The organism is Streptomyces sp. NPDC003077 (assembly GCF_040611095.1).
In the GTDB taxonomy this organism is placed as follows: domain Bacteria; phylum Actinomycetota; class Actinomycetes; order Streptomycetales; family Streptomycetaceae; genus Streptomyces.
This window is the reverse complement of sequence record NZ_JBEXNM010000021.1, coordinates 1-115,343: the sequence shown is the minus strand read 5'-3', so window position 1 is coordinate 115,343 and position 115,343 is coordinate 1. Positions and strand designations below refer to the sequence as shown.

The window sequence follows — 115,343 nt, the reverse complement described above, 5'->3', positions numbered from 1 at the left end:
GGCGACCTGACCAAGAAGGTCACGGTGGAGGCGCGCGGCGAGGTCGCGCAGCTCGCCGACTCGGTGAACACCATGGTCACCACGCTGTCCTCGTTCGCCGACGAGGTCACGCGGGTGGCGCGCGAGGTGGGCACGGACGGCATCCTGGGCGGCCAGGCCCGGGTGCCCGGCGTGGCCGGGACGTGGAAGGACCTCACCGAGTCCGTGAACTCGATGGCCAACAACCTCACCGGCCAGGTCCGCAACATCGCCATGGTCACCACGGCCATCGCCAAGGGCGACCTCACCAAGAAGATCGACATCGACGCCCGGGGCGAGATCCTGGAGCTGAAGACGACCATCAACACGATGGTGGACCAGCTCTCCTCGTTCGCGGAGCAGGTCACGCGGGTGGCGCGCGAGGTCGGTACGGAAGGTCAGCTCGGCGGGCAGGCGCAGGTGCGCGGCGTGGCCGGGACGTGGAAGGACCTGACCGAATCGGTGAACGAGATGGCGGGCAACCTGACCCGCCAGGTCCGCGCCATCGCCGCGGTGGCCGCCGCGGTGACGCTCGGCGACCACAACGTGAAGATCGACGTGGACGCGGCGGGCGAGATCCTGGAGCTCCAGGACAACATCAACACGATGATCGCCACGCTCCGGGAGACCACCCTCGCCAACGAGGAGCAGGACTGGCTCAAGGGCAACCTGGCCCGGATCTCCAACCTGATGCAGGGCCGCCGCGACCTGAAGGACGTGGCCAAGCTCATCATGTCCGAACTGTCCCCGGCGGTCTCGGCGCAGCACGGCGCCTTCTTCCTGGCCGTGCACCCCAACAGCACGCAGGACATCGTGGCCGACGGCGACGAGTCGGGCGACTACGAGCTGCGGCTGACCGGCGGGTACGGCTATTCGACCGGATCGATGCCGACGTCCTTCGGGCCGGGGGAGGGCCTGATCGGAACGGCCGCCCAGGAGAAGCGCACGATCCTGGTGGAGAACGTCCCCACCGGGTACCTGAAGATCTCCTCGGGGCTCGGGGAGGCGCCGCCGGCGAACCTGATCGTGCTGCCGGTCCTGTTCGAGGACAAGGTCCTCGGCGTGATCGAGCTGGCCTCCTTCCAGCCGTTCACGCAGATCCAGAAGGACTTCCTCAGCCAGATCGCCGAGATGATCGCGACCAGTGTGAACACCATCTCGGTCAACCAGACCACCGAGGTGCTGCTCAAGCAGTCGCAGGAGCTGACCAAGCAGCTCAAGGAGCGGTCCGCCGAGCTGGAAAGCCGTCAGAAGGCGCTGGAGCTGTCCAACACCGAACTGGAGGAGAAGGCCAAGCAACTGCGGCAGCAGAACCGCGACATCGAGGTGAAGAACACCGAGATCGAGGAGGCGCGGCAGGTCCTGGAGGAGCGCGCCGGGCAGCTCGCGGTCTCGATGCGCTACAAGTCGGAGTTCCTGGCGAACATGTCGCACGAGCTGCGCACGCCGCTGAACTCCCTGCTGATCCTGGCGAAGCTGCTGGCCGACAACGCGGAGGGCAACCTCTCGCCCAAGCAGGTCGAGTTCGCCGAGACCATCCACGGGGCGGGCTCCGACCTCCTCCAGCTGATCAACGACATCCTGGACCTGTCCAAGGTCGAGGCGGGCAAGATGGACGTCAGCCCGACCCGGATCGCCCTGGTGCAGCTGGTGGACTACGTCGAGGCCACGTTCCGGCCGCTGACCGCCGAGAAGGGCCTGGACTTCTCCGTCCGGGTCTCCCCGGAGCTGCCCGCGACGCTGCACACCGACGAGCAGCGCCTCCTCCAGGTGCTGCGCAACCTGCTGGCGAACGCGGTGAAGTTCACCGACAGCGGCGCCGTCGAACTGGTCATCCGGCCGGCCGGCGACGACGTGCCGGCGGCCATCCGCGAACACCTGCTGGAGCACGGCTCGCTGCGCGACCCGGACGCCGACATGATCGCCTTCTCGGTGACCGACACCGGCATCGGCATCGCGGCCAGCAAGATGCGGGTCATCTTCGAGGCGTTCAAGCAGGCGGACGGCACGACCAGCCGCAAGTACGGCGGCACCGGGCTCGGCCTGTCCATCAGCCGGGAGATCGCCCGGCTGCTCGGCGGCGAGATCCACGCCGCCAGCGAGCCGGGGCGCGGCTCGACCTTCACGCTCTACCTGCCGCACAACCCGGGCGGACTGCCCCCGCAGGGGTACCCGCAACTGGTCGCGGGCGGGCTGGCCATGGACGCGGAGGCGCGCGACGCGGAACTCGGGCAGCAGCCGGCGGAGGGCGAGCCGTCGCGGGACGAGGGGCGGGCGCACGCAGGCGTGGCGAGCCTGGGCCGGCGGCGCCGGCGGAGCGTGTCGCCGCCCGCCCGGCGGCCCGAACTGACGCAGCGGCCCGGCCCGGTCTCGGCGGTGCCGCATCCCCCGGCGGCCAGTGAGGAGCCCTGGATGGGCAACGGCCAGGAGGCGCCGTCCTCGGGGGCGTCCGGTTCCTCCCGGTCCGGCGGCTTCGACGGCGGGTTCCGCGGTGAGAAGGTGCTGATCGTCGACGACGACATCCGCAACGTCTTCGCGCTGACCAGCGTGCTGGAGCAGCACGGACTGTCGGTGCTGTACGCGGAGAACGGCCGGGAGGGCATCGAGGTCCTGGAGCAGCACGACGACGTGGTGCTCGTCCTGATGGACATCATGATGCCGGAAATGGACGGTTATGCGACGACTGCCGCGATCCGGCGGATGCCCCAGTTCGCCGGGCTGCCCATCATCGCCCTGACGGCCAAGGCGATGAAGGGCGACCGGGAGAAGAGCATCGAGTCCGGGGCCTCGGACTACGTGACCAAACCGGTGGACACCGACCATCTGCTCACGGTGATGGAGCAATGGATGCGGACGCGGTGACGAGGGGGCCCGCCGGGACCACCCGGCGGGCCCGGACGCTCACTCGGTGTGGCCGGGTGTGTGTGGGAAAGCGGTATTCGGGGAACCTTCTGGTCCCCCACCGCGTTTGTGCTACGTGCACAGTGACATCGCGGTGACAGGGTGTGGCGACAGGCGGGGTGCGGCTACGATGACCGGCACAAGGACGGGCGGCATGACGGAGTCGTCCTCTGGGGCGGCGTCCGGCGCATTGCCGGGGCGAGGAGGACGGGCCATGGTGCAGAAGGCCAAGATCCTCCTGGTCGATGACCGGCCGGAGAATCTGCTGGCGCTGGAGGCGATCCTCTCGGCGCTCGATCAGACACTGGTGCGGGCATCGTCCGGGGAGGAGGCGCTCAAAGCGCTGCTCACCGACGATTTCGCGGTGATTCTGCTCGACGTGCAGATGCCGGGGATGGACGGCTTCGAGACGGCCGCGCACATCAAGCGGCGGGAGCGCACGCGCGACATCCCGATCATCTTCCTCACCGCCATCAACCACGGTCCGCACCACACCTTCCGCGGCTACGCGGCGGGCGCGGTGGACTACATCTCCAAGCCCTTCGACCCGTGGGTGCTGCGCGCCAAGGTGTCGGTCTTCGTCGAGCTGTACATGAAGAACTGCCAACTGCGGGAGCAGGCCGCGCTGCTGCGCCTCCAGCTGGAGGGCGGCCGGCCGGACGGCGCCGAGGCCGGCGAGCCGGTGGGGCTGCTGGCCGAGCTGTCCGCGCGGCTGGCCGCCGTGGAGGAGCAGGCCGAGGCGCTGACCAAGCAGCTCGACGAGTCCGCAGACGCGGCGGCCGTCGCGACGGCCGCACACCTGGAGCGCAAGCTCAGCGGGCTGCGGCGGGCGCTGGACGCGCTGGAGCCGGGGGCGTCGGACGACGGCGCCGCGTAGCGGTCCGCCCGGCTTCCGTGCCGCGCTGACGCGGGATCAGCCGCGCGAGGGGTGCGGCGCGCCCGGCAGGTGACACCCCCTCAGGGCCTGCCGGGCGGGTGACGCCCCCTCACCAGACAGGCGTACGACACGACGAGGCCGCTGGGCCTGAGCACTCGTGTCTCTGTCAGCAGTCGCCTGTAATCTCGTCACCATGGCCTCACGTACGTCCGGCAAGGGTTCTCCGAGCACGGCGGGACCCTCGAAGCCGCGCGCCGGGCAGTCCGGAGGCGCCGCCAAGAAGGCCGTCGCGAGGAAGAAGCCGCCCGCCGGGAAAGCACCCGCGAAGAAGAGCGCCCCGGCCAAGAAGGCGCCGGCGAGGAAGCCCGCCGCCCGGAAGCCGGCGCCCAAGCCCGCGCCGTCCGCGACCGGCGGCGTCTACCACCTGGTCCGGGCCTGCTGGCTCGGGCTGGCGCACGGCGTCGGCGCGCTGCTGCGCGGGTTCGGGCGCGGCGCGCGGAACCTGGATCCGGCCCACCGCAAGGACGGCCTGGCGCTGGCGCTGCTCGGCCTCGCGCTGGTCGTCGCGGCGGGCACCTGGTCCGACCTCAGCGGGCCGGTCGGGGATCTGGTCGAGCTGCTGGTGACGGGCGCCTTCGGGCGGCTGGACCTGGTGGTCCCGGTGCTGCTCGGCGGCATGGCGGTGCGCTTCATCCGGCATCCGGAGCGGCCCGAGGCCAACGGGCGGATCATCATCGGCCTGTCCGCGCTGGTCCTGGGCGTCCTGGGGCAGGTTGCCATCGCCTGCGGCTCGCCGGGCCGGGGCGACGGCATAGAGGCCATAAAGGACGCCGGCGGGTATCTCGGCTGGGTCGCGTCCAAACCCCTGATCTTCACGGTCGGCCAGACGCTGGCCGTGGCGCTGCTGGCGCTGCTCACCGTCTTCGGGCTGCTGGTCGTCACCGCCACGCCCGTCAACGCCATCCCGCAGCGGCTGCGGCTGCTCGGCGCCCGGCTGGGCATCCTGGAGGTCCACGAGCCGGAGCCCGCGGCCGGGGAGGCCGCGGAGTTCGCCGACGAATGGCGGGAGCGCCCGGGGCGGCGCACCCGGCAGGTGGATCCGGACGCGTACGGCGGACCGGACGCGGTGGAGGAGGCGCCGGCGCGGCGCCGCCGCCCGCGCCGCACGCCGGTCCAGCCCGGCGCCGACCGGCCCATGGACGCGGTGGACGTGGCCGCCGCTGCCGCCGCCGCGCTGGACGGCGCGGTGCTGCACGGCGTGCAGCCCTCGCCGCTGGTCGCCGACCTGAGCAGCTCGGTCTCCGCGGAGCGGCCGGCGGAGCACACGCGGGCGGCGGACGGCGACGCGGACGGGGAGGCGGAGCGGCCCGCCCGGGGGCGGCGCAAGGAGGCGCGGCGCGCCGAGCCCGCGCGCGCGGCCGAGACGGTGCCGGACGCGCGGACGGAGGAGCCGGCGCCGGAGCGCACGCTCCCGGTGCCGGACTTCACCAAGCCCGCGCCCGAGCCCGCCGGGGAGCTCCCGGCCCGCGCCGAGCAGCTCCTGCTCTCCAACGACATCACCTACGCGCTGCCCTCCCTGGACCTGCTCGCGCGCGGCGGCCCGGGCAAGACGCGCAGCGCCGCGAACGACGCCGTGGTGGCCTCGCTGACGAACGTCTTCAAGGAGTTCAAGGTCGATGCGGCGGTGACGGGTTTCACCCGCGGCCCGACGGTCACCCGCTATGAGGTGGAGCTCGGACCGGCGGTCAAGGTGGAGAAGATCACCGCCCTGGCCAAGAACATCGCCTACGCGGTGGCCAGTCCGGACGTCCGCATCATAAGTCCGATCCCCGGCAAGTCCGCGGTCGGGATCGAGATCCCCAACAGCGACCGCGAGATGGTCAACCTCGGGGACGTGCTGCGCTCGGCGGAGGCGGTCGGGGACGACCACCCGATGCTCGTCGCGCTGGGCAAGGACGTCGAGGGCGGCTACGTCTCGGCGAACCTGGCCAAGATGCCGCACATCCTGGTCGCCGGTGCCACCGGCTCCGGCAAGTCCTCCTGCATCAACTGCCTGATCACCTCCGTCATGGCGCGTGCCACGCCGGACGAGGTGCGGATGGTGCTGGTGGACCCCAAGCGCGTGGAGCTGACGGCCTATGAGGGGATCCCGCACCTCATCACGCCGATCATCACCAACCCCAAGAAGGCGGCCGAGGCGCTCCAGTGGGTGGTGCGGGAGATGGACCTGCGCTACGACGACCTGGCGGCGTACGGGTTCCGGCACATCGACGACTTCAACGCGGCGGTGCGGTCCGGCAAGGTGCAGCCGCCGCCGGGGAGCGAGCGCGAGCTGGCGCCGTACCCGTACCTGCTGGTGATCGTGGACGAGCTGGCGGACCTGATGATGGTCGCGCCCCGGGACGTCGAGGACTCGATCGTCCGGATCACCCAGCTCGCCCGGGCCGCCGGCATCCACCTGGTGCTCGCCACGCAGCGGCCCTCGGTGGACGTCGTCACGGGTCTGATCAAGGCCAACGTGCCGTCGCGGCTGGCGTTCGCGACCTCCTCGCTGGCCGACAGCCGGGTCATCCTCGACCAGCCGGGCGCCGAGAAGCTCATCGGCAAGGGCGACAGCCTGTTCCTGCCGATGGGCGCGAACAAGCCGGTCCGCATGCAGGGCGCGTTCGTCCAGGAGGAAGAGGTCCAGGCGGTCGTCCGGCACTGCAAGGAGCAGATGGCGCCGGTCTTCCGTGAGGACGTCATGGTCGGCACGGAGCGGAAGAAGGAGATCGACGAGGACATCGGGGACGATCTCGATCTGCTGTGCCAGGCGGCCGAGCTGGTGGTCTCCACCCAGTTCGGGTCCACGTCCATGCTCCAGCGCAAGCTGCGCGTGGGGTTCGCCAAGGCGGGCCGGCTGATGGACCTGATGGAGTCGCGGAACATCGTCGGCCCGAGCGAGGGGTCCAAGGCCCGGGACGTCCTGGTGAAACCGGACGAACTCGACGGCGTACTGGCCTTGATCCGTGGGGAGGCGCCCGTCTAGCCGTTCGGGAAAACGGTCCCGCGGCCACTCCCGGGGGATCGAAAGCAACCGTTTCTCCACCAGACACGTCAAGTTGGGGGAGGCGGTACCACAGTGCTCCATCGTTGGCTCCGTGGCGCGGTGTCCGGTCGCTTCCGATGGCGTACAAAGTCCGTCTTCCCGCTTGCCCGACCCTTTCGTTCCACCCCTAGACTGAACCTCCAGCAGGTGGCTACACGCTCGAAAGGCGCCCCCGTGTCCATCGGCAACTCCCCCCAAGAGGACCGGCCTTCCATCGGCCGCGTCATCCAGCAGGCCCGTATCGCCGCGGGGCTGACCGTCGACGAGGTCAGTACGGCCACGCGGGTACGGATTCCCATCGTCCAGGCGATCGAGCAGGACGACTTCTCGCGCTGCGGTGGCGACGTCTACGCCCGGGGGCACCTGCGGACGCTCGCCCGCGCGGTGGGGCTGGACCCGGAGCCGTTGATCGAGCGGTTCGACGCCGAGCGCGGGGGCCGGCCGGCGCCGACCGCCGCCGCGCCGCTCTTCGAGGCCGAGCGGATCCGGCCGGAGCGGCGGCGGCCCAACTGGACGGCCGCGATGGTGGCGGCGATCGTGGCCATCGTCGGGTTCGTCGGCTTCACCCTGTTCCACGACGGCGGCAAGCGCGACGACGCGGCCCGGGCCGGGGAGACGGCCGGCGCGGAGCCGGCGCCCACCACCTCCGCGCCCGCCAGGACGGCCGACCCCAAGCCGGAGCCGTCCGACAGCGCCATCGCCGCGCTCCCGAAGGACAAGGTCACCATCAAGATCACCGCGCGGGACGGGCAGAGCTGGATCTCCGCCAAGGACGCCAACGGACGGCTGCTGGAGGACGGGCTGCTGCGCCAGGGGCAGTCCCGCACCTTCACCGACGAGAAGCGGATCGACCTGGTCCTGGGCAACGCCGGTGCCGTCCAGCTCTACGTCAACGGCAAGGAGATCAAGCAGGTGGGCGACAAGGGCGCCGTGGAGCGGCTGAGCTACACGCCGGGGGACCCGCAGGCGGGCTGATCCGGTCGCGGACGGACTCCGGGGGCGCCGGGGTCCACGCGCCGGCGGGGGGCCTGGGGGGCGGCTGACGGCCTGGAAACCCGCGAGTGTGGGAAGGGGCACTCAACCCTGCCAGCGATGGACGGTCCCGGGACGAAGTAGGCTGAGCCCCATGCCCGAACGCCGTACCGTCGCCCTTGTCACTCTTGGCTGCGCCCGTAACGAGGTGGACTCGGAGGAGCTCGCAGGCCGCCTGGCAGCGGACGGCTGGCAGCTCGTCGAGGACGCCGCCGACGCGGATGTCGCGGTCGTCAACACCTGCGGATTCGTCGAGGCCGCCAAGAAGGACTCCGTCGACGCCCTCCTGGAGGCCAACGACCTGAAGGATCACGGCCGGACCCAGGCGGTGGTCGCCGTCGGGTGCATGGCCGAGCGGTACGGCAAGGAGCTGGCCGAGGCGCTCCCCGAGGCCGACGGTGTGCTCGGTTTCGACGACTACAACGACATCTCCGACCGGCTGCGCACGATCCTGGCCGGCGGTGTGCACGCTTCGCACACGCCGCGTGACCGCCGCAAGCTGCTGCCGATCAGCCCCGCGGAGCGGCAGGCCGTCACCGGGGTGGCGCTGCCCGGTCACGCGCAGGCCGCGCCCGAGGAGGGCCCCGCCGATCTTCCGGAGGGCCTGGCGCCCGCCTCCGGCCCGCGCGCCCCGCTGCGGCGCCGGCTCGGCACCAGCCCGGTGGCCTCGGTCAAGCTCGCCTCCGGCTGCGACCGGCGCTGCTCCTTCTGCGCCATCCCCTCCTTCCGCGGCTCCTTCATCTCGCGGCGCCCCTCCGACGTGCTGGGCGAGACGCGCTGGCTGGCCGAGCAGGGCGTGAAGGAGGTCATGCTGGTCTCCGAGAACAACACCTCCTACGGCAAGGACCTCGGCGACATCCGCCTGCTGGAGACCCTGCTGCCCGAGCTCGCGGCGGTGGACGGCATCGAGCGGGTCCGCGTCAGCTACCTCCAGCCCGCCGAGATGCGACCGGGTCTGATCGACGTCCTGACCGGAACCGACAAGGTCGTGCCCTACTTCGACCTGTCCTTCCAGCACTCGGCACCGCAGGTGCTGCGCGCGATGCGGCGGTTCGGTGACACCGACAGCTTCCTGGACCTGCTGGCCCAGATCCGTACGAAGGCGCCCGAAGCCGGCGCCCGCTCCAACTTCATCGTCGGCTTCCCCGGGGAGACCGAGGCGGACTTCGCCGAGCTGGAACGCTTCCTCGGCGCGGCCCGGCTGGACGCCATCGGCGTCTTCGGCTACTCGGACGAGGACGGCACCGAGGCCGCCGGCTACGAGAACAAGGTGGACCCCGAGGTGGTCGCCGAGCGGCTGGCCCGGCTGTCCCGGCTCGCCGAGGAGCTGACCGCGCAGCGCGCCGAGGAGCGGCTGGGCGAGACGGTCGAGGTGCTGGTCGACCGGGTGGACGACGAGGACGGTGTCGTCGGACGGGCCGCCCACCAGGCACCGGAGACCGACGGCGTGACGCTCCTGCGTGATGTCCACGACCTCGCTCCGGGCCGTATGGTCGTGGCAAAGGTCGTGGCGAGCGAGGGCGTGGATCTTCTCGCCGAGGTCACCGAAGTGCTGCCGGCGGGCAGTGCACCGTGTTCCGAGGAGGCGGGCAGATGAGCGGAGTCCCGGCTTCCGCCGCAACCGGCGGGCCACGACCGGTGTCGGCCGTCCGGCAGGCCGGGCTGTGGAACATCGCCAACGTGCTGACCATGGTGCGGCTGCTGCTCGTACCGGCGTTCGTCCTGCTGCTGATGCACGGCGACGGGTACGACCCGATGTGGCGGTCCTTCGCGTGGGCCGCGTTCGCCATCGCCATGATCACGGACGTGTTCGACGGACATCTGGCGCGGCAGTACAACCTGGTCACGGACTTCGGGAAGATCGCCGATCCGATCGCGGACAAAGCGATCATGGCGTCGGGCCTGATCTGCCTGTCGGTGCTGGACGACCTGCCGTGGTGGGTGACCGCGGTCATCCTCTTCCGGGAGCTGGGCATCACGCTGATGCGCTTCTGGGTGATCAAGCATGGAGTGATTCCGGCCAGTCGGGGCGGCAAGATCAAGACATTGGCGCAGGGCACGGCCGTGGGCATGTACGTGCTCGCGCTGAACGGCGCGCTCGCCACCTTCCGGTGGTGGGTGATGGCGGTGGCCGTGGTGCTCACGGTGGTCACCGGACTGGACTACGTCCGGCAGGCGGTCGTACTGCGCCGGGCCGGGCTGGCGCGGGAACGGGCCGCGGCGCGCGAGCGCGCGGAGCGGGGAGCGGTGTGACGCGGGGCGGTGACCGCGACGGCGGGACGGAGGCGGGACGCGAGGACCGCCGGCCCGCCGTGACCGGAGGGACGGATTCCGCTCGGAACGGACCCACCGGAGCGGATGCCGCCTTCGAAGACCCCACGGAGGTGGCGGCCGGGGCGCTGGCGGCGCTGGTGGCCCGCGGGGAGAGCCTGGCCGTGGCGGAGTCGCTGACCGGCGGCCTGCTCGCGGGGGCGCTGACCGCGGTGCCCGGCGCGTCACGGGTCTTCCGCGGCTCGGTCACGGCGTACGCGACCGAGCTGAAAGCGCAGGTCCTGGGCGTGGACGGGGCGCTGCTGGCCGCGCGCGGCGCCGTGGACGGCGAGGTGGCCCGCCAGATGGCGGACGGCGTACGGCGTGTGCTGGGCGCCGACTGGGGTATCGCCACTACAGGGGTGGCCGGTCCGGCGCCCCAAGACGGGCAGCCCGTGGGCACCGTCTTCGTCGCGGTCCAGGGGCCGGACGGTGCGGGCGGCGTACGACGGTTGGCGCTGGACGGTGATCGGCACCGCATCCGCGCGAGCAGCGTCCGAATGGCGGTCGAGTTGCTGCTGAACGAGCTGACGGAAAATGCGCGGGCAAAGGATACGGAACAACACGGGGGGAATTGATGTTTGCAGCCCTGAGTGAACACGTACTCGTGCCCCGCACGGCCGAGGCGCAAGGCGGTACGGTGGGGCGAGAAGGATCCGGATGCGAGGTCCGAGGAGGGAGCCAGCGATGATTCTGCTTCGTCGCCTGCTGGGTGACGTGCTGCGCCGACAGCGTCAGCGCCAAGGCCGCACCCTGCGCGAGGTCTCCTCCTCCGCCCGGGTGTCGCTCGGGTACCTGTCCGAGGTCGAGCGAGGGCAGAAGGAGGCGTCCTCCGAGTTGCTCTCGGCGATCTGCGACGCGCTGGACGTGCCGATGTCCGAGCTGATGCGCGAGGTCAGCGACGAGCTGGCGCTGGCGGAGCTGGCGCGCTCGGCGGCCGTGGGCGAGCCGGTGCCGGCACCGGTCCGCCACAAGTTCAACGCCCTGCCCGTGACCTCGTCGGTGACCTCCCAGGTGACGTCCCTGAAGGGCGTACCGGAGGACCGGGTGTCGATCAAGGCCCCGGCCGAGGCCGTGGACGTGGTCGCGGCCTGACGCTCCTCCGCCGCTCCTCCTCGGCAGACTCCCCCACAGACTTCACCGGAGCCCCGTCCGCACCAGCGGACGGGGCTCTCGGCGTGGGGCGGGGGAGGCGCCCGGCGAAGCCGGGCATCGAGGGACCCGCGCTGGGTAGCCGCTCCTCGGACAGGGCTGATGGCTTGTAGAATGGGCAAATCGGACCATTCGCTTGAATGCCTGGAAAAGGAGCAAACGATGTCTGTCGTCAAGAGCACGCTGTCCGACGCCGACCGCAAGACCGTCGGGGACGCCCTCCAGGGAGCGCTCGTCGACCTGGTCGACCTCTCGCTCGTGGCCAAGCAGGTCCACTGGAACGTCGTCGGCCCCCGCTTCCGGTCGGTCCACCTCCAGCTCGACGACGTGGTGGCCACCGCCCGCCAGCACGCGGACACCGTCGCCGAACGCGCCTCGGCCATCGGGGTCAACCCGGACGGCCGCGCGGCGACGCTCGCCGGCAGCAGCGGCATCAAGGCCGCGCCGGAGGGCTGGATCAAGGACGCCGACGTGGTCCAGTACCTGGTGGACGGCCTGGGCGCGGTCATCACCCGGATGCGGGAGCGGATCGAGGTCACGGACGAGCCCGATCCCGTCACGCAGGACATCCTCATCGGGGTGACCGCGGACCTGGAGAAGCACCACTGGATGTTCCAGGCGGAGGCCGCCTGAGCGGAGCCGTCGCCGATCGCCGTGGAGCGGTGAGCGACGACGGCGCCCGGAGCGGCGGCCCGGCCCGTGTCGCGCCCGAAGGGGTGCCGACGCGGGCCGCCGCCATGGCGTGGCGGCGCGGTCACGGAACGCTTACGGTGGACGAATGGGCGAGGTCCGAAACGAGCACGGAGAGCGCGCCGCGCACGAGGCGCCCGCCGTGCGTGAGGGACGCGCCGCGCGTGAGGGACGCGCCGCGCGTGAGACGGGTGCCGTGCACGAGGGGCATACCGGGCGTGAGGCGGGTGGCGGGCACGAGGTTCCTGTCGCGCGTGAGGCGGGTGACGGACACGACGAGGGCGTCGCGCGTGCCTTCGTGGGGCTCGCCGAGGCGCTGGTCGCCGACATCGACGCGATCGACCTGCTGTCCACACTGACCTTGCACTGCGTGACCGCCCTGGGAGCGCGGTCCAGCGGGGTCATGCTCGCCGACCCCCAGGGCAAGCTCGTCGTCATGGCGACCTCCGACGAACGGGCGCGTGAGCTCGACCTGCGGGAGATCCAGAGCGGGCAGGGCCCCTGTTTGGACTGCTACCGCACGGGCGAGGTCCAGTTCTCGGCGGACCTGGAGAACGAGGCCCGCTGGCCGGCGTTCACCCCGCTGGCCCGTGCGCACGGCTACCGCTCCCTCTCCGCCGTCCCGATGCGGCTGCGGAACCGGGTCGTCGGGACGCTCAACATGATGCACCCGCGACCGCGGGCGGCCGGTGACGCGGAACTGCGGACGGCCCAGGCGTTCGCCGATCTCACGACCGTGGGGCTGGTCTCGCAGGGCGCGGCGGACGGGGAGGACGCGCTGAAGGAACAGCTCCGGGCCGTCGGGAGCAGCCGGTCGCTCGTCGAGCGGGCCGTCACCGAAGTGGCCGCGCACATGGACGTGCGGACCGGCGACGCCTTCCAGGCGCTCCAGGACCGTTCCCGGCGGGACGGGGTACGCCTGGTGGACCTGGCCCGTGAGATCACCGACGGCGCGTTCGACGTGGCGGCGCTGGACGGCGAGGTGGGGGGACGGATCAGGGGAAGCGGCGGGGGGACGGGCTGAGGGCCGGGAGGGGCCCCGGGCTCCGGCGTGCGGGCGGTCCTCGGTGGTCGGGCGCGCGGTGGGTGGTGGCTGCGGTGTCCGGGGGGCTGTGGTGGTGGGCCGTGACGCGGTGGGTGCTGTGGCCGGAGGCCTCGGGAGTGGTCGAGGGTGTGGTGGCGGCCGGGGGCTGGGGGCTGAGCCTGTTGCCGGTGCACTGCGTGCCGAGGCGGGAGCCGGTGGGAGGGGGCGGTGGGGTGACTGACGTGGTGGACGAGGTGGCCGAGGCCGGTGGCGATGAGCGGGCTGGGGAGGCGGCCGGGTAGGGCGGGCGTTCGTGGTGGGGGCGGGGGTGGAGTGGCTGCTGTGGTGGGTGGGGCTTGAGCCGGTGGTGATGAGCGGGCTGGGGAGGCGGCCGGGTAGGGCGGGCGTTTGTGGTGCGGGCGGGAGGTTTGTGCGTTTGTGCGTGGGGTCTTGGGCGCCTGCGGGACGGGGGTGGAGTGGCTGCTGTGGTGGGTGGGGCTTGAGCCGGTGGCGATGAGCGGGCTGGGGAGGCGGCCGGGCGGGGGCTTGTGGTGGGGCCGGGCGCTCGTGTGAGGCCCTGGGCGCCTGTGAGGGCCGGTGGGGACGCGGTCTCGCCGGGCTTGCCGGCTGGTCAGGCGTACGGAGACGGGGGTTGCGTCGTGCCGGGGAGGTTTTCGGGTGCCGGTTGGCAGGACGGGCACCAGAAGGTGACGCGTTCCTGGGTGGCCGGGCCCTGGTCGGCGCCGCGGATGGTGGTGCCGCAACGGTGGCAGGGTTGCCCCGCGCGGCCGTAGACCCACAGGCGGCGGTCGGGGCGGGCGCTGGGGGTGGTGACCCGGGCCGCCCGGTTCTTGTTGGCCTCCAGCAGCTTCCTGGCCAGGGTCAGGGCCCGGTCGGGGTCGGGGAGGCGGCCGACGGGGAGCCAGGGGGAGACGCGGAGCAGGAAGCACAGCTCGCTTTTGTAGACGTTGCCGATGCCGGCCAGATTGCGCTGGTCCAGGAGCGCTTCGCCGACCGTGCGGCCGGGGTCCGCGAGCAGGCGGCGCCGGGCCTCGGCCGGGTCCCAGTCCGGGCCCAGCAGGTCGGGGCCCAGGTGGCCGACGACCGTGTCCTCCTCCGCTGTCCGCAGGAGTTCCAGGACGGGGAGGCGGTAGCCGACCGCGGTGCGGTCGGCGGTGCCCAGGACGGCCCGGATCTGGTGGGCGGGGCCGCCGCGCCAGCGTTCGTCCGCGCGGTAGACCTGCCAGGCGCCGTCCATCCGCAGGTGCGAGTGGAGGGTCAGGCCTCCTTCGAGGCGGGTCAGGAGGTGCTTGCCCCTGGGGACCACCTCCAGGACTGTGCGGCCGGTGAGGTCTGTGGTGGCGAGGCGGGGGACGCGGAGGTCGGAGCGGGTCAGCGGTTTGGCCGCCAGGGCGTCGTGGAGCCGGTGGGCAGCGCGCCAGACCGTGTCACCTTCGGGCATGAGGCCATGATGCCCGGGCGGCTGGGTGTGTTGGGCCCGGGCCTGCGGGCCGTTGGTGCCGCGTCCTGGCCTGCCGTGTCCTGCTCTGCCGCGTTCCGGTCTGACTCGCCGTGGCCTGTCTTGTTCTGACCTGTCTCGTCTGTCTCCTTCTGGTTTGGCTCCTTCCGGCTTGCCTCCTTCAGGCCTGTCGCCTCCTCAAGGTCGTAGGCGGAACCCCCGGGGTGTCGGGTGGAACCCGGCGGCCTCCACCAGGGTGGCCAGGGGGGAGGTGAGGGCGGCGGTGCCGTTGACGCGTTCGACGGTGATCGTGCCGAGGGCGCCCGCGCGCGCCGCGGCGGCGAGCGCCTCCAGGGCCTGGCGCGGGCGGTCGCCGGCCGGGTCGTCCGCCGGGCCGGTCCCGTCCTCCGGCAGGCCCCAGACCAGGAGGGTCTTGCCGCCGCGTTCCATGTAGAGGGTCAGTTCGCCGTCGACCAGGACCACGAGGGAGCCGGCTTTGCGGCCGGGCTTGTGGGTGGAGCCGCCGGGGGGCTCGGGCCAGGGGAGCGCGGCCCCGTACGCGTTCGCCGGGTCGGCGGCGGCGAGAACGATGGTGCGGGGCGGAGCGGGGCGCCGGCCGCGCGTCTGCCACGGGTCGGTGCCGGGGACGGGCGCGCCGGTCTGCCACGGGTCGGCGTCCGGGACGGGGGCGCCGGCGGCGCGGTCGCGCTGGTTGCCCACGGCGCGCAGCCGGTCCACCGCGCCCTCCATCGCGAACTGGGCGGCGCCCAGCCCCTCCACGACGTAGCCGCGGCGGGCCTGGCCGGTCTCCTCGAAGACGGACAGCACCCGGTACGCGGCGGAGAACCCGCCCTCGACGCCCTCGGCGGCGACCGCGCCGCGGGTGACGACGCCGTGGCGGTCCAGGAGCGTGCGGGCCAGGGCGTGCGCCCGGTGGGTGGGGTCGGGCTCCGGGGCGGGCAGCAGGGACCAGCGGCCGGAGACGGTGGGCGGGCCGGAGCGGGACGCGGTGGGGCGGCCGGTGCGCCCGGTGGCGGCGGTGAGGGTGCCGTACCGGCCGCGGGCGGTGGCCCGTTTGGCGCGGTGCGCGGTGGCCCCGGCCGTGCGGCCCGAGCCGAGGAGGGCGCGGAGCGGCGCGAGGGTGTCGTTGGTCAGGCGGCCGGACCAGGCCAGGTCCCAGATGACGTCGGCCAGTTGGGGATCGGTGCACTCGGGGTGGGTGGTGGCGCGCACCTGATCGGCGATCTGACGGAAGAACAGGCCGTACCCGGGCGCGAGGGCCTGGAGCACGGACTCGTGGAGGGCTGTCAGTTCCAGTGGGTGCGGGGGCGGCAGCAGGAGGGGCGCGGCGTCGGCGGGGTAGAGGGAGATCCAGCCGTCCTTGCCGGGCAGCGCGCCGGCGCCGGCCCACAGGACCTCGCCGGTGGCGGTGAGTTCGTCCAGCAGCGCCGGTCCGTAGTCGCTCACACGAGAGGGCAGGACGAGTTTCTCCAGGGCGGAGGCGGGGACCGGGGCGCCCTGCAACTGCTCGACGACGCGCACCAGTCCGTCGATGCCGCGCAGGGTGTGGGCGCCCAGGTGCTGCCACTGCGGCAGGAAGGCGGCGAGGGTGGCGGGCGGCACCGGCTCCAGCTCGTGGCGCAGCGCCGCCAGGGAGCGGCGGCGCAGGCGGCGCAGCACCTGGGCGTCGCACCACTCCTGGCCCACGCCGGACGGGTGGAACTCGCCCTGGACGATCCGGCCGCTCGCCGTGAGGCGGTGCAGCGCGCCGTCGGTGACGGCGATGCCCAGGCCGAAGCGGCGGGCCGCCTGCTCGGAGGTGAACGGCCCGTGCGTGCGGGCGTACCGGGACAGCAGGTCGCCGAGGGGGTCCTTGACGGGCTCGGTGAACGATTCCGGGACGCCCACGGGGAGCGCGGTGCCCAGCGCGTCGCGGAGCCGGCCGGCGTCCTCGATGGCGGCCCAGTGGTCCTGACCGGCGATGCGCACGGAGATGGCGCGGCGGGCGCCGGCCAGTTCCTTGGCCCAGCCGGGGTCGGCGCCGCGCTCGGCCAGTTCGGCGTCGGTGAGCGGGCCCAGCAGCCGCAGCAGGTCGGCCACGCCCTCGGCGTCCTTGACGCGGCGGTCGTCGGTGAGCCACTGGAGCTCGCGTTCCAGTTCGGCCAGGACGTCGGCGTCCAGCAGTTCGCGCAGCTCGGCCTGGCCCAGCAGCTCGGCCAGCAGGCGGGAGTCCAGGGACAGGGCGGCGGCGCGGCGCTCGGCCAGCGGGGAGTCGCCCTCGTACAGGAACTGCGCGACGTAGCCGAACAGGAGGGAGCGGGCGAACGGGGACGGCTCGGGGGTGGTGACCTCCACCAGGCGCACCCGGCGTGCCTCGATGTCGCCCATCAGCTCCGTCAGGCCCGGCACGTCGAAGACGTCCTGGAGGCATTCGCGGACGGCCTCCAGGACGATCGGGAACGAGCCGAACTCGCCCGCCACCTGGAGGAGCTGGGAGGCGCGCTGGCGCTGCTGCCACAGGGGCGTGCGCTTGCCGGGGTTGCGGCGGGGCAGCAGCAGGGCGCGGGCGGCGCACTCGCGGAACCGGGCGGCGAACAGGGCGGAGCCGCCCACCTGGTCGGTGACCACCCGGTCGATCTCGCCGCGGTCGAAGGCGACGTCGGCGGCGCCGACGGGGGCCTGCTCCGGGTCGTACTCCGCGCCGCGCGCGGCCGGGTCGCCCTCGGTGTCCAGCAGGTCCAGGCCCATCAGGTCGGCGTCCGGCAGCCGCAGCACGATGCCGTCGTCGGCGTGCATGACCTGGGCGTCCATGCCGTAGCGCTCCGAGAGGCGGGCGCCCAGGGCGAGCGCCCACGGGGCGTGCACCTGCGCGCCGAAGGGGGAGTGCACCACGACCCGCCAGTCGCCCAGCTCGTCCCGGAACCGCTCGACGACGATGGTGCGGTCGTCGGGGACGTGCCCGCAGGACTCGCGCTGCTCGGCGAGGTAGCTCAGGACGTTGCCCGCCGCCCAGTCGTCCAGGCCCGCCGCCGTCAGCCGGGCGCGGGCGGCCTCCGGCGCCAGCGCGCCGATCTCGCGCAGGAAGGCGCCGAGCGCGCGGCCCAGCTCCAGGGGGCGGCCGAGCTGATCGCCCTTCCAGAAGGGCAGCCGGCCGGGCACGCCGGGGGCGGGAGAGACCAGGACGCGGTCCCGCGTGATGTCCTCGATGCGCCAGGAGGTCGTGCCGAGGGTGAAGACGTCGCCGACGCGGGACTCGTAGACCATCTCCTCGTCCAGCTCCCCGACCCGGCCGCCGCCCTTCTTCGGGTCGGCGCCGGCGAGGAAGACCCCGAACAGGCCGCGGTCGGGGATCGTGCCGCCGGAGGTGACCGCCAGCCGCTGGGCACCCGGCCGGCCGGTGATCGTCTGGGCCACGCGGTCCCACACCACCCGGGGCCGCAGCTCGGCGAAGGCGTCGGAAGGATAGCGGCCCGCGAGCATGTCCACCACGCCGGTGAACGCCGACTCCGGGAGGGCGGCGAACGGCGCGGCGCGGCGCACCACGGCCAGCAGCTCCGCCACGTCCCAGGTGTCCATCGCGGCCATGGCCACGATCTGCTGGGCGAGCACGTCCAGCGGGTTGGCGGGGACGCGCAGCGCCTCGATGGCGCCCGTCCGCATCCGTTCGGTGACCACGGCGGCCTGCACCAGATCGCCGCGGTACTTGGGGAAGACGACACCGGTGGACACCGCGCCCACCTGGTGGCCCGCGCGGCCCACGCGCTGCAGCCCGGAGGCCACCGACGGCGGCGACTCGACCTGGACGACCAGATCCACCGCGCCCATGTCGATGCCCAGCTCCAGGCTGGAGGTGGCGACCACGGCGGGCAGCCGGCCCGCCTTGAGGTCCTCCTCCACCTGGGCGCGCTGCTCCTTGGAGACCGAGCCGTGGTGGGCGCGGGCCATCAGGGCGGGCGCCCCGCGCGCCGCGCCCGACTCGGCCATCAGCTCGGCGGGGGAGTGGTGCTCGGGCAGCGGCTCGCCGGTGGCGCGTTCGTAGGCGATCTCGTTCAGCCGGTTGCACAGCCGCTCGGCGAGGCGGCGGGAGTTGGCGAAGACGATCGTGGAGCGGTGGGCCTGCACCAGGTCGGCGATCCGCTCCTCCACGTGCGGCCAGATGGAGGGCTTCTCGCCGGTCTCGCCCTCCTGGACGGGGGAGCCGCCCAGCTCGCCCAGATCCTCCACCGGGACGACCACGGACAGGTCGAACTCCTTGCCCGACGGCGGCTGGACGATCTCCACCCGCCGCTGCGGGGAGAGGAACCGGGCGACCTCCTCCACCGGCCGGACCGTCGCCGACAGGCCGATCCGGCGGGCGGGGCGGTCCAGCAGCTCGTCCAGCCGTTCCAGGGAGAGGGCCAGGTGGGCGCCGCGCTTCGTCCCGGCGACGGCGTGCACCTCGTCCAGGATCACGGTCTCGACGCCGGTGAGCGCCTCCCGCGCCGTGGACGTCAGCATCAGGAACAGCGACTCGGGCGTCGTGATCAGGATGTCCGGCGGGCGGTTGGCGAGCGAACGGCGCTCGGCGGCGGGGGTGTCCCCGGAGCGGATGCCCACCCGGACGTCCGGCTCGGGCAGCCCCAGGCGTACGGACTCCTGCCGGATGCCCGTCAGCGGACTGCGCAGGTTGCGCTCCACATCGACGGCCAGCGCCTTGAGCGGGGAGACGTAGAGCACCCGGCAGCGCTTCTTGGGGTCGGCGGGCGGGGGCGTCGCGGCCAGGCGGTCCAGCGACGCGAGGAAGGCGGCGAGCGTCTTGCCGGAGCCGGTCGGCGCGACGACCAGGACGTCCGACCCCGCGCCGATGGCACCCCAGGCGCCCTCCTGCGCCGCGGTGGGCGCGGGGAACGCGCCGGTGAACCACGCGCGGGTGGCGGGGGAGAAGGCGTCGAGCGCCGCGCTGCTCCGAGTCATGTCCCCATCCTGCACCGGGCCACTGACAATCCCCTGTCCACGGGCCGGACGCGCAGGTCAGCGGCCTGACAGCGGGCGCACAATGGAGTCATGGGCAGGGGCGGAGGGCGAGCGGCGGACGGGGGCGCGGCGGGCGCCGGCGATCCCGGCCGCGCGGCGGGCGGGCCGGCGCCGCGCGAGTGGGCGCGGCACTGGCGGTACGCCGGGCTGCCGGACCTGGACCTGCTGCGCGCCCGTTATGTCCGGCACGCCTTCCCGCGCCACTCGCACGACGGGTACACCGTCGCCGCCGTCATCGACGGGATCGAGGAGATCGGGCTGCCCGGAGGCGGCGAACGGGCCGGGCGCGGCAGCATCGTCATGATCAACCCCGAGGTGCCGCACACCGCCCGCGCCGGCGCCCCCGAAGGCTGGGTCTACTCCACGCTCTACCCCTCCGCCACGATGGTCGCCGAGATCGCCGCCGAAACCGGCACCCTGCGCGGCACCGCCGGGTTCACCACGACCGTCGCGGCCGACCCGCACGCCGCCGACCTGATCCACGCCGTGCACCTGGCGGCCGAGGAGGGCAACGCGCTGGCCGCCGACAGCCTGCTGCGCGTCGCCGTCGCCCGCCTGCTGCGCCACTACGGCGGCCCGCTCCCGGCCCGTACGCCCCGCACGGCGGGCGCGCGCACCGCCGCCCGCGCCCAGGCCGTCCTGATGGAGCGGATGACCGACCCGCCGACCCTGGAGGAACTGGCCCGGCACCTGGGCACCGGCCCGTTCGCCCTGCTGCGCGCCTTCAAGGAGGCGTACGGAATGCCCCCGCACACCTGGCTCACTGACGCCCGGGTGCGCCGCGCCCGCCTCCTCCTGGACGCCGGGACGGCGCCCGCCGACGCCGCCCTCGCGGTCGGCTTCACCGACCAGCCGCACCTGAACCGCCACTTCACACGGATCGTCGGCGTGCCCCCCGGCGCCTACCGGCGCGAACGGCTCCGTACGGAGGAGATGGCGCGCGCGTTCCTCCAGACGAGCCGCGGGGCGACCGCCGCTCCTCAAGGCGACACCGGCCTGATCGTCCCCAGGAGCGCCGCCGCGGCCACCGATGGCGGCGCGTCCTCCCGGCCCGGCGGCGAAGGCGCGGACCAAATGGGGCGCAAGGGCGAAGGCATGGACCAAACAGCGCGCAAGAACGTACAAGACCGCAAGGGAGCGGTCCTCCTAGTGTCCGGCGCGTGGCAGAACAGACAGAGACACGCACCGATCCCAGACCCGGCGCCGCCCCGCCGGCCGGGTCCCCGGCCAAGGCCGACAGCGCCGTCGTCAGAGACGCCCTCGGCGTCGGCGTCGCCGTCGGACTCTCCGGCTTCGCCTTCGGCGTGACGGCGGCGGGCGCGGGCCTCACCTTGCTGCAGACCTGCGCGATGAGCCTGCTGGTGTTCACCGGTGCCTCCCAGTTCGCCCTGGTGGGCGCGCTGGCCGCGGGCGGCAATCCGTTCACCGCGGCGGCCGGGGCGTTCTTCCTGGGCGTCCGCAACGCCTTCTACGGGCTGCGGCTGTCCGGGCTCCTCGGCTTCCGGGCGGTGCTGAAACCATTCGCCGCCCACTGGGTGATCGACGAGACCGCCGCCGTCAGCCTCACCCAGCCCGACCGGCACACCGCCCGGCTCGGCTTCACCGTCACCGGCATCACGATGTACGTCCTGTGGAACCTCACCACGCTCGCCGGGGCCCTGGGCGCCGGGGCGCTGGGCGACACCGACGCCTGGGGCCTGGACGCGGCCGGGCCCGCCGTCTTCCTGGCGCTGCTCGCGCCGATGCTGAAGTCCACCGTGGAACGGGCCGCCGCCGGGCTGGCGGTCCTCCTGCTCCTGACGACGCTGCCGCTGCTGCCCGCGGGCGTCCCCGTGCTCGTCTCGGCGCTCGCCGCGCCCGCCGTGCTCTTCGTCGCGGGACGCAGGCGGGACGCCGGTACGGCCGAAGGGCGCCGCTCTGGGAGCACCCCGGCGAACGGGAGCTCCACAGAGGATCAGCATCAAGCCGCCACCGAGAGCGTGCCCGGCGCCCGTATGGCGGCCGACGGGCGCGAGGTTTCCGAGGACACCAAGGAGGACCCGCGGTGAACGTCTGGATCGCGATCGGCGTCACCGCCGTCGGCTGCTACCTGGTCAAGTACCTCGGGCTCCTCGTACCCGCCGGGCTCCTGGAACGCCCTCTGGTCAAGCGCCTGGCGGCGCTGCTGCCGGTGGCCCTGCTGGCGGCGCTGACCGCCCAGCAGACCTTCGGCGACGGGCACCACCTCGTCCTGGACGCGCGAGCCGCGGGCGTCGGCGCGGCAGCGCTCGCGTTGCTGCTGCGGGCACCGTTCCTCCTGGTCGTCGCGGTGGCGGTGGTCGTCACCGCGGGGGTGCGGGCCCTGGGCGGGTGAGGCCCGGCCCGGGGCGGTGAGACGGCGGGCAGCCCTCATGGCCGGACGGGCATCCGCTCATGGCGGGCCGGGCATCCGCTCATGGCTGACGGGCTCCCGCACTCGCGCCCGCGCCCACCCGAAGGCTCCCCCGCAGGCCCCACAAGGGACAAACGGGAGCCGGTGCCCCAGAGGGCGCCTACGGCACGTCAGCCGATCGCCCGCCCGTAGGCGCGCAGGGTCAGCAACGACCGGATCGTGATCACCGGCCGGAACTCCAGCGTGCCGCCCGGCGCCCACGTCCGCCCGGTGACCGGCCACCCGCCGTCGTCCTCCTGGAGCGAGGCGAGATGGTCCAGCGCTCGGTCCATCTCCGCGTCGGTGAACCAGCGGCGGGCCGGCGCACCCGGCGCTGCGGCGAAGTCGTACGCGAAGTGGGCCTCCCCAGGGACGCACCCTTCAGCGGCCGGGAGCCCGGCCGTCCCGTACGGCTCGACGGCGGCCAGCCCCTGCTCCCGTACGAGCGTGCCGAGCCGCCGGGCGGCAGCCGCGGCGCGCGGACGGTCCGGGACCCCCTCCAGGAAGTGCAGTGCGGCCAGGACCTCATGAGGACGGGGCTTCTCCATGGACTCCACGGCCTGCCAGCAGAAGTCCGTGGCCCGGAAGAGCCAGGCGTGCCACACGGCGTTGCGGTGCAGCAGCCCCACCACCGGGCCCGTCGTCAGCAGGGAACTCGGCGGCTCGTCCGTCACGGACACCCAAGGAGCGGCCGGGTGACCGCGCAAGGAGGGGTGCACGGCGGGCAGAGCGCCATCAGGAGTCGAGACCCGCGTCAGATAACGGCAGACCCGCTCGATGTGCGGTCCGCCGCAGCGCCCGATGAGGTCCAGAACGGACAGCGCGTGCGCGGTGTGCAGCGGCTGGCTGACCGGACCGCGCAGTTCCGGGTGCAGGGCGTGGCCGTAGCCACCGTCCTCATTGAGGTAGGCGGCGAGCGCCGTCTGCACGGCGTCCGCCTCACCGTCCCGGAAGTGATGGGCGAAGCGGCGCTGTTCGAGCACACGGGCGGTGAGCCAGATGAAGCGCTCGGCACGGGCCAGCGGGGTCAGCGGGGATGCTCCGTTTTCGGCCATGCAGGAGACGGTAGGGGCCGGCCCACGGCCGGTCAGCGGCTTGCCGTCGGCTGCACTCTCAGGGGCGGGGTGCTGGAGGTATGCGGTTGACGGTTTGCCGGCTGCATGGCGGTGGGCGACCTGAGGGGGGCCGTCGACGGCGGGCCTTTGACCTGAACTGTCGCCGGGGAGGGCCGAGTCGCCGCGGGGCGGTCCGTGGCTTTCCGGGACTGCCTGATTGCGCCCCGGCCGTCGACGGGTTACCCGGACAACGTCACGACGTTGTGGTGGGGCCCTCCCGAGACCGTCACGCTCTTCGTCCAGCTTCTGCCGGAGGTCGGCGCGTTGGCGTCCAATTGGACGGCGCGCACCGCCTCTCCGTCCTTGCCGAACACCCACAGGGAAGGGCTCGTGTACGAGGAGGCGGCGACCTTCCACTCGACCGGATCGCCCACCGCGTCCGAGATCACGTCGTCGCCGGTTCCGTAAGCGAAGATCCACACCCGGTCCCAGGCGAAACCGGTCAACGCCGCCAGGGGCGCCGGGGCGCCTCTCACCGCCGCGTCCACTTTCCGCTGGAGGGCCTGGTCCGTGGTACTGGGCAGGGGCGTTTCCCCGGCGAACGCGTACCAGCCCAGCCCCAGCACCGCGGTCGCGCCGAGTCCCGCGACCGCCACGTGTTTCCGTATGGTGCGCACTTTTCGCCTCTCTCCGTCGTCCGGCGTTCCTTCCGCAGGGACGCTTTCGGCCTGTCGTCGGAATACCGGGCCGGGAAAACCCGCTCTTGCCCCATGGGACGCGCCGGCTGCGGCGTGCCTGCTCGGTGCCGCTCGTCACCGGCGAATGGCAGGTGTCGGTCGGGCATGGGCTTTACTCTCCGTACACACACCCACTTCATGTCCGGTGCGGGGACGCGAGGCCGAGCTGTGTTTCCTCAGGGCTCCCCGGTGGCCCTTTGATGGTCACGCCGGGGCGGGAGCTGAGGTAAACGTACAGGTCAGAGTGAGGGCGGAGAAGGAATTATGCGGTTGACGGTCTTCTGGGAGCGGATGGCGGATCACTTCGGTGAGTCGTACGCCGACTCCTTCGCGCGTGATCACGTGATGTCCGAACTCGGTGGCCGGACCGTCCACCAGGCGCTGGAGGCCGGCTGGGACGCCAAGCGCGTGTGGCGTGCGGTCTGCCAGGCGATGGACGTGCCGTACGACAAGCGCTGACCCGGCGGCGGCCGGTCCGCCCGGGACGCGGCGGGCAGCGGGGCAGGGGCGGGACTGTCGCACCTGTGCGCGACACTTGGCCCGTGCCCGCAACTCCGAAGACCACCCGTCACGACGATCGCCACCACCCGGATCCGCGCGCCACCCACATGCCGCGCTGGCTGCCGCGCGCCATGGTGCTGGCCCTCGCCCTGATCGCCTGTTTCATGCTCGCCACCTGGGCGTTCCACCAGTTGATCTCACTATTGCTGAACATCCTGATCGCGTTCTTCCTGGCGCTGGCCGCGGAGCCGGCCGTGGACTGGATGGCGGCGCGCGGGATGCGGCGCGGCGTGGCGACCGGGGTGGTGTTCTTCGGGATCCTCATCGTGACGGCGGGGTTCTTCGCGCTGCTCGGGTCGATGCTCGCGGGCCAGATCGCGAACATGGTGCAGGAATTCCCGCAGTACCTGGACGACGTGATCAATTGGATCAACGCCACCTTCCACACCAAGCTGTCGCGGGTCGAGGTCCAGAACAACCTGCTCAAGTCGGACTGGCTGCAGAAGTACGTGCAGGACAGCGCCAACAATGTGCTCGCCGTCTCCGCGACGGTCCTGGGCAGCCTGTTCAACCTGCTGACGGTGGCGCTGTTCTCGTTCTACTTCGCCGCCGACGGGCCCCGGCTGCGCCGTGCGCTGTGCTCCGTCCTGCCGCCGGCCCGGCAGGCGGAGGTGCTGCGCGCCTGGGAGATCGCGGTGGCCAAGACGGGCGGGTACCTCTACTCGCGCGGCCTGATGGCGCTGATCTCCGGCATCGCCCACTACATCCTGCTGGAGATCCTCGGGGTGCCCTACGCCCCGGCCCTCGGCATGTGGGTCGGCCTGGTCTCGCAGTTCATCCCCACGATCGGCACCTACCTCGCGGGTGCGCTGCCCATCCTGATCGCCTTCACCGTCAACCCTTGGTACGCCCTGTGGGTGTTCGGGTTCGTCCTGATCTACCAGCAGTTCGAGAACTACGTCCTCCAGCCGCGGATCACCGCGAAGACGGTGGACATCCACCCGGCGGTCGCCTTCGGGTCGGTGATCGCCGGCACCGCGCTGATGGGCGCCGTGGGCGCCCTCATCGCCATCCCGGCGACCGCCACGCTCCAGGCGTTCCTGGGGGCGTACGTCAAGCGGTACGAGGTCACGGACGACCCGCGCGTCCAGGGCGGCCGGGGCCGCCGGCGCCGGCGCGGGACCTCGGCCCTGGCGCGGGTCCGGCACTCCCTGGGCACCAAACCGCCGGCCGCGCCGCTGGAGGAGCGGCGGGGACGGGACGACGAAGACGGTGGGGACGAGCCGCCCGGGCGGGGCGGCGGGGCCGACCGGGAGGGGCGGGCCCCTTCGGACCACCGGGCCGAGACGGACGAGCGGGGCGGGAAGGGCGGTGCGACCGCGCGGGACGACCGGACCGCGGGGGAGCCGGGTGAGGGGCGTCCGGCGGAACGGGACGCGGGCTCGGGGGCGCATCGGAGCGAGGGGGACGGGGACGAGCCGGGCGGGCGTGAGCGGCCCGAGCGGCGGCCTGAGCGAAGTGAGCGGGACGAGGACGGGCGTCCCGAGCGGGGCGGGGACGACGAGTAGGGCGGGGAGCCGCTGAGCCTGCTGCGGCCAGGGCCGCCGAGCGGTCGGGGTCCCCGGCTTCTCCGGGGCCCGGCTCGCGACCTCACAGGCCCTCCGGGCGGCCGGTGGGCAGGGCCCTGGGGGTTCCGGGGCTCCTGCCGGCCAGGGCTCTTGGTGATCAGGGGGCGGACCGTCCGGTCTGCTCGGGCAGGTGGGGACACGTCCGTGCGGCGCTCGTCCGCCGGAGTGGCGCGCTTGACACTAAAATCGAGCATCCATTCATATGGACGTTCCGACCAGTGGGCCGGCTCCCGCAGAGGCCCGGCGCGGCGGGCGCGACAGGCGGTCGCGCGGGTCGCCGCACCGGCCGCCGCGAAGGCGGACCGGCGGAGTTATCCACAGGTCGGAGACGGGTCCGGGCGCATTGTCAGTGGCAGGCGTTAGCGTCGTGGACGTGAAGCGATCGACTCAAGCAAATCGGGTGGAACCCATGGCAGGCACTGACCGTGAGAAGGCGCTGGACGCCGCACTCGCACAGATTGAACGGCAATTCGGCAAGGGCGCGGTGATGCGCATGGGCGAGCGGCCGAATGAGCCCATCGAGGTCATCCCCACCGGGTCGACCGCTCTGGACGTCGCCCTCGGTGTCGGCGGCCTCCCCCGGGGCCGTGTGGTGGAGGTCTACGGCCCGGAGTCCTCCGGTAAGACGACCCTGACCCTGCACGCCGTCGCCAACGCGCAGAAGGCCGGCGGCGCGGTGGCCTTCATCGACGCCGAGCACGCGCTCGACCCGGAGTACGCCCGCAAGCTCGGCGTGGACACGGACTCCCTGATCCTGTCCCAGCCGGACAACGGCGAGCAGGCGCTGGAGATCACGGACATGCTGGTCCGCTCCGGCGCGCTGGACCTGATCATCATCGACTCCGTCGCCGCCCTGGTGCCGAAGGCGGAGATCGAGGGCGAGATGGGCGACTCGCACGTCGGTCTCCAGGCCCGTCTGATGAGCCAGGCGCTGCGGAAGATCACCAGCGCGCTCAACCAGTCCAAGACCACCGCGATCTTCATCAACCAGCTCCGCGAGAAGATCGGTGTGATGTTCGGCTCGCCGGAGACCACGACGGGTGGCCGGGCGCTGAAGTTCTACGCCTCGGTGCGCCTGGACATCCGCCGCATCGAGACCCTCAAGGACGGCACGGAGGCGGTCGGCAACCGCACCCGCGTCAAGGTCGTCAAGAACAAGGTCGCCCCGCCCTTCAAGCAGGCGGAGTTCGACATCCTCTACGGCCAGGGCATCAGCCGTGAGGGCGGCCTGATCGACATGGGCGTGGAGCACGGCTTCATCCGCAAGTCCGGCGCCTGGTACACCTACGAGGGCGATCAGCTCGGCCAGGGCAAGGAGAACGCCCGCAACTTCCTCAAGGACAACCCCGACCTCGGCAACGAGATCGAGAAGAAGATCAAGGAGAAGCTGGGCATCGGGGTCACGCCGGAGGAGCTGACGGCGGAGCCCGGCGCCGACGCGGCCGGTGCCGCCGAGGCCCCGGCGAAGTCGGTCCCCGCGCCCGCGGCCAAGGCCGCCAAGGGTGCCAAGGCCACCGCGGCCAAGAGCTAGCCCGGCATGACACGGCGAACGGACTGGCCCGCCATGACGCCGGCACCGGACCGGACCGGCACGGCACGGGAGGCGGACGGGCCCGACGGGTCGTGTGTGGACGGAGGTGGTCCCGGCTCGTCGAGGGCCGAGACGGGATCACCTCGTACGCCCGAGGAGCAGGCGCGAGCCATATGCCTGCGCCTGCTCACCGGGGCGCCGCGCACGCGCCGGCAGCTCGCCGACGCGCTGCGCAAGCGGGGCATCCCCGAGGAGGCCGCCGAGGAGGTGCTGTCCCGCTTCGAGGACGTCGGCCTGATCGACGACGCGGCGTTCGCCGACGCCTGGGTGGAGTCCCGGCACCACGGCCGGGGCCTGGCCCGCCGCGCGCTGGCCGACGAGCTGCGGACCAAGGGGGTGGACGCCGCGGTGGTCGATCTGGCCGTCAGCCGCCTCGACCCGGAGCAGGAGGAGCACACCGCCAGGGAACTGGTCGCCCGCAAGCTGCGCTCGACCAGAGGCCTGGACCGGGAGAAGCGGATACGGCGGCTGGCCGGGATGCTCGCACGCAAGGGCTACTCGCCGGGCCTGGCGCTGCGCGTGGTGTGGCAGGCCCTGGAGGAAGAGGGGGACGATCCGGAGCTGCTGGAAGAACACCTCTCCGACCTGTGAGGGCGGGCGGACGGGTCCGATGGACGAGCGTGGCGGCCGTCCGGCAGGTCCGTACCGGTTCGATGGCTGAGCGCGGCGGTCGTCCGGCAGGTCTTTACCGATCCGACCGCTGAGCCCGGCGGCCGTCCCGGCAAGCCGCCCCGGGCCGACCGTGCCGTCCGAGGCTCACGGCGGCTCGCGGCCACGCGCCGACATGACGAGGGCCCCGCGGCCCTGCTCCGGCATGGCGAGCCTTCGCGCGCCCTGGCGAGCCCCGGCGCCGCGAGCTTCCGCGCTGCGGGATTCCGTCCGTGCGAGCTCCGCCGCCGTGAGCCTCCGCCCCTTATGGGCCTACGGCCTACGGTCCTGCCTCCCGCCGGGACCCCGCTGTCCCGCCGGGTGGTGCGGGCTGCCCGGCCTGTTCCTGGACCGGTAGCCCGGCCGTGCGCCAGGCCTGGAAGCCGCCGATCAGGTCGGTGGCCCGGTGCAGCCCGAGCTGCCGCAGGGACACGGCCGCGAGGCTGGACGCGTACCCCTCGTTGCACACGACCACCACGTCGAGATCCCGCCCCGTGGCCTGAGGGACCCGGTGGGCGCCCGTGGGGTCGAGCCGCCACTCCAGTTCGTTGCGTTCCACGATCAGTGCTCCGGGGATCGTGCCGTCCCGCTCGCGCAGGGCCGCGTACCGGATGTCCACCAGCAGTCCGCCGCCGGCCTGGAGGGCCGCCGCTTCCGCCGGCGCCACCCGCCGCAACCCGGCGCGGGCCCGTTCCAGCAGCGCGTCCACCGCGCTGGGTGCCGCATCGGTGGCGGCGGCCGACGGGCGGTCGCCGCCGGTGGCCGGTGAGCGGTCGCCGGAGGGTGGGGCGCTGTCGGCGGCGGTCGTTCGTGGGTGCGTCATCACCACTCTCCGGGGTGTTCGATCTCTTCGAGCCGAAGGACGGGGCCGTTGCGGCTGTAGCGGCGCATCAGGGGGAGGGGCGGGTAATAGGCGTGGACGGACACGGCGTGGGCGTCCGGTGAGGTGTTGAGGACCTGGTGGACGTGGTGCGGGCCGAACGCGCGGCCTCGGCCGTCGCCCAGCCTCCGCTCGCGGTCCACGCCATCGGCGAGTTCGAGCGTCTTCCAGCCCTCGGTGGGGATCTGGGTGGCGAGGGACTGTTCGACGAGCTCGCCGGAGGCGGTGGCGAACGCGCCGCGCGAGCCCCCGTGGTCGTGCCAGCCGGTGCCGGTGCCGGGCGGCCAGCCGATCAGCCACGCCTCACTGCCGAGGGGACCGTCCAGCCGGATCCACGTCCGGCCTTCGGGGTCGAGGGGCAGCGTGGCGACGAGCGCGCGGTCGGCGGCGGTGCGTTGGACGAAGGCGAGCAGATCCGCCGCGCTGGGCCCGTCCCCCGCGCCGGGCGCGCCGCCCGAGACAGCCGGACCTGTGGGTGAGACGACAGGCGCGGAAACGATGGACGGGGCGGGCGGGGAAGCGACGGACGGGGCGGACGAGGAGGTGATGGCCGGGGCGGAGGGGATGACGGAAGAGGGCGCGGCGTCGTGGGTCTGCTCAAGGGGGGAAGGGCGCGCGGAACGACGTACGTTGGGCACGGAAGACCGTCCTGAGTGATCGGAGAAGCGCGCGGCAGCACGAGGCGTCGACGGGGACCACCGGCGTGTAGGCGGAGGCCACCGGCCAAAGATCACCGGCCGGAGATCACCGGAACCGGTGCCGCGCGGGAAGGACCGCGGATCAGCAGGACGGACGACACACGCAGCCCGCGTAGCGGACGAGGTCCACATGGACCCGCCGCCAGAAACGCGCGCTGGTGTCGGTCATGCCCGGGAGTCAAGCACGGTGTTCGACGCCCGGTCAACCGCCGATCGAAGGGCGCGGGGCTCGGACCCGCTCCCCGCTGAGCGCCCTTGCGCGGGGACGAACTCCCGTGGCACGCCCGCGCGATGAAGAGGGAACGGGAGATGTGGGCCGGACGCCGGTCCTTCGCGGACCGGACGCCGGGTCCTTCGGGACCAAACGCCGGATCCTTCGAGAGGCCGGACGAGACCGGTGGCCTCCCCACCCCGCCATCGACCCGCGCGAGCCAGCCGATCCGGTGGCTCCCGACCCCGCCTCCCACCGGCCCGCGCACGCAAGCCGGCCGATCCGGCGGCCTTTCCACCGGCCCGCGCACGCAAGCCAGCCGACCAGCCGATCCGGCGGCCTCCCCACCGGCCTGCGCGCCCAAGCAGCCAATCCGGCGGCCTCCCCACCCCGCGGACGAGGCCCCCGCAGGTGCACCGCCCGCCCGGCAGTGTGCCCTACCCCTACCCCTGCCCCCGCACCCGTTCCGCCGCGTCGCCCGACACCCGTTCCGGCCGCTGCCCCGGCACGCGACCCGACGGTTCCTCCGGAACCCGTTCCCGTGCCTCGGGCGCCGCCAGCGCGCCCACCGTTCCGACAGCCTCCGAACGCGGTCGCACCACGGCCTCCCCCGCGAGGGAGACACCCGGAGCCCTCCCCGCGACGGCCCCTGGAACGCTCACCGGCCGACCGGCCGGGCCGCCCCGCTCGCCCACCGCGCCGCCCCGATCGGGTCCGCCCCCGCCATCGTCCGCGTCCCCGTCCTCGTCCCCCTCGGACACCCGCTCCCGCGATGCCGCCGCCCGTCCCGACGGGCCGCCGCGCACCGCGTCCGCGCACGCGTACAACTCGTCCGCGCGGACCCCGGCGAGCGCCGCCACCAAGTGGCCGTCCGGGCGCACGACGAGCACCGTGTGCGCGGGGGCGCTCGGGTACTCCTCCGCGACCAGCACCTCCGCCGGGACCGGCAGCGCCGCCACCGCGTCCGCGAGCGCAGGCATCAGACCGGCCGACATCCAGTGCCGACGGTCCCACACTCCCGTTCCCGGGGCGACCAGCACCACCAGCAGCCCGCGGCCCAGTCGTTCGCGGAGCCGGACGAGGGCGCCGTCCTGGGCGGTCACCGGCACGTCCGCGACGGGTTCGCCGGGCTCGGTGCCCACGGTCACCGTGCCGTCCGGTTCGACGGCGGGCGCGAGGGGGGAGCGCACGTAGGCGGGCGGAGCGCCGAGCGGGCCGCGTCCCAGGTGCCCGTCCGTCAGCAGGGCGGTGTGGCCGCGGGCGGCGCCCGGCAGTATGCGCCGCCAGCGCCCCCGGTCGCCGCCGCGCAGCAGCGGCAGGGCCCGGTCGGCGGCGCGCAGCCGCGCGGTGACCGCGCCCCGCCGTTCGGCCTGGTAGCTGTCCAGGAGGGCGTCCGTCGCGCCCTGGTGCCAGGCCAGCGCGAGTTTCCAGGCGAGGTTCTCGGCGTCCCGCAGCCCCTCGTCCAGGCCCTGGGAGCCGAGGGCGCCGAGCAGGTGGGCGGCGTCCCCGGCGAGGAAGGCGCGCCCGCGCCGCCAGTGGCGCGCGAGGCGGTGGTGGACGATGTGCACCCCGGTGTCCAGGAGTTCGTAGGGGCCGCCGGGGTCGCCGTCCGCGTCCTGGAACGCGTACCGATCGGACGCGCCCGCCACCTCCGCGCCCGGCGGGGGGTGCGCGGCCCAACTCCCCAGCGTCGCGCGGACGTGGGCGAGCAGCACCTCGGGGGTGACGAGGTCCCGGCCCGGGGGCAGCAGCCAGTCCAGCCGCCACACGCCGCCCGGCAGCGGGCGGGCGCTGACCTCGCTCACCGGGGACCGCGCGTCCGGCCCCGCCGCCGCGCGGTGCAGCAACCCCTCGCCGTACCAGGGAAGTTCGGTGCGCAGCGCGGCGACGGCGTGGCGTTCGACGGCGGTACGGCCCGGGAAGCGGATCTCCAGCAGCTTGCGGACGGTGGAACGCGCGCCGTCGCAGCCGACGAGGTAACTGCCGCGCCACCACGCCCCCTGGGGGCCGCGGGTGCGCGCGCTGACGCCGTGCGCGTCCTGCTCCAGGCCGTCCAGGCGGCTGCTGGTGACCATCCGCACGGCGCCCTCGCGGGAGAGCGCTGCCCGCAGCGCCTGGGTGAGGGCGTGCTGCGGGACGTGGAGGGGAGCGGGGTGCGCGGCGTCGAACTCCACCCGTTCCTGAAGGTGCCGGCGGCGCACCGTCCGCCAGGCCGTCCACCGCGTTCCGGCCGCCTCCAGGGCCGGGCCGCAGCCGAGCCGGGTCAGGAACGCGCCGGTGTCGGGGCGCAGGACGACCGTGCGGGCGGTCCTGGGGCCTTCGGGCGCGGTGGCCTCGTCCAGCACCATGCTGGGGACCTCGTACCGGGTGAGGGCGAGCGCGAGCGCGAGACCGACCGGGCCGGCCCCGACGACGATCACCGGATCCACGGCGCGACTTCCCCGTCCGGTCCGGTCAGGCGACCCACGTACCGGGCGCGCCCCGACATCCGTCGGGTGCGCGGGCCGACGGCCTCGGCACGGCGTCCGGACGCTTCCGCGGCAAGGACGTCCCGGCATCCGGACGGCCCGGCGACGAGGGCGTTCCGCCGCCCGGCCGGCTCCCGGACGAGGACATCCGCCGGCTCCCCGACGAGGACGTCCGCCGGCTCCGTGGCGAGGTCGTCCGCCGACTCCCTCACAAGGGCGTCCGCCGACTCCCTGACGAGCACCTCCCGGCATCCCGCGGCAGCACGCACCGCACGCTCACCGCGGGCGCGACCGGGGCCCGGACGCGGAGTCTCACGGGTCGTACGGGAACTGGCAGCTGGCGCCCGGTGCTCGATCACACAGCGTATGCAACCCACTGCCGGCGTCCACGTCAAGCGACGGTGGACGGCCACGCTCCGGCACCCGCGGCACCGGCGGCACACGCCGGGCGGCGTCGGCGCGGCGGCGCCCCGGCCGGTGCGCTCCCGAAGCCGGGCGCGCCGGTTCCCCCGCAAGCTCCGGCCCCGCGGCCCCGCAGCGCCCCGGCACCGGCGGCACACGCCGGGCGTCGTCGGCGCGTCGGCGCCCCGGCCCATGCCCTCCGGAAGCCCGGCGCCCTCCCGAAGCCCGGCGCCCTCCCGAAGCCCCGCCACGCACTCCCATGGCACCAGACCCCCGAACCCCGAACCGCCCCACCACCCCGCGAGCGGACCGCCGGCCGGCTCCGAAGAGCGGCCGGCGAACCGCGCGGGGCCGTGGGGCGGCCCGTCATGGTGCTCGGGTACTCACACGCTCAGGTGCCCGGGGGCCCCTTGGGCGTGGTGCCGCCCGGCATGTCCAGCGCGTCGGTCGCCGTCACCGGCTGCGCCGCGTCGGCGACCGCGATGCCGGTCTTGGCACGCCGGCCGCGCCGCTCGATCCAGGTGGCGAGGGCGGAGAGCGCCAGGCACATGGCGACGTAGATGACGCCGCCGACGACGATCATGGGGAAGTACGGGTTCTCGTCGTTGACGACGATGTTCCCCGCCATCTGCTGGATCGCGTAGAGCAGTTCCTCGAAGGTGATGACGTAGCCGAGCGAGGTGTCCTTGAGGGTCACCACGAGCTGGCTGATGATCGTCGGCAGCATGGCCCGCACCGCCTGGGGGACCAGCACCGTCATCATGACCTGCGTCTTGCGCATGCCCAGGGCGTACGCGGCCTCGCGCTGGCCCTTGGGCACGGAGAGGATGCCGGCGCGCAGCACCTCGGCCTGCACCGAGCCGTTGTAGACGGTCAGGCCCAGGACCAGGGCCCAGAACTGGGTGCTGTCACCGGTGAGGCCCAACTCCGTGCGGTAGGAGAGGAACAGCACCCACACCACGTAGATGGTGATCAGCAGCGGGACGGCGCGGAAGAGTTCGATGAAGCCGGTGGCCAGCCAGCGGACCGGCTTGTGATCGGAGAGCCGTCCGACGGCCAGCACCACGCCCAGGATCAGGGACAGCACCGCGGCCACGGCGAACACCTGAAGGGTGGTCAGGACGCCGTCGCGCAGCTTGGTGCGCACGCCGGCGTTGTTGAAGATGTTCCACATCTCCGGGGCGAACTGCCCCTTGGCGTTCAGCCGCAGGACGGCGAAGGCGATCAGGCCGAGGACGGCCAGCGCCCCGACGACCGTGTAGACCCGGTTGCGGGCGCGCGCCTTGGGGCCGGGCGCGTCGTACAGGACACTGCTGCTCATGCTTCCTCCTCGTGGGGCCCGGCCGCGTGCGCCGGCGGCGTCCGGTGGTGGCGGGTGCGGTCGCCGCAACGGTTCACCGGACCACCCCCAGGCGGCGCTCCAGCAGCCGGAACAGGCCGCTGATGGCGAACGTGATGATCAGGTAGGCGATGGCCACCCACAGGAAGATCCAGCCGATCGCCAGGCCCCGGTCGCTGAGGTCCTTCGAGACGTTGAACAGTTCCTTGACGCTGAACGCGCCGGCGATCGCCGAGTTCTTGGTGAGCGCGATGAAGATGCTGCTGAGCGGCGGGATGACGGTCCGGGTGGCCTGCGGCAGGATGATCAGCCGCAGGATCTGGAAGAACGTCATGCCGATGCTGCGCGCGGCCTCCGCCTGGCCGAGCGGCACGGTGTTGATGCCCGAGCGCACCGCCTCGCAGATGAACGACGAGGTGTAGAAGCCCAGTGCCAGGGTGGCCAGCACGTACGGGCTGATGCCGGGGACGAAGATCTGCGGCAGCACGAAGAAGGCCACCAGGAAGAGCAGGGTCAGCGGGGTGTTGCGCAGCAGCGTCACCCACGCCGTGCCGAAGGCGCGCAGCGGGGGGACGGGCGAGACCCGGAAGCCGGCTATGAGGAGGCCCAGGACGAGTGCGAGCGCCGCGCTGGCCGCGGTGAGCGACAGGGTTCCGAGGAAGCCCTCGCGGAACAGGGGGAGATTGTCGAGGAGTACGTTCATGGGTTCTCCGCGGTAGCGGTCGGGTCGGCGGCGGGTGGGAACGGAGAGGCCGGGCACCGCGCCGGAGGGCGTGGCGTGCGCCGGGGGCCGGACGCCGGGTCACGGCCGGAGCGTCACCGTCGCCGGGCCCGGGCCGGCGAACGGTCCGGGAATCGGTCCGGGAATCGGGTCGGCGGTCAGGCCGGCGAACGGACCGGGAACCGGGCCCGGAGCGGTCGCGTAAGGCACCACGCCCCGTAGACCCGCCACGGCGGGCGTACGGGGCGTGCCGGCGCGCCGCGGGAGCGCGCGGGACGGCGGCGGGGCCGGGCCTGCCGCGCGGCCCCGCGCCCGCCGGGTGACGGGGGCGGGACCGCCGGCCGACAGGGTGCGTCAGTCGCGCGGCAGCGGCGTCTCGGGCGCGACGTAGGCCGAGCCGGACCGGCCGATCGTGCCCTCGTACGCCTTCTTGTAGTCGCCGTTCTTGATGTGCTTCTCCAGCGCGTCGCTGACGGCGTTCTGCAGCGCCTTGTCACCCTTCGCCATGCCGACGCCGTAGGGCTCCTTGGTGAACGGCTTGCCCACGACCTTCAGCTTCGTCGGGCGCTCGGCGGCGTACCCCTTGAGGATCGCGTCGTCGGTGGTGACCGCGTCGACCTGGCCGTCCAGGAGCTGCTTGACGCACAGCGAGTACTTGCTCAGCTCGGTGGTCTGGGCGCCGTACTTCGGCTTCTTGATCTCGCGCAGCGGGGTGGAGCCGACGATCGAGCAGACCTTCTTGCCCTTGAGGGTGTCCGGTCCGGTGATGTCCTTCTCGTCCTTGCGCACCAGCAGGTCCGCGCCGGCGGTGTAGTACGGGCCCGCGAAGCCGACCTGCTTCTTGCGCTCGTCGTTGATGGTGTACGTGCCGACGTAGAGGTCGACCTGGCCCTTGGAGATGGCGGTCTCGCGGACGTTGGAGTCGACCGTCTTGAACTCGATCTTGTCGGCGCCGAAGCCGAGGTCGGCGGCGATCATCTTGGCGATCTCGATGTCGAAGCCGGTGCGCTTGCCGTCGGTGTCCTGGAAGCCGAGGTACGGCTGGTCCGCCTTGGCGCCGATGATCAGCTTGCCGCGCTTCTGGGCCTCCTTGAGGGCCGGCGAGTCCACCGTCACCTTGTCGGCGGCCGTGTACGTCCCGCTGAAGACCTTCTCCCCCGTGGGCTTGTCGCCGGCCGTGCCCGACTCGCCGCCGCAGGCGGTGGCCGTCAGCGCCAGACCCAGCACCACCGCGCCCGCCGCGGCCGTCTTACGCATCCTCATGGTGAACATCCTTTGTGTGGACAGGTGTTGGCAATCATGGTGACCCCGGCCGGGGCTCAGTGGTGGAGGATCTTCGAGAGGAAGTCCTTGGCCCGGTCGCTGCGCGGGTTGCTGAAGAACTGCTGCGGCTCGGCCTCCTCGACGATCCGGCCGTCCGCCATGAAGACGACGCGGTGCGCGGCCGAGCGGGCGAACCCCATCTCGTGCGTGACAACGACCATGGTCATGCCGTCCCGGGCGAGCTGCCGCATGACCTCCAGCACCTCGTTGATCATCTCCGGGTCCAGCGCCGAGGTCGGCTCGTCGAAGAGCATCACCTTCGGGTCCATCGCCAGGGCGCGGGCGATGGCCACCCGCTGCTGCTGGCCGCCGGACAGCTGTGCCGGGTACTTGTCCGCCTGGGTGCCCACGCCGACCCGGTCCAGGAGCGTACGCGCCCGCTCCTCGGCCGCCTTCCGGTCCGTCTTGCGGACCTTGGTCTGGCCCAGCATCACGTTCTCCAGCACCGTCTTGTGCGCGAAGAGGTTGAAGGACTGGAAGACCATGCCCACGTCGGCGCGCAGCCGGGCCAGCTCCCGCCCCTCCTGCGGCAAGGGCTTGCCGTCGATCGTGATGGTGCCGGAGTCGACCGTCTCCAGGCGGTTGATGGTGCGGCACAGCGTGGACTTGCCGGACCCGGATGGGCCGATCACCACGACGACCTCACCGCGGCGGATCGTCAGGTCGATGTCCTGGAGTACGTGCAGCGCGCCGAAGTGCTTGTTCACGTTGTCCAGCACGACCAGCGGGTCCCCGGCGGGCGTGGGGTCCCCGGCGTTCTCGGTCACCGATACTTCGCTCATCGGCGTGTGGCTCCGTCCTCCTCGATTGGGGAGGACCCTAATAACGCAGCGCGACCAGCGTCATTACATCTGAGGGGAAATTGAGCATAACGATCCGGCCGCAAAGCGACACTCTGCGTGAACAGGGCGCGCCCAGGTGTACGGAGGGGGTACCGGCTGGATAACGGAACCGGTCCGGCCGCCGGCCGGTACTTGACGCGCGTGCCCTCCATCGCGGTAGATGCCCTTTGGCCCGCGTACGCGGTGGTCCGTCCGCGCACCGTGCGGCGGCCGGACCGGCGTCCGCCCCGCAAGAACGGGGCGTCGCCCCGCGGGGGCGCGCGGCCGGGGCCGGGTCCGCAAGGGGGCGGACCGGACCCGTAGGGGAGGGCGACGGACCCGTAGGGGAGCGGGCCGGATCCGACGGGGCTGCCGGGGTGATCCCCTACGGGCACTCGGGGCTCGTAAGGGACGGCTCCGCGCGGAACGACCCCGAGGGACACCGGAACGCGAGCCGACGGGGCCGCACAGGGGACGACGCCGGGCGGGACGGGATCCGCGCCCGCGCAGACAGGAAGGAGGGCCGATGAGGCTGTTGCTGGTCGAGGACGACGACCACGTCGCCGCGGCCCTGTCCGCGGTGCTGGCCCGGCACGGTTTCGAGGTGACGCACGCCCGCAGCGGCGAGGAGGCGCTGACCGCGCTCCTGCCCGCCGCCGCGACGCCCTTCGGCGTCGTCCTGCTCGACCTCGGCCTGCCCGACCAGGACGGGTTCGAGGTCTGCGGGCGCATCCGGAAGATCAGCGCCACCCCCGTGATCATGGTGACCGCCCGCGCCGACGTGCGGTCCCGCATCCACGGCCTCAACCTCGGCGCCGACGACTACGTCGTCAAGCCCTACGACACCGGCGAACTGCTGGCCCGCATCCACGCCGTCAGCCGGCGCAACGCCCCCGGAACCGGCGAGTCCGCCACCGAGGACGGCACCCCCAAGGACGCGCTGCGCCTGGGCGCCGTGACCATCGAGCCGGCCACCCGCCAGGTGTCCGTGGCGGGCACCGCCGTGCCGCTCACCCGCAAGGAGTTCGACCTGCTGGCGCTGCTCGCCCAGCGGCCCGGCGTGGTCTTCCGGCGGGAGCAGATCATCAGCGAGGTGTGGCGCACGAGCTGGGAGGGGACGGGCCGCACCCTGGAGGTGCACATCGCCTCGCTGCGCGCCAAGCTGCGGATGCCGGCGCTGATCGAGACGGTCCGCGGGGTGGGCTACCGCCTGGTCGTGCCGCCGGCCCCGGCGGGCGCCACCGCGTCCCCCGCCTCCTGAAAGCCCGTACGCCCACGTGCGCGCCCGCCTGCTCCCGCTGCTCATCGTCCTGATGGCCGGTGTCCTGCTCGCCCTCGGCTTCCCGCTCGCCGTCATCACCGCGGGTGTCGAACAGCAGCGGGTCGTGGTCGACCGGATCGACGACGCGGCGCGGTTCGCCTCACTCGCCCAGTACGTCACCACCCGCCCCGACGCCGCCGGGCGGCCCACCGACGACGACGAGCGGCGCGCCACGCTCACCGCCGAACTGCGCCGCTACAACGACCTGTACGGCATCCACGCCGGGGTCTTCTTCCGCGACCGGACCCCGATGGCGGTGGCCCCCGCGGGGTGGGGCGTGCCCACCGCGGGCGAGGCGGCCGACGCGTTCACCGAGGCGCTGGCCGGCCGCCGCAGCCACGACCCCCGCCAGGTGTGGCCCTGGGACGACAGCCGCATCCCCGTCGCCTCACCCGTGGTGCGGGACGGGGACGTGGTGGCGGTCGTCGTCACCGACTCGCCCACCGGGCGGATGCGCTCCCGGGTCCTGGAGGGCTGGCTGCTGATCGCGGCGGGCGAGTGCGCCGCCATGTTCGTGGCCGTCACCGCCGCGTTCCGGCTGACCGGGTGGGTGCTGCGGCCGGTCCGCGTCCTGGACGCGGCCAGCCACGACATCGCCACCGGCCGGATGAAGTCCCGCGTCGCCGCCGCCTCCGGGCCGCCCGAACTGCGCCGGCTGGCCCGTTCGTTCAACGAGATGGCCGACCACGTCGAGGACGTGCTGGAACAGCAGCGCGCCTTCGTCGCCGACGCCTCCCACCAACTGCGCAACCCGCTCTCCGCCCTCCTGCTGCGCATCGAACTGCTCGCCCTGGAACTCCCCCAGGGCAACGAGGAGATCGCCTCCGTCCGCACCGAGGGCAAGCGGCTGGCCCGCGTCCTGGACGACCTCCTGGACCTCGCGCTCGCCGAGCACGCCGCCGCCGACCTCCAGCTCCTGGACGTCGCCGCGCTCGCCGCCGAACGCGTGGACTCCTGGCACCCGCTGGCCGCCGACAAGGGCGTGGACCTGGCGTACGAGGGGCCGCGCGCCGTCACGGGCTGGGCGGACCCGGTCACGCTCTCCAGCGCGCTGGACGCGGTCGTGGACAACGCCCTGAAGTTCACCCCGCCCGGAGAGCGGGTGACGGTGAGCGCCGTCGCCGACGGCGGGAACGTCCGCGTCACCGTCGCCGACCAGGGCCCCGGACTGACCGACGAGGAGCTGGCCCGCATCGGCGACCGGTTCTGGCGCAGCGGTCGCCACCAGAACGTCTCGGGGTCGGGCCTGGGCCTGTCGATCACCCGCGCGCTCCTGGCGACCGGCGGCGGCACCCTCTCCTTCGCGCCGAACCGGCCGCACGGGCTGCGGGTGACGCTGCGGGTGCCGCGTACGGGGCCGTGAGGGCGCTCCCGCCCGGTACCGCCCGGTACAGGACGCGCGGGCGATCAGGGCGCCGCCCCACCCGGGAAGGACCGCCCACGCGATGTGTTAGCGTGGAGGAAGTTGCAGTTGTGGTACCCATGAACGTGTGCGCGCCCGGTGGCTGGAAGCCCCGGGCGTTCCTTGTTTTCCGGACGAGTTCCGGTGTGGGGCGATCATCTCGGCGACGCGGAGGCCGCACGGTGCGGCCTCCGACATGCCCCATGAAGGAGAGAAACATGGCTACCGGCACCGTGAAGTGGTTCAACGCGGAAAAGGGCTTCGGCTTCATCGAGCAGGACGGCGGCGGCGCCGACGTCTTCGCCCACTACTCGAACATCCAGGCCCAGGGCTTCCGCGAGCTGCTGGAAGGCCAGAAGGTCGAGTTCGACGTCACCCAGGGCCCCAAGGGCCCGCAGGCGGAGAACATCCGCGGCATCTGACGGCCCGCGGTCTCACCGCAGGTCCGGCGGACGGCCTGACGGCGGACGGTCTGACGGAAAGGGCCGACGGTCCTTGACGACGGATTGATCCGCCGGAGGGGTTGGACGGCTCCGGCCGTTGGAATGATCTTCCAATGGCCCGCGCAGACCGCCCCCACGGCCCGCCCAGACACACAGAGCGCTGCCGCGCTCACCCGGAGGGGCCCGCACCGGTCGGCCGGTGCGGGCCCCGTCGGCGTCTGCGCGGCGGGCCGGGCGCCCGCCGCCAGGCCCCGCCGTCGGAAGCGACGCCGTTCGCCCGGTCGTCGACGACAGGCCCCAGGGGCGCGCACGCGCGTCCGTAAAGGCGGACGCGTGCGGGACCGAACCGCACCGACCCCGCACCGCACTACCCCCGCCCCGCTTCCTCCCCGCCTCCCGTTCCCCCGCAGAAGGGCCTTTCGTGTCACGAGCGACCGCTCCGCGACAGAGCGCCGACCCGCAGCCGTCCGCCCCCGCCCCCGCCACCTCCTTCGACGAGCTGCCCCTGGCACCCGGCCTCCTGAGCGCGCTGCGCGCCCAGGGCGTCACCGAGCCGTTCCCCATCCAGGCCGCGACCCTCCCCGCCACCCTCGCGGGCCGCGACGTGCTCGGCCGCGGCCGGACCGGCTCGGGCAAGACGCTGGCCTTCGGACTGCCCCTGCTCAACCGCACGGCGGGACGGCGGGCGGAGAGCGGAAGCCCCCTCGCGCTCGTCCTGGTCCCCACCCGGGAGCTGGCCACCCAGGTCACCGACGCCCTCACGCCCTACGCCCGGGCGCTGCGGCTGCGGATCACCACCGTCGTCGGCGGAATGTCGATCACCCGGCAGACCGCCGCGCTGCGCCGGGGCACCGAGGTCCTGGTCGCCACCCCCGGACGCCTCGCCGACCTCCTCGACCGCGGGGACTGCCGGCTGGACCAGGTGGCCATCACGGTGCTCGACGAGGCCGACCAGATGACCGACATGGGCTTCCTGCCCCAGGTCACCCGGCTCATGGAGAAGGTGGACCCGACCGGGCAGCGGATGCTCTTCTCCGCCACCCTGGACCGCAACGTCGACAAGCTCGTCCGCCGCTTCCTGACCGACCCGGTGACCCACTCCGTGGACCCGTCCGCCGGGGCCGTGACCACCATGGAGCACCACGTCCTGTACGTGGACGACGCCGACAAGCGCGCCACCGCCACCGAGATCGCCGCCCGCGACGGCCGCGTGATCATGTTCGTGGACACCAAGCGCGGCGCCGACCGGCTCACCAAGCACCTCCTGGCCCAGGGCGTGCGCGCGGCGGCGCTGCACGGCGGCAAGACGCAGCCGCAGCGCACCCGCACGCTGGAGCAGTTCCGCACCGGTCAGGCGACCGTCCTGATCGCCACCAACGTGGCGGCCCGCGGCATCCACATCGACGGGCTCGACCTCGTCGTCAACGTGGACCCGCCCACGGAGGCCAAGGACTACCTGCACCGCGGCGGGCGCACCGCCCGGGCGGGCGAGTCCGGCACCGTCGTCACGCTGGTCACCCCCGCCGAGCGCCGGGACATGTCCCGGCTGATGGCCCGCGCGAAGATCACGCCGGGGACGGCGCGGGTCCGGCCGGGCGACGCCGAACTGATACGGATCACCGGCGCCCGGACCCCGTCCGGCGTACCCGTCGTCCTCACGCCGCCCACCCCGCCCGCGCCGCCGCGCCAGCGCACGGCCCCGGGCAAGGGCAGCGGAAGCGGACGGGGCAAGGGGAACGGCGGGGGCAGCGGCTCCGGTGCCGCGTCCGGCGGGGGCCGGGCGAACGGCGGGGTCGGCGGGGGCACCCGGCGCCGCCGCCCGCGCCGCGGACCGTCCTCGGGCCGGGCGGCCTCCCCGGCCGCCTCGTCGCCCGCCACGCGGCGTACGGGCGGCAGGGCGCCGCGGGCCGAGGGGTAGCGGACGCCGACGGGTGGGCGCCCCCGAGGGACACCCCCGGGGCGCCCCCGAGGCACCCTCAGGGTTTCTCCGACCGGTAGTACCGCTGCGCCCCCTGGTGGAGCGCCAGCGGATCGGTGAACACCGCCGTCCGCAGGTCCACCTTCTGGGCCGCGTGCACCTCCCGGCCGATCCAGTCCCGGCTCCGTATGACGGTGCGGGTGATGCCCTCGGTCAGCCCCGGATCCGCGCGGTCCGTCGTCACCATGAGGTTCGCGACCGCGATCGTCTTGATGGCCTGGCCCCGCTGGATCACCGGGTAGGCGTCGGCGGGCATGACGGCCGCCCGGTAGTACCGGGCGGTCTCGCCCTGCCGGTGCAGCGGCTCGATCAGGTCCGCGAGCGGGACGAGCCGTATCGGGAACTTCCGGGCCAGCTCCTGCACCGCCGACGTCGGCAGCCCGCCGGACCAGAAGAAGGCGTCCAGTTCGCCGCGCGCCAGCAGCGCGGGCATCTCGTCGATCCCCGTGCGCACCGGCCGGACGTCGCGGTGGAAGTCGAGCCCGGCGGCGGCCAGCAACCGCTTGGTCACCAGCTGCACGCCGGACCCGTCGGCGCCCACCCCGACCCGCAGCCTCTTCAGGTCCCGGGTCGTCCGGACCGTCGAGTCCTTGGGCACGATGAGCTGCATGTAGTCGTCGTACAGCCGCGCACAGGCCCGCAGCCGCCCCGCGTCCGGCTCGTGCCGCGCCTGGTAGTCGGCCACCGCGTCGGCGGTCGCGATCGCGAAGTCGGCCCGCCCGGAAGCCAGTTGCCGCAGGTTGTCGACCGACCCCTCGCTGCGCACCAGCCGCACCTTCAGATCCGGCAGGTCCTGCCCCAGGTCCTGCCGGAGCAGCCGCCCGTAGCGCTCGTAGACCCCACTGGGCACCCCGGTGGCCAGCGTCACGCGTCCCTTGGGGGACGGCGCCGCCCCCATGGACAGCAACCACCACAACAGCAGCCCCAGCACCGCCAGGCCCGCGGTACCCGCCTGCAGGGCCCGGCGCCGACCGATCCGGGGAAGTGTGACCATGGCGCGATCCTGCCAGCCCCGGCCCGGGGAAGGGAGGGGCGGGGCGGCCGTCCGAACACGTACCCTGGCCGCACTTCGGCGATCACCCTCCGTCATGGCTCAAGTGCCGCCACGTCTGCCACTTCACGACCTTGTTGACGGTGCTCCAACCGACCCCGTGCCGCAGCGCCAGGAAGCGGCGGGACGCTCCCCGGGCGTGGTCGCGCCGGATCTCCCGGACGATCTCTTCCGTGAGAACCGCCGACCCGTGGCGCTCGCCCTGGTTCCCCGTACCGTGCAGGACCTTGTCCCTCTCGTTGGCCCCCGGGGAACGCCACGCGAGGTTCACGGCCCGGTTGTCCGTCTTGACGCCGTTGAGGTGGGCGGCGTGGTATCCCCGCCCCGGTTTCGGGCCCCGGAACGCCGCACAGACGAGTGTGTGCACTCCCCGTTTGGTGCCGTCGTCCAGGCACACGTACAGGTACCCGGAGCCGTTGGTCCCGTTGTTCGACGGGCGCAACCACACCGGCTTCCCCCACCGTCCCGGGCCCTGCACCCGGCCGTCCGAAGTGATCACATACCCGGGGAGTTCGGAGAGGACGGCGCACCGTACTGGGGCGGTCGTGGTCGAGTGCGGCATGCGTGGCCTTTCAGGAGCGGGGGAGTTCGGGCCCGTTTCTGCCCGAGCCCCCAGGGCATCGGCAAGCCATGGGCAGAGCCGCGTGCTTCCGGGCAGCGGTGTCGGCGTCGCAGAGGTGCGTCAGGCGCTCATGAAGGAGGCCGGCCGTGACCTGTGTCACGGGCGTGTCCCGCGGACCCGGGAGCCGCAGAGTCCGGAGGCGGCGCCGGGACGTAGACTTGCCTACCAGCCGTTCACCGAGCGTGGCGGTAGCGAACGCGCCGACTGACTGACCAGGATTGATCTCTTCCATGACGGAACTCCCACGCAGCTACTCAGTAGTTACCTACGGCTGCCAAATGAACGTCCACGACTCCGAGCGGCTGTCGGGTCTGCTGGAGGACGCCGGGTACGTGCCCGCGCCCAAGGACGCCGACGGGGCCGATGTGGTGGTCTTCAACACCTGCGCGGTGCGGGAGAACGCCGACAACCGGCTCTACGGCAACCTCGGCCAGCTCGCGCCCAAGAAGGCCCAGCGGCCGGGCATGCAGATCGCCGTCGGCGGCTGCCTGGCCCAGAAGGACCGCGACACCATCGTCAAGAAGGCCCCGTGGGTCGACGTGGTATTCGGGACGCACAACATCGGCAAGCTGCCGGTGCTGCTGGAGCGCGCCCGCATCCAGCAGGAGGCGCAGGTCGAGATCGCGGAGTCGCTGGAGGCGTTCCCCTCCACCCTCCCCACGCGCCGCGAGAGCGCCTACGCGGCCTGGGTGTCGATCTCCGTCGGCTGCAACAACACCTGCACCTTCTGCATCGTGCCCGCGCTGCGCGGCAAGGAGAAGGACCGCCGTCCCGGCGACATCCTCGCCGAGGTGGAGGCGCTGGTCGCCGAGGGTGTCAGCGAGATCACGCTGCTCGGCCAGAACGTCAACGCGTACGGGTCCGACATCGGCGACCGCGAGGCGTTCAGCAAGCTGCTGCGGGCCTGCGGGAAGATCGAGGGCCTGGAGCGGGTCCGCTTCACCTCGCCGCACCCGCGCGACTTCACCGACGACGTGATCGCCGCGATGGCCGAGACGCCCAACGTCATGCCGCAGCTCCACATGCCGCTCCAGTCCGGTTCGGACACGGTCCTGAAGGCCATGCGCCGCTCGTACCGCCAGGAGCGCTACCTCGGCATCATCGAGAAGGTGCGCGCCGCCATGCCGGACGCCGCCATCTCCACCGACATCATCGTCGGCTTCCCCGGCGAGACGGACGAGGACTTCGAGCAGACGCTGCACGTCGTCCGCGAGTCCCGTTTCGCCCAGGCGTTCACCTTCCAGTACTCCAAGCGGCCCGGTACCCCGGCCGCCGAGATGGAGGGCCAGATCCCCAAGGCCGTCGTCCAGGAGCGCTACGAGCGTCTGGTCGCCCTCCAGGAGGAGATCTCCTGGGAGGAGAACAAGAAGCAGGTCGGCCGCACCGTCGAGGTCATGGTCGCCGAGGGCGAGGGCCGCAAGGACGACGCCACCCGGCGGCTGTCCGGCCGGGCGCCCGACAACCGCCTGGTGCACTTCACCCGCCCCGACGAGCCGGTCCGCCCGGGCGACATGGTGACCGTCGAGATCACCTACGCCGCCCCGCACCACCTGCTCGCCGAGGGCCCGGCCCAGGCCGTGCGCCGCACCCGCGCCGGCGACGCGTGGGAGCGCCGCAACGCCGCCCCGGCCCAGAAGCCGGCCGGCGTGATGCTCGGCCTGCCCACCATCGGCGCCCCGGCTCCCGGCCCGGCCCCCGCGGCCCCTGGCTGCGCCTGCTGACCCGTCGATCCGGCCGATCCGGCCGATCCGGCCGATCGAGCCGATCCGGTCACCGGGGGCCTTCGGGCCGCGCCCGGTGACCGGTGGGTCCCGGGCCGCCGGTGATCGGTGTGTCCTGGGCCGGTGACCGGACGGACGAAACCGGGGCCCACGGGAAACGCGGTCCGGCCGGGCCACCGCCCGTCCCGGAAAGGGGGCGGCTACGCTGCCCACCATGCTCGTAGCCGCCGCAGTCTGCCCCTGCCCGCCCCTGCTCGTCCCCGAGGTCGCCTCGGGCGCCGCACCCGAACTGGACGACCTGCGGGCCGCCTGCCTCGACGCGGTGGGCGTGCTCGCGGCGGCCCGCCCGGACCGCCTCGTCGTCGTCGGCCCCGCCGAACAGGCCGACCGGGGCTCGCACCCTCAGGGAGCGGTGGGCTCGCTGCGGCCCTTCGGGGTGGACCTGGAGGTGACCCTCGGGCCCGCCGAGGCCACCCCGGAACGCCGGCTGCCGCCCTCCCTGACGGTCGGTGCCTGGCTCCTGACCCGCACGGACTGGGCGGACGCGCCCGTCGAAGGACTGGGCGTCGGCGAAACGCTCGGCCGCGACCGCTGCCTGCACGTGGGGCGCGAGCTCGCCTCGTCCGCCGAGCGCGTCGCGCTGCTGGTCATGGGCGACGGCAGCGCCTGCCGGACGCTGAAGGCGCCGGGCTACCTGGACGAGCGGGCCGCGGCGTTCGACGCCGAGGCGGCGCGGGCGCTGGGTGCCGCGGACACCGCCGCGCTGGCCGCGCTGGACGAGGAACTGGCGCAGGAACTCCTGGTCTCCGGCCGGTCGAGCTGGCAGGTGCTGGCCGGCGCGGCCGAGGGCGCGGGCCTGCGCGGCGACCTGCTCCGCGAGGAGGCCCCCTACGGGGTGGGCTACTTCGTCGCGGCCTGGTCGTAAGGAGTCTCAGGGCGTCGCGGGGACGGCGTCGGCCGGGAGGGCCGACGCCGATGTCCGCGCGGCCTGGTCCGAAGGACGCCGCTGGGATGCCTGTCTGAAGGACGCCGCCGGGACGCCGACCGGGAGTGCCGGCGCCGGTGTCCGTGCGACCTGATCTTGAGGACGCCGCCGGGGCACCGGCCGGGAGCGCCGGCGCCGGAGCCCGTGGCCCCGGAAAGCCGGACGGCCGTGGAGCGCGGTGCTCCACGGCCGTCCGGCGGTGCTCCCCGGACCCGTGCGCGTGCGGCCGGGCGGGGAACGCGTGATCTACTTGCGGGCGCCCTCACCGGCCCCGCTGTCGGCCGCCTCCTCGGCGGACTGCTGCTTGGGGATCTCGACCCCCTCGTTGGCCGCCGCCTCGCTCTCCTCCGTGGCCTGGGACCGCTGCGGCGCCTCGTCCCCGTCCGGCTGCGAGGCCGCCTCGGAAGCCTCGGCCGCCTCGCCCTCGGCCTCGCTCCCGGTCTCGTCCCCCTCCGCGTCGGTCGCCTCCGCCGTCACGCTCGCGGCTGCCGCCTCCTCCGTCGACGCCTCGTCCTTGCGGCGGCGAAACCGTGAAAACACGCCCATGTCTACTCCATACCTTGCTTGTGTGGGCGAAATCCCGCGCCGCGCGGAGCGTCCCATTGCGCCGCCCGCGGGCACCGGCCCGTGAACCGGCTGTCGGAACCTCGAAACAGGCAACGAACCGGAAGGAGGACCGTCACGTAGCTCGTTCGAGATAACCGTCCGGGGTTTGCGAGACTTACGGAGTGAACATCCCCGTTTCCCCTCCCCGGGTCATCGCCGTCGTCGGCCCCACCGCGGCCGGAAAGTCCGACCTGGGTGTCGCGCTCGCCCGGCAACTGGACGGCGAGGTCGTCAACGCCGACTCCATGCAGCTCTACCGGGGAATGGACATCGGCACCGCCAAGCTGACGCGGGCCGAGCGCCAGGGGGTGCCGCACCACCTCCTCGACGTCTGGGACGTGACCTGGCCCGCGAGCGTGGCCGAGTACCAGCGGATGGCGCGCGCCGAGATCGACCGGCTCCTCGCGGCGGGCCGCACGCCCATCCTGGTCGGCGGCTCCGGCCTGTACGTGCGCGGCGCGATCGACGCCCTGGACTTCCCCGGCACCGACCCGGCCGTGCGCGCCCGGCTGGAGGACGAGCTCGCCGAGCTGGGCAGCGGAGCGCTGCACGCCCGGCTTGCCGCGGCCGACCCCGAGGCGGCGCGCGCCATCCTGCCCGGCAACGGCCGCCGCATCGTGCGCGCCCTGGAGGTCATCGAGATCACCGGCCGTCCCTTCACGGCCAATCTCCCGCGGCACGAGGCGGTCTACGACACCGTGCAGATCGGGGTCGACGTCGAGCGGCCCGAACTGGACGAGCGGATCGCGGTGCGCGTCGACCGGATGTGGGAGGCCGGTCTCGTCGAGGAGGTACGCCGCCTGGAGGGCGAGGGCCTGCGAGAGGGACGTACGGCCTCCAGAGCGCTCGGATACCAGCAGGTCCTGGCCTTCCTGGCGGGGGAGTGCACGGAGGACGAGGCGCGTTCGGAGACCGTGCGCGCCACCAAGCGGTTCGCGCGCCGGCAGGACTCCTGGTTCCGCCGGGACCCGCGGGTCCACTGGTTGAGCGGTGCCGCCGACCGCCGCGGGGAACTTCCGGACCGGGCGCTGGCGTTGCTCGAACGACCGGTCACAGCCTGATCACGTCATGGCATCGGGACGCCCCGGCCGTCATCGAGCCCCCTGGGAGCGTGTCATCATCGACCTTCATCGAGGCATGAGGTCGGGAGTTGGGAGGGCATGTGGCGATGGAGGCCGGCCCTCGCAACAGACCACAGCAGCCGGACGGCCGGAGCGGCGGTTCCGCCCCGCTCCCGAACGGTTCCGAGGCCCCGCGTTCGCATGACGGGCCCTTCGCGGGCGGCGAGTCGCACGAGCGCGCCGAGCCGGACGAGCACGGCCGTCCGCGCCCCGAGGTGGACCGGCACGCGTCCGGCGACCCGCACGCCCTGATGGGCGGCGGCCCCAGCGCGCACCAGGAAGCCCTGGAGCCGGGCGACGGCGTCCCGCTGGACGCCCCCCTCGGTGGCGACCCCCTCGACCCCGCGTCGCTCCTCGGGCCCGACGGCCTGCACGCGGAGCACCTGGACGGGCCGGAGGGCGGCGCGTCCTTCCGCGAGTTGCGCCCGCAACGGCGGCTGCGGCTGTGGCAGCTCGCCCCGATCGTGGGGCTGGGCGCCGTGGGTTCGCTGATGTTCGCCTTCCCGCTGGCCTTCGAGGTCGTCGGGGACGGCGGCGCGGTGATCGCCATGCTCGGCCTGCTGCTGGGCCTGTGCGCCGCGGGCTGGGGCATGATGGCCGCCCGCCGGGTCGGCCACACCTGGCCGGGCCTGCCCGCCCGCGGCTCGGGCAGCCGCGCGGACTGGCGGGTGGTGCTGATCTACAGCCTGGTGGTCCTCGTCCTGGCCGCGCTCGCCATCTGGCGGGTGGCACGCCTGCGCTGACGTGCGGCGTCGGTGTCCGCGGCGACGGAACCGTCCGACGTCCGGATCGCACCTCACCGCGCCCGTTCCCCGGCGCGGGCCGGGCGTGCCGGTTGTCAGTGGGCCCCCGTACGATGCGGACATGAGCACCGTGCAGCGCATCGCCTTCCTCAAGGGTCACGGCACCGAGAACGACTTCGTGATCATCCCCGACCCGGACGGGCGGCTGGACCTGCCGGCCGACGTGGTCGCCAGGATCTGTGACCGCCGGGCCGGCATAGGCGGCGACGGCCTGCTGCGCGTCGTACGGTCCGCCGCGCACCCGGAGGCGCGCGCGATGGCGGATGAGGCCGAGTGGTTCATGGACTACCGCAACGGCGACGGCTCGATCGCCGAGATGTGCGGCAACGGTTCCCGCGTCTTCGTCCGCTACCTCCTGCACGCCGGGCTGGTGAAGCCGGGCGAGGTGGCCATCGCCACCCGCGCCGGCGTCCGCCGGGTGCGCCTGACCGAGACCGGTGACGTGACGGTGTCGATGGGCCGCGCGGTGCTCCCCGAAGAGGGCGTCACCGTCACCGTGGACGGCCGCAGTTGGCCGGCCCGCAACGTCAACATGGGCAACCCGCACGCCGTCGCGTTCGTGGCCGACCTGGCGCACGCCGGGGAGCTGCGCACCATACCGGCGTTCGGCCCGGCCGAGGTGTACCCGCAGGGCGTGAACATCGAGTTCGTCGTCGACCGCGGCCCGCGCCACCTGGCGATGCGGGTGCACGAGCGCGGCGCCGGGGAGACCCGGTCCTGCGGCACCGGCGCCTGCGCCGTGGCGGTCGCCGCCGCCCGCAGGGACGAGCTGGACCCGGCGGTCACCGGTGAGCCCGTCACGTACACCGTCGACGTCCTCGGCGGCACCCTGACGATCACGGAGCTGCCGGACGGCACGGTCGAGATGACGGGGCCGGCCGTCATCGTGGCCGAGGGCACCCTCGACGAGGCCTGGCTGACCGGCGCCGGCGCGTAGGACGGGGCGCCGGTGTGTAGGACGGGCGGAGCGGTACGCGGGCCCGGGGCGGTATAGGGGCCGGTGTGCGGCGTCGGGCGGTTGTGCGGACGCCGGACGGGATCCGGCGGGCGCCGGTGAGCGAGGGCGGCGGCGGGCACGACCCGGCGGGCGTCGGCGGCCGGCGACCTCCGTGGGCGTCGGCGGGCGATCTCCCTCGGCATCGGCGGGCGGTCCTCAAGCGGTCTCCGGGCGGCCCCCAAGCGGTCTCCGGGTGGTCTCCGAACCCCTCCCTTTCCGCCGCCTTCCGGCGCTTTTCGGACGATCAGCTCCCTCTAATGGGTGATCCGGTTCACGCTGGGCGAGAGCTGGACAGCACTGCGTGATGGGCTCGGTAGCATCAAACACCGGCTCGGGCGGCTCCCCGCCCGTCCGCCGGTCGACGCCGCCGGAGGTGCCCATGAGCGCAAAGGCCACTGACCCTGGTAATCCCGCCGCGCCAGCCGAGCCCCGTCCTGGAGAGCCCCCCGTCCGCCGACGCGCCCGCCCCCGGCTGGAGCTGCGCGGACTGCGCCGGATCGGGCACGCCGCGCTGGGGCCGGCCCCCCGCACGGGCGTGCCGGACGCGCTGGAGCACGTCGTCAAGGTCCACCGACGCCATCACCACCACGCCGACCTGGACATCCTCGCCAAGGCGTACCTCCTGGCGGAGTCCTCGCACCGCGGCCAGACGCGCAAGAGCGGGGAGCCGTACATCACCCACCCGCTCGCCGTCACCCTGATCCTCGCCGAACTGGGCGCCGAGACCACCACGTTGACCGCCTCATTGCTGCACGACACCGTCGAGGACACCGAGGTGACGCTGGATCAGGTACGGCAGGCCTTCGGCGAGGAGGTGCGGTATCTCGTCGACGGCGTCACGAAGCTGGAGAAGGTCGACTACGGTGCCGCCGCCGAGCCGGAGACCTTCCGCAAGATGCTGGTGGCCACCGGCAACGACGTCCGCGTGATGTCCATCAAACTCGCCGACCGGCTGCACAACATGCGCACCCTCGGCGTGATGCGCCCCGCCAAACAGGCCCGGATCGCCAAGGTCACCCGGGACGTGCTGATCCCGCTCGCCGAACGGCTGGGCGTGCAGGCCATGAAGGCCGAGTTGGAGGACCTGGTCTTCGCCGTCCTGCACCCGCAGGAATACGAGACCACCCGGCGGCTCGTCGCCGAGCACGCCGGCCGCCCGGACCCGCTCGCCGCGATCGCCGAGCGGGTCCGCGCCGTTCTGGACGAGGCCGGGATCGAGGCCGACGTGCAGGTGCGGCGACGGCATCTGGTGTCCGTGCACCGGGTCCGGATGCGCCGGGGCCGGATCTGTGCCGCGGACCTGGGGCGGCTGCTGGTGCTCGTCACGGAGGACGCCGACTGTTACGCGGTCCTGGGCGAGCTGCACACCTGCTTCACGCCCGTCGTCTCGGAGTTCAAGGACTTCATCGCGGCCCCCAAGTTCAACCTCTACCAGTCGCTGCACACCGCCGTGGCCGGGGAGGACGGCGCGATCGCCGAAACGCTCATCCGGACCCACCAGATGCACCGCGTCGCCGAGGCCGGTGTGATCGCGCTGGGCAACCCGTACGCCCCGGTGGACGGAGCCGACGCGCCCGAGGGCGAACGCGCCGACCCGACGCGGCCGGGCTGGCTGTCCCGGCTGCTGGAATGGCAGCGCGCCACCCCCGACCCGGACACCTTCTGGTCCTCGCTGCGCGACGACCTCGCCCAGGACCGGGAGATCACGGTGTTCCACGCCGAGGGCGGGTCGCCCGGGAACGCCGTCCCCCGCGGTACGGCCACCGGGCTGCCCGCCGGGGCCAGTTGCGTGGACGCCGCCTACGCCCTGCACGGGGAGGCCGCGCACCGCTGCATCGGCGCGCGCGTCAACGGCCGGCTGGCCACGCTCGCCACCGTCCTGCGGGACGGCGACAGCCTGCACCTCCTGATGGCGTCGGACGCGAGCGCCGGGCCGTCCCCGGAGTGGCTGGACCACGCCCGCACTCCCGCCGCCCGGCTCGCCATCACCCGCTGGCTCACGGACCACCCGGGCGCCGGGACGGAGCAGCCGCCCGCCGGTGCGAACGCCGACGGAGGGGCGGACACCGGACGTCGTGCGCCGGACGCCCTGGCCGCGCGCCCCGCGCCCCTGGAGGCCGGTCCGCCGCGGGCACCGGTACCGCCCGGCACCGCCTCCTCGCTCGCCGTCACGGACCTCCCCGAAGCGGCCGTCCGCCTGGCCGGATGCTGCACGCCGGTGCCGCCGGACAACATCACCGGGTTCGCGGTCCGGGGCGGCACCGTCACCGTCCACCGCGCGCTGTGCCCGGTGGTGGCGCGGATGGCGGCGAGCGGACGGGAGCCGGTGGGGGCGCGGTGGCGGCGGGCGGGGGAGTCCGTCGCGGGGTTCCGGGTCACGCTCCTCGCGGAGGCGTTCAGCCGGCCGCACCTGCTCGCCGACCTCACCGAGGCGATCGCCGCCCAGGGGGCCGCCGTGGTGTCGGCGGCCGTCGAGCCGCCTTACGAGCAGTGTGTCCGGCACACCTACACGCTGCACCTGGCGGACGCCACCGAGCTGCCCTCCCTGATGCGGGCCATGCGCGAGGTGCCGGGCGTCTTCGACGTGCTGCGGGCGGGGCGGACGCATCCGGAGGTGGGGGCGCGGCCGTGAGGGGCGGGGTGCGGGGGGCCTGCCCGTGGGGAGCCCGGCCGGGAGTGGCCGGGTAGGCGTGCGCTTCTCAGGGCGGGCGGGGGCCTCTTGGGGCGGATTGTTTCCTGGGGGAGCCGATCCGGTCCGTGGGGCCGAGCCGGGTCGGTTCGTGGGGCGGAGCCGGGTTGGTCCCTGGGGCGTGCCGGGCGTTTCTCGGGGCGGAGCCGAGCTGCCCTGTAGAGCGGAGCCGGGCTGCCCTGTAGGGCGGCGTCGGGGCGCACGAACCGCTCGTTCGGGTGCTGTGCTGCCGCGTTACGGGCGGGGTGCGGGGTGCCGCTGATAGCGGTAAGCGCATGGTCATGCCGTTCTCCTCACGCCGCCCCGGCCGCGCCCCGTCCGGCGGCCCCGCCGGACCGCCCCCGGCCGTGCCGATCGATGCCGCCGAAGCCGCTCCCGGACCCGTTGCCGAGCCGGATCCCGGGCCTGGGCCCGTTCCCGGACTCGCCGTCCGCGCCCCCGTCCCTCCGCGCCCCGGGGCCGCCCTCCGCCGCCGGGCCGGTCTCGGCCTGCTGGCCGTCGCCGCGCTCGTCGCGGCCGGGCTCCCCGCGCCGAGGGCGCTGGGCCTCGGGGACCGCCTCTTCCCCACGCTGGGCAACCCCGGCTACGACGTCACCGCGTACGACATCGCCCTGAACTACCCGGGCCGCAACGACCGGCCGATGGACGCCGTCACGACGATCACGGCCCGCCCGGCCGAGCGGCTGGACCGGATCAACCTCGACTTCGCCCGCGGCACGGTCCGGTCGGTGCGGGTCGGCGGCCGTCCCGCCCGCTACGTCCGGCGCGGTGACGACCTGATCGTCACGCCGGAGCACCCCGTACCGGCCGGTTTCCCGCTGCGCGTCGTCGTCCGGCACACCAGCGACCCCCGGGGCCAGGGCGGCGGCTGGATCCGTACGGCCGACGGCCTGGCGATGGCCAACCAGGCGGACGCCGCCCACGAGGTCTTCCCCTGCAACGACCATCCCTCGGACAAGGCGCGGTTCACCTTCCGGGTCACCGCCCCCAGGAATCTGCGGGTCGTCGCCAACGGCGAACGCGTCACCTCACGAGCCGTCCCGCCCGCGGCCTACGGCACCGACCCGAGCCCCGCCCCCGGCCCGCGTGCGGGCACCACCACCTGGACGTACCGCACCGAGCACCCCATGGCGACCGAACTGGCGCAGGTCTCCATCGGGCGCTCCGCCGTCGTGCGCGGCACGGGGCCCGCGGGGCTGCCGCTGCGCCATGTGGTGCCCGCCGCGGACCGAAAGCGCCTGGCCAAGTGGCTGGACGCGACGCCGGGCCAGCTGGCCTGGATGGAGAAGAAGGTGGGCCGGTACCCCTTCGAGACGTACGGCGTGCTGATCGCCAAGGCCAGCACCGGGTACGAGCTGGAGACCCAGACGCTCTCCCTGTTCGAGGGGAGCCTGTTCACCAGCTCCTACCCGGACTGGTACGTCCGATCGATCATGGTGCACGAGCTGGCGCACCAGTGGTTCGGCGACAGTGTCAGTCCCCGTACGTGGTCGGACGTCTGGCTGAACGAGGCGCACGCCACCTGGTACGAGGCCCTGTACGCGCAGGAGCAGGGCAAGGTCTCCATGGCGGAGCGGATGCGCCGCGCCTACCAGTGGTCCGACGACTGGCGGGCGGGCGGCGGTCCGCCCGGGGCGCCGAAGGTGCCGGGCAAGGGGGACAAGATCGGGATCTTCCGGCCGGTGATCTACGACGGCAGTGCCCTGGTCCTGTACGCCCTGCGGGAGAAGATCGGCGCCCGCGACTTCGACCGGCTCGAACGCCACTGGGTGGCCCGCCACCGGGACGGCGTGGCCGGCACGGACGATTTCGTCGCCCTGGCCTCCCAGGTCTCCGGGCAGAACCTCACGGGCTTCTTCCGGGACTGGCTGCACGCGGCGAAGACACCGCCGATGCCCGGGCACCCGGACTGGAAGCCCGGGGCACCGAAACCCGCCAAGCCGGGTGCCGAGCCCGCGCGGGGGCAGTAGGGCGGAGCCGCCCCCTCGATCGTCCGGCCGCCCGGCTCGTCGGCGGGGAGGCGGGAACCCGTTCGTATGGAGTCGTGTGGCGCCGGGCAGGCGGGAACCCGTTCGTATGGAGTCGTGTGGCGCCGGGCAGGCCGGAACCCGTCCGTATGGAGTCGTGCGGCCCCGGCCAGGCCGGAACCCGTCCGTATGGACCCGTGCGGCCCCGGCCAGGCCGGAACCCGTCCGACCGGACCCGTACGGACCGGCCCCCCGAAACCCGCGTGACGCCCCCCGGCGGTCGTGCGACCATCATCGGGCGACGCCGCGGCGGCCGGGAATCTCCCGGGGTGCTCCGACGTTGTGCTCACTGAGAGCGCTGGGGGCCGTCCGACCCCCGACGAACACTTCCCAACGACGCAAAGGATCAAATGACCTCCTCTTCTTCCCTTCCGCAGGAGCGCCACCGCCTTCCCGAGAGCCTTCGGGCCGACGCCCTGATGGAAGAGGACGTCGCCTGGAGCCACGAGATCGACGGGATGCGTGACGGCGACCAGTACGACCGCTCGGAGCGCGCGGCCCTGCGCCGTGTGGCGGGTCTGTCCACCGAGCTGGAGGACGTCACCGAGGTCGAGTACCGCCAGCTGCGCCTGGAGCGCGTCGTGCTGGTGGGCGTGTGGACCTCGGGGACGGTCCAGGACGCGGAGAACTCCCTCGCCGAGCTGGCGGCCCTCGCCGAGACGGCCGGCGCGCTCGTCCTCGACGGTGTGATCCAGCGCCGCGACAAGCCGGACCCGGCCACGTACATCGGCTCGGGCAAGGCGGCGGAGCTGCGGGACATCGTTCTCGAATCGGGTGCCGACACCGTGGTGTGCGACGGTGAGCTCTCCCCGGGCCAGCTCATCCACCTGGAGGACGTCGTCAAGGTCAAGGTGGTCGACCGGACCGCCCTGATCCTGGACATCTTCGCCCAGCACGCCAAGTCCCGCGAGGGCAAGGCGCAGGTCTCGCTGGCGCAGATGCAGTACATGCTGCCGCGTCTGCGCGGTTGGGGTCAGTCGCTGTCCCGGCAGATGGGTGGCGGTGGCTCCAGCGGCAGCGGCGGCGGCATGGCCACGCGCGGCCCTGGTGAGACGAAGATCGAGACGGACCGGCGGCGGATCCGCGAGAAGATGGCGAAGATGCGCCGGGAGATCGCGGAGATGAAGACCGGCCGGGACGTCAAGCGGCAGGAACGCCGCCGCAACAAGATCCCCTCGGTCGCCATCGCCGGGTACACCAACGCCGGCAAGTCCTCGCTGCTCAACCGGCTGACCGGCGCCGGCGTCCTGGTGGAGAACGCCCTGTTCGCCACGCTGGACCCGACGGTCCGCCGGGCCGAGACGCCCAGCGGGCGGCTGTACACCCTGGCGGACACCGTCGGTTTCGTCCGCCACCTCCCGCACCACCTGGTGGAGGCGTTCCGCTCCACGATGGAGGAGGTCGGCGACTCCGACCTGATCCTCCACGTGGTCGACGGCTCGCACCCGGCGCCGGAGGAGCAGCTGGCCGCCGTGCGCGAGGTGATCCGCGACGTGGGCGCGACGAACGTGCCCGAGATCGTGGTCGTCAACAAGGCCGACGCCGCCGACCCGCTCGTCCTCCAGCGCCTGCTGCGCCAGGAGAAGCGCGCGCTGGTCGTGTCCGCCCGCACGGGGCAGGGCATCGCGGAGCTGCTGGCGCTGATCGACGACGAGCTGCCGCGGCCCAGCGTGGAGATCGAGGCGCTGGTGCCCTACACCCAGGGCGCGCTGGTCTCCCGTGCGCACGCCGAGGGCGAGGTGCTCTCCGAGGAGCACACCGCGGAGGGCACCGTCCTCAAGGCGCGGGTGCACGAGGAACTGGCCGCCGAGCTCCAGCGGTACGCACCGGCGGCGCGGGGCTGAACCCGCTTCCGCGCACAACACGATGAGGCCCGCCCCCGATCGCTCGGGGGCGGGCCTCGCCGCGTGGACCGGTCAGGCCGGGTCGGTCACCGCTTGCCCGCCCACTTCTTGCTCATGGCGTCGAACATCGCCTGGGCCTCCGGGCCGAGGTGCGGACCCGCCGACCAGCGGGCCGGGCGCGGGCCCATCGACATGTCGGAGACCAGCACCGGCTGCCCGTCGGCACCCTTGATGAACCACGGGCCACCGGAGGAGCCACCGGTCATGGTGCAGCCGATCCGGTACATGGTGGGCTTGGCGGCGTCCATCGACAGGCGGCTCGGCTTGTCGGTGCACTGCTGCTGGACCGCGCCGTCGAACGGGGCCTCGGCCGGGTAGCCCTGCGCCGTCAGGCTCGGGATCCTGCCGATCGCCGGAGCGTTGAACTCGACCTTGTACGCGGCGCCGGCCAGCTCCTCCAGGGACTTGCCGCCGGTGCTCTCCTCCGGCTTCACGTGCATCAGCGCGAAGTCGTACGGGGCCATCGGGACGCCGGGGACCGCGCCGCCGTCCTTGATCCACTGATCGGAGGTCGCCATGTCGTCCGCCCACCAGCGGCCGGCCGGCACCCGGTCCTCGAACGGGGTGGACTTCATCTGGCTCGCGGGCTTGCCGTTCTTGTTGAACGAGGGAACGAACATGACGTTCCGGTACCAACCACCGTTCTTGCCCGCGTGCACGCAGTGCGCGGCGGTCCACACCAGGTTGGACTTGCCGGGGTGGGCCGGGTCCTTCACGACGGTGGCCGAGCACTGGCCCTCGCCCTCGGGCATGCTGAACAGCAGCAGCCCGACGCCGGGCGCCTGCTGGGTGTACGGCGTGGCGACCGGCCGGGCCTGCACGGGCAGCGGCTCCGGGTCGGTCTGGCCCTGGTCCTGGGAGATGTCCTCGGGCTTGCTGGGCTGCTCCGGCGGCTTGGCGTCGCCGATCCGGTCAGGGTTCCAGAAGTCCTTGATGATCGGGTTGATGAACTCCCCGGCCTCACGGAGCCACTTGTCCTTGGACCAGTTCTTCCACTCACCGTCCTTCCACTTGTCCAGGTCGATGCCGTGCTCCTTGAGCTTGTCGGTGATCTCCTGGGGGATCTTGAAGTCACCTCCGCCCGTCCCGCTCTGGTCCGCGGACTGACCGCCCTTGCCGCCCGCCTCGTTGCCCTCGGGGCCGCACGCGGTGGCGGTCAGCGCCAGTACGGCGGCGAGGGCGGCGGCGGCCAGGACCGGCCGACGTGTGGATCGCATGGGTGAGTTCCCCCTGGTGTCTGCGTGGTGGCGCGGGATCCGCACCTCCACGCGGTGTGGACTTGTGTGCGTGCGAATGTGCGGGCCCGTGGGGGCCGGCGCTTCCGCCGGGATTGCCGTTTTTGGCATGCACCCGGTGAGCTGCCGGGATGCGTGCCCCCACTATGCCGGTGGGCTGAGGGACGGTGGAGGGCGGGTCCCCGGTTCCTCGGGTCCCGTCGGGGAGGGGGCCGGGGCTCGCGTTGGGTTCGTCCCGCGGGGGTGTCTTTCCGCGGTCCTTGGTGTCTTCCTTGGCCCTCGACTCGGTGTCTTCCTTGGTTCTCGGCGTCTTCCTTGTCCTTGGTGCCTTCCGTGGTCCTGGGTATCTGCCGTGATCCTTGGTGTCTTCCGCGGTCCTTGTGGGCTTCGGTGGCTTCCGTGCTCTTCGCGGTATTCGGCGTCTTCCCTTCCCTTCCCTTTCCTTTCCTTGCGTTGCGGTTCGTTCGTGTCGCGGTCGTTCCGGGTTGCGGCCGTCCCGCCTCCAGCTCCTCGCGGCTCGTCAAGGATCTTTCGGCAGGCCGTGCTCCTGGCTCCCCGCCGTCGTTGGTACGTACGGGGGACGGCTGAGCGGAATCCGGCGGCCCCGGTCGCCCGGCCCCGTGGCCGGAGCTTCCGGCAGGCCATCCGGCCGACGCCCGGCGCTCGCCGGTCGCCGGCCGGTGGCGGGCGAGCGCCGGGCCTCGGCGTCCGGTGGCGATGCGTCAGCGGACGGACGAACGCTCCGCTTTCCTCCTGGTGGCTCCCCGGCGACCGGCCGACCGGCCGTGTCAGCGGGCCGTACGGCGCCGGCCGGCCACCGACCACCAGCCGACCCAGCAGACCGCGCACCAGCGGCGCGGCAGCAGGAGGACCGAACCGCCGTGGCCCTGACCCAGCCTCTGCCGATGGCCCCGCCCCCGGCCCACGAACCGATCCTGCGACGCCAGTCGCTCCGCGAATCCGCCGCTCGTACGTACGCGCGGTCGCTGCCCATCGTCCCGGTGCGCGCCCGCGGACTGACCATCGAGGGCGCCGACGGCCGCCGCTACCTCGACTGCCTGTCCGGCGCGGGCACGCTGGCGCTCGGGCACAACCACCCCGTCGTCCTGGAAGCCATCCGGGCGGTCCTGGACTCCGGTGCGCCGCTGCACGTCCTGGACCTGGCGACGCCGGTCAAGGACGCCTTCACGACCGAGCTGTTCGCCACGCTCCCCAAGGAGTTCGCCGACCGCGCGCGCATCCAGTTCTGCGGGCCAGCCGGCACGGACGCGGTCGAGGCCGCCTTCAAGCTCGTCCGTACCGCGACCGGCCGCTCCGGCCTGATGGCCTTCTCCGGCGCGTACCACGGGATGACGGCGGGCGCGCTCGCGGCGTCCGGCGGCGCGCGCGGGACGGACGTGACGCGCCTGCCGTACCCGTACGCCTACCGGTGCCCCTTCGGCACCGGCGGCGAACGGGGCGCCGAACTGGCCGCGCGCTGGACGGAGAGCCTGCTGGACGACCACAAGAGCGGGGTGCCGCAGCCGGCCGGCATGATCCTCGAACCGGTCCAGGGCGAGGGCGGCGTCATCCCGGCCCCGGACGGCTGGCTGCGCCGGATGCGCGAGCTCACCGCGGCCCGCGACATCCCGCTGATCGTGGACGAGGTGCAGACCGGCGTCGGCCGCACCGGCGCCTTCTGGGCCGTGGAGCACAGCGGGACGGTCCCCGACGTCCTGGTGCTGTCCAAGGCGATCGGCGGCAGCCTGCCGCTGGCGGTCATCGTCTACCGCGAGGAGCTGGACGCCTGGGAGCCCGGCGCGCACGCCGGGACGTTCCGGGGCAACCAGCTAGCCATGGCGGCCGGCGCCGCCACGCTCGCCTACGTCCGCGAGAACGACCTCGCCCGGCGGGCCGCGGAACTGGGGGCCCGGATGCTGGCGCGGCTTCGCGGGCTCGCCGCGGAGCACGAGTGCGTGGGGGACGTGCGCGGCCGGGGGCTCATGATCGGGCTGGAACTGGTCCGTGCCGACGCCCCCGCGGACGCCGGTGGGGCCCGCCCCGCCGCACCCCGGCTCGCCGCCGCCGTCCAGCGGGAGTGCCTGGAGCGCGGCCTGATCGTCGAACTCGGCGGACGCCACAACGCCGTCGTCCGGCTCCTGCCCCCGCTGACGATCACGGACGAGCAGACGGAGGCCGTGCTGGAGCGCCTGGCGGACGCGATCGGGGCGGCGGTCATGGGGGAGTACGGAGGGCGTGTGGTCGGGGGGAGCGGTGTCGCGGTGGGGGACGGGGGGCGTCGGTTCGGTGAGGGGGGCTGTTCGGACGAGGACGAGAGTGGGGACGAAAGCGAGGAGGGCGCGGCTGGGGCGGGGAGCCCGGCCGCGGTGCCCGCGTCGTCCGTGGAGCCGGTCCTGTCCGGGGAGCCCGGCGCGTCCGCGGCGTGCGGCTCGTCCGGGGAGCCCGGCCCGTCATCATCCGCACCTGCCACCTCTGCCACCGAGGGCGCGGCCACGGCGGGGGGCCTGGTCGTAGAGCCCGCGTCGTCCGTGGAGCCGGTCCTGTCCGGGGAGCCTGGCGCCTCCGTGGCGTGCGGCTCGTTCGGGGAGTCCGGCCCGTCCTCGTCCGCAACTGCCACCCCCGTCACGCCCGTCGCGTCGAGCCTGCGAGGCACCGCCTGATGACCGAACGCGCCCGCCCCGACGAGCCCCCGGCCGACGGCCCCGCCCGCGCCCCATCGGCCCGCCGGAGCGAACCGTCCGTGCCCCGACAGAAACGCCGCGGTCCCGACCGCGCGCCCACGGCCCCACCGGAAACCGTCCGGCCCGCGGACACGGGGGGAGGGAGTGGCCCGGACGGCGCCACGGCCGGGCCGGGGACCTTCCTCCCGGAGGCCGCGCCCGTCGTTCCCGCGGCGGCGGGGGCCGGCCCGGCCCACGGGGCCACGGTGGTGGCCTCCCATGGTCCGGAGCCCCGTGGTGCCGTCCACACCGCGGAGGAGGACGGGGCGCCCGGCGGCTTCCGCGTCGACACCCCGCATCTCCTGGCGGCCTCGCGGCGGCTGATCACCCCGTACCCGCTGTGCGTCCCCCGTCCGCCGGCCGCGCCCCCGCGGCGGGACGGCTCCGGCGGCCCGGACGTTTCCCGGCCCGTGGGACGTCCCGACTCCTTGGACTCCTTGGACTCCTTGGACGACTCCGAGCCGTCGGGCGGCCCCTCCTCGTCCGCACGACCGGATTCCGGGGACGCCCCCCGGACGCCCGACCCGGTCACCGCCCCCGACCCGCTGGACGCCGCGGACCCCTCGGTCGCCGCCGACGCCGCCGGTACCGAGAACCTGCTGCGCTGCTGGATCCGGGAGAGCGGCACCCCCCGGCCGTCGGGCGGGCGGCTGCGTATCCCGCTCGTGGCCGGTGCGACCGCGTTGCTGCTGCCGATCCGCTACTGGTCGGCGACGGGGTGGCACCGTCTCGGGCCGCCCGTCCTGGAAGGTGCCCCCACCGACGCGCCGCCCTTGGACGCGGTGACCGTCGCCGCCCTGCTGCGCCGCGAGGCGGCGCGGGCGGGAACGGGTGCCACGCCGGACGCCGACGGCGCGGAGCTGGTCGGCCGCGTCGCCAACTCCGTCCGCTGCACCGCCGCCTTCCTCGCCGACCGGCGCGCCCGCCCGGGCGACGATCGCGGCGCCCGGTTCCTGGAGGCGGAGCAGTCGCTCCTCTTCGGCCACCCGCTGCACCCCACGCCCAAGAGCCGCGAGGGGCTGTCCGATGCCGAGACCCGTATCTACTCGCCCGAGCTGCGGGGTTCTTTCCCGCTGCACTGGATGGCCGTCGACCGGCACGTGCTGGCCGCCGACTCCGCCTGGACCGAGCGCGGCCGGCCGGTCCCGGCCGAGCGGCTGGTCGCGGAACTCGCCCGGGAGGCGCCGCGCCTGCCGGCCGGTACGGTTCCGCTGCCGCTGCACCCCTGGCAGGCCCGCGAACTGAGGCACCGCGCGGAGGTCACCGGGCTGCTGGCCGCCGGGCTGCTGCACGATCTCGGACCCGGCGGCCCGGCCTGGCACCCCACCTCCTCCGTCCGCACCGTCTACCGGCCGGGCGCCCGCGCCATGCTCAAGCTGTCGCTGGCCCTGCGCATCACCAACTCGCGCCGGGAGAATCTCCGCAAGGAGCTGGAGCGCGGGGTGGAGGTCCACCGGTTGCTGCGCACGGGGCTCGCCGCCCGGTGGCACGCCGCGCACCCGGGGTTCGACATCGTCCGCGACCCGGCCTGGCTCGCGGTCACGGGGGCGGACGGGCAGCCGGTGCGCGGGCTGGACGCGGTGATCCGCCACAACCCCTTCACCCCGGCCGACGACGCCGTGTGCATCGCCGCCCTCACCTCACCCCGGCCCTGGCCGGGCCACCCCCGCCTGCGCTCGCGACTGGCCGGGCTGATCGCCGGGCTCACCGCCCGCACGGGCCGTCCGGCCGCCGTGGTCGCCATCGAGTGGTTCCTGCGCTACCTCGAAACCGTCGTCCGCCCCATCCTCTGGCTGGACGGAACGGCGGGCGTCGCTCTCGAAGCGCACCAGCAGAACACCCTCGTCGTGCTGGACCGGCACGGCTGGCCGGCGGGCGGGCGGTACCGCGACAACCAGGGCTACTACTACCGCGCGTCGCGGCGTGCCGACCTGGAGCGGCGGCTGCCGGGCATCGGCGCCACCAGCGACACGTTCGTCGCCGACGAGGTCGCCGACGAGCGGTTCGCCTACTACCTGGGCATCAACAACGTCTTCGGGCTGATCGGCGCCTTCGGCGCGCAGCGGCTGGCCCGCGAGGAGACGCTCCTCGCCGCCCTCCGGCGGTTCCTGGCCCAAGCCGCCGCAGGCCCGTGCGAGCACCGGTCACCGCTGCCCGGCCGGCTCCTGTCCGCCCGCACCTTGCGCTGCAAGGCCAACCTCCTGACCCGGCTCCAGGGCCTGGACGAACTCGTCGGCCCGGTCGACACCCAATCCGTCTACGTCACCATCCCCAACCCCCTCGTCCCCTGACCTCCACTCACGATCACCACCCGCGGCCGTGCGGTCACGCGGCCATCGACCGAGAGGAGAGCGCCGCCGTGCCCCCCATCGACCCCGGCCCCGGCTCCGCCGGCCCGTCCGGCAGCTCCAGCACCGACGACACCCTCGACCTGCGACTCCCGTCCGGCCTGACCGCGCCGCCCGACGACGCGGACGGGATGCCGGCCGCTTTCCACGGCGAGCGGCGGGAAGCCGCGGGGAGGCTGTACGGAGTGCTGCCGTCCGCGGACGAGGCGCGTTCCCCGGTCGCGGATCTCGTATCCGATGGGAGTGCCGTGGATCTCGCCCTCGACGGGCGCGCCGTGGATCCATCCCTCTACGGGCCCGCCGCGGGTCTTGACCTGGACGGATGCCTCGCGGATCTTTCTCCCGATGAGCGCGCCGTGGACCTCTCCCCCCGAGGGCGCGGACGCGCGGTGGGCCCGGCGTACGCCGGGCCGGCAGGAGGCACCTCCCTGGCACCCGGTGGCGCCGAGGTGCGGGCGGTGGCCGGAGGCGCCGATACGCACACGTCCGTCGGGCACCTCTTGGACGACATCGGCCGGTGGAGCCCGGTCACCACGCCGTCCGGGCCCTTCCAACTGGTGCCCGTCCGGATCGAACGCGACCTGGCGCTCCTCTCCGGCTGGATGAACGACCCCGCGGTGGCCGCCTTCTGGGAGCTCGCGGGCCCGCCCGGCACGACGGTCGCGCACCTGCGCGCGCAACTGGACGGGGACGGGCGCAGCGTGCCCTGCCTCGGTGTGCTGGCGGGCGTCCCCATGAGCTACTGGGAGATCTACCGCGCCGATCTCGACCCCGTCGCCCGCTACTACCCGGCCCGGCCGCACGACACCGGGCTGCACCTCCTCATCGGTGCGGTGACCGACCGGGGACGCGGGCTGGGCACCGCGCTGTTGCGCGCCACGGCCGACGCGGTGCTGGACCACCATCCGCGCTGCACCCGGGTCATCGCCGAACCGGACCTGCGCAACACCCCGTCCGTCGCGGCCTTCCTCGGCGCCGGATTCCGCTACGCCGACGAGATCGACCTGCCCGGCAAACGCGCGGCCCTGATGATCCGCGACCGGGCCTTCCGCGCCCGCCTCTGAACCGGACCGCCGCGCCGCGCCGTTCCCCGCCCCCGTCTCCCACCTCCCATGCCGTGTCTTGCCCCGTTCAGCGCAGCCCAGGTCCCATCCCGAGGAGTCCGCCTTGTCTCCTTCCCCCCAGCCCTCGCACACCGCCTGGCAGCACGCCGCGCGACGGCTGCTCGCCAAGATCCTGGCGGAGTTCGCGTACGAGGAGGTCATCACGCCCGAGCCGGACGGTGTCTCCCCGGACGGCACTCCGTGTTACCGCCTCCCCCTCGCCGACGACGTCGTCTACCGCTTCCACGCCCGCCGCGGGGCATACGGGCACTGGCGCGTCGAGCCCGCCTCCATCACCCCCAGCGGCGACCCCCTGCACTTCCTCACCCACGCCCACGCGACCGTCCTGGGCCTGTCCGGCGACACCACCGGCCACCTCATCCGCGAGCTGACCGCCACCCTCGCGGCCGACACCCGGCTGGACGCCACCGCCCTGGGCGTGGCCGAACTCGCCGACCTGGACTACGCCGCACTCGAAGGCCACCAGACCGGCCACCCCTGGCTCGTGGCCAACAAGGGCCGCCTCGGCTTCTCCGCCGCCGACGCCGCCCGCTGGGCCCCCGAGGCGCGCACGCCGCAGCGGCTGCCCTGGCTCGCCGCCCACCGCGACCTCGCCACCTATCGCGGTGTTCCCGCTCTGGCCACCCCCGATCGTCTCTACGGCGAGGAGCTGAGCCCCCGCACCCGCGACACCTTCGCCCGCGCCATCTCCTCCCGGCACCGCGACCCGGCCGACTACCTCTGCCTGCCCGTCCACCCCTGGCAGTGGGACGAGACCATCGCCCCCCTCTTCGCGCCGCAGCTCGCCGACGCCACCATCATCCCCCTGCCCACTGACAACGACCTGCGGCTGCCGCAGCAGTCCATCCGCACCTTCCTGAACACCAGCCGCCCACAGGCCCGTACGGTCAAACTCCCGCTGTCCATCCTCAACACCCTGGTCTGGCGCGGCCTGCCCACCGAGCGCACCATCGCGGCCCCCGCCGTCACCTCCTGGGTGCTGGGCCTGCGCGACGCGGACCCGTACCTGCGCGACGAGACCCGCGTCATCCTGCTCGGCGAGACCGCCTCCGTCACCGTCGAACACCCCCTGTACGACCGGCTGCCCGGCGTCCCCTACCAGTACAAGGAACTGCTGGGCTGCATCTGGCGCGAGCCGATCACCCGCTACCTCGACCCCGGCGAGCGCGCCCGCACGCTCGCCTCCCTCCTCCAGACCGATCCGGACGGGCGGGCGTTAACCGCCGAACTCGTCCGCCGCTCGGGGCTCGCCCCCCGGGTGTGGCTGCGGCACCTCTTCGCCGCCCTCCTGCCGCCGCTGCTGCGCTTCCTCTACCACTACGGGACCGTGTTCTCCCCGCACGGCGAGAACGCCATCGTGGTCTTCGACGAGCACGACGTGCCGACCCGGCTGGCGGTCAAGGACTTCGTCGACGACGTCAACACCAGTGCCGAACCGCTCCCCGAGCACGCCTCCATGCCGCCCGACGTGCGCGCCGTCCTGCTCACCGAGCCGCCCGCCTTCCTCACCCAGTTCATCCACTCCGGCCTGTTCGTCGGCGTGTTCCGCTACCTGGCCCCGTTGTGCGAGCAGCAACTGGGCGTCCCCGAGGACGAGTTCTGGGCCCTCGTGCGCGCGGAGATCCTCCGGCACCAGGAACGTTTCCCGCACCTGAAGGACCGCTACGAGAGCTTCGACCTGCTCACGCCGCGCATCGACCGGCTGTGCCTGAACCGCAACCGGCTGCACCTGGACGGGTACCGCGACCGGGCCCTGCGCCCGCACGCGGCCGTCCACGGGACCGTGCCCAATCCGCTCAGCCTCCACTGAGCGGCCGGCGGGGTACCGGGGTAGGCGGCGATCACTGCCGCCGGTCGTCGGGGACGCGTGTGCCGCTCGTCTCCTTCCTCGTTCTCGCCGGGGACGGGTGTGCTGCTTCTCGTCCTCGTCCCGTTGCCCGGCTTTCGGTCGGCGGTGATCGGTTCGTCCTCCATTGGCGATCGGCCTTGATCGGTTTCCCTGGCCCCGGGGCGCGCGTTCACACGGCACCCGTGGTGATCGATTCCCGGGCGTCCGGGTGGAGGGCCCCGGCCCGTTGTCAGTGGTCCCGCGTAGGGTGGCAGCGCTATGACGAAGCCCTCCCTCCCCGATCTGCTGCACGCCGCCGTCTCCGCCGTCGGCGGCACCGAGCGTCCCGGCCAGGTCGCCATGGCCGAAGCCGTCGCCGAGGCGGTCGACGACCAGGCCCATCTGCTCGTGCAGGCCGGCACCGGCACCGGCAAGTCCCTCGGCTACCTGGTGCCCGCGCTGGCGCACGGTGAGCGGGTGGTGGTCGCGACCGCCACCCTGGCGCTGCAGCGCCAGCTCGTCGAACGTGATCTCCCGCGCACGGTCGACGCGCTCCACCCCCAGCTGCGCCGCCGCCCGGAGTTCGCCATGCTCAAGGGCCGCTCCAACTACCTGTGCCTGCACCGCCTCCACGAGGGCGTCCCGCAGGAAGAGGAGGACGGGCTCTTCGACCCCTTCGAGCAGGCCACGCCGACCAGCAAGCTCGGCAAGGACCTGCTGCGCCTGCGGGACTGGGCGGACGAGACCGAGACCGGCGACCGGGACAACCTCACCCCCGGCGTCTCCGACCGCGCCTGGGCCCAGGTCTCGGTGACCTCCCGCGAGTGCCTGGGGGCCTCGAAGTGCGCGTACGGCGCGGAATGCTTCGCCGAGGCGGCGCGCGAGCGGGCCAAGCTCGCCGACGTCATCGTCACCAACCACGCGCTGCTGGCCATCGACGCGATCGAGGGCGCGCCCGTCCTGCCGCAGCACGAGGTGCTGATCGTCGACGAGGCCCACGAACTGGTCTCGCGGGTCACCGGCGTGGCCACCGGCGAACTCACCCCGGGGCAGGTCAACCGCGCCGTGCGGCGCGCCGCGAAGCTCGTCAACGAGAAGGCCGCCGATCAGCTCCAGACCGCCGCGGAGTCCTTCGAGCGCCTCATGGAGCTGGCGCTGCCCGGCCGCCTGGAGGAGATCCCCGAGGACCTCGGCCACTGCCTGATGGCGCTGCGCGACGCGGCCCGCACGGTCATCTCCGCCCTGGGCTCCACCCGCGACAAGAACGTCCAGGACGAGGACGCCGTCCGCAAGCAGGCGCTCGCCTCCGTGGAGAACGTGCACGCGGTGGCCGAGCGGATCGCGAACGGCTCCGAGTACGACGTGGTCTGGTACGAACGGCACGACCGGTTCGGCGCCTCGCTGCGGGTCGCGCCGCTGTCGGTCTCGGGGCTGCTGCGCGAGAAGCTGTTCGCGGAGCGGTCCGTCGTCCTGACCTCCGCGACCCTCAAGCTCGGCGGGGACTTCAACGGCGTGGCGGCCTCGCTCGGCCTCGCGCCCGAGGGCACCCAGGGCGAGGACGTCCCCCAGTGGAAGGGCCTGGACGTCGGATCCCCGTTCGACTACGGCAAGCAGGGCATCCTGTACGTCGCCAAGCACCTCGCCCAGCCGGGCCGGGAGGGCAGCCGGACGGACATGCTGGACGAGCTCGCGGAGCTGATCGAGGCGGCTGGCGGCCGGACACTCGGCCTCTTCTCGTCCATGCGCGCCGCCCAGGCCGCGGCCGAGACGCTGCGCGGCCGGCTGGACGTGCCGATCCTGCTCCAGGGCGAGGACACCCTCGGCGAGCTGATCCGCACCTTCGCCTCGGACGCCCGCACCTGCCTGTTCGGCACGCTGTCCCTGTGGCAGGGCGTGGACGTCCCCGGGCCGAACTGCCAGCTCGTGGTCATGGACCGGGTGCCCTTCCCGCGGCCCGACGACCCGCTGATGAGCGCCCGCCAGAAGGCGGTGGAGGAGGCCGGCGGGAACGGCTTCATGGCGGTGGCGGCGACGCACGCCGCGCTGCTGATGGCACAGGGCGCCGGACGGCTGGTGCGGGCCACCGGGGACCGCGGCGTGGTCGCCGTGCTGGACCCGCGCGTGGAGCGGGCGCGGTATGGCTCGTTCCTGCGCCGGTCCATGCCGGAGTTCTGGTACACCACGGACCGTAACCAAGTGCGGCGCTCGCTGGCGGCCATCGACGCGGCGGCCAAGGCGGCCGAGGAGGGGACGGGGAAGGGCGGGAAATAGGCGGGGGAAAGCGGAAAGGGGCAGGGAGGCGGCGGTACCCGGATGATTTCCGGTCGGAAATCTCCGGGGGTTCCCGGGAATTCCTCGGCCCTTTTCGGCGCGCTTCGGAAATACCCTGGCGTGTACGGGACAAGGGGTATTTCTGTCAGGCGGCTGAGCGGCTGAGCGGCTGAGCGGCTGAGCGGCTGAGCGGCTGAGCGGCTGGGGTCGCTGTTCCGAGGGCTGCGGGGCGGTTGGCCGCCGAATCAAGCCCGTCCGGCGATTGAGGACAACGCCCCCGGCGTTCACCGGTCCCAGGATCACCCGCCGACCGCCCACGCCCCCGCACCCCGGCGCACGCCCCCGCACGGACCACCCGCCGCACGTCCCTACCAGGGCGCACGCCGAGGCTCACGGGCCCCGCCGTCCGGTGCCGGACACCCGGCCCCGTCCGGCCGGAAACGGACGCGGTACCGGCCGCCCGGCCGAAGCCCGACAACCGCCCCCGGACAGCGCAGGGCCCCGGGACCGGCGCAGTTGGTCCCGGGGCCCGTTCGTGAGGGGCGGGTCAGACCCGCCGCAGCACGGCCACCACCTTGCCCAGGATCGTCGCCTCGTCGCCGGGGATCGGCTGGTAGGCGGCGTTGTGCGGCAGCAGCCAGACGTGACCGTCCTCGCGCTTGAAGCGCTTGACCGTCGCCTCGCCGTCCAGCATCGCGGCGACGATGTCGCCGTTCTCCGCCACCGGCTGGCGGCGCACAGTGACCCAGTCGCCGTCGCAGATCGCGGCCTCGACCATGGAGTCGCCGACCACCTTGAGGACGAACAGCTCGCCGTCGCCGACGAGCTGCCGGGGGAGCGGGAACACGTCTTCGACCGATTCCTCGGCCAGGATGGGGCCGCCCGCGGCGATCCGCCCGACCAGCGGCACGTACGACGCGGCGGGCTTGCCCGCGGTGTCCGCCGGGGCGGTGCTGGGCTGATCGGAGCCGCGCACCTCGTAGGCGCGCGGACGGTGCGGATCGCGCCGCAGGAAGCCCTTGCGCTCCAGGGCCATGAGCTGATGGGCGACGGAGGAGGTGCTGGAGAGGCCCACGGCCTGGCCGATCTCGCGCATGGACGGCGGGTAGCCGCGGCGCTGGACCGAATCCCGGATGACCTCGATGACCCTGCGCTGCCGGTCCGTGAGGCCGGAGCTGTCGGCCCGGATGCCCGGTGGCCGGCCGGGCAGCGAGCGCGTGGGCTTCTGCCCCTCCGGGCTGATTGTGGCGTCGTCCATCGGGGGTTTCCGCGTCTGCTCGAATCGGTTCTGGGAGTGGCTTTGGGCGGTGATGGTGGCGCTGTCTGCGGTGGTGGTCACGTCGGCCCCTCTCGGAATGTGCTCCCTAGTTAGCCAACGGTAGTTGCTTTCGAAAGGTTGCGCCAAACACACGTTCGAGTGAAAATTTCCGGATTACCTGACCTGATCAAGCGCCGAGGTGTATGGCCAAAAGGCAATTCGGGTCATTGCGGTACTCTTCCGCCCGAGGCTTTTGGCCGGGTATGTCGGTGGGACCGTCCCTGTGGAGCGCGCCCCGCGACACGTTCGATTCTGTCATCCCGCCCCCGCCGCCCCCCGCGCCGGGGGGCTTCCCGTACCCTCGTGGGCGGCCGTGAACCGGCCTCCGCGGCGCCTTTCCGGCGGCCGGGCGCGCCTCGGCCCGCTGCGACACGCCTAGGGCGACTTCGGGCGGCCACCACCACATCTAGTGCTTTGATGGCTGCCGCCACCCACAAGTTGTGGTGCCCGGTCTTCGGTGCTCCGGGGATCGCCTATGCTTGGGGTCGCTCCGAAGGGCCCGTGAGGACCGGCCGGAGTTCATCAGTCGTACGCCGGGAGCCGGTGGCGTGCGTCCGCAATCGAGGGTGAGGAGGGTGAAGCCATGCACTGCCCCTTCTGCAGGCACCCCGACAGTCGGGTCGTCGACAGCCGCACCACCGACGACGGCACGTCGATCCGCCGCCGCCGCCAGTGCCCCCACTGCTCCCGCCGCTTCACGACCATCGAGACGGCGTCACTCACCGTGATCAAGCGGAGCGGGGTCACCGAGCCCTTCAGCCGCGACAAGGTCATCGTGGGTGTGCGCAAGGCGTGCCAGGGACGGCCGGTCACCGAGGACGCGCTGGCCAAGCTCGGCCAGCGGGTCGAGGAGGCGGTGCGCGCCACCGGTAGCGCCGAGCTGTCCACCCACGATGTGGGGCTCGCCATACTGGGCCCGCTGCGGGAGCTGGACCTCGTCGCGTATCTGCGCTTCGCGTCCGTGTACCGGGCCTTCGACTCGCTTGAGGACTTCGAGGCGGCCATCGCCGAGCTGCGGGAGCAGCGCGAGCAGGCGCCGCCCGCGCAGAACAACGGGAACGACGGGGGCCGGGCGGCTCCCGTACCCGTCACCGCCGCCGACTGAGTTCGGGGCGAATCCAGGACCTGGCCGGGACGTAGCAGGACGTCCTAGGCCTAGAAAGACATACACCGTCACGGGAATGTGTGCGGATATATGGGCGTTTTTGCCCGTACAGGGAGGCGGAATGACAGAGACGACGAGCGGCCCGGCACGAGGCTCCCGCGCCAAGGGCGGCAACAAGGCGAGCAAGGGTCTGCGTATCGAGCGCATCCACACCACCCCGGGCGTGCACCCGTACGACGAGGTGACGTGGGAGCGCCGTGACGTCGTCATGACCAACTGGCGCGACGGCTCGATCAACTTCGAGCAGCGTGGCGTCGAGTTCCCCGAATTCTGGTCGGTGAACGCGGTCAACATCGTCACGAGCAAGTACTTCCGTGGCGCGGTGGGCTCCCCGACCCGGGAGTCCAGCCTCAAGCAGCTCATCGACCGCGTGGTCAAGACGTACCGCAAGTCCGGTGAGGACAACGGCTACTTCGCCTCCCCCGCGGACGCCGAGATCTTCGAGCTGGAGCTCACCTACGCGCTGCTGCACCAGATCTTCAGCTTCAACTCCCCGGTCTGGTTCAACGTCGGCACCAAGCAGCCGCAGCAGGTCAGCGCCTGCTTCATCCTGTCCGTGGACGACTCCATGGAGTCGATCCTGGACTGGTACAAGGAAGAGGGGATGATCTTCAAGGGCGGCTCCGGCGCCGGCCTGAACCTCTCCCGCATCCGCTCCTCCAAGGAGCTGCTCTCCTCGGGCGGCAACGCCTCCGGTCCCGTCTCCTTCATGCGCGGCGCGGACGCCTCCGCCGGAACGATCAAGTCGGGCGGCGCCACCCGCCGGGCCGCCAAGATGGTCGTCCTGGACGTGGACCACCCGGACGTCGAGGCGTTCATCGACACCAAGGTCAAGGAAGAGGAGAAGGTCCGCGCGCTGCGCGACGCCGGCTTCGACATGGACCTGGGCGGCGAGGACATCACCTCCGTCCAGTACCAGAACGCCAACAACTCGGTCCGCGTGAACGACGAGTTCATGAAGGCCGTCGAGTCGGGCTCCAAGTTCGGGCTGCGCGCCCGTATGACCGGCGAGGTCATCGAGGAGATCGACGCCAAGGGCCTGTTCCGCAAGATGGCGGAGGCGGCCTGGGCGTGCGCCGACCCGGGCATCCAGTACGACGACACGATCAACCACTGGCACACCTCGCCGGAGTCGGGCCGGATCACCGCGTCCAACCCGTGCAGCGAGTACATGCACCTGGACAACTCCTCGTGCAACCTCGCCTCGCTCAACCTCATGAAGTTCCTGCGCGACGACGACCAGGGCAACCAGTCCTTCGACGCCGAGCGGTTCGCCAAGGTCGTCGAGCTGGTCATCACCGCGATGGACATCTCCATCTGCTTCGCGGACTTCCCCACCGAGAAGATCGGTGAGACCACCCGCGCCTTCCGCCAGCTGGGCATCGGCTACGCCAACCTGGGCGCCCTCCTGATGGCGACCGGTCACGCGTACGACTCGGACGGCGGCCGTGCGCTGGCCGGCGCGATCACCTCGCTGATGACCGGCACGTCGTACAAGCGTTCGGCCGAGCTGGCCGCGGTCGTCGGCCCGTACGACGGCTACGCCCGCAACGCCGACGCCCACAAGCGCGTCATGAAGCAGCACGCGGACGCCAACGACACCGCCAAGCGCATGGACGACCTGGACACCCCGGTCTGGGCCGCGGCCACCGAGGCGTGGCAGGACGTCGTCCGCCTGGGCGAGAAGAACGGCTTCCGCAACGCGCAGGCCTCCGTGCTGGCCCCCACCGGCACCATCGGCCTGATGATGGACTGCGACACCACCGGCGTCGAGCCGGACCTGGCGCTCGTCAAGTTCAAGAAGCTGGTCGGCGGCGGCTCCATGCAGATCGTGAACAACACGGTCCCCAAGGCGCTCAAGCGGCTCGGCTACCAGCCGGAGCAGGTCGAGGCGATCGTCGCCCACATCGCCGAGCACGGCAACGTGATCGACGCCCCCGGCCTCAAGGCGGAGCACTACGAGGTCTTCGACTGCGCCATGGGCGAGCGCTCGATCTCGGCCATGGGCCACGTCCGGATGATGGCGGCGGCGCAGCCGTTCCTGTCCGGCGCGATCTCCAAGACCGTGAACCTGCCCGAGTCGGCCACCGTCGAGGAGGTCGAGGAGGTCTACTTCGAGGGCTGGAAGCTCGGCCTGAAGGCCCTGGCGATCTACCGCGACAACTGCAAGGTCGGCCAGCCGCTCTCCGCCAAGAAGAAGGAGGAGGAGAAGAAGGCCGAGGCCCCGGCCGAGACCGAGAAGGTCGTCGAGTACCGCCCGGTCCGCAAGCGCCTTCCGAAGGGACGTCCCGGCATCACCACCTCCTTCACGGTCGGCGGCGCCGAGGGCTACATGACCGCCAACTCCTACCCGGACGACGGGCTGGGCGAGGTCTTCCTGAAGATGTCCAAGCAGGGCTCGACCCTCGCGGGCATGATGGACGCCTTCTCGATCGCCGTCTCGGTGGGCCTCCAGTACGGCGTGCCGCTGGAGACGTACGTCGCGAAGTTCGTCAACATGCGCTTCGAGCCGGCCGGCATGACGGACGACCCGGACGTGCGGATGGCGCAGTCGATCGTCGACTACATCTTCCGCCGCCTGGCGCTGGACTTCCTGCCCTTCGAGACCCGTTCCGCCCTGGGCATCCACTCGGTGGAGGAGCGCACGCGTCACCTGGAGACCGGTTCGTACGAGCCGGCCGACGAGGACGTCGACGTGGAGGGCCTGGCCCAGTCCGCGCCGCGGCAGACGGAGCCGAAGAAGGACGTCCCCTCGGCCAAGGTCGTCGAGGAGACCGCCGCCCCGGCTCCCAAGCAGGCGCACACCAACGCCGAACTGGTCGAGATGCAGCTCGGCATCAACGCCGACGCGCCGCTGTGCTTCTCCTGCGGCACGAAGATGCAGCGCGCAGGCAGCTGCTACCTGTGCGAGGGCTGCGGCTCCACCAGCGGGTGCAGCTGATCGCGGATCGGTGGCCGGTGATAACGGACTGGTGATCGCTGGTCGCGGACCGATGATCGCTGGCCGTGGGCCGGTGGCCGCGCCCTTGAGCGTCGCTCGGTGAGGGCGCCGGGATCCTGAGAGAGGGTGCCGACCTATGGGTCGGCACCCTCTCTTCCGTTGTCCGGCACATATACGGGATGCGCCGGTGCCGGATTTCGGTGTGTGCGGCGCGTTGTCGTGGCGGGAGGTGCGGAAAGCCGGGGCACGCCTTTACGGGGTTTTACGGGGTGGAATGCCGGCCGATAGGTGCGAGGAGCGGGGCGAAGGGGCGCGGAGCGGGTCGTGTGAGCTTCCGTCCCCTTTGCCGGTGCACTGGAGTGGTGGGTTTTCGTCGTGGATGGGAGGGACTTTTCGGCGACCTTTTATGTGCTTTTCCCGCGCGTGGGGTGTGGCGCGCGAGGTGTGGTGCGTGTGGTCGCCGTGGTGATGAAGCGCCTGTGTGAACACGGTCCCGGCGACCGGTGTGTGCTGGCCGATTTCCTTGTGCGCGCGTGTGGTTGGCGTGATTGCCGGTCGTTCGCGAGGGGATGGGAAATCACCCCGTCACCCTTCCGTTTTCAGGAGGGGCGGGAGCCCATCACCCGCACGAAGGAATCCGGGTCGGTGTCGAATCCGCGCAGTTCCGCATGGAATTCCCACACGCCCGATTCGGCTTGCCGGGTGAATGACGCGATGACCGCGGCCTTCGCTCCGGAAACGCCGGCGAAGTCGTACGAGGCGAGTTCCGTGTAGCCCTCCCGAATGCGAGCGGAGCAACGCGCCACGTCCGCGAAAACCTTCCGTCCCTCTCGCTGCTGAATGGCGACGCCGACCACCACGCGTCCATATGCCGGAGCGAGCCGATTCAGCTCCAGGGTCATGACCTCGTCCTCGCCCAGACCCTGGCCCGTGCGGCTGTCCCGGTTGAGGGTGATGGTGCCGTCGGGCGACCGGCTGCCGAAATGCACGAGATAGGACGGGTCGCCGTACGGGGCCGCCGCCGGATACACCCCCGCGATGATGTCGAGATCGACGGGCGGGGCGCCGAAGGGGCTGGCGTCCCACTTCAGCGCCACCTGAGCCTTTTCGATCCCCTTGTTGAGACTGTTCATGAGACTCCCCTTGTGGACTGCGGCATTCCACAACTGCCACGGGTTTTACGGCGGTTACCCATGGTGCCATGCGAGGGGTCAGGGGGCGCGGGGCCGAGCCGGCGGGCGATCGCGCGCCGGTGGCGCGTGGGTGCGCGGTCGTTCCAAGGGAGCGCGGACGCAAGGAAGTTCAGGGGCGGTCGGAAGGTGACGCGCCGTGATGTGCGGAGCTCCTGGGCCGTACGATGGCGCGGTGCTGGTCAAGTGGATGAGATGCACGGTGGTGGACCGCCGGGGGTTCGAACGGGGGCAGCGGAAATGGGCCGGGCTGCTCGGCGAACCGGGGTTCCGCGGGCAGGGCGGCGGCTGGAGCCGCACCCGGCCCGGGGTCGCTCATCTGGTGACCTTCTGGGAGAGCAGGTCCTTCTACGACTCCTTCATGGCGCGCTCCCACGACCGGCTGGCGGCGGCCCAGATGGGCACGTACACCAACGAGCAAACCCTCCTCTTCGAGCACGAGTTCGACGTCAAGGTCGGTTTCCGGCCGGTCTTCGAGGAGGCGGACGTGCTGCGGCTCGCGCACTGCCAGGTGCGCGCGGACCGGGTGGACCACTTCACCCTCATGCAGGAGAAGGTCTGGAACCCGGCCATGGCGGGGTCGCCGGGCATGTTGCGCGGGCTGCTGGGGCGGGCGCCGGGCGAGGAGTTCCTGATCCTGTCCATGTGGCAGTCGGCCGCCGAGCGGGGGAAGTACCGGCCCGAACGGTTGGAGCGGCTGGCTCTGCGCGCGCAGACCGAGGCGGATGTGCGGTCCGTGACGGGAGACGTCGCGGATCTGGAGCCGTCGTGGACGGTTTGATGGTGCCGGGGCGGGGCTTTTGACCACTTGAGGGCGCGTCCGGCCCGTGCGTCCGGCCCGTGCGTCCGGTCCGCCTCCGGTCTGCGTGTCCGGTCCGCCACCGGCCCGCGTGTCCGCGGGCCGGTGGTGCGCGTCAGCTGCTGGGGGTGCCCTCGCGCGTGAAGACCCCCGCGCGGGCCGCGGCCAGCGTCGCCGCCGCGGCCTGGTCGGCGAGCAGGGTGTCGATGGGCTCACGGGTGATGAACAGCCGGAAGAAGATCGGTGCGGAGACGGCGCGCACCAGGGCCCCGGCGTCGATGCCGTCCGCGGGCGCGGGCAGTTCGCCGCGTGAGACGGCGCGCTCGACGATGGCCTCGCAACGGGTGAACCGCTCGGCGTAGTAGGCCCGCAGGGCATCGGCCGCTCGCTCCGACTGGAAGGCGGCGGCGATGATCGCCGATCCTGGCGCCCCCATGGCGGGATCGGTGAAGGACTGGACGACCTCCCGCGCGAGGGAACGCAGGTCGCCTTCGAGCGAGCCGGTGTCGGGTGGCGTCCAGCCGTCCTCGCCGGCCAGGACCAGCGCGTCGGCCACCAGGCCTTCGAGGTCTCCCCACCGCCGGTAGAGCGTCGTCTTGTGGACGCCGGAATGCTCGGCGACGTACTCGATCGTCAGCCCCGGATACCCGTATTCGACCAGGCCCGTCAGGACCGCGTCGCGGACGGCGGCGCGGGTGCGGGCGGTGCGGCCCCCGGGGCGTCGGGTGCCCGGGCGCGGCGGTGCGGGAGGCGTGTTTCCACTCAATTGCTACTCCGGTTGCATTAGCGGGTCGGCTGTGCCATCATCGATCGTAACGCTACTGCTGTCGCATTAGGTTGATGGCGGTGTCATAAGGGGAGGTCTGTTTGCCCACTCAGGTCGCATGGCACGAGGTGTCCAAGTCCTTCGGTGACCGCTCACTGCTGGAGCGGGTCTCCCTGTCGATACGCCCCGGTGAGCGGGTCGGCATCGTGGGGGAGAACGGCGCGGGGAAGTCGACGCTGCTGCGCCTCGTGGCGGGGATCGAGCAGCCGGACGAGGGCCGGGTCGTCCTGGCCGCGGACGGCGGCGTGGGGTACCTGAGCCAGACCTCGGACCTCTCGCCGGAGCAGACGGTGCGCGAAGCGGTGGACGCCGCGCTGGCCGAGCTGCGAGCGATGGAGCGCGGACTGCGCGCCCTGGAAGAGCGGATGGGCGCCGCCGGGCCCGAGGAACTGGACGAGTACGGGGACCTGCTCGCCCTCTTCGAACTGCGCGGCGGGTACGAGGCGGACGCCCGCGTGGACAAGGCCCTGCACGGCCTCGGCCTCGGAGAGCTGGACCGGGACCGCCGGCTCGGCAGCCTCTCCGGAGGGGAGCAGGCGCGGCTCGGTCTCGCCTGCCTCATAGCGGCGTCGCCGGAGGTCATGCTGCTCGACGAGCCGACCAACCACCTGGACGCCGCGGCGCTGGCCTGGCTGGAGGACGCGCTGTCGGCGCACCGGGGAACGCTGCTCGCGGTCTCGCACGACCGGCTCTTCCTCCAGCGGATCGCCACCACGATCGTCGAGGTCGACGCCGACCGGCGCACCGTCGAACGCTACGGCGGCGGTTACGGCACCTTTCTCGCGGCCAAGGCGGCGGCCCGTCGGCGCTGGGAGCAGGAGTACGAGCGGTGGTGCGCGGAAGTGGACCGCCTGACGGAGTTCGCCGCCGGCACGGCACGTGACGTCGCCCCCGGCAGGGCGATGAAGGACGGCAACAAGATGGCGTACGACCGGGACAAGGGCCGGGTGCAGTCCTCGGTGTCCGCCCGGGTGCGCAACGCGCGGGAGCGCGTCCGCAGACTGCGCGAGGAGCCGGTGCCCAAGCCGCCGGAGCCCCTGCGCTTCCGGGCGGCACCGCGCGCCGGTGGTGCCGAGGGCGCGCTGCTTGAGGTCCAGGGGCTACGCGTGGGGGACCGGCTGCGACTGGACGACCTGTCCGTCGCGGCAGGGGAGCGGTTGCTCGTCCACGGGGCCAACGGTGCGGGGAAGACGACGCTGCTCCGGGTGCTGGCGGGCCTGCTGGAGCCGGAGGAGGGCACCGTCCGCCGTCGGGGACGGATCGGCTACCTCGCCCAGGAGATACCGACGACCCGCCCCAACGAAGAGCTCCTGACCGCCTTCGCCCGCGGGCTCGCCGGTACCCCCGAGGAGCTGACCGGGCTCTTGCTGTCCTTCGGGCTGTTCCGCGAGCGCGACCTGCGGATTCCGGTCGGCGCGCTGTCGGCGGGCCAGCGGCGCCGGCTGGCCCTCGCGCGTCTGCTGGCCCGCCCGGCGGATCTCCTGCTGCTGGACGAGCCGACCAACCACTTGGCGCTCGACCTGGTGGAGGAGCTGGAGCAGGCGCTGGCGGACTGGCCGGGCGCCCTGGTCGTGGTCTCGCACGACCGCTTGCTGAGCAGCCGGTTCGCGGGGCGTAGGTGTGCGATACGAGACGGCCGGGCGCTGGTCGGCTAGGGGTGAGGGCGAAGGAGCGAGAGGGGGTGGGACGGGGCGGAGGTGGTGGTGAGGGCGGTGGTTCGCCGCGGTGCGGAGACCTGGGTTCCATGGCGGTGCGCGGGGCGGAAGGGGCAACCGTGGAAGGGGCGGCAACGGTACGGACTGACAGCGGCGAGTACGGAAATGACAACGACCAGTCCGGAAGGTGAGCGGTGAGGGAAAGGATATGAGCGCAGGGCGCCCGCCCGGTGGGCGACCGGGGACGTGAGGCATGGGCAGGACGGGCGTTTTAGGGTGGCGACATGGCACGGCCCCGACGCATCGTTCTCATCCGGCACGGAGAATCGCAGGGAAACATCGACGACACGGTGTACGAGCGGGAGCCCGACCACGCGCTGAGCCTCACGGAAAGGGGCCTGCTCCAGGCGGAGCGGGCCGGGGAGTCCATACGCGAGCTGTTCGGCGAGGAGAAGGTCTCCGCGTACGTGTCGCCGTACCGCCGTACGCACCAGACCTTCCAGGCCCTCGGACTGGACATGCGGCGGGTACGGGTCCGGGAGGAGCCCCGGCTGCGCGAGCAGGACTGGGGAAACTGGCAGGACCGGGACGACGTACGGCTGCAGAAGGCGTACCGCGACGCCTACGGTCACTTCTTCTACCGCTTCGCCCAGGGTGAGTCGGGGGCGGACGTGTACGACCGGGTCGGAGCGTTCCTGGAGAGTCTGTGGCGCAGCTTCGAGGCGCCGGACCACCCGCCCAACGTCTTGATCGTCACACACGGCCTGACCATGCGGTTGTTCTGCATGCGGTGGTTCCACTGGAGCGTGGCGGAGTTCGAGTCGCTGTGCAATCCGGGCAACGCCGAGTGGCGCACCCTCCTGCTCGGCGGTGACGGGCGCTATGCCCTGGACCGCCCCTTCGACCGCTGGTGCGAGCCGGAGCCGTACGGCCTCACCGGGTGAGCCGGCGGGTGGGGGAGGGCGCGCTTCAGGGCGCCGGGGGAGGATGTCCGGCGCCGACGGGGCGGCGTCCGGTCTTCGGGAGGCGCCACCGCCCCTCGGCACGGGATCCCGGCCCGCGAAAGGGCTCCCACCCCTGGGGGAGTCAGCCAAGCTCCCCGCCGTCCTCGATCATGGTGTGACCTCTCCCGGCCGGGTGCGCTTCCGCCTCCGACCTGGCGATCCGATGCGCGAGGCGCGTCATTCCGTCGTCTCCGCGGAGGCGTAGTGCCGGACCCGGCACCGCGTACGGCAGAGATCCATCAGGCGTCCCGCGAACCGCACCGGTTAAAGTCACACCGATGACCGCCGACCACCGTGACGCCGACCGCCTGAAGCGGGCCCTCGCCAGCCTGCGCGGGCTCTCCGTGGGGGACGCCTTCGGGACCGAGTTCTCCAGGCCCTCGCGCTACCCGCTCCTCAAACGGCACGAGCTGCCACCGGCCCCCTGGCAGTGGACCGACGACACCGAAATGGCCTGCTCGGTGCTGGCCGTGCTGATGACCCACGGACGGATCGACCAGGACGCGCTCGCCCGCTCGTTCGCCGAGCACCACGACGCCGGCCGGGACTACGGCCGCGCCGTGGACCGGCTGCTCCGGTCGATCAAGGAGGGCCGGGACTGGCACGAACTGGCGGTCGGCCTCTTCAAGGGCCAGGGCTCCTGGGGCAATGGCGCCGCCATGCGGATCGCCCCCCTCGGCGCCTGGTACGCCGGTGATCCCGAGCAGGCCACCCACCAGGCGGAGATCTCGGCCTACGTCACGCACCAGCACCGGGAGGCGGTGGTCGGGGCGATGGCGGTGGCCGCCGCGACCGCCCTGGTGGCGGATCCGGACCGGGAGACCGGTCCGGAGGAGTTGCTGGACGGGGTGCTGGAGCTGATCCCGCGCAGCGCCGTCCAGGCCGGGCTGCGCCGTGCCAGGGACATGCTCGACTACGCAGACCCGGGCACCGTCGCCGCGGTTCTGGGATGCGGGCGGCGCACCAGTGCCCATGACACCGTGCCGTTCACCCTGTGGGCCGCGGCCCGGCACCTCGGTGCCTTCGAGGCGGCGATGCGCACCACGGCCCAGGCCGGTGGCGACATGGACACGACGTGCGCCATCGTCGGCGGCATCGTGGCGTCCTCCCCGGCGGGCGCGCCTCCGCGGGAGTGGCGGGAGCGCGTCGAGCCTCTGCCGGCCTGGATGCCGGGGCCGTCCGCCTGACTTTCCCGGTGGCCGCGTCACCTGGTCGGCGAGGCCCACGCCGGACCCCGGAGCCGTTTCCGGACGGGGGCCGGGGCCGGAGTGGCGGGGGTTTGTGGCCGGAGGGACGGGAGGCTGTGGCCGGAGTGCCGCCCCGCCGGCCAAGGAGCCCTCCGGCCCGATGCGCGGCCGGCCACCGGGCCTTGCCGTCCTTCCGGTTGCCGCCTCGTCTCGTCATCGCCCTGATCCGGAGCCGGACGGTCCGCCCGCGACGTCCGTCCCCGGCTCGGGCCGCCCTCAGCTCGCCGAGCAGCCGCCACGGCGTCCACGGAACGCGTGATCATGGCGCTGACCGTGCCCGATGCGGAAGGCCGACCCGATTAGGCGTACCCTGACTGGCGCCATGCCGTACGAGCCCCCCACCCACACCGTCGAACGATCGTTGCGCGCCACGACCGGCGCCAAGATCATCGCGGGCGTAGACGAAGTCGGTCGCGGCGCCTGGGCCGGCCCGGTCAGCGTCTGCGCGGCCGTCACCGGACTGCGCCGCCCGCCCGCCGGACTCACCGATTCCAAGCTCCTTACCGTCAAGCGTCGCAACGAGCTCGCCGAGGAGCTGGGGGCCTGGGTCACGGCGCACGCGCTGGGGCACGCCACTCCTCAGGAGATCGACGAGCTGGGAATGACCGCGGCACTGCGGCTGGCGGCCACCCGCGCCTTGGACGCGTTGCCGGTCCGGCCGGACGCGGTCATCCTCGACGGCAAGCACGACTACCTGGGTGCGCCTTGGCGGGTCCGTACGGTCATCAAGGGCGATCAGTCCTGCGTCGCGGTGGCCGCGGCATCCGTGATCGCGAAGGTGCGGCGTGACGCCATGATGGCCGAACTCGGCGCGGAACACGTGGAGTTCGCCTTCGGGGACAACGCCGGTTACCCCTCTCCGGTGCACCGCAAGGCTCTGGAGGAGCTCGGGCCCACGCCGCACCACCGGCTGTCGTGGTCCTACATGGACTCCCTGCCGCGCTGGCAGCACTTGAAGAAGGTGCGCGTCCTCCCCGAAGCAGCCGCTCTGGAAGCCGGTGGCCAACTCGGCTTCGATTTCTGAGCGGTCCGGACACGAATTCGGTACCCGATGACGTGTTCCGCACTTACGTTTGATAGACATCCCTTTATGCCTCTCATCCCCGAGGAGCCTCAGATTCACGAGAGTGTCCCGGGTCCCCGCGCTACTCCGGCCGCCGGCCGCACCGCGCCGACCCCCCGTCCCGTTCCCGGCCCCGGTCCTCGCCCCGCGCCGCCGCGCGGAGCCCCGGCGGCCAGTGCCCGGCCCGGCAAGCCCGGGCCCCCCGCCCCGCCCCGCGGGCCGGTCCCCACTCCTTCGGCACAGCGTCCGGGCCCCAAGCCCGCCGCGGCCACCGGGACCGCCTCCGGCGCTCAGCTCCAGCTGATCCCGGCCCCCGAGGGCGGCGCTCTGGACGCCGCCGAAGAGGCCGTCGACCTGCTGCTGGACTCCGGTCGCCCGCCGGGCGAGATCCTGGTCCTGACGACCGGCGACCTCCACCCGTGGGCCGCGCACGAGCTGTCCTTCGGCGAGTCGTCCTACTGGGCCCAGCACGACGCCGCGGAGGACGTGTTCTACGCGGACGCCGCGGCCGAGCGCGCCACCGGACGCCCGGTCGTGGTCGTCGCGGTCAACGGCGGCACCGAGGAAGCCACGGTGCGCGCGCTGTCCGGCGCGATGGCCCGGGCCGGTGCCCTGTTGATCGTCTGCGGTGACCCGCAGCGCATCAACGCCCTGGTCGGTGCCGGCGCCTGACAGGCGGCGCGGAGCAGCCCGGCGGCCGTAGCGGTCGACCGGGCTCGTTGCCGTTCCGGCGCTCCGTGCGGCGTTCCGTCCGGCCCGGAGATCGCGTCGGGGGCGTCGTTCCCGGCCCCCGGTGAAGTGGTCGCGGCGGAACGCCTCAGCGGGCCGCTGTGTGCCGCTGGGCCTCCGTGGGGCCTCCGCCGGGGCGCCGGGACGCCGACGGGCCGCCGTTGCGCGGCGGGGCGGAAGGGCGCGTCGGCGCGCTCGTCCGGCCGCGCGCCGCGGCGGGACCCGGGGTTCCGAGCGGGACGCCCTCCACCTGATCGAGCCCTTCGGGCGACCGGCTCTCCAGGGGGCGGGTCCCCCGGCTCCTCAGACCGGAGTGCGGGCGGCGCCCGCCGCGGCCCTCGCCCAGGACCTGCCAGCCGTCGCGGGTCAGCGTGATGTACGCGCCGCAGCGGAGGCCGTGCAGCGTGCAGGCGTCGCGCAGCCCCCACATCCACGCGCCGTCCGCCTCCGTCCAACAGGACGTGCCCTCGCGGCAGTAGAGCAGCACCGCCGTCCGTACGGGAGCACGCAGCCGTAAGTCGTGCGGGACGACCTGGCGGAGCCTCGCCAGCAGGGCGTTGCGGAAGTCCCAGCCGTCGGGCACGGCGGCGCCCTGCCGGAACGACGCGCTGGCCAGGACCCGTTCCTCCGCGTCCAGCACCGCCACCACGGCCGTCGACGGCCGTGGCAGGTGACGGTCGTGGAGCCCGGTGACGATCTCACGGGGGTTGCGCAGCAGCGGGATCCCCGCCGAGGCCCACTCGGCGGGCTCCAGCATGCGGCTCAGTCGCGCGGCGGAGTCGGCGGACGGGGCATGCACCCCTCGCGCGGACGGAACGAAGCCGAAAGACACGGTCCTCCCTCTGTGTACGCGTCCACGGGCCGGGCGGCGGCCGGGCGCTACGGTGCGCCACGGCGCGCCCCTGCCTGGCCGCGGACGGCCGGTGGGGAAGCGGTTGCCATTCTCGTGGTCGTACAGACACGCGGCAACGCGCGGGCGGCAAGCAGGGCGCGCCCGGGCCCGAATACGCCCGGGCCGATGCCCCCAGCATTCCCGTCAGGTCGCCCGATGACGCCCCAGCACCCCCTCCGGTCAGCCCTGCACGGCGAGGACCAGCGGAAACACGGCGCTCGCCGACGCCTTGCGCAGCAGCCGCGCGGCCATCGCGAGCGTCCAGCCGGTGTCGGCGTAGTCGTCCACGAGCAGGACCGGGCCGCCAGCGGACGCCACCGCCTGGGCCAACTCCGGTGACACCCGCAACGAACCGTGCAGCGCCCGCAGCCGCTGCGCGCTGTTGCTGCGCGGAATCCGGGTGTCGCCGCCCTCGTCCGCGTACGTCACGGTGCCCAGGAACGGCATCCGCCCCACCGAGGCGATGCGCTCGCCCAGGGAACGCACCAGCGACGGCCTGGTCCGCGAGTCGATCGTCACCACGCCCACCGGCCGCGCCGGCGCGTCGGCGGCCCCCGACGCCCAGCCGCCGGGCCCCTTCGCCCAGTCGGCGAGCACCGCCACCACCGCGGACACCACGTCGTCCGGCACCGGACCGTCCGCCGCCTGCGGAGCGAGCAGCGGCCGGAGGCGGTTGCCCCACCCGATGTCCGAGAGCCGCCCCAGGGCGCGTCCGGGCGCGGCCTGTTCACCGGGCGGAATACGGCCCTTGAGGTCCACGCCGACGGAGGGGAGCCCGGTCGGCCACATGCGCCGGGGTTCCACCTCCACGCCGGGGCGGCCCAGTTCGCCGCGGGCCGCGTCCAGGGAGGCGGCGGACACCTCGGTGGCGAACCGGGGACCCGCGCAGTTGTCGCACCGCCCACAGGGCGCGGCGCCCTCGTCGTCCAACTGGCGGCGCAGGAAGGCCATCCGGCAGTCGGTGGTGGTGGCGTACTCCCGCATGGCCTGCTGCTCGGCCTCGCGCTGCCGCGCCACCCAGGCGTAGCGCTCGGCGTCGTACGTCCAGGGCCGGCCGGTCGCCGTCCAGCCGCCCTTGACGCGGTGCACGGCGCCGTCCACGTCGAGCACCTTGAGCATGGTCTCCAGACGCGAACGCCGCAGCTCCACCCGCGGTTCCAGAGCGGGAAGGGAGAGCGGCCGGTCGGAGGCGGCCAGGACCTCCAGCGTCCGCCGCACCTGCTCCTCGGGCGGGAAGGCGAGCGAGGCGAAGTACTTCCAGATCGCCTCGTCCTCGCGCCCCGGCAGCAGCAGCACCTCGGCGTGCGCCACACCGCGCCCCGCACGGCCCACCTGCTGGTAGTAGGCGATGGGGGAGGACGGCGATCCCAGGTGGACGACGAAGCCGAGATCCGGCTTGTCGAACCCCATGCCCAGCGCGGAGGTCGCCACCAGCGCCTTGACGCGGTTGCCGAGCAGGTCGTCCTCGGCCTGCTGCCGGTCGGCGTTCTCCGTCTTGCCGGTGTACGAGGCCACGGTGTGGCCGCGCTGCCGCAGGTAGGCCGCGACCTCCTCGGCCGCGGCGACGGTCAGCGTGTAGATGATGCCCGAGCCCGGCAGGTCGTCCAGGTGATCGGCGAGCCAGGCCAGCCGGTGCGCGGCGTCCGGCAGCGCCAGCACCCCCAGGCTCAGGCTCTCGCGATCCAGCGAGCCCCGCAGGACGAGCGCCTCGGTGGCGCCCTCGCCCGTCCCCAACTGCTCGGCCACGTCGGCCGTCACGCGGGCGTTGGCCGTCGCGGTCGTGGCCAGCACGGGCACGCCGGGCGGGAGGTCGGCGAGCATCGTGCGCAGCCGGCGGTAGTCGGGCCGGAAGTCGTGGCCCCAGTCCGAGATGCAGTGCGCCTCGTCCACCACCAGCAGGCCGGTGGCGGCGGCCAGCTTGGGGAGCACTTGGTCCCGGAAATCGGGGTTGTTCAGGCGCTCGGGCGATACCAGGAGCACGTCCACCTCGCCCGCGGCCACCTCCGCCTGGACGGTGTCCCACTCCTCGGTGTTGGAGGAGTTGATCGTGCGCGCGCGGATCCCCGCCCGCGCGGCGGCGTCCACCTGGTTGCGCATGAGCGCGAGCAGCGGGGAGACGATCACCGTGGGGCCGCCGCCGCGCGCCCGCAGCAGCGCGGTGGCCACGAAATACACCGCCGACTTGCCCCAGCCCGTGCGCTGCACCACCAGCGCGCGGCGGTGGTGCGCGACCAGCGCCTCGATCGCGCGCCACTGGTCCTCGCGGAGTGCGGCGGTCCCGCCGGGGTCCCCGACGAGGCGGGACAGGACGGCGTCGGCCGAGGCACGGAGGTCTTCGTTGCTCATGGCCCCATGCAACCCGATGCCACTGACACCGCGCGAACCGTGGCCTGCGGCCTGTGGACAAAACCGTGCCGCGACGGGTGGCGGGACCTGTCGCCGCGGCCTGTGGAAAACGACCGTCACCCGCCCGTTGTCCACAGGGGTCGCGGCGGCGTCGCGGAGCACGGGATCTTCGAGCCATGAATCAGCACATCGAACCGTCGAATCCGTCCGACCCCACCCCCACCGCGCAGGCCGCGCCCGGCGAGACCCGGGTCACGCTCCGCAGCCCGGCCGAACTCGCCGACGCGCTCCCGTACCTGCTCGGCTTCTATCCCGACAACAGCGTCGTCCTGGTCGGCCTGCACGGCGACCGCGCCCGCTTCGGCGGGCGGGTCAGGCTCGGCATCCCCGCCGACTCCCGCCAGTGGCCGGACGTGTCCGAGCAGCTCGCCGACTGCGTGACCGCCGCCGGACGCCTGCGCGGCAACCCTCTCCGGGGCATCATCGTCTACCTCTGCCAGGAGCCGGGCAGGGGCGAGACCGGCCGCGACGTCATGGAACGGCTCCGGCCGCTCGCCCAGCGGCTGCGCACCGCGTGCGGAGCCCTGGACGTCCCCGTGCTCGAAGCGCTGTGCCTCTCCGACGGGCGCTTTTGGTCCTACTGCTGCCCGGACTACCGCTGCTGTCCCAAGGACGGCAACCCCATGGTGGCGCCGGGCACCTCGGTGATGGCCGCTGCCGCCGCCTACACGGGCCTGCGCGTCCGCGGGTCGCTGCGCGAAATGGAGGCCCGGCTGACCGCACGCACCGGCCCGCGGGCCCAGGAGCAGGAGAAGGCGCTGGACACCGCGGCACGCAGGCTCCTCCCGCGGATGCTGGACGAGCGGACGGCCGCGGCCGTCCGGCACGAGACGCTGGCGCTCACCGAGCGGCTGATCCACCGGTTCCGCCTGGAGCCGTCCGCGGGCAGCCGGCGGGCCAAGGACGCCTGCGACGACGCCATCATCGAGGACCGGGAGGCCGCCGCGATGATCATCGGCTTGCAGGACCGCGTCTGCCGCGACCGGGCCGCGGAGTGGATGGAGGGAGCCGACGGACGCCCGGCGCTGCGGCTGTGGCGGGCGCTGTGCCGCCGCTGCGTCGGCGGGTACGACGACCACGCCGTCGCCCCGCTCACGCTCGTCGGGTGGGTCGCCTGGGCCACCGGCGACGAGCCCTTCGCCCGGGTGGCCCTGGCCCGCGCGCTGCGCATCGACCCGGAGTACGTCTTCGCCCAGCTCCTGTACGAGGGCATCAACGGAGGGATCGACCCCGAGCCGCTGCGGAACTGCCTGCGCGAGGAACGCGACAGCAGGTCGGCGGCCCGCCCCGCCGACGACGACCGCGCCGCCCCGGTGGCCCCCGCCGCGTCGCAGGCGTCCGCCTGGGCACCCCCGCGGGTCCCGGTGCCGGAACCACTCGGGCCCTCCGTGCGGGAGCGCCCCGACGTGCGGAGCCGTGTCGATGTACGAAAGCGCGCCGACGTGCGGAAACCCGGGTCGGCCGGAACACCGCGCCAGGAGGTGCCCGGCGGCTCCGAAGGGAAGCCGGTCGCGGAGCCGGCGGTGGCGTCCGGCGCCGTCCCCGTCGGCGGCGCGGCGCGTCCGGCGAGCGAACCGGCGTCCCCCCTCGGCGCGGCGCGAAACGGCGGGCCGACGCGCATGAGGACGGAACCGGTCCCGGCCCCCAGTGCGGTGGAAGGCGGGGGACGGGCCCGTGCCCGGGGGCCCGTCCGCCCCGGTGGCGCCGCTCGTCCCGACGGGCCCCGCGGCGGCGCTCGCCCCGGCCCCCGCACCACCGCGAGCAGGACCAGGCGGCGCGACGGACGCCGGAACATGTCGTGAACGTCCAACGGCCGGGGCCGGCGTGACCGGTGCGGCGGCCCCGCCGTTCACCTGTGTGGCGCAGTCCGCCACGGAGTCCAGACACCAGGGAGCACACACAGTGCCAGGCATGGTCCCCACCACCCGGCCGGGCCGTCGGCCCTCAGAAGCCCCGCCGTCCCCGCCCGCCGGGCCACCGGAGCCGCACGCCGTCCACTCCGCCCTGATCTGCGTGGCCCTCCCGGCCCTGGCGATCTCCCACGAGCACGCCCAGCTGACCGGCCGCGGCCTGGACGGCTTCTACCGGAACGGACGCCGGGTCCTGTCCCGCTGCGAACTGCGGGTGGCGGGTGCGGAGCCGCTGGCCTTGCAGGGCCGGCCGACCGCCACCGACCGCGCGCTCTTCGTCGGGACGGTCCGGCCGGCCGGAGCGCACGGGCCGGACCCGGAGATCTGGGTGCGGCGCGTGCGGCACGCCGCCGGCACCGAGCACATCACCGTGCACAGCAGCGCCGCGCGCCCGCTCCGGCTCCCGGTGGAGATCCGGCTCGGCACCGACCTGGCGGAACTCGGCGCCATCGCGGCGGGCCGGGGCGCGCCGGAGCTGCCCGCGAGCGTCCACGGCTCCGGCTTCCGCTGGTCCGCGGCCGGGCTGCGGGCGGTCCTCACGAGCTCCCCGGCGCCCGGGAGCGCCCTGGCGTCCACGGGGCTGCTGACCTGGGAACTGGACGTGGCACCCGGTGGCCACCGCACCATCGAGCTGCGCGTGCGGCTGGAGCCCGCACCGGACGCCCACCGGACGCGCGGCCAAGCCCCAACCCATCCCCGGCTCCCTGCCGAGGGGGCACCCCCTCCCTGGTCCGCCGCGGTCCTGCGCTGTGACGACACCCGGGCCGAGGCGCTGCTGGCCCAGAGTCTGGACGACCTCCACGGGCTCCTGACACGTGGCCCCGGCGCGCCGGGGGACCTCTTCGTCGCCGGGGGCGTCCCGTGGCGCTGCGGGCTCTCCCCGGCCGAGGCGCTGTGGGCGGCCCGGATGCTGCTGCCCGTGGGGACGCGGCTCGCCGAGGGCACCCTGCGCTGCCTCGCCCGGACCCAAGTGGACCGGCCCGGGCCGGACTTCGGCCGCCTGCCCGGCCCGCTGAGGGACGCGGGCGCGTACGCCCCACCGAGTTGCACGGGTGTCGAGGCCACCCTGTTGTTCCCCACCGTCCTGGCGGAGGCGCGCCGTTGGGGCCTGCCCGAGCGCGTCACCGAGGAGTTGCTGCCCACCGCGCAGCGCTGCCTGACCTGGCTGCTCGCCACCGCCGCGGACCGGGGCACCCGCATCGGCGGCTACGTCCCCGACCCCGCGCCCTCAGGGCCGTACCGCTGCCACATCCAGGCCCACGCGCACCGCGCCGCCCTCCTCGACGCGTACGGGCGCCCGGGCGGGGCGGCGCTGAGGGAGTGGGCCGCCGAGCGCCGGGCGCGGTTCGCCGCGGACTTCTGGGTGGACGATCCCGGGGGCGGGCACCCGGCCGGGCTGCGCAGCGCAGACGGCCGGCTCGTGCCGCACCTCGGTTCCGCCGCCGCCCACCTCCTGGACACCGGCCTGCTCGGCGGCGGGGCTTTGGCCCCCGGCCTGCTCGACCGGGCGCGGACCGCGCACCTGGCGCGGCTGCTGACCGGGCCCGGGGTGGATTCCGGGTGGGGCCTGCGCGGTCTGGGGACCACGGAGAACGGATACGGCCCCTTCGGACACCGCGGCGGAGCCGTACGGGTCCACGAGACGGCGGTCGCCATCGGCGGGCTGGCCGCCGCCGGGCACGAGAAGGAGGCCGGTGCGCTGGTCCGCGGGCTCCTGGACGCGGCAGCCGCCTTCGCCCACCGCCTCCCGGAGATGTACGCCGGGCTGCCGCGCACGGACGGCGGCGCGCCCGTACCCCATCCGGCGGCCTGCCGTCCGGCGGCGGTGGCCGCGGCGGGCGCGGTGCACGCACTGGTCGCGCTGGCCGGCGTGCGCCCCGACGTCCCCGCGCGGACGGTGGCGCTGCGGCCGGTCAGCGGCGCCCCACTGGGGGGCATGCAGTTCACGGGGCTGAGCGTGGCCGGGAAGCCGTTCGCCGTACGGATCAGCGGGCTCGGCCTCGGGATGGTGGAGGAGGCGGCGGATGGTCTGCGACTGGGCGTCTGAGGCCCCCGTGGGCCTGTTTATCGTCAGGAGGACGACTATGATCGCGGCATGCCTCCCTACGACCTGTCGGCCTTCCCGCCGTTCGCCGTCACCGTCGACCTGGTCGTCCTCACCGTCCGCCGGCACGCGCTGTGCGCACTGGCCGTGCGCCGCGGAGAGCCGCCGTATCAGGGCCGATGGGCCCTGCCGGGCGGGTTCGTGCGGGCCGACGAGGACCTGGAGGCCGCGGCGGCCCGGGAACTCGCCGAGGAGACCGGCCTGCACGCCCATCCGACCGGCCCACCGCCCGCCAACGGGGCGCACCTCGAACAACTCGCCACGTACGGAGACCCCAAGCGCGATCCTCGTATGCGCGTGGTCAGTGTGGCTCACCTGGTGCTTGCTCCCGACCTGCCGGCGCCGCGCGCGGGTGGTGACGCGCGCAGCGTGCGCTGGGCCCCCGTGGACGCGCTCCTCGCCCCGGAAACCGGTCTGGTCCGCGACGAGGAGCAGACCGCCCCGCTCGCCTTCGACCACGCCCGCATCCTCGCGGACGGTGTGGAGCGCGCCCGCTCGAAGATCGAGTACTCCTCGCTCGCCACCGCCTTCTGCCCGCAGGAATTCACCGTGGGGGAGCTGCGACGGGTCTACGAGGCGGTGTGGGGCGTGGCCCTGGACCCGCGCAACTTCCACCGCAAGGTGACCGGCACCCCCGGGTTCCTGGTGCCCACCGGCGGCACGACGACCCGTCAGGGCGGGCGCCCGGCCCAGCTGTTCAGGGCGGGCGGCGCCACGGTGCTCAATCCGCCGATGCTGCGCCCGGAGATCTGAGCTTCGCGGTCCCCTCGGGGCCGGCCGGCGGTCAGGCGGCGCCCCGTGAAGAGACGCCCCGTCAGATGCCGGGGGCGGAGGGGGACACGAAGGGTCGCCGCAGGCGCTCCCATTCGTCACAAAAGGGACATAGCGGGTTACCGTGACGGGGTGCGACTCCTTGTCCTCTTCGCTGCTCCCGCACGGTCCCACGTTCCACGAGGCACACGATGATCCAGGCGATCGGACTGACCAGCGACCGCCGCCGCGGTCTGCCCCGCGCGGTCGACGACCTCACCTTCGAGGCACCCGCCGGCCGGATCACCGTCCTGCTGGGCGCCAGGGGGGCCGGGAAGACCACCGCGCTCCGTCTGATGCTGCACCTCCAGAGCGGGCGCGGCATCGCCCTCTTCCGCGGCCGTCCGTTCCACCGGATGTCGCATCCGGCCCGCGAGCTGGGCGTCGTCCTGGGCGACGTGCCCGGTCACCCGGCCCGTACGGCCCGCGGCCAGCTCCGGATGCTGGGAGCCGCGGCGGGGGTGCCGGCGGACCGGGCCGGGGACGTCCTGGACCTGGTCGGGCTCGGCGGCCTGGCCGATCACAGGCTCGACGCCTTGTCGCGCGGGATGGACCGCAGGCTGGGGCTGGCCGCCGCGCTCCTCGGTGACCCGCACACCCTCCTCCTCGACGAGCCGTCCGACGGCCTCTCCCCGCGCGAGGCCGCCTGGCTGCACGGCATGCTGCGCGGCTACGTGGAACAGGGCGGCACCGTGCTCCTCACCTCCCGCGACGCGAAGGAAGCGGCGCGGTGCGCCGATCGGGTGGTGACCGTCGACGCGGGCCGGCTCGTCGCGGACCAGGACGCGGCCGACTTCGCCCGGACCCGGCTGCGTCCCCGTGTCGTCGTCCGGTCGCCGCAGGCCGGGCGGCTCGCGGCGCTGCTCGTCGACGAGTCGCAGCGGTCGCCGCGAAACGCGCACCCCGCCCTCGGGTGCTCCGTCGAAGTCGTGCGGGAGAGCGGCAGCCGCATCGCGGTGTACGGCAGTACGTGCGCGGCGGTCGGGGAGGTCGCGTTCCGGCACGGGATCCTCGTGCACCGGCTCGCGGAGGAGACCGGCTACACGGGACCGGTCACGGCTCTGGCCCGCGCCGACGGGCGTCCCTCCGCGCCCGGTCCCGTCGCCATGGGAGGCCTCGGGGCCGAACCGGTGGCCGCTCCCGTCACCGGCCGGGGCGCGTCAGTGAGATCCGTGCCCTCGTGGGTTTCCGCCGCCCGCGCGGTGCGCGACGCTCCGTTCGCGGCGAGCACCGGCGCCGCCCGTGCCCACGAGGCCGACGCGGCGCCGCCGTCGTGCCCGGCGCCGGACACCGCCGCCTCTTCCTCGGCTGCCGACTCCCGCCCCGCCCGTCACGGGGAGCTCTTCCCGGAGGCCGCACCGGATGCCGCTGCGGCCCCTGCGGCTTCCGGTTCCCGCCCGGCTCGCGTGCCGGAACGGTCCCCCGAGGGCGCCCCGGACCCGGCCCCCGCCCTGAGCGCGGGCCGGCTCTCGGCTCAGCCCTCCGCCCTCGGTCTTCTGGCCACAACGGAGCCCGCGCCAGAGCCCGACTCGGAGCCCGCTTCAGCGGACGCCGCGCAGACCGACTCGGAAGCCGTCTCGACGGCTGCCACGCAGCACGTTCCCGAGCCTGCCTCAGAGCACGCGCCGGGCCCCGATGCGTCCCCGGCCTCGGAGGCAACCGAACAGCCCGTCCCCGAGCCCGCTGCGGAGGACGCCGCGCAGCCCGTCCCGGAGCCCGTCTCGGAGGTCGCCGTGCAGCCTGTCCCGGAGCCCGCCGCGCAGCCCGTCCCCGAGCCCGCTTCGGAGGTCGCCGCGCAACCCGCCCCGGAGCCCGCTTCGGAGGGCGCCGCGCAGCCTGTCCCGGAGCCCGCCCCGGAGCGCGCGTCGGAAGCCGTCCCCGGGCCCGCGCCGGAACGCCTTTCGGAGCCCGGCCCTCAACCCACCGAACCGCAGTCGATCTCATCGGAAACACCACCGACGGAAACCGAGGCCCCCTCCACCCCGGACACGCCCACCTCGCCCCGACGGCAGTCTCCCACCCCCACCCCCACCGCCGTCGACGGGGCGATCGCCCCGGGCCCCGCAGCACGTTCGGATGCCCGGTCGGGGCCCGCCGGCCCGCCCCCGTTTTCGCCCCTCGCCGCGCGGTACGTCATCCCGCGGCTGCCCGCGCCCGGTCCCGTCTGGCCGGTGCGTTACGAACTCCTCCGGGCCGCCAGTGACCGCACCGGCCTCCTGGCAGGGGGCGCCGCGGTCGCCCTCACCCTCGTGCTGGCCGTGGTGCTGGCCCACGCCGGGAACGTGGAGCCCGCGCGGGCGCTGATCGGCTGGCCGCGCCCGCTGCCGTTCCCGCCCGCCGCGGTCGGCGCCGGGCTGATGGGCGCGCTCGCCTTCGGCCAGGAGTTCCGGTACCCGGTGCTCGCCCCGGAGCAGGGCTGCGTCCCCCGGCGGTTCGCGCTGCTCGCCGCGAAGCTGCTGGTCAGCGGGGTCGCCGCGGTGCTCGTCGGGATGGTTGCGTTGATCTTGGACAGCGCGGCGGTCTGGGGCCTGTTCGGTTCGGCGGCGCTGGTCGGCCCGGTGGACTGGTGGGTGCTCGCGGCGGGCTGGGGGGCGCTGCTGGTGGGGTGCGCGTGGGCCGGCGTGCTGGCCGCCGGGCTGTTCCGGTCCACGGTGCTGGGGCTGGCCGCGGTGCTGGCGGTGCCGCTGCTGATCGTTCCGCTGGTGCGGTGGGTGTGGGACGTCCCCGCCGCGCGGCCGGCGACCGGCATGCCGGCGAGACTGGCGTCGGCGGCTCCGGTGCGCTGGCCGTCCGGAACCGATCAGGGGCTGTCGGCCGTCCTGCGGCCGGTTGTCCAACCGGTCGGCGGCGCACTCCTGTTGTCGCTCGTGGTTCTGGTCTGTGCCTATACCGTCACGGTGTTGTGCAAGAGGGCCCGCTGACTGCTGCGGACTGTCGCCGCGATGGGCGGCCGAGCACGGCAACTGTCCAGAACTTCCCTGCTAAAGCCCATTTCTTTCCGATAAAGCGTCAATTGGGAGGCTGTGGGCGATCACCCTTTCGTGTGCTTTTCACCAAAGACCTCAAGGCTGTTCGGGGTGTCGCCGACAAAGGATGCGTGAGTACCCTTGCGCACACCATGATGACCGCGGCTCGCCCCGTCGACTCCGGCCTCGCCGGTCCGGGCGAGCTTGACCGCTACCCCTACGCCAACGCGGGCGACGCCGCCAACACGGTCGGCGTCGACCGCGCCGACCGCGTCTCGCCGGCCTGGGAGGGCTCCGAGGCGGAGATGGGGCGGGTCGGCCGCCGCGCCGCGGGCAGCCGAGGCCGCGGCCTGCACGGCCAACTCGTCCAGCAGCTGGGACAGATGATCGTCTCGGGCGACCTGGGCGCCGACCGCCCGCTGGTGCCGGAGGAGATCGGGCAGCGGTTCGAGGTCTCGCGCACCGTCGTCCGGGAATCCCTGCGCGTGCTGGAGGCCAAGGGCCTGGTCAGCGCGCGCCCCAACGTAGGCACCCGGGTACGGCCGGTGAGCGACTGGAACCTGCTCGACCCCGACATCATCGAGTGGCGGGCGTACGGACCGCAGCGCGAGGACCAGCGTCGCGAGCTGTCCGAGCTGCGCTGGACGATCGAGCCGCTCGCCGCCCGGCTCGCCGCGGGCCGGGTCCGCGAGGAGATCCAGCAGCGCCTCGCCGACATGGTCGAGATCATGGGCCACGCCGCCGCCCAGGGTGACACCCTGACCTTCACCCGCGCCGACACCGAGTTCCACGCGCTGCTGCTGCACCTCGCCGGCAACCGGATGCTCGAACACCTCTCGGGCATCGTCTCCTCAGCCCTCCACGTCTCCGGGGGCCCGGCAGGAGGCTGCGAGCGCCCGGCCGAAGTCTCCGTCGGCCAGCACATGAGGATCGTGGACGCGATCGGTGCCAGCGACGCGGCGGGCGCCGAGGCCGCCATGCGCCAGCTCCTCAGCGCCCACAGCGACAGCGCGCAGGGCCCCGGCGCCCCCGCGGACCACGTGGTGCCCGCGCCGCGCGAGCACTGACCGCCGCCCGTCCGGCCGCGCGCCATGGAGGCACGCCCGCGGAAACCCGCCCCCATGGGCGCCGCACCGGGCGCCCTCGGGCGGCACGGCGGACACCGGTCGCCCCTGGAGAGCTCCGCGCCCGAGGCGGGACGAGCGCGGGAGCCGCGACCCTCGTACGACCCGCTTCGCCGTGACCGGGCCCGTCCTCGCCCGACTCGTTCCGGCTGGTTGCCCACCGCCGTTCCGCGGTGACCCGCACGCGCGACATCCTCACCCTCCGCCCGAGTACGGCAGCCACATGCGACACGACGATCACTCACTGTCAGAACCCGCACACCGACAGGCATCATCGCGCCAGTGGGGGCCATGTCTCGCCAGCGGTCGTGGTTCGCGCGGACGGGCACCACGGGGTGCCGTGGTCCGTGCGGACGCCCGGCCCGGGAAGCGGGCCTGCCCGCGCGTCGAGCGGTCCCCCGAGTCCGAGGCCGAGGACGGCGCGGGGACCGGCACGCACAGGAAAGAAAACCGGAAAACCTGCGGGCGGCATTGATTACCGCGCGGGCAGAGCCGAAAACGAAAACACCGAAGGCGGGCTGGAAGCCGCACGGATCGGAAGCCGTGAAGTCATGCGGCCGGGAAGCCATGAGACCGCGAAGTCACTCGGCCGGGAAGTCGTGCGGATCGGCCGGAGCCCGTGAGCACCCATAGGCAAAGGAGCGGCAGGCGTACGGAAAGGAGTGGTGCGCGTACGGAAACCGGCCCGCCCTCAGGGGAGGGGAATCCGTACGCGGTGAACGATCCGATAACCCCGGCGATCGGGGCGAGCGCGAGCGCCTCCCCTACGCACGGCATTCCGGGCGGGCCCGCGAGCCCCGGCCGCTTCCCGTGGCCGGGCCCGGAATCCGCCGCGGCGCGCGGGCCGCCCGGCAGCCCGAACCCGTCGTCCACGCGCCCCTGCGCACCCCGCACCGCACACGCCGCGCACGAGCTGCCGGGACAGGGGAGGAGCAGGACACCCCGGGCCGGCCGGAGTGCACTCCCCTCGCGGAACCGGCGCTTCCCCCGGCTCTCGCACCCGCGGAACCGTCTCTTCCCCTAGCTCCCGCACGCCATCCCCGAAGACCCGCCGTTCCCGCCGGCTCCCTCCGCCCGTCACTCCCGAACCGCCCGCACGAACGGCCCGGCGCGGGCCAGGCGGCCCGGGGACGGGGAACCCGGTGCTCTCCGGTGGAGGGTTGTGTGCCCTAGGGAGGGGAATGTCTCGTTATGGGGTGTGACTCGGGCCACGCAGATTGGGCGTAACGCTCTTTGGGGAAGCGCGATGACTTAAGAGGTGATGGCCGAGGAAGGAATACGGACGGCGTTTGGGACGCTGTCCAACTCCCCGGTCATCCCTGCGCCGTCGGTCCATCCCCGCCGGCGGTCGTCGACTCCGGTCCACCACGGACGGGGTCGGAAGCCGTTCCCATCGTTCCGAGAGGTTGTTCGTGTCGGCCAGCACATCCCGTACGCTCCCGCCGGAGATCGCCGAGTCCGAGTCTGTGATGGCGCTCATCGAGCGGGGAAAGGCAGATGGGCAGATCGCCGGCGATGACGTGCGTCGGGCCTTCGAGGCTGACCAGATTCCGCCAACCCAGTGGAAGAACGTTCTGCGCAGCCTCAACCAGATCCTCGACGAGGAGGGTGTGACGCTGATGGTCAGTGCCGCAGAGGCGCCCAAGCGCACCCGCAAGAGCGTCGCAGCGAAGAGTCCGGCAAAGCGCACCGCCACCAAGACCGTCGCGGCCAAGACCGCCACGGTGAAGAAGACCACCACCGCCGCCGCCTCGGTCGGCGACGGCGCCTACGGCGAGTCCGAGGGCGGGGCCGCGAAGAAGGCGGTCGCCAAGAAGGCCGCCGCCAAGAAGACGGTCGCGAAAAAGACCGCCGCCAAGAAGACCACCGCCAAGAAGACGGCGGCGAAGAAGGACGTCGACGAGCTGCTCGACGACGAGGTGATGGAGGACGTGCCGGCGCCCGGCAAGGGCGGCGAGCCCGAGGCCGAGGGCACCGAGAACGCCGGCTTCGTGCTGTCCGACGAGGACGAGGACGACGCCCCGGCGCAGCAGGTCGCCGCGGCCGGTGCCACGGCCGACCCGGTCAAGGACTACCTCAAGCAGATCGGCAAGGTCCCGCTGCTCAACGCCGAGCAGGAGGTCGAGCTCGCCAAGCGCATCGAGGCCGGTCTGTTCGCCGAGGACAAGCTGGCGAACGCCGACAAGCTCGCCCCCAAGCTCAAGCGCGAGCTGGAGATCATCGCGGAGGACGGCCGCCGGGCCAAGAACCACCTTCTGGAGGCCAACCTCCGTCTAGTCGTCTCCCTGGCCAAGCGCTACACCGGCCGCGGCATGCTCTTCCTGGACCTGATCCAGGAGGGCAACCTCGGTCTGATCCGCGCGGTCGAGAAGTTCGACTACACCAAGGGCTACAAGTTCTCGACCTACGCGACGTGGTGGATCCGCCAGGCGATCACCCGCGCCATGGCCGACCAGGCCCGTACGATCCGCATCCCCGTCCACATGGTCGAGGTCATCAACAAGCTGGCGCGCGTCCAGCGCCAGATGCTCCAGGACCTGGGCCGCGAGCCCACCCCGGAGGAGCTGGCCAAGGAACTCGACATGACCCCCGAGAAGGTCATCGAGGTCCAGAAGTACGGGCGCGAGCCGATCTCGCTGCACACCCCCCTGGGTGAGGACGGCGACAGCGAGTTCGGTGACCTCATCGAGGACTCCGAGGCGGTCGTCCCGGCCGACGCGGTCAGCTTCACCCTTCTGCAGGAGCAGCTGCACTCGGTGCTGGACACCCTCTCCGAGCGCGAGGCCGGTGTCGTCTCGATGCGCTTCGGCCTCACCGACGGCCAGCCGAAGACGCTGGACGAGATCGGCAAGGTCTACGGCGTCACGCGTGAGCGCATCCGCCAGATCGAGTCCAAGACGATGTCCAAGCTGCGTCACCCGTCGCGTTCCCAGGTGCTGCGCGACTACCTGGACTGACGGCCGCGGGCACCCGCCCTCAAGGCCATCGCGGGCCCGGTCCCTTCCTCACGGAGGGGCCGGGCCCGCGGCCGTACGGAGCGGGTGGCCGTTCGAGCGTGTGTGTGCGTGGCCGTCCGGATGCGTGCGGCCGGGAGCTGATTCACTCTGGGTGTACATCCTCAAGCTCAGAGTCAGGAGACTGTATGCGTGCGTACCTCCGGGCAGCTCTCGGCGCCCTCGCGCTGGTCCTCGCCGTGCCGGCCGTGGCGAGCGCCGACGGATCGGTGGTGGGGGGAGCGCCGGTCCAGGTCTCCGAGAGCCCCTGGACGGTCGCTCTGGCGTCCCGGGAGCGGTTCGGCGCGGGGCGGTCCGGTCAGTTCTGCGGCGGGGCCCTGGTGGGCCGCAAGACCGTGGTCACGGCGGCGCACTGTCTGGGCCGGGACGTGCTGGGGGTGCCGTGGCAGCAGGTGCGCGATCTGCGGATCGTCGTCGGGCGCAACGACATGACGACGCGGAACGGGAAGGAGCTGCCGCCCGCGAAGGTCTGGGTGAACCCGGACTACGACAGCCGCACGAACGAGGGTGATGTGGCGGTCCTCACGCTGGCGGAGCCGGTGGCGGACGCCCGGGCCGTCCCCATGGCGGGGGCGGGTGACGCCGCGTACCGCTCGGGCACCGCGGCGTCGGTCTACGGGTGGGGCGACACCACGGGCAATGGGGACTACGCGAACACCCTGCACGCGGCGGGGGTGCGGGTACTGGCGGACGCGGTCTGCGAGCAGGCGTATCCGGGGAGCGCGACCGGCACGTACCGGAAGGCCTCGATGGTGTGCGCGGGTGAGCAGAACGGCGGCCGGGACGCCTGCCAGGGCGACAGCGGCGGACCGCTGGTGGCGCGCGGACGGCTGGTGGGGCTGGTGTCCTGGGGCGCCGGCTGCGGGGAGCCGGGCAAGCCCGGGGTGTACACGCGCATCTCCTCGGTGCAGCGTCTGGTGACGGCGCACGGGGCCGGCTGAGCGGGCCGGTTTCCCTGCCCGCGAGGGGCCGCCCGGATTCGGGTGGGTGACCGGCGCGGAATACGAGTGCGGGCGATCTCCCGGTGATACCGGGGGATCGCCCGTCGCACGGCCTCTAAGCCGCTACTCGCTCGTCGTGGATGCGATGTGTCAGCGTTCCTCATCGGGCGCAGACGCCGGAGAGGCGGTCAGCCGCTCCGTCTCGTCCTGTATTTCCGCGGCGATCTTCTTGAGTTCTGGCTCGAACTTGCGACCGTGGTGGGCGCAGAAGAGCAGTTCTCCGCCGGACATCAGGACGACGCGCAGGTATGCCTGGGCGCCGCAGCGGTCACAGCGGTCAGCGGCCGTCAGCGGGCTCGCGGGGGTCAGAACAGTAGTCACGTCGCCTCTTCTCTAGCTCGACGAGCTGTCGTACCAGGGTCAACATCCAACCAGGCCGAAAACGTTCCCGCTCGTGCCTTTTCCCGAAGATTTTTTTCGGGAAAGCCGGGTGTTGCCGGGTGGCGGCGAATGAGCCGTAGTGCGTGGTGGTCTGATTCTCGTTGGTCTGCGGTCCTCGTCGTTCCGGCCGGCTTGCCGGTTGTTCAGGAGGACGTGCCCGGAGCCTAAATGGTTCATGCCTCGAAGGGAACGTGATGTGTGCGTCACGGGGGAGTCACCCCATCGAGGTATCGAACGTACGAGCGAAACTCTACTACCATGAGCACGGTTACGGGTGGCGTCACATCGGCTCTACCGGGCCTCGGTACCCTCTGAGCGGCGACACCGCCACAATCCGGTCCGCGGAACGCGGACCTCCAGAAATTCAGCGAGGAGCGAACCGCGTGACCGCCGAGATGTCCGTGCCGTCCACCGCAGTGCTGACCGGGGCAGACCGGGACGGATCCAACTACACCGCGCGGCACCTGCTCGTCCTGGAGGGCCTGGAGGCCGTCCGCAAGCGCCCGGGCATGTACATCGGCTCGACGGACAGCCGCGGCCTGATGCACTGCCTCTGGGAGATCATCGACAACTCCGTCGACGAGGCGCTGGGCGGGTACTGCGACCACATCGAGGTGATCCTCCACGACGACGGCTCGGTGGAGGTCCGGGACAACGGCCGCGGCATCCCCGTCGACGTCGAGCCCAAGACCGGCCTGTCCGGCGTCGAGGTCGTCATGACCAAGCTGCACGCCGGCGGCAAGTTCGGCGGCGGCTCGTACGCGGCCTCCGGCGGTCTGCACGGCGTCGGCGCCTCCGTGGTCAACGCCCTCTCCGCCCGGCTGGACGTCGAGGTCGACCGGGACGGCAAGACCCACGCGATCAGCTTCCGGCGCGGCGTGCCCGGGATCTTCACCGAGACCGGCCCGGACGCCCCCTTCGACCCCGGCAACGGCCTGCTCAAGGGCAAGCGGGTCCCCAAGACGCGGACCGGCACGCGGGTGCGCTACTGGGCGGACCGGCAGATCTTCCTCAAGGACGCCAAGCTCTCCCTGGAGACGCTGCACGCCCGCGCCCGCCAGACGGCCTTCCTGGTGCCGGGGCTGACGATCGTCGTGCGCGACGAGCGGGGTCTGGAGGGCGAGGGGAAGTCGGAGGAGACCTTCCGCTTCGACGGGGGTATCAGCGAGTTCTGCGAGTACCTGGCGCAGGACAAGGCCGTCTGCGACGTGCTGCGGCTGACCGGGCAGGGCACCTTCAAGGAGACCGTGCCGGTCCTGGACGAGCGCGGCCACATGACGCCCACCGAGGTCACCCGCGAGCTGGGCGTGGACATCGCGCTGCGGTGGGGCACCGGCTACGACGCGACGATCAAGTCGTTCGTCAACATCATCGCCACGCCCAAGGGCGGTACGCACGTCGCCGGCTTCGAGCGGGCGGTGACCAAGACGGTCAACGAGGCGCTGCGCGGGGCCAAGCTGCTGCGCGTCGCCGAGGACGACGTCGTCAAGGACGACGCGATGGAGGGGCTGACGGCGGTCGTCACCGTGCGACTGGCCGAACCCCAGTTCGAGGGGCAGACCAAGGAGGTGCTGGGCACCTCGGCGGCCTCCCGGATCGTGGCCCAGGTGGTCTCCAAGGAGCTCAAGGCGTTCCTGACCTCCACCAAGCGGGACGCCAAGCAGCAGGCCCGCGCGGTGCTGGACAAGGTCGTCGCGGCGGCCCGGACGCGCATCGCGGCCCGGCAGCACAAGGAGGCCCAGCGGCGGAAGACGGCGCTGGAGTCCTCCTCGCTGCCCGCCAAGCTCGCCGACTGCCGCAGTGACGACGTGGACCGCAGCGAGCTGTTCATCGTCGAGGGCGACTCCGCGCTGGGCACCGCCAAGCTGGCCCGGAACTCCGAGTTCCAGGCGCTGCTGCCGATCCGGGGCAAGATCCTGAACGTGCAGAAGTCCTCGGTGTCGGACATGCTCAAGAACGCCGAGTGCGGCGCGATCATCCAGGTCATAGGGGCCGGGTCCGGCCGGACGTTCGACATCGACGCGGCGCGCTACGGCAAGGTGATCTTCCTCGCGGACGCGGATGTCGACGGCGCGCACATCCGCTGCCTGCTGCTGACGCTCTTCCAGCGCTACATGCGCCCGATGGTCGAGCAGGGCCGGGTCTTCTCGGCCGTGCCCCCGCTGCACCGCATCGAGCTCACCCAGCCCAAGAAGGGCCAGGACAAGTACATCTACACGTACTCGGACAACGAGCTGCGGCAGACGCTCCTGGAGCTGGAGCGCAAGAAGGTCCGCTACAAGGACAGCATCCAGCGCTACAAGGGCCTCGGCGAGATGGACGCCGACCAGCTCGCGGAGACCACGATGGACCCGCGCCACCGCACCCTGCGCCGGATCAACATCAGCGACCTGGAGGCGGCCGAGAAGGCGTTCGACCTGCTCATGGGCAACGAGGTCGCGCCCCGTAAGGAGTTCATCACGAACTCGGCGGCGACGATGGACCGGTCGCGGATCGACACCTGAGCCGCCCGCGGGCCCGCCCCGCGTCGGCCCGCCTCCCTGATCGAGGCATCCGGGCGCCGTTCCTTCCCTGTGTGGGGGAGGGGCGGCGCCCGTCGCGTTGGCTGTTTTGGTGCGGGGGAGGGGTGCTGTCTGCCGGGTTGGCTGTTTTGGTGCGGGAGGAGGGGCGGCGTCTGCCAGGTTGGCCGTTTTCGTGCGCGGGGAGGGGTGCCGCCTGTCGGGTTGGCCGTTTCCGTGCGCGGGAAAGGGTGCTGCCCGTCACGTTGGCCGGTTCCGTGTGGGGCTGTCTGCCGCGTTGACTGTTTCCGCTCGGTAGGGGCGTCGTCTGTCGCGTTGGCTGTTTCTGTGCGCCCTTGTGGTCGCTCTCCGTAGTGGTCTGGGCCTTGTGGTGATGATCCAGCCCGTACGTCCGGGCCGTCCATCACCTGATGGGGTGAAGCACGCGGAATGAAGTGTCCCGGATCTTCCCCGTCTGTCCATGCTTGAGCGCGCCCGACACACAGAGGGCGACGTCACGGTGCGTCGTGGACAAGGAGCGTCCGATGGACATGCAGGAGGGCCGAAGGGCCGTGCAGGAGGCGGTGGGCCCGTGGCAGGCGGAGCGCGTCCGTGCGTGGGGGTGCGGTGCCGAGGGTGAGGGCCCTGAGCGGGTAGTGGTTCCGGCCCGGCACGGCCGGCAGCACCGGGGCGAACCGCCCGCCGAGGTCTATCTGGCCGTGCGGCGCGGGGCGGCCTTCCAGGAGGTGCGGCGTCGCTACCGGCGGTTCGTGGCGCCCGCGACCGCCGGTTTCCTGCTCTGGTACCTCGCCTACGTGATGACGGCCACCCTCGCGCCGGGCCTGATGGCCCACCGCGTGGCGGGCGCGCTGAACGTCGCGATGCTGACCGGGCTCGGGCAGTTCGCCACGACCTTCCTGCTGACCTGGGCATACGCCCGGCACGCGCGACTGCGCCGGGACCGGGCCGCGCTGGACATCCGCTGGGAGGCCCAGGAACTCATGGGAGGCCACGTCCGGTGACCGTCGGCGACCACCAGATCCTGGCCCTCGTCCTGTTCAGCGCGTTCGTCGCCGTGACGCTCGGCATCACCACCTGGGTGGGGCGCCGGCGGCAGGGCTCCGCGGAGGAGTTCTACGCGGGCGGGCGGCTGTTCTCCCCCCTGGAGAACGGTTTCGCCATCGCCGGCGACTACCTCTCCGCCGCCTCCTTCCTCGGCATCTGCGGGCTGATCGCCCTCTTCGGCTACGACGGCCTGCTGTACGCGGTGGGCTTCCTGGTGGCCTGGCTGCTGGTGCTCTTCCTCGTCGCCGAGCTGGTCCGCAACTGCGGCCGGTTCACGCTGGCCGACGTGGTCGCCGCCCGGATGCGGGTCCCCCCGGTGCGGGTGGCGGCGGGCGCCGCGTCCGTCACCGTCTCGGTGCTCTACCTGGTCGCGCAGATGGTCGGGGCGGGCAGCCTGGTGGGCCTGCTGCTCGGCGGCTCGGACGGGCCCGCCCGCACCTGGGCGGTGATCGGGGTGGGCGCCCTGATGGTCGTGTACGTGGCCTGCGGCGGCATGCGGGCCACGACCTGGATCCAGGTCGTCAAGGCCGTACTGCTCATGGGCGGCGCCGGAGCGCTCACCGTTCTCGTCCTGCTGCGCTTCCACGGGGACCTGAACGCCCTACTGCACACCGCCGCCGCGCGCAGCGGGCACGGCGGCGCGTTCCTCGCGCCCGGCCTGCGGTACGGCGGGGACTGGACGGCGCGGCTGGACTTCATCAGCCTCGGGCTGGCGCTCGTCCTCGGCACGGCCGGGCTGCCGCACATCCTGTCCCGCTTCTACACCGTCCCCACCGCCCGCGCCGCCCGCCGCTCGGCCGTCTGGGCCATCGGGCTGATCGGCGGCTTCTACCTGATGACGATCGTGCTGGGCTTCGGCGCGGCGGCGGTGCTGGGCAGCGACGCCGTACGGGCCGCCAACGCGGCCGGGAACACCGCCGTGCCGCTGCTGGCGCTCGAACTCGGGGGCGGCACGGGGTCCACCGGCGGAACGGTCCTGTTCGCGGTGGTGGCGGCGGTGGCGTTCGCCACCATCCTGGCCGTGGTCGCGGGGATCACCCTCGCCTCGTCGGCGTCGGTCGCCCACGACCTGTACGCGTCGCTGCGGCGCGTACGCCGGGCCCACGGGATCGAACGGCGCGGGCGGCGGACGGGCCCCGGCGGGCGGCGGACCGTGCCCGCCCAGCGCCGTGCGGCGGGGGAGCGCGGCCACGGGCGCGTACCGGACGGGGCGCGGCGGGACGAGGTGGCCGTGGCGCGGCTGGCCGCGGTCGGCGTCGGCGGGCTCGCCATCGGGCTGGCGCTGCTGGCCCGGGACCTGAACGTCGCCTTCCTGGTGGGGCTGGCGTTCGCCGTCGCCGCCTCGGCGAACCTGCCCGCCCTGCTGTACGCGCTGTTCTGGAGCCGTTTCACGACGCGGGGGGCGCTGTGGGCCGTCTACGGCGGGCTGCTGCCGGCGCTCGTGCTGGTGGTGTTCTCGCCGGTGGTGTCCGGGACGCCCGAGGCCCTCTTCCCGACTGTGGACTTCCACCTCTTCCCCCTCCAGAACCCCGGCCTGGTGTCCATCCCCCTCGGCTTCTTCATGGGCTGGCTCGGGACGGTGACCTCCCGCCACCGCGCGGACGAGGCCCGCTACGCCGAGACGGAGGTCCGGGCGCTGACGGGGGCGGGGGCGGTGTAGGGGGCGACTGGCTTGGGGGGCTGCCCGCGGCAGCCGCCGGACGGCAGCCCTGCCCGCCCACAGAGCCCTCCGGCGCACCGTCCGACCACTCCGGAGGGGGACAGGCGCAAGGTGCCCTCTCCGACCCCCTCAGATCCACTCGTATCGGTGTTCCGGGCGCCCGGTGTCCCCGTAGCGGAGGGTGAGGCGGAGGCGGCCGGCGCGTTCGAGGAGCTTGAGGTAGCGCTGGGCGGTCTGGCGGCTGAGGCCGGCGCGGGCCGCGACCTCCTGGGCGGACAGCGGGGCGTCGGCGCCGCGCAGGACGCCGCGGACCCGGTCGGCGGTGGCCGTGGAGTGCCCCTTGGGCAGCTCCGCCGGGCCCGCGCCGGCCGACCCCAGGGCCCCGAAGAGGCGGTCCACGTCGGACTGTTCGGCCTGGCCGCCGTCCTCGAAGGTGCGGCGGAGCGTCGCGTACGCCTCCAGCTTCGACCGCAGCCCGGCGAAGGTGAACGGTTTCACCAGGTACTGGAGGGCGCCGTGGCGCATGGCGGCCTGGACGGTGGCGATGTCGCGGGCCGCCGTCACCATGATCACGTCGGTGTGCAGGCCGCGCTGCCGCAGCCCGGCCACGAGCCGGAGCCCGGTGCCGTCCGGGAGGTAGTGGTCGAGGAGGACGAGGTCGACGGGGCGGGTCTCCAGCGCGGTCAGCGCCTCGGCGGCCGTATGGGCCACGGACACGACGCGGAAACCCGGGACCTTGGCGACGTACGCCGCGTTGATCCGGGCCACGTGGAGGTCGTCGTCCACGACCAGGACGTCGATCATGTGCTGTCCCTCCCGGGGTGCGTGGGGCGGCTTCTGCGGGGATCCTGAGAGGCACTCACCGGGCCGTCTCCTCGGGGGCGTCGGCGCCGAGCGCGTCGGGCAGCGTGACGGTGAACACCGCGCCGCCGCCGGGACGTCCGCCCACCCGAGCACCGCCCCCGTACCGCTCGGCGAGGCGGCGCACCAGGGCCAGGCCGATGCCGCGACGCCCGTGGGCGGGCGGTTCCTTCGTCGTCCAGCCCTCGGTGAAGATCTCCTCGCGGGCGGACTCCGGGACACCGGGGCCGTTGTCGCGGACCTGGACGAGGGCGGCGCGGCCCTCCGCCCGCAGCTCCACCTCGATCCGGGCGCCGGGCCGCCCGGCGGTGGCGTCCAGCGCGTTGTCGAGGAGGTTGCCGAGCACGGTGACGAGGTCGTGCGGGTCCACCAGCCGGTCGGGCAGGTCGCTGCCGGGGGAGATCGTCAGCGCGACCCCGCGTTCGGCGGCGACGATGGCCTTGCCGACCAGGAGGGAGGCCAGCAGCGGATCACGGACGCGTTCGGTCACCTGCTCCGCCGTGGCCCGGTGGACCCCCACCGCCCGGGTCACGAAGTCCGCCGCCTCCTCGTACAGCCCGAGTTCCAGCAGGCCGAGCAGGGTGTGCATCCGGTTGGCGTGCTCGTGGTCCTGGGCGCGCAGGGCGTCGATCAGGCCACGGGTGCCGTCCAGCTCGCGGCCCAGCCGCTCCAGCTCGGTGCGGTCCCGGAGGGTGACCACGGCCCCGCCGTCGTCCGTGGGCATCCGGTTGGCGACCAGGACGCGCTGCCCGCTGACGGCGAGCAGATCGGCCCCGCGGACCCGGCCCGTCAGCACGTCGCGGGTCCGGCCGGCCGGGAGCGCCGCCTCCACGGGACGCCCGGTGTCCTCGGGCCGCAGGTCCAGCAGGCGCTGCGCCTCGTCGTTCATGAGCCGGATGCGGCCCCGGTCGTCGAGGGCGAGGAACCCCTCACGGATGCCGTGCAGCATCGCCTCGCGCTCGGCGAGCAGCGCGGAGATGTCCGAGAAGGCCAGGTCGTGGGTGCGGCGCTGGAGCCGCCGGGCCACGAGGTAGGCGGCCAGGGAGCCGACGGCCAGCGCCCCGCCCGCGTACGCGAGCAGCTCCGGCACCGTGGAGAGCAGCCGCTGCCGCACGCTCTCGTACGCGATGCCGACGGAGACCGCGCCGACCACCCGGCCCCGCCCGTCGCGCAGCGGCACCTTGCCCCGCGCGGAGCGGCCGAGCGTGCCCTCGTCGATCTGCATGACCTCGCGGCCGGACAGGACGGGGGAGGGGTCGGTGGAGACCGGCCGGCCGATCCGGCGCGGGTCGGGGTGCGACCAGCGCACGCCCCGCCGATCCATGATCACCACGTACTCGGCACCGGTGGCGCGCCGGATCGCCTCGGCCTCCCGGTGGAGCGGGCCGCCGGGCGCCGGCCGAGTGCCCCGCAGCGCGTCGTCCAGGCCGGGCCGGGTGGCGGTGGTCCGGGCGATGGCCAGCGCCCGGCGCATCGCCTGGTCGTCCAGCTCACCGCTGAGGGGCGCGAGGAACAGCCCGGTCGCCAGGGCGGTGACGCCGGTGGTGATGGCGAGCTGGACGAGCAGGACCTGCGCGAAGACCCGACGCGGCCACCCCGGGCGCGGCAGCCACGCCGACGCGCCGCCACGGCGCGCGGCTGGTGGTGCGGTGCCCTCGTCCGTCCTTGCGGTCATGGAAGCGAACAGTAGGGCGGGGGGTGGAGGGGGTGGTCGGTGGGGTGGGGGGTGTGCTCATGCCTCGGCCACGCGCGTGCCCAAGGGTCGGTGGTGCTGAGGGGGCGTCATTCGGGGAACTCGTTCTGTCGCTGCGCCGGGGTGATCGCGGTCGCCCGCCATGTGAGCCGGGCGCCGCGGCTCGCGGGGGCGGGACGCGCCCATGTGGAGGCCCAGGGGCCCGCGATCCTGAAGGGGCGTCACTCGCGAAGCACGTTCGGCCGCCGTGCCGGGGTGTGATCGAGGTTGCTGCCATGTGGGACGGCGGCTTGTGGGGACGGGGGCGCGCCCATGTGCGTGCTCCAGGGCCGGTGTTCCTGTAGGGGCGTCACCCGCGAAGAGCCGGACCGGCCGCTACGCCGCGCGGATCGCGGTCACCGCCATACGGACGGGCGGCAGTGCCGCGGCGCCGCAGCTCGCCGGGGACGGGGCGCCGTCCGCGCGCTGTTCCACCGTCACCCGCCAGGAACGGCCGTCGCGGTGCCCGACGGTGACGGTCCACGAGGGCGGCGCGGTGGCCCCGGTGGGGGAGGTGACGGGGGCGGTGCCGAGGATGTCGAGGGCGTCCGCCCGCTCCTCCCGGATCAGTTCGCGGACGGCCAGGTCGGCGGCCTGGGCGGGGCGTTCCCAGGTGGAGCGGCCACGGCAGTGGTCCGGCGTCACCCGGCCCTCGCGCGCCGCCTCCAGCGCGTCCTTGGCGAGGTGGGCGGATGCCCTGCCGTACGCGTACCCGTACGGGAGGACGAAGAGCGTGGGCGAGAACCGGTGGCCGCCGATGTGCGTCACCTCCCACGCCTCGGCCCCGGTGGCGGCGAGTTCGGCGGCCAGCGGGCGGCCGAGGAGGGCGCAGCAGCGGTCGCGCTTGCCGTTGGTGCACACCAGGACCAGGGGGTCGCCGGCGTACGGCTCGTACAGCCCGCCGTGGTCGCCGGCTCCGAGCGCGGGGAAGTCCAGGTCGAGCAGCTGCTCCGGGGCGTCGACGGTGGCCGTGCGGATCCAGGAGCGGCCCGGGGCGGTGTGCGCGAGGAAGACGCGTCGGCGCGCGTCCTGGTCGTCGGCGTGCCGGCCGGGGCGGCGTATCAGGGCGACGCGGACGCCGGTGCCCTCCGCCGCCGCCTCCAGCGCCCTGCCGGTTGCGGGGTCGAGGCGGCTGTCGGTCAGGGCGCGTGCGCCCCAGGGGCCGGACTGTTCGATGAGCAGCCAGGTCCGCGCGGTGGCGGCGGTCCCGGCCACCGGCTCGGCCGACTGGAGGGAGGCGGTCGCGCAGGTGCTCACGTAGGTGAGCCTAACCTGACGAGGACGGTGGGGGAGGGAGAACCCCGTGTTCCGGAAACGGCGAGGCCCACGCGGGCCCGGACCGGCCCGGCTGGGTACGGTTCAAGACCGTCCCCGACCGTTCAAGACCGTCCTCCGACGGTTCAAGACCGCCCCCCGACCGTTCAAGCCCATCCCCTCGACCGTTCAAAACCATCCCCGGCGGTCCAAGACCGTCCCCACCTCTCACCGACATCCCCACCGACCCCACCGACGATGGAGGCGCCCCAGTGACCAGGCAACGGATCCCGGTCATCGTGCTCGCGGGTTTCCTGGGCTCCGGCAAGACCACCCTGCTCAACCACCTGCTGCGGCGGAGAGGGGGCAGCCGGATCGGTGCCGTCGTGAACGACTTCGGCAGCATCGAGATCGACGCGATGACCGTCGCCGGCCAGGTCGACTCGATGGTCTCGCTGGGCAACGGCTGCCTGTGCTGCGCGGTGGACACCAGCGAACTGGACACCTACCTGGAGCGGCTGGCCCGGCCCTCGGCCCGGATCGACGTCATCGTCATCGAGGCCAGCGGCCTGGCCGAGCCCCAGGAGCTCATCAGGATGGTCCTGGCCACCGAGAACGACAGGATCGTCTACGGCGGCCTGGTCGAGGTCGTGGACGGGGCGGAGTTCGCCGCCACCCGGGCCCGGCACCCGGAGATCGACCGCCACCTGTCGATCGCCGACCTGGTGGTGCTGAACAAGACCGACCGGATCGGGGAGGAGGAGCGGCAGGCGCTCCTCGGCACGCTGGGCGAGCTGAGTCCGGGCACGCCCGTGATCTGTGCCGCCTACGGGCGCGTCGATCCGGAGCTGTTCTTCGACCGCCGGCCGCGTGAGGAGGACGACGCGGCGGTCCGCCAGCTCACCTTCGAGGACCTCTTCCAGGAGGAGGACGCGGGGGACGAGGACGACGCCCACCGGCACCATCTGCACGCCGCCTACGAGAGCGTGGAGTTCTCCTCGTCCGACCCGATGAATCCGCGCCGGCTCATGGAGTTCCTCGACAGCCGGCCGGCCGGGCTGTACCGCGTCAAGGGGTTCGTCCACTTCGACGTGCCCGGCAACCGGCAGAAGTTCGGCGTCCACGCCGTCGGCGACTTCCTGCGCTTCCACCCGTCCCCGTGGGAGCGGGACGAACGGCCCGCCACCCGGCTCGTCCTGATCGGCAGCGGCATCGACGCGGCGGGCCTCCGCGCGGCGTTGGAGCGCTGCCGGGAGACCGGGCCGCGCACCGAGGCCGACCCGAACAGCATGTGGGGCGTCCTGCGGTACGTACCCTCCTCCGAGGAAGACCCGGGCGAGGACGACGGGCGGCCGGATGCTCCCGAACCGTACGACCCCGTGACCTACGCCGAGCGCCCATAGGGGGCTCTACGCGGAGCACCCGTAGGGGGCTCTACGCGGAGCACCCGTAGGAGGCGCTACGCCGAAGCGCCCATAGGGACCCCCGCGCGCACGACCGCGATCAGGCACCGACCCCCGCGCGGCAACGGCGCGGGGGTCGGCCGGCTCCTGACGGAACGGAACGGACGACGCGGTCGGTTACACCGGCCCCGCCACCACCGCCACCGGCTTCGTCAGCGGCACGCCGGAGCCGTCCCGGCGCGGGTCCGGCTCCGGGAGCGGCACCGGGGCGCCCTTGGCGTCCGCCGCGCGGGCCGGCGCGGCGCCCGCCCAGGCGAAGGCCAGCCGGTCCTCGCCCTTGAGGAACCGCTGGCAGCGGACGCCGCCGGTGGCCCGGCCCTTGCGCGGGTACTGGTCGAACGGGGTGAGCTTGGCGGTGCCCGCGTCGACCAGCGTGCCGTCCGAGCCGGCGACGGTGAACACCACGGCGTCGGCCGCCGGGTCCACCGCCGTGAAGGAGATCACCTTGGCGTCCGGTCCCAGCTTGACGCCGGCCATGCCGCCCGCCGGGCGGCCCTGGGGGCGCACCTGGCCCGCCGGGTAGCGCAGCAGCTGGGCCTCGCTGGTGATGAAGACGAGGTCCTCCTCGCCGGTCCGCAGCTCGGCGGCGCCCACGATCCGGTCGCCCTCCTTGAGGGTGATGACCTCCAGCTCCTCCTTGTTGGCGGGGTAGTCGGGGACGACGCGCTTGACGACGCCCTGCTCCGTGCCGAGCGCCAGGCCCGGCGAGGACTCGTCGAGGGTGGTGAGGCACACCAGGTCCTCGCCGTCCTGGAGGGTGAGGAACTCGGAGATCTGCGCGCCGCCGGAGAGGTTGGGCGCGGCGGCGGTGTCCGGGAGCTGCGGCAGGTCGATCACCGGCAGCCGCAGCAGCCGCCCCAGGGACGTGACGGCGCCGACCTGGCCGCGGGTGGTGGCGGGCACCGCGGAGACGATCACGTCGTGCTTGACGCGCCGGGCCTCGGCGTCGAAGGAGACCTCGCCGTTCGCCGTACGGGCCAGCAGGCCCGTGGAGGACAGCAGCACCCGGCACGGGTCGTCGGAGACCTCCAGCGGCACCGCCGCGGCCGGCGCGCCCGCCGACTCCAGGAGGACGGTGCGGCGCTCGGTGCCGTACTTCTTGGCGACCGCGGCCAGCTCGTTGGAGACGAGCTTGCGCAGCTCGGCGTCCGATTCCAGGATCTTCGTCAGCCGCTCGATCTCCGCGGTGAGCTCGTCCCGCTCCGACTCCAGCTCGATCCGGTCGAACTTGGTCAGCCGGCGGAGCGGTGTGTCCAGGATGTACTGCGTCTGGATGTCGCTCAGTCCGAAGCGGTCGATCAGCCGCTCCTTGGCCTGGGCGCTGTTCTCGCTGGAGCGGATCAGGCGGATCACCTCGTCGATGTCCACCAGGGCCGTCAGCAGGCCCTCCACCAGGTGCAGGCGGTCCCGCCGCTTGCCGCGCCGGAACTCGCTGCGGCGGCGCACCACGTCGAAGCGGTGGTCGACGTAGACCTCCAGCAGCTCCTTCAGGCCCAGCGTCAGCGGCTGGCCGTCCACCAGCGCGACGTTGTTGATGCCGAAGGACTCCTCCATCGGGGTGAGCTTGTAGAGCTGCTCCAGGACGGCTTCCGGGTTGAAGCCGTTCTTGACCTCGATGACCAGGCGCAGGCCGTGCTCGCGGTCGGTGAGGTCCTTCACGTCCGCGATGCCCTGGAGGCGCTTGGCGCCCACCAGGTCCTTGATCTTGGAGATGACCTTCTCCGGGCCGACCGAGAACGGCAGCTCCGTGACGACCAGGCCCTTCCGGCGGGCCGTGACGTTCTCGATCGCGACGGTGGCCCGGATCTTGAACGTGCCGCGCCCGGACTCGTACGCGTCCCGGATGCCGCCCAGGCCCACGATGCGACCGCCGGTCGGCAGGTCGGGACCCGGCACGAAGCGCATCAGCGTGTCGAGGTCGGCGTTCGGGTGCTTGATCAGGTGGCGGGCGGCGGAGATCACCTCGCCGAGGTTGTGCGGCGGCATGTTCGTCGCCATGCCGACCGCGATCCCGGAAGCGCCGTTGACCAGCAGGTTCGGGTACGCGGCGGGGAGCGCGACCGGCTCCTGCTCCTGGCCGTCGTAGTTGGGCGCGAAGTCGACGGTGTCCTCGTCGATGGACTCCGTCATCAGGGACGTCGTCGAGGCCATCCGGCACTCGGTGTACCGCATGGCCGCCGGCGGGTCGTCGTTGCCCAGGGAGCCGAAGTTGCCGTGGCCGTCCACCAGGGGAACCCGCATGGAGAACGGCTGCGCCATGCGCACCAGCGCGTCGTAGATGGAGGCGTCGCCGTGCGGGTGCAGCTTGCCCATCACCTCGCCGACGACGCGGGCGCACTTGACGTAGCCGCGCTCGGGGCGCAGGCCCATCTCGTTCATCTGGTAGAGGATGCGGCGCTGCACGGGCTTGAGGCCGTCCCGGGCGTCCGGCAGGGCTCGGGAGTAGATGACCGAATACGCGTATTCAAGGAAGGAACCCTGCATCTCGTCGACGACGTCGATGTCGAGGATCCTCTCCTCGAAGTCGTCCGGCGGCGGGGTCTTCGTGCTGCGGCGGGCCATCGCGGCTGCGGCTCCTTCTGCTGCGTGTGCTACCGACGTGTCGCTACCGCCGGCGCCCGGCGCCGGCCGGCCCGGCTGTCGCCGGCTGCCGATCGGCTCGGTGTCGCCGAGAGGTGCGGGCCGCGGACGGAGGGGCCGACCGCGGCCGATGGGGGGTCAACTGGTGGTCTGCGGCCACATCCGGCCGGGTCTGACGGCATGGACGCGGATGTGTCCGACGCGGACCATTGTGGACCGCCGCACTGACAACACGGACCGCGACCCTCCCCGGGCCGGGGTGCGAACGGCTCTCGCGGGGCTCCGGGAGCCCGCTCCGGTCGCGGGTACGCATGGCCGTGGCGGAGGCTCGTCGCCCTTCCCCGGCCCGGCGGACGAACGGCTGTCACGGCGCTCCGGAAGCCCGCCCCGGCCCCGGGGGCGCGTGCCCGCGGCGGAGCCCCGTCACCCCGTCCCGGCGCGCGAACGCCCCTCACGGGACACCGGAGGCCCACCCAGCCCCCGCGCACCCGCACCCGCCGCCGGGCCCCGGCGACCTCCCCGGGCCCCGCGGGCGAACGCCTGTCGCGGCGCACCGGCGGGCCGGTCCGCCGGGAACTTCGCCAGGGACCGATCCGCTTGCATACAGTGACAGAACTTCCTCGCAAGCGGATCGAAGGGACGTACATGCCCATGGGTCACACGGCCACAGAACAAGCCGGCGCAGGCGGCCTGACAGCGACCGAGCACCGGCTGGCCAACGGCCTGCGCGTGGTGCTCTCCGAAGACCACCTGACCCCGGTCGCCGCGGTCTGCCTCTGGTACGACGTCGGCTCCCGACACGAGGTCAAGGGCCGTACCGGCCTGGCTCACCTCTTCGAGCACCTGATGTTCCAGGGCTCCGCCCAGGTCGAGGGCAACGGCCACTTCGAACTCGTCCAGGGCGCCGGCGGCTCGCTGAACGGCACCACGAGCTTCGAGCGCACCAACTACTTCGAGACCATGCCCGCCCACCAGCTGGAGCTCGCGCTGTGGCTGGAGGCCGACCGGATGGGCTCCTTGCTGACCGCGCTGGACGAGGAGTCGCTGGAGAACCAGCGGGACGTCGTCAAGAACGAGCGCCGCCAGCGGTACGACAACGTGCCCTACGGCACCGCCTTCGAGCGGCTGACGGCCATGGCCTACCCGGAGGGCCACCCGTACCACCACACGCCCATCGGGTCGATGGCCGACCTGGACGCCGCCTCCCTGGAGGACGCGCGGGCGTTCTTCCGTACCTACTACGCGCCCAACAACGCCGTCCTGTCGGTCGTCGGCGACATCGACCCCGAGCAGACGCTCGCCTGGATCGAGAAGTACTTCGGCTCCATCCCGGCGCACGACGGCAAGCAGCCGCCCCGCGACGGCTCGCTGCCCGACGTCATGGGCGCCCAGCTCCGCGAGGTCGTCGAGGAGGAGGTGCCCTCCCGCGCCCTGATGGCCGCCTACCGGCTGCCGCACGACGGCACCCGGGAGGCGGACGCCGCCGACCTGGCGCTGACGATCCTGGGCGGCGGCGAGTCCTCCCGCCTCTACAACCGCCTGGTCCGCCGGGACCGCACCGCCGTGGCGGCCGGGTTCGGCCTGCTGCGGCTGGCCGGCGCGCCGTCGCTCGGCTGGCTGGACGTGAAGACCTCCGGTGGCGTGGAGGTGCCCGCCATCGAGACGGCGGTGGACGAGGAACTGGCCCGCTTCGCCGCCGAGGGCCCCACCCCGCAGGAGATGGAGCGCGCGCAGGCCCAGCTGGAGCGCGAGTGGCTGGACCGGCTCGCCACGGTCAGCGGCCGGGCCGACGAGCTGTGCCGCTACGCGGTGCTCTTCGGCGACCCGCAGCTCGCCCTGACCGCCGTCCAGCGCGTCCTGGACGTCACGGCCGAGGAGGTCCAGGAGATCGCCAAGGCCCGGCTGCGCCCCGACAACCGCGCGGTCCTCGTCTACGAGCCGACGGACCCGTCCGAGGGGCCCACCGCGACCGACGAGACCGCCGACGAGGCCGCCGGGGACGCCGCCGGTGACCGTCACGACGAGAAGGAGACGGCCCAGTGAGCGACGCCGCGATCAGCACCACCATGACCTTCCACCCGCGGCCCGAGGGCGGCGCGCCCAAGCCGTGGGCCTTCCCGGCCCCCGAGCGCGGCGAACTCCCCAACGGCCTGACGGTGCTGCGCAGCCACCGCCCCGGCCAGCGGGTGGTCGCCGTCGAGATCAACCTCCTCGCCCCTCTGGACGCGGAGCCCGAGGGCCTGGACGGCGTCGCCACGATCATGGCGCGCGCCCTGTCGGAGGGCACCGACAAGCACGACGCCGAGGAGTTCGCGGCCGAACTGGAGCGGTGCGGCGCCACTTTGGACGCGCACGCCGACCACGCCGGCGTCCGGGTGTCCCTCGAAGTGCCGGCCTCCCGCCTGGAGGCGGCGCTCGGCCTGCTCGCCGACGCGCTGCGCGCCCCCGCCTTCCAGGACGGCGAGGTCGAGCGGCTGGTCCGCAACCGCCTCGACGAGATCCCGCACGAGCTGGCCAACCCGGGGCGCCGCGCCTCGATGGCCCTCTCCAAGGAGCTGTTCCCCGCCGGGTCCCGGCTCTCCCGGCCCCGCCAGGGCACCCAGGAGACGGTCGAGCGCATCGACGCGGCGGCCGTCCGCGCCTTCTACGAGGCGCACGTCCGCCCCGCCACCGCCACCGCCGTGGTCGTCGGCGACTTCACCGGCATCGACCTGGACGCGGCGCTCGCCGACACCCTCGGCGCGTGGACCGGCTCGCCCGCCGCGCCCGTGCGCCCCACGCCCATCACCGCCGACGACACCGGCCGCGTAGTGATCGTGGACCGCCCCGGCGCCGTCCAGACCCAGCTCCTCATCGGCCGCGTCGGCGCCGACCGGCACGACCGCGTCTGGCCCGCCCAGGTGCTCGGCACGTACTGCCTGGGCGGCACGCTCACCTCCCGCCTGGACCGCGTGCTGCGCGAGGAGAAGGGCTACACCTACGGCGTGCGGGCCTTCGGCCAGGTGCTGCGCTCCGCGGAGGACGGCTCCGGCGCCGCGCTGCTGGCCATCAGCGGCTCGGTGGACACCGAGTCCACCGGGCCCGCGCTCGCGGACCTGTGGCAGGTGCTGCGGACGCTGGCGGCCGAGGGGCTGACCGACGCCGAGCGGGACGTCGCGGTGCAGAACCTGGTGGGCGTCGCGCCCCTGAAGTACGAGACCGCCGCGGCGGTCGCCGGGACGCTCGCCGACCAGGTGGAGCAGCACCTCCCCGACGACTTCCAGGCGCGGCTGTACGCCCGCCTCGCGGAGACCGGCACGGTCGAGGCGACCGCCGCCGTCGTCAACGCCTTCCCGGTGGACCGGCTGGTCACGGTCCTGGTCGGGGACGCGGCGCGGATCGCCGAGCCGGTGAAGGCGCTCGGCATCGGCGAGGTGACGGTCGTCGGCGGCTGACACCGGGCCGGCCCGCGGCACGACCGCGCGGGCGCCGGGGCCCCGTGGTGCTTCTCGG

Annotated in this window: 80 protein-coding genes and 2 pseudogenes (1 of these 82 running past the window's edge); 56 read left to right on the top strand and 26 right to left on the bottom strand. The window is 73.3% G+C overall.

The genetic code is table 11. The features are described from left to right. The 11 genes from ABZX96_RS16930 to ABZX96_RS16880 all read left to right on the top strand — a co-directional run. Positions 1–2,880 carry the 3' portion of a HAMP domain-containing protein gene (locus tag ABZX96_RS16930; protein ID WP_355544693.1) on the top strand. The gene continues 2,649 nt to the left of window position 1, outside the view, so only the last 2,880 of its 5,529 coding nucleotides appear in the window; the start codon falls outside the window, past its left edge; the stop codon is at positions 2,878–2,880. 253 nt (positions 2,881–3,133) lie between these two features. Beyond that, a complete protein-coding gene (locus tag ABZX96_RS16925; protein WP_355544690.1) occupies positions 3,134–3,796 on the top strand; it encodes a response regulator in 663 nt (220 codons plus the stop codon). Positions 3,797–3,989: 193 nt separating this feature from the next. After that, positions 3,990–6,824, top strand: a complete 2,835-nt coding sequence (locus ABZX96_RS16920; protein ID WP_355544687.1) for a DNA translocase FtsK — start codon at positions 3,990–3,992, stop codon at positions 6,822–6,824. 234 nt (positions 6,825–7,058) lie between these two features. Then, positions 7,059–7,859: a helix-turn-helix domain-containing protein gene (locus tag ABZX96_RS16915; RefSeq protein ID WP_355544684.1), complete on the top strand. Its 801-nt coding sequence runs from the start codon at positions 7,059–7,061 to the stop codon at positions 7,857–7,859. A 151-nt stretch (positions 7,860–8,010) separates the two neighbouring features. After that, positions 8,011–9,513, top strand: coding sequence for a 30S ribosomal protein S12 methylthiotransferase RimO (gene rimO / locus ABZX96_RS16910; RefSeq protein ID WP_355544681.1), 1,503 nt, complete (start codon positions 8,011–8,013; stop codon positions 9,511–9,513). Next, positions 9,510–10,169 carry a CDP-diacylglycerol--glycerol-3-phosphate 3-phosphatidyltransferase gene (pgsA, locus tag ABZX96_RS16905; protein ID WP_355544678.1) on the top strand — a complete coding sequence of 220 codons (660 nt, stop codon included), beginning with the start codon at positions 9,510–9,512 and terminating at the stop codon, positions 10,167–10,169. Before rimO ends, pgsA begins: the two co-directional genes overlap by 4 nt. Positions 10,170–10,300: 131 nt before the next feature. Then, positions 10,301–10,804: a CinA family protein gene (locus ABZX96_RS16900; RefSeq protein WP_355544719.1), complete on the top strand. Its 504-nt coding sequence runs from the start codon at positions 10,301–10,303 to the stop codon at positions 10,802–10,804. 109 nt (positions 10,805–10,913) lie between these two features. After that, positions 10,914–11,321, top strand: coding sequence for a helix-turn-helix domain-containing protein (locus ABZX96_RS16895; protein WP_355544675.1), 408 nt, complete (start codon positions 10,914–10,916; stop codon positions 11,319–11,321). Between the two features lie 219 nt (positions 11,322–11,540). Continuing rightward, positions 11,541–12,011: a DNA starvation/stationary phase protection protein gene (locus ABZX96_RS16890; RefSeq protein WP_355544672.1), complete on the top strand. Its 471-nt coding sequence runs from the start codon at positions 11,541–11,543 to the stop codon at positions 12,009–12,011. 145 nt (positions 12,012–12,156) lie between these two features. Continuing rightward, on the top strand, positions 12,157–13,092 hold the full coding sequence (locus ABZX96_RS16885; protein WP_355544669.1) for a GAF and ANTAR domain-containing protein: 936 nt from the start codon (positions 12,157–12,159) through the stop codon (positions 13,090–13,092). 74 nt (positions 13,093–13,166) lie between these two features. Beyond that, complete coding sequence (locus tag ABZX96_RS16880; RefSeq protein WP_355544666.1) at positions 13,167–13,394, top strand: hypothetical protein; 228 nt, start codon at positions 13,167–13,169, stop codon at positions 13,392–13,394. 329 nt (positions 13,395–13,723) lie between these two features. Here ABZX96_RS16880 and ABZX96_RS16875 read toward each other — a convergent pair whose 3' ends face one another. Beyond that, on the bottom strand, positions 13,724–14,554 hold the full coding sequence (locus ABZX96_RS16875; RefSeq protein WP_355544663.1) for a DNA-formamidopyrimidine glycosylase family protein: 831 nt from the start codon (positions 14,552–14,554) through the stop codon (positions 13,724–13,726). A 195-nt stretch (positions 14,555–14,749) separates the two neighbouring features. Next, entirely contained in the window at positions 14,750–19,504 is a 4,755-nt protein-coding gene (locus ABZX96_RS16870) for an ATP-dependent helicase (RefSeq protein ID WP_355544660.1), read from the bottom strand. Positions 19,505–19,594: 90 nt separating this feature from the next. Here ABZX96_RS16870 and ABZX96_RS16865 point away from each other — a divergent pair. The 3 genes and pseudogenes from ABZX96_RS16865 to ABZX96_RS16855 all read left to right on the top strand — a co-directional run. After that, a pseudogene (locus tag ABZX96_RS16865) lies at positions 19,595–20,482 on the top strand (AraC family transcriptional regulator); the annotation flags it as partial. A 242-nt stretch (positions 20,483–20,724) separates the two neighbouring features. Continuing rightward, complete coding sequence (locus tag ABZX96_RS16860) at positions 20,725–21,612, top strand: AzlC family ABC transporter permease (RefSeq protein ID WP_355544657.1); 888 nt, start codon at positions 20,725–20,727, stop codon at positions 21,610–21,612. Then, positions 21,609–21,917: an AzlD domain-containing protein gene (locus ABZX96_RS16855; RefSeq protein ID WP_355544654.1), complete on the top strand. Its 309-nt coding sequence runs from the start codon at positions 21,609–21,611 to the stop codon at positions 21,915–21,917. Before ABZX96_RS16860 ends, ABZX96_RS16855 begins: the two co-directional genes overlap by 4 nt. A 188-nt stretch (positions 21,918–22,105) precedes the next feature. On the opposite strand, the gene ABZX96_RS16850 is transcribed toward ABZX96_RS16855, so the two are convergent. After that, positions 22,106–23,029 (bottom strand): hypothetical protein, encoded by a 924-nt coding sequence (locus ABZX96_RS16850; protein WP_355544651.1) that lies wholly within the window; start codon positions 23,027–23,029, stop codon positions 22,106–22,108. A gap of 239 nt (positions 23,030–23,268) precedes the next feature. Then, positions 23,269–23,685 (bottom strand): hypothetical protein, encoded by a 417-nt coding sequence (locus ABZX96_RS16845; protein ID WP_355544648.1) that lies wholly within the window; start codon positions 23,683–23,685, stop codon positions 23,269–23,271. Positions 23,686–24,030: 345 nt separating this feature from the next. Here ABZX96_RS16845 and ABZX96_RS16840 point away from each other — a divergent pair, with 345 nt between their 5' ends. The 4 genes from ABZX96_RS16840 to recX all read left to right on the top strand — a co-directional run bounded on the left by ABZX96_RS16840 (position 24,031) and on the right by recX (position 28,077). Next, on the top strand, positions 24,031–24,225 hold the full coding sequence (locus tag ABZX96_RS16840; RefSeq protein WP_355544645.1) for a DUF3046 domain-containing protein: 195 nt from the start codon (positions 24,031–24,033) through the stop codon (positions 24,223–24,225). Positions 24,226–24,374: 149 nt separating this feature from the next. After that, positions 24,375–25,835, top strand: coding sequence for an AI-2E family transporter (locus ABZX96_RS16835; RefSeq protein WP_355544716.1), 1,461 nt, complete (start codon positions 24,375–24,377; stop codon positions 25,833–25,835). A 469-nt stretch (positions 25,836–26,304) separates the two neighbouring features. Further along, positions 26,305–27,426: a recombinase RecA gene (recA, locus tag ABZX96_RS16830; RefSeq protein ID WP_355544642.1), complete on the top strand. Its 1,122-nt coding sequence runs from the start codon at positions 26,305–26,307 to the stop codon at positions 27,424–27,426. A 6-nt stretch (positions 27,427–27,432) separates the two neighbouring features. Beyond that, on the top strand, positions 27,433–28,077 hold the full coding sequence (gene recX, locus ABZX96_RS16825; protein ID WP_355544639.1) for a recombination regulator RecX: 645 nt from the start codon (positions 27,433–27,435) through the stop codon (positions 28,075–28,077). Positions 28,078–28,414: 337 nt separating this feature from the next. Here the strand turns inward: recX and ABZX96_RS16820 are convergent, their stop codons facing one another. From ABZX96_RS16820 to ABZX96_RS16785, 8 genes are all read right to left on the bottom strand, one after another. Then, complete coding sequence (locus ABZX96_RS16820; protein WP_355544714.1) at positions 28,415–28,843, bottom strand: rhodanese-like domain-containing protein; 429 nt, start codon at positions 28,841–28,843, stop codon at positions 28,415–28,417. Between the two features lie 113 nt (positions 28,844–28,956). Then, positions 28,957–29,580, bottom strand: a complete 624-nt coding sequence (locus tag ABZX96_RS16815) for a cysteine dioxygenase (protein ID WP_355544711.1) — start codon at positions 29,578–29,580, stop codon at positions 28,957–28,959. Between the two features lie 214 nt (positions 29,581–29,794). Next, the gene (locus ABZX96_RS16810) at positions 29,795–29,881 is read right to left on the bottom strand and encodes a putative leader peptide (RefSeq protein WP_355544708.1); all 87 of its coding nucleotides are present in this window, start codon (positions 29,879–29,881) and stop codon (positions 29,795–29,797) included. A gap of 485 nt (positions 29,882–30,366) precedes the next feature. Then, positions 30,367–32,352 carry an FAD-dependent monooxygenase gene (locus tag ABZX96_RS16805; protein ID WP_355544636.1) on the bottom strand — a complete coding sequence of 662 codons (1,986 nt, stop codon included), beginning with the start codon at positions 32,350–32,352 and terminating at the stop codon, positions 30,367–30,369. Positions 32,353–33,184: 832 nt separating this feature from the next. Beyond that, positions 33,185–34,114: an amino acid ABC transporter permease gene (locus tag ABZX96_RS16800; protein ID WP_355544633.1), complete on the bottom strand. Its 930-nt coding sequence runs from the start codon at positions 34,112–34,114 to the stop codon at positions 33,185–33,187. Positions 34,115–34,187: 73 nt separating this feature from the next. Further along, a complete protein-coding gene (locus tag ABZX96_RS16795; protein ID WP_355544630.1) occupies positions 34,188–34,835 on the bottom strand; it encodes an amino acid ABC transporter permease in 648 nt (215 codons plus the stop codon). 372 nt (positions 34,836–35,207) lie between these two features. Next, the gene (locus tag ABZX96_RS16790) at positions 35,208–36,116 is read right to left on the bottom strand and encodes a glutamate ABC transporter substrate-binding protein (RefSeq protein ID WP_355544627.1); all 909 of its coding nucleotides are present in this window, start codon (positions 36,114–36,116) and stop codon (positions 35,208–35,210) included. Between the two features lie 56 nt (positions 36,117–36,172). Next, entirely contained in the window at positions 36,173–36,958 is a 786-nt protein-coding gene (locus ABZX96_RS16785; RefSeq protein WP_355544624.1) for an amino acid ABC transporter ATP-binding protein, read from the bottom strand. Between the two features lie 565 nt (positions 36,959–37,523). Between ABZX96_RS16785 and ABZX96_RS16780 the strand changes: the two genes are divergently transcribed. The 4 genes from ABZX96_RS16780 to ABZX96_RS16765 all read left to right on the top strand — a co-directional run bounded on the left by ABZX96_RS16780 (position 37,524) and on the right by ABZX96_RS16765 (position 42,081). Then, positions 37,524–38,258, top strand: coding sequence for a response regulator transcription factor (locus tag ABZX96_RS16780; RefSeq protein WP_355544621.1), 735 nt, complete (start codon positions 37,524–37,526; stop codon positions 38,256–38,258). Positions 38,259–38,274: 16 nt separating this feature from the next. Continuing rightward, on the top strand, positions 38,275–39,681 hold the full coding sequence (locus ABZX96_RS16775) for a HAMP domain-containing sensor histidine kinase (protein ID WP_355544618.1): 1,407 nt from the start codon (positions 38,275–38,277) through the stop codon (positions 39,679–39,681). Positions 39,682–39,938: 257 nt separating this feature from the next. After that, positions 39,939–40,142 carry a cold-shock protein gene (locus ABZX96_RS16770; protein WP_355544616.1) on the top strand — a complete coding sequence of 68 codons (204 nt, stop codon included), beginning with the start codon at positions 39,939–39,941 and terminating at the stop codon, positions 40,140–40,142. A 442-nt stretch (positions 40,143–40,584) separates the two neighbouring features. Next, positions 40,585–42,081: a DEAD/DEAH box helicase gene (locus ABZX96_RS16765; protein WP_355544613.1), complete on the top strand. Its 1,497-nt coding sequence runs from the start codon at positions 40,585–40,587 to the stop codon at positions 42,079–42,081. Positions 42,082–42,139: 58 nt separating this feature from the next. On the opposite strand, the gene ABZX96_RS16760 is transcribed toward ABZX96_RS16765, so the two are convergent. Together ABZX96_RS16760 and ABZX96_RS16755 are read right to left on the bottom strand one after the other, a co-directional pair. Beyond that, positions 42,140–43,135 carry a TAXI family TRAP transporter solute-binding subunit gene (locus ABZX96_RS16760; RefSeq protein WP_355544610.1) on the bottom strand — a complete coding sequence of 332 codons (996 nt, stop codon included), beginning with the start codon at positions 43,133–43,135 and terminating at the stop codon, positions 42,140–42,142. An 82-nt stretch (positions 43,136–43,217) separates the two neighbouring features. Further along, the gene (locus ABZX96_RS16755) at positions 43,218–43,754 is read right to left on the bottom strand and encodes an HNH endonuclease (RefSeq protein ID WP_355544607.1); all 537 of its coding nucleotides are present in this window, start codon (positions 43,752–43,754) and stop codon (positions 43,218–43,220) included. Between the two features lie 290 nt (positions 43,755–44,044). Here ABZX96_RS16755 and miaB point away from each other — a divergent pair, with 290 nt between their 5' ends. Beyond that, positions 44,045–45,535 carry a tRNA (N6-isopentenyl adenosine(37)-C2)-methylthiotransferase MiaB gene (miaB, locus tag ABZX96_RS16750; protein ID WP_355544604.1) on the top strand — a complete coding sequence of 497 codons (1,491 nt, stop codon included), beginning with the start codon at positions 44,045–44,047 and terminating at the stop codon, positions 45,533–45,535. Positions 45,536–45,749: 214 nt separating this feature from the next. Continuing rightward, on the top strand, positions 45,750–46,460 hold the full coding sequence (locus ABZX96_RS16745) for a class III extradiol dioxygenase subunit B-like domain-containing protein (protein WP_355544601.1): 711 nt from the start codon (positions 45,750–45,752) through the stop codon (positions 46,458–46,460). 306 nt (positions 46,461–46,766) lie between these two features. On the opposite strand, the gene ABZX96_RS16740 is transcribed toward ABZX96_RS16745, so the two are convergent. After that, entirely contained in the window at positions 46,767–47,066 is a 300-nt protein-coding gene (locus tag ABZX96_RS16740; protein ID WP_355544598.1) for a hypothetical protein, read from the bottom strand. A gap of 182 nt (positions 47,067–47,248) precedes the next feature. On the opposite strand from ABZX96_RS16740, the gene miaA reads away from it, so the two are divergent. The 6 genes from miaA to hflX all read left to right on the top strand — a co-directional run bounded on the left by miaA (position 47,249) and on the right by hflX (position 56,607). Next, positions 47,249–48,187, top strand: a complete 939-nt coding sequence (miaA, locus tag ABZX96_RS16735) for a tRNA (adenosine(37)-N6)-dimethylallyltransferase MiaA (protein WP_355544595.1) — start codon at positions 47,249–47,251, stop codon at positions 48,185–48,187. A 311-nt stretch (positions 48,188–48,498) separates the two neighbouring features. After that, positions 48,499–48,990: a hypothetical protein gene (locus ABZX96_RS16730; RefSeq protein ID WP_355544705.1), complete on the top strand. Its 492-nt coding sequence runs from the start codon at positions 48,499–48,501 to the stop codon at positions 48,988–48,990. A 121-nt stretch (positions 48,991–49,111) separates the two neighbouring features. Further along, positions 49,112–49,987 carry a diaminopimelate epimerase gene (gene dapF / locus ABZX96_RS16725; protein ID WP_355544592.1) on the top strand — a complete coding sequence of 292 codons (876 nt, stop codon included), beginning with the start codon at positions 49,112–49,114 and terminating at the stop codon, positions 49,985–49,987. A gap of 439 nt (positions 49,988–50,426) precedes the next feature. After that, positions 50,427–52,679 carry an HD domain-containing protein gene (locus ABZX96_RS16720; protein WP_355544589.1) on the top strand — a complete coding sequence of 751 codons (2,253 nt, stop codon included), beginning with the start codon at positions 50,427–50,429 and terminating at the stop codon, positions 52,677–52,679. A gap of 338 nt (positions 52,680–53,017) precedes the next feature. Further along, entirely contained in the window at positions 53,018–54,706 is a 1,689-nt protein-coding gene (locus tag ABZX96_RS16715) for a M1 family metallopeptidase (RefSeq protein WP_355544587.1), read from the top strand. A gap of 407 nt (positions 54,707–55,113) precedes the next feature. After that, positions 55,114–56,607, top strand: coding sequence for a GTPase HflX (gene hflX, locus ABZX96_RS16710; RefSeq protein ID WP_355544584.1), 1,494 nt, complete (start codon positions 55,114–55,116; stop codon positions 56,605–56,607). A gap of 86 nt (positions 56,608–56,693) precedes the next feature. On the opposite strand, the gene ABZX96_RS16705 is transcribed toward hflX, so the two are convergent. Next, positions 56,694–57,884, bottom strand: a complete 1,191-nt coding sequence (locus ABZX96_RS16705) for a hypothetical protein (protein ID WP_355544581.1) — start codon at positions 57,882–57,884, stop codon at positions 56,694–56,696. An 899-nt stretch (positions 57,885–58,783) separates the two neighbouring features. Between ABZX96_RS16705 and ABZX96_RS16700 the strand changes: the two are divergent. From ABZX96_RS16700 to ABZX96_RS16680, 5 genes and pseudogenes are all read left to right on the top strand, one after another. Further along, positions 58,784–60,115, top strand: a pseudogene (locus ABZX96_RS16700) (diaminobutyrate--2-oxoglutarate transaminase family protein); the annotation flags it as partial. 446 nt (positions 60,116–60,561) lie between these two features. Further along, positions 60,562–62,913: an IucA/IucC family protein gene (locus ABZX96_RS16695; RefSeq protein ID WP_355544578.1), complete on the top strand. Its 2,352-nt coding sequence runs from the start codon at positions 60,562–60,564 to the stop codon at positions 62,911–62,913. 506 nt (positions 62,914–63,419) lie between these two features. Further along, positions 63,420–64,034: a GNAT family N-acetyltransferase gene (locus ABZX96_RS16690; protein ID WP_355544702.1), complete on the top strand. Its 615-nt coding sequence runs from the start codon at positions 63,420–63,422 to the stop codon at positions 64,032–64,034. A gap of 103 nt (positions 64,035–64,137) precedes the next feature. After that, a complete protein-coding gene (locus ABZX96_RS16685) occupies positions 64,138–65,904 on the top strand; it encodes an IucA/IucC family siderophore biosynthesis protein (protein ID WP_355544575.1) in 1,767 nt (588 codons plus the stop codon). Positions 65,905–66,201: 297 nt separating this feature from the next. Next, a complete protein-coding gene (locus ABZX96_RS16680; protein WP_355544573.1) occupies positions 66,202–68,193 on the top strand; it encodes an ATP-dependent DNA helicase in 1,992 nt (663 codons plus the stop codon). Positions 68,194–68,740: 547 nt separating this feature from the next. On the opposite strand, the gene lexA is transcribed toward ABZX96_RS16680, so the two are convergent. Continuing rightward, on the bottom strand, positions 68,741–69,532 hold the full coding sequence (lexA, locus tag ABZX96_RS16675) for a transcriptional repressor LexA (protein ID WP_355544570.1): 792 nt from the start codon (positions 69,530–69,532) through the stop codon (positions 68,741–68,743). A 562-nt stretch (positions 69,533–70,094) separates the two neighbouring features. On the opposite strand from lexA, the gene nrdR reads away from it, so the two are divergent. Further along, on the top strand, positions 70,095–70,616 hold the full coding sequence (gene nrdR / locus ABZX96_RS16670; protein WP_355544567.1) for a transcriptional regulator NrdR: 522 nt from the start codon (positions 70,095–70,097) through the stop codon (positions 70,614–70,616). A gap of 121 nt (positions 70,617–70,737) precedes the next feature. Next, complete coding sequence (locus ABZX96_RS16665) at positions 70,738–73,617, top strand: vitamin B12-dependent ribonucleotide reductase (protein ID WP_355544564.1); 2,880 nt, start codon at positions 70,738–70,740, stop codon at positions 73,615–73,617. Positions 73,618–74,216: 599 nt separating this feature from the next. Here the strand turns inward: ABZX96_RS16665 and ABZX96_RS16660 are convergent. Beyond that, a complete protein-coding gene (locus tag ABZX96_RS16660; RefSeq protein ID WP_355544561.1) occupies positions 74,217–74,750 on the bottom strand; it encodes a TerD family protein in 534 nt (177 codons plus the stop codon). Between the two features lie 232 nt (positions 74,751–74,982). Between ABZX96_RS16660 and ABZX96_RS16655 the strand changes: the two genes are divergently transcribed. Further along, positions 74,983–75,588, top strand: coding sequence for a YdbC family protein (locus tag ABZX96_RS16655; RefSeq protein ID WP_355544558.1), 606 nt, complete (start codon positions 74,983–74,985; stop codon positions 75,586–75,588). Positions 75,589–75,721: 133 nt separating this feature from the next. Here ABZX96_RS16655 and ABZX96_RS16650 read toward each other — a convergent pair whose 3' ends face one another. Beyond that, complete coding sequence (locus ABZX96_RS16650) at positions 75,722–76,372, bottom strand: TetR/AcrR family transcriptional regulator C-terminal ligand-binding domain-containing protein (RefSeq protein ID WP_355544555.1); 651 nt, start codon at positions 76,370–76,372, stop codon at positions 75,722–75,724. A gap of 101 nt (positions 76,373–76,473) precedes the next feature. Between ABZX96_RS16650 and abc-f the strand changes: the two genes are divergently transcribed. From abc-f to ABZX96_RS16625, 5 genes are all read left to right on the top strand, one after another. Further along, a complete protein-coding gene (gene abc-f / locus ABZX96_RS16645) occupies positions 76,474–78,087 on the top strand; it encodes a ribosomal protection-like ABC-F family protein (RefSeq protein ID WP_355544553.1) in 1,614 nt (537 codons plus the stop codon). A 284-nt stretch (positions 78,088–78,371) separates the two neighbouring features. Continuing rightward, positions 78,372–79,031 (top strand): histidine phosphatase family protein, encoded by a 660-nt coding sequence (locus ABZX96_RS16640; protein WP_355544550.1) that lies wholly within the window; start codon positions 78,372–78,374, stop codon positions 79,029–79,031. A 338-nt stretch (positions 79,032–79,369) separates the two neighbouring features. Beyond that, positions 79,370–80,278 carry an ADP-ribosylglycohydrolase family protein gene (locus ABZX96_RS16635; protein ID WP_355544547.1) on the top strand — a complete coding sequence of 303 codons (909 nt, stop codon included), beginning with the start codon at positions 79,370–79,372 and terminating at the stop codon, positions 80,276–80,278. A 382-nt stretch (positions 80,279–80,660) separates the two neighbouring features. Then, positions 80,661–81,362, top strand: coding sequence for a ribonuclease HII (locus tag ABZX96_RS16630; RefSeq protein ID WP_355544544.1), 702 nt, complete (start codon positions 80,661–80,663; stop codon positions 81,360–81,362). A gap of 66 nt (positions 81,363–81,428) precedes the next feature. Further along, positions 81,429–82,073, top strand: a complete 645-nt coding sequence (locus tag ABZX96_RS16625) for a hypothetical protein (protein WP_355544542.1) — start codon at positions 81,429–81,431, stop codon at positions 82,071–82,073. Positions 82,074–82,218: 145 nt separating this feature from the next. On the opposite strand, the gene ABZX96_RS16620 is transcribed toward ABZX96_RS16625, so the two are convergent. Then, positions 82,219–82,962, bottom strand: a complete 744-nt coding sequence (locus ABZX96_RS16620; protein ID WP_355544539.1) for a hypothetical protein — start codon at positions 82,960–82,962, stop codon at positions 82,219–82,221. 240 nt (positions 82,963–83,202) lie between these two features. After that, on the bottom strand, positions 83,203–85,368 hold the full coding sequence (locus ABZX96_RS16615; RefSeq protein WP_355544536.1) for a RecQ family ATP-dependent DNA helicase: 2,166 nt from the start codon (positions 85,366–85,368) through the stop codon (positions 83,203–83,205). A gap of 176 nt (positions 85,369–85,544) precedes the next feature. Here ABZX96_RS16615 and ABZX96_RS16610 point away from each other — a divergent pair, with 176 nt between their 5' ends. From ABZX96_RS16610 to ABZX96_RS16580, 7 genes are all read left to right on the top strand, one after another. Continuing rightward, positions 85,545–87,230: a DUF4192 family protein gene (locus ABZX96_RS16610; RefSeq protein ID WP_355544533.1), complete on the top strand. Its 1,686-nt coding sequence runs from the start codon at positions 85,545–85,547 to the stop codon at positions 87,228–87,230. A 109-nt stretch (positions 87,231–87,339) separates the two neighbouring features. Then, positions 87,340–89,385 carry a glycogen debranching N-terminal domain-containing protein gene (locus tag ABZX96_RS16605; protein WP_355544530.1) on the top strand — a complete coding sequence of 682 codons (2,046 nt, stop codon included), beginning with the start codon at positions 87,340–87,342 and terminating at the stop codon, positions 89,383–89,385. A 48-nt stretch (positions 89,386–89,433) separates the two neighbouring features. After that, the gene (locus tag ABZX96_RS16600; protein ID WP_355544528.1) at positions 89,434–90,195 is read left to right on the top strand and encodes an NUDIX domain-containing protein; all 762 of its coding nucleotides are present in this window, start codon (positions 89,434–89,436) and stop codon (positions 90,193–90,195) included. Positions 90,196–90,404: 209 nt separating this feature from the next. After that, complete coding sequence (locus ABZX96_RS16595; RefSeq protein WP_355544525.1) at positions 90,405–93,173, top strand: ATP-binding cassette domain-containing protein; 2,769 nt, start codon at positions 90,405–90,407, stop codon at positions 93,171–93,173. Positions 93,174–93,295: 122 nt separating this feature from the next. After that, positions 93,296–94,285, top strand: coding sequence for an FCD domain-containing protein (locus tag ABZX96_RS16590; protein WP_355544522.1), 990 nt, complete (start codon positions 93,296–93,298; stop codon positions 94,283–94,285). Between the two features lie 1,463 nt (positions 94,286–95,748). Then, positions 95,749–97,299: an RNA polymerase sigma factor gene (locus tag ABZX96_RS16585; protein WP_355544519.1), complete on the top strand. Its 1,551-nt coding sequence runs from the start codon at positions 95,749–95,751 to the stop codon at positions 97,297–97,299. A gap of 185 nt (positions 97,300–97,484) precedes the next feature. Then, complete coding sequence (locus tag ABZX96_RS16580) at positions 97,485–98,297, top strand: serine protease (protein WP_355544516.1); 813 nt, start codon at positions 97,485–97,487, stop codon at positions 98,295–98,297. A gap of 150 nt (positions 98,298–98,447) precedes the next feature. Here ABZX96_RS16580 and ABZX96_RS16575 read toward each other — a convergent pair whose 3' ends face one another. Continuing rightward, positions 98,448–98,678, bottom strand: a complete 231-nt coding sequence (locus ABZX96_RS16575; RefSeq protein ID WP_345086881.1) for a hypothetical protein — start codon at positions 98,676–98,678, stop codon at positions 98,448–98,450. 443 nt (positions 98,679–99,121) lie between these two features. Between ABZX96_RS16575 and ABZX96_RS16570 the strand changes: the two genes are divergently transcribed. The 3 genes from ABZX96_RS16570 to ABZX96_RS16560 all read left to right on the top strand — a co-directional run bounded on the left by ABZX96_RS16570 (position 99,122) and on the right by ABZX96_RS16560 (position 103,961). Further along, complete coding sequence (locus tag ABZX96_RS16570) at positions 99,122–101,242, top strand: DNA topoisomerase IV subunit B (protein WP_355544513.1); 2,121 nt, start codon at positions 99,122–99,124, stop codon at positions 101,240–101,242. A 539-nt stretch (positions 101,243–101,781) separates the two neighbouring features. Next, the gene (locus tag ABZX96_RS16565; protein WP_355544510.1) at positions 101,782–102,258 is read left to right on the top strand and encodes a DUF485 domain-containing protein; all 477 of its coding nucleotides are present in this window, start codon (positions 101,782–101,784) and stop codon (positions 102,256–102,258) included. Next, positions 102,255–103,961: a cation acetate symporter gene (locus ABZX96_RS16560; RefSeq protein ID WP_355544507.1), complete on the top strand. Its 1,707-nt coding sequence runs from the start codon at positions 102,255–102,257 to the stop codon at positions 103,959–103,961. Before ABZX96_RS16565 ends, ABZX96_RS16560 begins: the two co-directional genes overlap by 4 nt. A 129-nt stretch (positions 103,962–104,090) precedes the next feature. On the opposite strand, the gene ABZX96_RS16555 is transcribed toward ABZX96_RS16560, so the two are convergent. The 3 genes from ABZX96_RS16555 to ABZX96_RS16545 form a co-directional block, all read right to left on the bottom strand. Next, a complete protein-coding gene (locus tag ABZX96_RS16555; RefSeq protein ID WP_355544504.1) occupies positions 104,091–104,765 on the bottom strand; it encodes a response regulator in 675 nt (224 codons plus the stop codon). A 55-nt stretch (positions 104,766–104,820) separates the two neighbouring features. Beyond that, complete coding sequence (locus ABZX96_RS16550) at positions 104,821–106,497, bottom strand: sensor histidine kinase (protein ID WP_355544501.1); 1,677 nt, start codon at positions 106,495–106,497, stop codon at positions 104,821–104,823. A gap of 393 nt (positions 106,498–106,890) precedes the next feature. Beyond that, the gene (locus ABZX96_RS16545) at positions 106,891–107,811 is read right to left on the bottom strand and encodes a sucrase ferredoxin (protein ID WP_355544497.1); all 921 of its coding nucleotides are present in this window, start codon (positions 107,809–107,811) and stop codon (positions 106,891–106,893) included. A gap of 269 nt (positions 107,812–108,080) precedes the next feature. Between ABZX96_RS16545 and ABZX96_RS16540 the strand changes: the two genes are divergently transcribed. Beyond that, entirely contained in the window at positions 108,081–109,211 is a 1,131-nt protein-coding gene (locus tag ABZX96_RS16540) for a CobW family GTP-binding protein (RefSeq protein ID WP_355544494.1), read from the top strand. Positions 109,212–109,388: 177 nt separating this feature from the next. On the opposite strand, the gene ABZX96_RS16535 is transcribed toward ABZX96_RS16540, so the two are convergent. Continuing rightward, positions 109,389–111,833 (bottom strand): DNA topoisomerase IV subunit A, encoded by a 2,445-nt coding sequence (locus tag ABZX96_RS16535; RefSeq protein ID WP_355544491.1) that lies wholly within the window; start codon positions 111,831–111,833, stop codon positions 109,389–109,391. A 669-nt stretch (positions 111,834–112,502) separates the two neighbouring features. Between ABZX96_RS16535 and ABZX96_RS16530 the strand changes: the two genes are divergently transcribed. Next, positions 112,503–113,894, top strand: coding sequence for a pitrilysin family protein (locus ABZX96_RS16530; protein ID WP_355544699.1), 1,392 nt, complete (start codon positions 112,503–112,505; stop codon positions 113,892–113,894). Continuing rightward, a complete protein-coding gene (locus tag ABZX96_RS16525; protein ID WP_355544488.1) occupies positions 113,891–115,285 on the top strand; it encodes a pitrilysin family protein in 1,395 nt (464 codons plus the stop codon). Before ABZX96_RS16530 ends, ABZX96_RS16525 begins: the two co-directional genes overlap by 4 nt. Positions 115,286–115,343: the final 58 nt, after the last annotated feature.

What these genes read in the sequence shown, in the direction of transcription:
- ABZX96_RS16925 (WP_355544690.1), top strand. Translation starts at nt 3,134, where the DNA reads ATGGTGCAGAAGGCCAAGATCCTCCTGGTCGATGACCGGCCGGAGAAT.
- ABZX96_RS16920 (WP_355544687.1), top strand. Translation starts at nt 3,990, where the DNA reads ATGGCCTCACGTACGTCCGGCAAGGGTTCTCCGAGCACGGCGGGACCC.
- rimO (WP_355544681.1), top strand. Translation starts at nt 8,011, where the DNA reads ATGCCCGAACGCCGTACCGTCGCCCTTGTCACTCTTGGCTGCGCCCGT.
- pgsA (WP_355544678.1), top strand. Translation starts at nt 9,510, where the DNA reads ATGAGCGGAGTCCCGGCTTCCGCCGCAACCGGCGGGCCACGACCGGTG.
- ABZX96_RS16895 (WP_355544675.1), top strand. Translation starts at nt 10,914, where the DNA reads ATGATTCTGCTTCGTCGCCTGCTGGGTGACGTGCTGCGCCGACAGCGT.
- ABZX96_RS16890 (WP_355544672.1), top strand. Translation starts at nt 11,541, where the DNA reads ATGTCTGTCGTCAAGAGCACGCTGTCCGACGCCGACCGCAAGACCGTC.
- ABZX96_RS16885 (WP_355544669.1), top strand. Translation starts at nt 12,157, where the DNA reads ATGGGCGAGGTCCGAAACGAGCACGGAGAGCGCGCCGCGCACGAGGCG.
- ABZX96_RS16875 (WP_355544663.1), bottom strand. Translation starts at nt 14,554, where the DNA reads ATGCCCGAAGGTGACACGGTCTGGCGCGCTGCCCACCGGCTCCACGAC.
- ABZX96_RS16870 (WP_355544660.1), bottom strand. Translation starts at nt 19,504, where the DNA reads ATGACTCGGAGCAGCGCGGCGCTCGACGCCTTCTCCCCCGCCACCCGC.
- ABZX96_RS16850 (WP_355544651.1), bottom strand. Translation starts at nt 23,029, where the DNA reads ATGGCCGAAAACGGAGCATCCCCGCTGACCCCGCTGGCCCGTGCCGAG.
- ABZX96_RS16840 (WP_355544645.1), top strand. Translation starts at nt 24,031, where the DNA reads ATGCGGTTGACGGTCTTCTGGGAGCGGATGGCGGATCACTTCGGTGAG.
- ABZX96_RS16835 (WP_355544716.1), top strand. Translation starts at nt 24,375, where the DNA reads ATGCCGCGCTGGCTGCCGCGCGCCATGGTGCTGGCCCTCGCCCTGATC.
- recA (WP_355544642.1), top strand. Translation starts at nt 26,305, where the DNA reads ATGGCAGGCACTGACCGTGAGAAGGCGCTGGACGCCGCACTCGCACAG.
- recX (WP_355544639.1), top strand. Translation starts at nt 27,433, where the DNA reads ATGACACGGCGAACGGACTGGCCCGCCATGACGCCGGCACCGGACCGG.
- ABZX96_RS16810 (WP_355544708.1), bottom strand. Translation starts at nt 29,881, where the DNA reads ATGACCGACACCAGCGCGCGTTTCTGGCGGCGGGTCCATGTGGACCTC.
- ABZX96_RS16800 (WP_355544633.1), bottom strand. Translation starts at nt 34,114, where the DNA reads ATGAGCAGCAGTGTCCTGTACGACGCGCCCGGCCCCAAGGCGCGCGCC.
- ABZX96_RS16795 (WP_355544630.1), bottom strand. Translation starts at nt 34,835, where the DNA reads ATGAACGTACTCCTCGACAATCTCCCCCTGTTCCGCGAGGGCTTCCTC.
- ABZX96_RS16790 (WP_355544627.1), bottom strand. Translation starts at nt 36,116, where the DNA reads ATGAGGATGCGTAAGACGGCCGCGGCGGGCGCGGTGGTGCTGGGTCTG.
- ABZX96_RS16785 (WP_355544624.1), bottom strand. Translation starts at nt 36,958, where the DNA reads ATGAGCGAAGTATCGGTGACCGAGAACGCCGGGGACCCCACGCCCGCC.
- ABZX96_RS16780 (WP_355544621.1), top strand. Translation starts at nt 37,524, where the DNA reads ATGAGGCTGTTGCTGGTCGAGGACGACGACCACGTCGCCGCGGCCCTG.
- ABZX96_RS16770 (WP_355544616.1), top strand. Translation starts at nt 39,939, where the DNA reads ATGGCTACCGGCACCGTGAAGTGGTTCAACGCGGAAAAGGGCTTCGGC.
- ABZX96_RS16760 (WP_355544610.1), bottom strand. Translation starts at nt 43,135, where the DNA reads ATGGTCACACTTCCCCGGATCGGTCGGCGCCGGGCCCTGCAGGCGGGT.
- ABZX96_RS16755 (WP_355544607.1), bottom strand. Translation starts at nt 43,754, where the DNA reads ATGCCGCACTCGACCACGACCGCCCCAGTACGGTGCGCCGTCCTCTCC.
- miaB (WP_355544604.1), top strand. Translation starts at nt 44,045, where the DNA reads ATGACGGAACTCCCACGCAGCTACTCAGTAGTTACCTACGGCTGCCAA.
- ABZX96_RS16745 (WP_355544601.1), top strand. Translation starts at nt 45,750, where the DNA reads ATGCTCGTAGCCGCCGCAGTCTGCCCCTGCCCGCCCCTGCTCGTCCCC.
- ABZX96_RS16740 (WP_355544598.1), bottom strand. Translation starts at nt 47,066, where the DNA reads ATGGGCGTGTTTTCACGGTTTCGCCGCCGCAAGGACGAGGCGTCGACG.
- ABZX96_RS16730 (WP_355544705.1), top strand. Translation starts at nt 48,499, where the DNA reads ATGGGCGGCGGCCCCAGCGCGCACCAGGAAGCCCTGGAGCCGGGCGAC.
- dapF (WP_355544592.1), top strand. Translation starts at nt 49,112, where the DNA reads ATGAGCACCGTGCAGCGCATCGCCTTCCTCAAGGGTCACGGCACCGAG.
- ABZX96_RS16720 (WP_355544589.1), top strand. Translation starts at nt 50,427, where the DNA reads ATGAGCGCAAAGGCCACTGACCCTGGTAATCCCGCCGCGCCAGCCGAG.
- ABZX96_RS16715 (WP_355544587.1), top strand. Translation starts at nt 53,018, where the DNA reads ATGCCGTTCTCCTCACGCCGCCCCGGCCGCGCCCCGTCCGGCGGCCCC.
- hflX (WP_355544584.1), top strand. Translation starts at nt 55,114, where the DNA reads ATGACCTCCTCTTCTTCCCTTCCGCAGGAGCGCCACCGCCTTCCCGAG.
- ABZX96_RS16705 (WP_355544581.1), bottom strand. Translation starts at nt 57,884, where the DNA reads ATGCGATCCACACGTCGGCCGGTCCTGGCCGCCGCCGCCCTCGCCGCC.
- ABZX96_RS16695 (WP_355544578.1), top strand. Translation starts at nt 60,562, where the DNA reads ATGACCGAACGCGCCCGCCCCGACGAGCCCCCGGCCGACGGCCCCGCC.
- ABZX96_RS16680 (WP_355544573.1), top strand. Translation starts at nt 66,202, where the DNA reads ATGACGAAGCCCTCCCTCCCCGATCTGCTGCACGCCGCCGTCTCCGCC.
- nrdR (WP_355544567.1), top strand. Translation starts at nt 70,095, where the DNA reads ATGCACTGCCCCTTCTGCAGGCACCCCGACAGTCGGGTCGTCGACAGC.
- ABZX96_RS16665 (WP_355544564.1), top strand. Translation starts at nt 70,738, where the DNA reads ATGACAGAGACGACGAGCGGCCCGGCACGAGGCTCCCGCGCCAAGGGC.
- ABZX96_RS16660 (WP_355544561.1), bottom strand. Translation starts at nt 74,750, where the DNA reads ATGAACAGTCTCAACAAGGGGATCGAAAAGGCTCAGGTGGCGCTGAAG.
- ABZX96_RS16640 (WP_355544550.1), top strand. Translation starts at nt 78,372, where the DNA reads ATGGCACGGCCCCGACGCATCGTTCTCATCCGGCACGGAGAATCGCAG.
- ABZX96_RS16635 (WP_355544547.1), top strand. Translation starts at nt 79,370, where the DNA reads ATGACCGCCGACCACCGTGACGCCGACCGCCTGAAGCGGGCCCTCGCC.
- ABZX96_RS16630 (WP_355544544.1), top strand. Translation starts at nt 80,661, where the DNA reads ATGCCGTACGAGCCCCCCACCCACACCGTCGAACGATCGTTGCGCGCC.
- ABZX96_RS16625 (WP_355544542.1), top strand. Translation starts at nt 81,429, where the DNA reads ATGCCTCTCATCCCCGAGGAGCCTCAGATTCACGAGAGTGTCCCGGGT.
- ABZX96_RS16615 (WP_355544536.1), bottom strand. Translation starts at nt 85,368, where the DNA reads ATGAGCAACGAAGACCTCCGTGCCTCGGCCGACGCCGTCCTGTCCCGC.
- ABZX96_RS16610 (WP_355544533.1), top strand. Translation starts at nt 85,545, where the DNA reads ATGAATCAGCACATCGAACCGTCGAATCCGTCCGACCCCACCCCCACC.
- ABZX96_RS16605 (WP_355544530.1), top strand. Translation starts at nt 87,340, where the DNA reads ATGGTCCCCACCACCCGGCCGGGCCGTCGGCCCTCAGAAGCCCCGCCG.
- ABZX96_RS16600 (WP_355544528.1), top strand. Translation starts at nt 89,434, where the DNA reads ATGCCTCCCTACGACCTGTCGGCCTTCCCGCCGTTCGCCGTCACCGTC.
- ABZX96_RS16595 (WP_355544525.1), top strand. Translation starts at nt 90,405, where the DNA reads ATGATCCAGGCGATCGGACTGACCAGCGACCGCCGCCGCGGTCTGCCC.
- ABZX96_RS16580 (WP_355544516.1), top strand. Translation starts at nt 97,485, where the DNA reads ATGCGTGCGTACCTCCGGGCAGCTCTCGGCGCCCTCGCGCTGGTCCTC.
- ABZX96_RS16565 (WP_355544510.1), top strand. Translation starts at nt 101,782, where the DNA reads ATGGACATGCAGGAGGGCCGAAGGGCCGTGCAGGAGGCGGTGGGCCCG.
- ABZX96_RS16555 (WP_355544504.1), bottom strand. Translation starts at nt 104,765, where the DNA reads ATGATCGACGTCCTGGTCGTGGACGACGACCTCCACGTGGCCCGGATC.
- ABZX96_RS16550 (WP_355544501.1), bottom strand. Translation starts at nt 106,497, where the DNA reads ATGACCGCAAGGACGGACGAGGGCACCGCACCACCAGCCGCGCGCCGT.
- ABZX96_RS16535 (WP_355544491.1), bottom strand. Translation starts at nt 111,833, where the DNA reads ATGGCCCGCCGCAGCACGAAGACCCCGCCGCCGGACGACTTCGAGGAG.
- ABZX96_RS16530 (WP_355544699.1), top strand. Translation starts at nt 112,503, where the DNA reads ATGGGTCACACGGCCACAGAACAAGCCGGCGCAGGCGGCCTGACAGCG.